Genomic DNA, 81,601 nt, shown 5'->3' on the forward strand with positions numbered 1-81,601 from the left:
CTCTCCCTCTTTCTCCCCCCCCCCCCCCCTCCCGGCGCCGAACCGTCGCCGAACTGACCGTGCTGGTACTGGCGGTGGGCGCGGTGCTCGCGCTGCGGGGCCGCAGTACGGCGACGGGCGGGGTGGACGCGCTGGTCAGCACCGCGCCGGTGCTGATCGGGGTGATCGCCGCGCTGGTCCTGATGCGCCTCAGTCCGATAGTGCCGCGGCTGGCGGCCCGCCCCGCCGCCCGCACCGCCGGGCTGACCGGCTTTCTGTCGCTGGCCCGCGCGGGCCGCGCCCCGTCCACCGCCGGACTGCCACTGCTGGCCCTGGTGGTGGCGCTGACCACGGCGTCATTCGGTGGCTCGGTGCTGGCCGGGGTCGCCGCGGCACGGGACCACGCGGCGCTGACCGCGGTCGGCGCCGAGGCCCGGATCTCGGCCGACAAGCCGCTCCCCGAAGCGCTGCGGCGGGCGGCCGGCAAGGTACCGGGAGTCGAGAACGCGGTTCCGCTGCGTATCGACGTCCAGGCCGCCGACGACAACGGGCCGCCTCTCTACCTGGTCATCGCCGACGCCGAGGCGTACGCCCGGCTCGCACGGGCCACCGGCCTGGGCGCGTTCCCCGCCCAGGACCTGGCCGACCCCGGCGGCGACCGCCCGCTGCCCGCGCTCGTCTCCCCCCATTTCCTGACCCGCTTCGGGCGCGCCCCCATGGCCCTCCAGCCGGAGTTCGGCCAGCTCGTCATCCGCCCGGAGACCGTACGCGCCGACACCCCCGCGCAGCCCGGCGGCGACTTCGTCGTCGTCGACGCCGGGAGCGTCGCCCGCCGCTACCCCGACACCTACCGCGACCCCGCCACCGGCCCCTCCGTCCTCCTGCTGTCCGGCCGCTCCCTGGACACCGGCGCGCTGCGCACCGCCGTACGGGCCCACACCCCGGGATCGCTGTCGGTGCGTCTGGCGCTGCGCTCCGCCGTACGCGACGGGTTCGCCGACTCGCCCCTCCAGCAGGGCGCGATACGCCTCTACACCGCCGCGGTCGCGGCCGGCGCCGGCTTCGCCCTGCTCGCCCTGCTGCTGTCCCTCCTCCAGGCGGCCCCCCAGCGCGGCCAACTCCTGGCCAGGCTGCGCACGATGGGGATGGCCCCGGCCCAGGGACGATGGCTGCTGGTCCTGGAGGCGCTGCCGCCGGCGCTGCTCGCGGCCGTCGGGGGCGCACTGGCCGGCGTCGCCACGATCCGGCTGCTGGGCCCCGGTACGGACCTCACCGCGCTCGCTCTCCCCGGCACCTCGGGCGGCGGCGCGGCGGACACCGTACGACTGCACACCGATCCCGCGTCCCTGCTGCTGCCGTCGGCGGGCGTGGTCGCCCTGGCCCTGGCGGTGGCCCTGGCCCAGGTCTGGCTGAGCGGACGGCGGCTCGAGAGCACCGAGTTGAGAGCGGGGGACACCCGATGACCACACGGCCCGACGACACCCCACCGGACGCGCCCGCCCCCGCGGCGGACCCGGCGTCCGGGCCCCGGCCCGCCGCGCCCACCAGCCTGGCCGAGCTGGAGCGGCGCGCGGCCTCCCGGCGCGGGCGGCCCGCCTACGGGCATGACGCGCTGATCGCCTGCGACCGGCTGGTGCGGGTCTTCACCACCGACGGGGTGGAGGTGCAGGCACTACAGGGGCTCGATCTGCTGGTCGCGGAGAGCGAGTTGATGGCGCTGGTCGGCGCGTCCGGCAGCGGCAAGTCCACCCTGATGAACATCCTGGCCGGCCTGGACGTGCCCACCGCGGGCGCCGCCACCGTCGCCGGCCGCGATCTGCTGACGATGGACGCCAGGGCCCGGCTCGGCTACCGCCGCGAGGTGGTCGGTTTCGTCTGGCAGCAGACCTCCCGCAATCTGCTGCCGTATCTGACGGCCCTTCAGAACGTCATGCTGCCGATGCAGTTGCGGGGCGGCCGGCGGCGGGTGGCCCGGACGAAGGGGGCCGAGGAGCTGCTGTCGATGCTCTCGCTCCACCACTGCCGGGACCGCCGTCCACACCAGCTCTCCGGCGGCGAACAGCAACGCACCGCCATCGCGGTGGCCCTGGCCAACACCCCGTCCGTCCTGCTGGCCGACGAGCCGACCGGCGAACTGGACTCACACACCGCCGAACAGGTCTTCACGGCCTTCCGCACCGCCAACGAGGAACTGGGCACCACCATCGTGATCGTCACCCATGACCAGGCGGTGGCGAGCGAGGTCCGGCGCACGGTCGCGATCCGCGACGGCCGCACCTCCTCGGAGGTACTGCGCCGCACCGAACGGGACGCCACCACCGGCCAGGAGTCCCTGGTGTCCCGCGAGTACGCCATGCTCGACCGGGCGGGCCGGCTCCAGCTGCCCACCGAGTACACCACCAGCCTGGGCATGGCCCACCGCGTCCTGCTGGAACTGGAGAGCGACCACATCGGGGTGTGGCCGGACCACACGGCGGATGGGGCGGCCCGGGGCCGGGGCGAGAACGGGGACGGGGACGGGGACGGGAGTGGGGGTTAGGCGTCGACGAAACGGCCGGAGGGTCAGAGGGGCGTGAGGGTCAGACGGGCGTGACCGTGAGACCCGACAGCCCGGTCAGCCCCGTCGGGCCGCCGGTGCGTACGGCGATCGACCCGTACGGAGTGCTCAGCCGCAGCCAGCCGCCCGTGGACAGCAGGCTCAGCGGCCGGTGCCCGGGCTGCGCGGAGCCGGCGCCGGGAGCGCTGCCGCTGCCCGCCAGCGCCCCGGCCCGCACCGGCCGCAGAAAGCCCAGCGACTGCGCGGCATGCGCGGCGCGCAGCGGGAGATGGGTGTCGCCCAGGGTGCGCGACCAGATCTCCCGGCCGATGCGGTCCCGTTCGGTGCGGGTGCGGTGCTGCGGCGGCAACGCCTCGTCACGGGCGCGGAATTCGGCGACCGCGGCGGCCACCGCACGCATCAGCGCCTCGGGCGCGGGCAGCCCCGGCACCCGCTGCCAGCCGCCGCGCGGCGGCAGCACCCCGGTCCACGGCGGACCGGTGACGGCGGCGGGCACGGTCAGCACACCCGCCGACTCGTCCACGCCGTCGAGGAGTTCACCGGCCGAGACCGTACGGTCCAGGCTGGTGTCGTCGGCGAGCCGGGCCGTACGGATGGCCAGCACCTCGAAGGACGGCGGGCGGCCGAAGACGGCGAGCACCCCGCCGCCGGCCTGGAGCCGTACCGCGGCGGCGCGGTCGTAGTGGATCAGGCGGGCGAGGAAGGCGGCGAGATCCGCCGCCTCCCCCGCATCGGCCAGGTGCAGCGCCGTCATACCGCGGCGGATCCCCCCTGATGCGCGGCGTCGTCCAGATACTCCTTCAGGATCGCCTTCTCCTCCGCGCTGAGGCGGCGGGGACGCTCCTCGGTGAAGTCGTACGGCACAACGACGGTCGAGGCCCGCAGGTAGAGGGTGTCCTCGTCCTTGACCTCATAGCCGACCGTCATCGACGCGGCGCTGATCTTCTTCACCCACAACTCGACGGTCACCGGGGCGTGCCGGTGGACCAGCGGCCGCACATAGTCGATCTCGTGCCGGGCGACGACCGAGCCGCCCGTGAACGACGGGCTGCCGTCCCCCGGCGCCAGCCGGCGCGTGAAGTCGATCCGCGCCTCTTCGAGGTAGCGGACGAACACCGCGTTGTTGACATGGCCGAACGCGTCCATGTCCGACCAGCGCAGGGGGCAGGAGTAGAGGTGTCGCACGCCGGTCAGCCCCGGGTGAGCTTCTTGTACGTGGCGCGGTGCGGGCGGGCCGCGTCCGCACCGAGGCGCTCGATCTTGTTCTTCTCGTAGGACTCGAAGTTGCCCTCGAACCAGAACCACCGGGAGTCGCCCTCGTACGCCAGGATGTGCGTGGCGACGCGGTCGAGGAACCAGCGGTCGTGGGAGACGACCACGGCGCAGCCCGGGAACTCCAGGAGCGCGTTCTCCAGCGACGACAGGGTCTCGACGTCGAGGTCGTTGGTCGGCTCGTCGAGGAGCAGCAGGTTGCCGCCCTGCTTGAGGGTGAGCGCCAGGTTGAGGCGGTTGCGCTCACCGCCGGAGAGCACCCCGGCCGGCTTCTGCTGGTCCGGGCCCTTGAAGCCGAACGCGGAGACGTACGCCCGCGAGGGCATCTCGACCTGGCCGACGTTGATGTAGTCCAGCTCGTCGGAGACCACGGCCCACAGGGTCTTCTTGGGGTCGATGTTCTCGCGGCTCTGGTCGACGTAGGAGATCTTGACGGTCTCGCCGACCTTGATGTCGCCGGAGTCCGGGGTCTCCAGACCCTGGAGCATCTTGAACAGCGTGGTCTTGCCGGCGCCGTTCGGACCGATGATGCCGACGATGCCGTTGCGCGGCAGGGTGAAGCTCAGGTCCTCGATCAGGACCTTCTCGCCAAAGGCCTTGTTGAGCTTGTCGACCTCGACGACGACACTGCCCAGCCGCGGGCCCGGCGGGATCTGGATCTCCTCGAAGTCCAGCTTCCGCATCTTGTCGGCCTCGGCGGCCATTTCCTCGTAACGGGCCAGCCGCGACTTGGACTTGGCCTGCCGCCCCTTGGCGTTGGAGCGGACCCACTCCAGCTCTTCCTTGAGGCGCTTGGCGCGCTTGGCGTCCTTCTGGCCCTCGACCTTGAGACGGGTCTGCTTGGTCTCCAGGTACTTGGAGTAGTTGCCCTCGTAGCCGTGCAGGCGGCCGCGGTCGACCTCGCAGATCCACTGGGCCACGTGGTCGAGGAAGTACCGGTCGTGGGTGACGGCGACGACGGTGCCGGGGTACTTCGCCAGGTGCTGCTCCAGCCACTGCACGGACTCGGCGTCCAGGTGGTTGGTGGGCTCGTCGAGGAGCAGCAGGTCGGGGGCCTCCAGCAGCAGCTTGCACAGCGCGACGCGGCGCTTCTCGCCACCGGAGAGGTTGGTGACCGGCCAGTCGCCGGGCGGGCAGCCGAGCGCGTCCATGGCCTGCTCCAGCTGGGTGTCCAGGTCCCACGCGTTGGCGTGGTCGAGGTCCTCCTGGAGCTTGCCCATCTCCTCCATCAGCGCGTCGGAGTAGTCGGTCGCCATCAGCTCGGCGACCTCGTTGAAGCGGTGGAGCTTGCCCATGATCTCGGCCGCGCCGTCCTGCACGTTCTGCAGCACGGTCTTGGACTCGTCCAGCGGCGGCTCCTGAAGGAGCATGCCGACGGTGTAGCCCGGGGAGAGGAACGCGTCACCGTTCGACGGGTGCTCAAGACCAGCCATGATCTTCAGCACCGTGGACTTACCGGCGCCGTTGGGACCCACGACACCGATCTTTGCGCCCGGCAGGAAGCTCAGCGTCACGTCATCGAGGATGACCTTGTCGCCGTGCGCCTTGCGCGCCTTGCGCATCGTGTAGATGTACTCAGCCAAGAGAAACCGTCCGGCAGATTGGATCGATCAGGGTCTGTGCGGCACCGCCCCGGGGCCATCGTGCGCGGCAACCGAGGGAGGGCAGATACACCCCATCTTGCCGTACGCCTGCGCTCAGGCGGAAACGAGTAGGTCAGAGCGCCCCTGCTCAACCCCGGCCTGCCACGCCCCTGTGTCCGCTTGATTGCCGTCTGTCAGCGTTGATCACCTGGGAGCGGGCTCCGGCGGTGCGCGTGGCGTGCCGGACGCGCTGCCGCTGTACGTGAGCCGGCTCTGTGTACGTGAGCCCGGCCCTGTCCGGCTGTCCGCGATGCGGACGGCGCCGAGCGAACGCCGACGGCCCCGGAGGGCTGCTGCGCTCCGGGGCCGTCGGGGGCTCACCCTCGGGTCACCGAGTGGTCACCGAGCCGAGTGGTCACCGAGTACGGCCGGACGCCGGGAGGGACACCGGCCGCCGGGTGTTACTGGGCGGGGGTGCCGGCCTTCTTCTTACGGAGGAAGAACACCGCCGCGCCGCCGACCACGACGAGGACGACCGCGATGCCCGCGATCATCGGGGTGGCGTTGCTGGAACCGGTCTCGGCGAGGTCGCCGCCCTTGTCCCCGCCGGTGCTGCCGCCGACCGAGGCCGGGCTGGGCTGGCTGGAGGGCTTGCCGCCGCCGCTGCCGGCGGTCTTGCAGTCCAGGACCCCGGAGAACGACTTCTTGAAGCCGCCCTCACCCTTGATCGTGATGTTGTACGGCTGGTCCTCGGCCACCGGCACGGTCACGGTCTGCGACTTGCCGGGCGCGATCTCGTAGTCCTTGCCGGAGAGCTGGAAGCGGAACGCCTCATCGCCCTTGTTGCTCGCCGTGACGTCCACGCCGCCCTTGGCGCAGTTCTTCTCCGCGGTGATCGCCGGGATGGCGCCCTGCTTCTTCCACGAGAACGTGGCGGCCGCGGAGACCGTGGACTCGCTGGAGCCGGCCAGGATCTGGGTCTGGCTCTTGGCGTGCTCACCGATGCCGGTGAAGGCGCGGCCGACCGGGACCTTGGTGGCGGCCTGCGCGGTCAGCGAGCTGCTGCCGTCCGCGGCGCCCGCGGGCACGTCGAAGAACAGCTGGGTGCCGTCGGTCGCGCTGGTGACCGGCTTGCCGTCCTTGCCGACGACCTTGGCACCGGCAGGCACACCGGCGGCCGGGGAGATCGTGACGCTGTCGGCGTTGGTGTGCACGGTGACCGGGCCGAGCTTGCTGCCGGACTTGCCGGAGACGGCCGGCGGGTCGAGCGTCAGCGAGGCCTTGGGCTCGGCGACGTTCTGCGCGCTCTTCTCGAGGTAGTCGGCGAGCTTCTCGGCCGCCGGGTCGACCGCGTCCACCTTGGCGTGGTCGGAGAAGCGCCAGATCGCGACCTGGGTGCCGGCCGCGGCGGTCTTCTCGGTGAGGTTCCCGGCGCCGGCCTTGGTGGCGAGCGCGGCCAGGTCGTTCACCTGCGGGTAGGAGTTCTGAAGAATCCAGCGGATCTTGCCCGCGTCCCCGTTGTTGTGCAGCGACGAGGCGCTCCAGGGCACTTCCTGGTACTTGGCCTGCTGCTGCGTCGGGTTGTGGATGTCGATGCAGTACGTCTGGAGCGTGCCGCCGTTGTCGACCGCCATCTCGAAGAGGCCGGCGCCGACGCGCTGGTCCCCTCCGTCGTTGTGCACGACCGCCTGGTCAAAGGTCTTCAGACCGCCGAGCGTGGCGGTGGCACCCCCGTGGGCGGGGGTCGTCTCGTCCGCCGCGGCAGGCCCCGCGGTGGCTATCGCACCCGCCGCGACGAGGCCGGAGGCCACGACCGCGGCGGCAAGGCGGGCTGCGCCCCGCCTCTTTATCGAAAGCATGAAATTCCCCTCTGGGCGAGGCGGTCGAGTGGGAGAGGTTGCCTCGCCGGAAAGATCCCAAAGAACTCAACAGCCGAACTCGTCAGCCCCCGTGAGTACTTGTCGGATCTTATGGAGCAGGTGCATCAGGGTCCCCAGTAATGGCATCTCATAAGCGATCCGAATCGCAATCGTTACCGACCACGAGCACCCTGACCTGGCATTATCGACAAATCACCGGGACTTTTCAGGGCAAACTCACCTTGCCCGGCGAATGGGGCACGCAGGAAGACGATGCGGCGGAGTCCCCCGGGCTCCCCCCTCCGGCTGCAATCCCGCTGGTCGCAGGCGTTTTCGCGGTCGTGGCGACCCTGGCGGCCGTCTGATCCTTGCGAACTGTCCGAGCTCTGGCGCCTGTCCGGGTTTTGGAGGCTGGACGGGGTCTGGAGGCCGCCCGGGTTCTGGAGGGTGGCCGCGCTTCACCGGCTGTCCGCGCCTTGGCGTCCGTTGGCGGGTCGGTGTCCGTTGGGGAGTTGATTGGAGAGTTGGTTGTCGTTGGAGAGTTGTTTGCGGTGGGAGAGTTGGCTGCTGTCGGTGCCTTGGGGGTCGTCCGGGCGCCGGCTTCCGGCAATGGGCTTTCCCATAAGTCTTGTTGCGCCGGCGGAGCGGGTGCCGAGGACAACTGTCCTGATGGGGAGGGCTCCGATGCTGTGGGGGCTTCCGGCGCCGGGGAAGGTTGCTGAGCGGGGGCGGAAGTGCCGTCCGCTCCCGTGCGTACCGCCCGGAGGACCCTTCGGAATGCGGCGGTGCCCCGCGTGAGATCGTGGCCGATCGCCACGGCGTCGACCTCCGCCGAGAACCAGCGCTGCCCACCCTTCTCGGGTGGCTGCTCCCCCTCCCGCAGCCGCAACCGTCCCTGGACGATGAGGGGTTCACCCACCGCCACCGACGCCGCCACATTGTCGGCGAGCCCACGCCACGACCGGACCGTATAGAAACTCGTCTCGCCGTCGGTCCAGCGCTCCTGTGCCTTGTCCCACCGGCGGGAGGTCGCCGCCAGCCGGAATCTCGACACCGTCACACCCGCCGCCGTCTGCCGGTGCTCCACCGCCGTCGCGGCATTCCCCACCAGCGTCACCATCGTGTCGTTCACCTGCTGCGCCTCCCCCGTGTCCGGCGGCCGCTCTCGTCGCGTACCGCTCGCGCTGCGTTGACCTCATGCTGCACGGATTCGGCAAGCGCCGCGGCGGGGTGTGGACGGGTGGCCGACTGTGGACAACTCGGCCACCCGGGAGGGAGAGAGAAGGGGAGCGACGCTGGGGTGTTCACAGCCCGGGGGCACTGTCTCCCGGCTGGCCCCGCCTGCCGGCAGCCATCGGGCCTTCTCCGCGCTCACCAGCCGCCCTCGGCCCCGGGTCGTCATCCACTCCAGCCGTCATCCGCCCCGGCCGCCCTCGCCCACGCCTCCCTCGTCCCCGGCCGCGACCGCGACCGCCACAGCCGCTACCGCCCGGTCGCCTCAGCCGTCCCCTCCACCCCGCCGGTCACCAACTCCCGCCCCCACCCGGCCGTTGCGCCACTCCCCGTTTGCTCCGCTGCCCTCCCGCCGTCACACGCCCGAGGCCACCGCGTACTGCTCCCGCACCTCGCGATAGCGCAGCAGCTCGGCGGCGACCGGCTCCAGCACCCGCGCCCGCCCGCACGCCGCCGCCGTGCTCCGCAGCCGCCGCTCGGCGTCCTGCCCGTAACGGCGGGCCGGTCCGCGCGCCACCACCCGGCACATCCACCCCAGCGCCGGCCCGCCCACCGACCCGAGAACCGCGGGCAGCAGCCCGGAGATCCAGGCCGTCGCATCGCCCACGCCTGTGACCGCGCCCAGCAGCCACAGCACACCGACGACTTGGAGGACGGACAGCATGCCCTGCAACGAGGCGGCAACCGTCCACCACCGCGGCTTCACGGCCGGCCCGCCCCGTAGGGCCTCCTCGGCATCCGCCGCCACCTTGTCCAGTGCCTCCGGCAGCCCGTAGGCACCGCGGTCCGCCGCCTCCCGCACTGCGTGGGCCCAGGGCGCCGGCAGCCCGTGCGCCGCCTCGGCGGCCACCGTGCGGACGGCGTGTTCGACCACCGGCCGGGCCGCCGCCCGGCCGTCCACCGCCGACGCGCCCATCTCACCGGCCCCGGCCCCGCCGGCTCCCGGATGCCCGGCCGCCCACTGCCGCTCCACCAGGCCCTGCCGCCTGCCGCTCCGCCCGGAAGCGGTCAGACCCTCGGGCCCCTCACCGTTCGGCCCGGAATGCGCCCGTCCCGTTCCCGTCCGTCCCGCTTCCCCGTGCCCCGCGCAGACCTGCCCCATGGCGGCCCGCCCGTCCTGGCTCCACCTCGCTCCCGCCCGCCCCCTACGGCCCCGCCCCGCACCGATCCGCCCCTCATCGGTCCGCCCGGCGCCCGTCTGCCCGGCGCCTGCACGTCCTCCTCCCTGGCCGTCCCCCGCTCCCGTAGCCCGCACTCCCGTCGTCCCCGCTCCGGTCGCCCCCGCGCCCGTCATCCACCCCTCGTTCGCCCCCGCCCCGAAGCCACCGGCCCCCCACCGGCTGCCCCGCCACCGCCACCGCCGCATCCGCGACCACGGAGACCCGCAGGCACGCTCCGCGTACCGCAGCCAATCGCGCTCCGCCGCCCGCCCGGTGGCCACCGCCCCCACCGCCTCCGCCAAACGGTCGTCGAACTCCGCACGGGCCCGTTCGGTCAGCCCGATCCCGTTCTGCGCCACATATGCCGACCGCAACCGCTCGGTCGCCGCGTCCACATCCGCCGCCAGCCGCCGGTCCGCCGCGCCCCGTTCCGCGACGAACTGGCCGAGTGCCTCCCGTAGTTCCCCCACGCCCCGGCCGGTCGCCGCGGACAGCGCGAGCACCGCCGCGCCGGGCTCCCCGTGTTCGCCGAGCGCCAGCCCGTCCTCGTCCAGCAGCCGGCGCAGATCGTCCACCACCTGGTCGGCGGCGTCCCCGGGCAGCCGGTCCACCTGGTTGAGGACGACGAACATGACCTCGGCGTAGCCCGCCAGCGGCCGCAGATAGCGCTCGTGCAGCACCGCGTCCGCGTACTTCTCCGGGTCCACCACCCAGATCACCGCGTCCACCAGCTCCAGCATCCGGTCCACCTGGGCGCGGTGCTCGGTGGCCGAGGAGTCGTGGTCGGGCAGATCGATCAGGATGAGTCCGCGCAGCTCGGTGCTGCCGTCGGCCGGAACATGCCGGCGGTGGGTGGGCACGCCGAGCCGGTGCAGCAGCCCGTCCGCGCCCGGCCGGCTGCCCGGCCAGACACAGGCCACCGGCTCCGCGGTCGTCGGCCGCCGCGGCCCGACCTGTGAACGGTTCGCCCCGGCCAGCGCGTTGAACAGCGACGACTTACCGCTGCCGGTCGCCCCCGCGATGGCGACGACGGTGTGCTCACCGGACAGCCGGTACCGCTCGTCCGCCGTCTCCAGCACCCGGCCCGCCCCCTCCAGCGTCCGCCTGTCCAGCCGGGTCCGGGACAGCGCGATCAACTCCCGCAACGCATCCAGCCGCCCGCGCAGCCCGCCCCCCACGGCCCACCGCCCCCCGTCCGCGCCCCACCGGTACGCGCCCCAGGCGCCGCTCTCCATCTCGGCCGGCGAACGCGGCTGGACCATGGCCTCCATACGCGGGTCGGCACGGAACGCGCCACGTGCTCCCTCGCCACGCGCCCTCTCCATACGGGATCCCGCGCCATGAACTGCCGCCGTACGGGCCTCCCCGATACGGGCCTCTCCGATACGGGCTTCCGCAGTACGGGCAGCGCCGGCACCGGCTTCCTCGGCAGGGGCCGCACCGCCCGCCCGCGCACCCGACTCGGCACCCGCCCCCACCGGCACACCGGCCGGCGTGCCGACCGAGGCACCGGACGACACACCCACACCCGCCGCCACACCTGCCTCCACAGACGGCTCCCCCCGCGTCCCCGGCCTGGGCACGCCCGCACCCCGCGCCCGCCGCGCAATCAACCCGTCATCCCACGCCCCGCCCACCATTGCCTCGTGCACAGCCGCCCCCGAAGCCACTTCGGACTCCTGCTCCGCCTCCGACACCACAGCCCCATGAGCCACTTGAGCCCGCTGATGCTCCGCTGCCCCCGCCAACTCCCCAGAAGCCCCAGAGACCACAGGAACCACAGCCTCTGCACCCACCACAGGCTCTCCCTCCACGGGAGGCGCCCCCGTCGCCACACCGGCCCCCGTCGCCACCGACTCCCCCGGCCTCCGCTCTCCCCCAGCCATCCCACCAGCCACCAGCGACTCACCCACCACCGGCGCACTACCGGCTACCGACCCCACGCCGCTCCTCAACGCCACGTCCTCACCCGGCATCACGCCCTCCCCCACCGCACCGCCGGGCTTCCCCTCCCCCATCCCCCGCCCGTTGTTCCCCGCGCCCTCCCCGTAACCAACCGCCTCGGAATCGCTCACCCCGACACCTCCTCCTTCTCCATCGCCCTCGCCCGCTCGTCCGCCTGCCGCTGCTGCTGCCGCGGCTCCTTCTCCGTCTCCCGCTGCTTCTCCCTCTGCAATACGGACAGCGCGGCAATCAGCTCCGCCTGTTGGTCCAGGGGCACGGTCAGCTGGTCCAGGGGCGCCAGCCGCCGCTCGCGCTCACCGTCCAGCGCGCGCTCCAGATAGGTGGCCAGGAGCCGGCCGCCCCGTTCGCAGAGCCGGAGCGCGCTCTGCGCCCCCAGGAGGTCGGCGAGGTTCTCGCCCGCCGTACGGGCGCGACGGCCGCCGAGCAGCGCCGTGGCCAACAGCGCGGCCGATTCCTCCGGCTCCACCGACCCCGCACGCTCCCCGGCCTGGCCGGCGCGCGCCTCACGGGTCTCCTCCTCGGCCAGCTCCTCCAGGCAGCGCCGCCAGCGCCGGACGATCACCCCGAGCCGGCCGCCCGCACCCGAGGCGCCCGCGGCGGCCGTCAGCGCGACCTCGGCCGCCGCGGGATCCCGCCGCCAGGACTCCGCGGCCCGCTCGTCGGCCTCGTCCACGGCGCAGGTCAGCAGCGAGGTGAGCCCGTCGGTCAGGGCGTCGAGCAGCTCGTCCGACCGGCCGTCGAGCCCATGGTCGCGCCAGTGGGCGCGCGCGTCCCCGGAGAGCACCTCACCGGCCGCGACCTCCTGCCGTACCCGCTCCGCGGCCCGCTCGTACGCCTCCTCGACCCGGCCGGCCAGCCGCAGCGCCGCAGCATGCTGGGCGGCGGCGGCCCCGGCCAGTGCGGGCAGCCGGCTGCGCAGCGAGGCGATCACCCCGGCGGCCGTGCGTTCCGCCGCGGCGGCGCGGGCGACGGGGTCCTGGGCGTGCCGTTCCAGCCACTCCCGCAGCGCCGCGACGGCCGTGGCGGGCAGCAGCCCGCTGCCTCCGCCGGCCGATTCGGGCAGCTCGGGAATGGTGAACCGCGGGACATGGCCGAGCCCGGCGCGCTGGAGAAGTTCGGCGTACCGCCCGGAGATGTCGGTGGCAATCTGATGCGGCACCCGGTCCAGGACGGTCACCAGCGTCACGTCGTACTCCTTGGCCGTACGCAGCAGATGCCAGGGCACCGCATCCGCGTACCGGGCCGCCGTGGTGACCAGCACCCACACATCCGCCGCGCAGATCAGCTCGGCGGCCAGCTCCCGGTTCCGCGCGACCAGCGAATCGATGTCCGGTGCGTCCAGCAGCGCCAGCCCGCTGGGCAACGCCGGATCGGTCTCGATCCGCACCGTCAGCATCCCCGTCTCGGCCCCGCCCCCGTCCCTCCCGAGCCCTACGCCACTCCCCCCACCCCCGCCGCCGTACGCCCCAAAGTCCCCACCAGCCGCACCCTCACCCACCGCAGCCCCATATCCATGGCTCTCCGCGGCCCCCGCCGCCTCCTCCTCCACATACAGCTCGGACGCCTTACGCTCCGCTCCCGCCCCACCCACCACCCTGTGCGCGCCACCACGACCCTCCGGGCCGGCCCCCGGCCCATTCCCCCCATGGGGCTCACGATGTCCCCCGTGAGTCGCATGACCCGCACAGGACCCATGCGCCATACGGGCGCCCGGCCCACTGCCCGTCCCACGCCCACCACCCGCCGCATATGCGCCCTCGCCGCCGTCATCCTGTTCGGGAACCCACACCCGGGCGAGCTGGGGCAGGACGCGTGGTCCGGCGAACCAGTGGAGATCGTCGGGATGGCAGACCAGCACCGGCGTACGCGTCGTCGGGCGCAGCACCCCGGCCTCCGAGACCCGCCGCCCGACCAGCGAATTGACCAGCGTGGACTTGCCCGCACCGGTCGATCCGCCGATCACCGCGAGCAGCGGGGCCTGAGGAGAGCGCAGACGGGGAATCACATAGTCATCGAGCTGGGCGAGCAGCTCGGCCCGATTGCGCCGGGCGCGGGCAGCGCCCCGGAGTGGCAGTGGAAAGCGTGCGGCGTCGACGCGGTCGCGCAGAACGGACAGTGCGTCGATCAGCCGGGGTCGTACGTCCAAGGTCGCCACATGTGCAGAATGCCCAATTTCGTTGGGTTTTTGAAGCGTATAACCCCTCGTGCGCGCCGCAAGAACCCCTACAGAACGGGATAAGTGGCGCGCGAGACGTCCGCGACACACGAGGCGGAGGCATAACGAGTGCACAACACCCGCCGCACGAGGCGCCAAAAGCGGTGCAGGATTCGTACCTGCCTGCGATTATCGGGACCGCTTCACGGAACCTCCACAACGTGCCACGGAGGTGAAGCAACCGGGACGAGGCACCCGGACCTCTATCCTTGTCCGCGGTCCGTGATCCACGTTCACACCCGGCCCCCGTAGCTCAGTGGATAGAGCAGGTGCCTTCTAAGCACTTGGCCGCAGGTTCGAGTCCTGCCGGGGGCGCTTCGCGAGACCCTCCTCTTGGGAGGGTCTTTTTGCTGGTCAGGGGGTGTTTGGTGGCTTCGTCGGGCCGTCGGATGCCGGGGGCGGAGAAGGCGGATCTGTCCGGCTGGAGGCGGTCCGGGGCGGGTTTCGGCGGCTGTTCTTCCCGAAAACTTCCCGAAGTTTCGGCGTGCCCGGTGATACGAGGGTCCGGCCCTCCGGGGGCGAGGCGGCCCTTCGCGCCACGAGATCTTGGAAGGGGAGCACCCCTCGGCTGCGCCTCTTGCCTCCTCGCTCACTCGACATACGGGTATAGGCATAGGGCCCGACCGAAGCCGGGCCCTACCGTATGCACCTTGTCACCGTCGCGATCAGCGGGCGCGGCCCGCCGCCGTGGAAAGCGGCCGTGAGAGCAAGTCCCTGGGGCCTGGAGCCAGTGGCACGCCCGGGAGCTTCTGGGGCCCCTCGATGCGCTGCTGTAGTTCAACGGTCTGTCCGATGATGCAGCGCGCGTAGGTGGAAAGCAGCACCGGCACGCTGTTGCCTGCCCATTCGGCGACCTGCGCGGGCGGGATGCCGTGGTTGAGCCAGGTCGTCAGGCAGGTGTGGCGGAGGTCGTACACCCGCTTGCCAACGGGCGAGCTGTACTCCCGCTCGGTCAGGACTGCCGTGCGGGCCTTGTCCCAGGCTCGCCGGTAGACGGAGCCGGCGAGCAGGCCGCCTTTCTCGCCGGGGAAGAAGAGATCTCCCGCTGTCAACTGGTCCTGGGCGACGAGGGTGTGGAGGATCGATGCGAGGGCGGGATGCACGGGCACGGTGCGGGTGTCCCCTGACGCCCGCCCCTTCAGATCCCGGGTCTCGTGGACCTCGCCGTCGTCCGTCCACTGCTTGCCGACCTCGGGCGCTGCGGTGTGCACCCGGAGTTCACCCCAACCGGTGGAAGGGAGGACGGCGCCCTCGACGCGGAGTGCGACCGCTTCCTCGGGGCGGAGGCCGGCGTAGTAGAGCGTCGCGAAGAACGCCGTGAGCCGGTGGCCGGTGCGCGGGCGGGAGGCGATCCAGACGAGCAGTGCAGCCACCTGCCCGGGGTTGAGGAGAGAGCGCTTGTCGACTGCGCCGGAGGTCTTCGGGGCGGCGTTCTCGTCCCTCCCCTTGGGCAACGGGTTGTCCGCCAGGACGTTCTGGCGGATGGCATAGCGCAGGACGACGTTCAAGACGCGGCGATAGCGTTTGGCGGAGCTTGCGGCAGCGGGCGTGCCGTCGAGTCGGGTGTCGAGGGCGTGTAGCACAGCGTCAGGTGCGTACGAACATCAGCGCATGTTCCTCACCCACGCGTGATTCCGCCTCACCGTCGAAAGGATCCCACTGCCCACTCACTGGCATCGAATCTCCCACTTCGCATGAGCCCCCCGAGAGGGCTTTTTTGACGGCGTTGTTGGACGGCACAGGTGGGCGGATGGTTGTACCTCGCCCCGTTCGCGAGCAGCGTTCATCAACCGCACCCTCACCGAGGCCCTGCGGCGCGCCTGTACCCACCCGGCTGGATTTTGACTCACACCGCCACCGCCACCGAACTTGCAAGCGCCCCCCAAAAAAAGGAAGAAACGGCATGTAGCGGACTCGTCGATGATCGATTGCGCCTGCGATGCCACCCTCAACTCCCGCCACGGGCGCGCGGACACCACGCCCAAGCGCTCCCCAATTCCACCACCATGGCGCCGGGCCATGCTCGTGCCCCATCCGTGCCCTTCAGCGCGGTCAATAGCGGTCAACACAAGCATTGAGGGGCCCACGGGTCGGCAGCAGGTACTGAGCTTTGCGCAGGCCAGAGCACCTTCCGGCACTCACGCGCCGTTGATTCCCAAGCTCAGGGTGCGGGTTCGATTCCCGTCACCCGCTCGATAGCTGAGGCCCAGGTCGGAGACCTGGGCCTTGTTGGTTGGCTAGACCTCTCACGACCCGCCGTGCCCTCCACGTGCCCTATCTCGCGAAAGCGCCCAGCCCAGAAGGCACGCGGCGCACCACCTTGCGCCACCTCAGTCGACACCCGGGTACGACGGCGGGGCGCATGACCTGTGACCTGGGCCACTTGCCAGCTCCCCGGCGCGCCCATTGATGCGGGAAAGGCCAAGGCTCTCGCCATTGCGCAAAGGAGCGCCGCTGAAATCAGGAAACGCCCCTTAGAAAGCGGGACCAGTGGCTAGCGTTTGACCTCATGACTGATGCCGCACCCGCAGGGGTGGAGCTTCTGACGTGCCTGAACCGCCTGGAGTTACGTTTCGACTCCGCCGCATCTCTTGTCGCATCGGACGCCCACGACGATCCGGCAACGCTGGAATGGGGCTGCCGTGCCGTCCTGCCCCTGTGGGAGCCGGACGACGAGGAGGCAGTGGCCGACAATGCCCGCCTCCTCGGCCCGCGTATATCGCTAGCCCAGACGTCGCAGGACCAGCGTCAGGAGTTGACGATCCTCTCCATGTCTGGGCTCACGCTGGACCTGTGGCGCATCGGCCATATCTACGCGTCGCTGGACTCGCGCGACGCCGACTACGAGCACTTCGCCCCGCTCTTCGACAAGTCCGCCGATCTCGGCCTCCATGGCGACCTGGAGGACTGCCTGGTGAGCGGCACTCACGTCGTCATCATCGACCGGGCACGGATCGCGCCAGCCTGGCGTGGCCTGGGCGGCGTCGGCCGGCTGTTGATCGGCCGCATGCTCCGCTGGGTGGCCAGCCAGGCGGCGCTCGTGGCGACGCATCCATACCCGATCGACATCCCTGTCGACGAACGGGAGGACAGGACACGGGAGGCACGGGAGAAGTCGGTCACCCAACGCACCTGGCGGTCCTTGGGGTTCGAGCCCTTCCGCCAGGACCTGTGGGTTATGCAGCCGCATTTGAGTGCCCACGACGATGCCGTCGAGCGCTTGGAGACAGCCTTCGGCCGGTACCTCTGAGCCTTCACCCACCCGGCCGCCAAACGAGAGGACCACCGGTACCACGATGCGCGAGTTCACCAACCACAGGGTGCAGCACACGCTCGGCATTCTGCGCGCTTTCCACCTGGAGACCTTGAACTTCTCCGGAACGCATCCTGAGGCGACGCTGACTGACTTCGAGCACCACTTGCGTCAGCGGGTCGACGCCTTGGAGGCGGAACTTGAGGCAGGTGAGAAGGAAGCCCAGGCCTCCGTCGTCACCAAACCCCTGTCCGGCCCCCTCGCCGATCCCGAGCGCCAGCGAGCGTTCCGTCAGCTACAGAACTCGGAGCCACCGGCAACAGGGCCCGAGAGGGAAGCCTGGTGGAAGCAGCGCAGGGCGGTGCTCGACGAGATCAAGGCACAGGGACTGGCGGAGGCCCTTGACTGGGATTGCCGCGACTGTGGCGCCCCGGTTGGGGTCGCTTGCCGTACGGGCGGCGGCAGGCCCAAGAAGCAGCCTCACTTCCTCCGGGCCACCGACGCCGAAGCGCCTTACAACCACGCGTACGGTCTGCGCTGAAAGCCAGGTCTGAGGCCGGGACGACAATCGGCGTCCCGGCCTTCCGACTTTCCAGGGCGTACGAGCGAAAGCCCTGCAGCAGAGTGCCCGCCCACGGGCTGACCCGCGTCCCTCGGCAAATGGAACTGGCAGACCAGCTGGCAGCCGCTGGGGGAGCAACGCACGCCCCTTCCCTCAGCGACTCGTCAGACATGCCCGCCCCCGAAGCCCGCGGACACGGACTCGGCACCCAGGCCACCCGCCAGACCCTCGACTACGCCTTCCGCATCACCAACCTGCGCGTGGTCTGGCTCAAGGTCCTCGTCCCGAACACAGCCGGCATCCGGGCCTACGAGAAGGCGGGCTGCCGCCCAGTCGGCCACCTTCGCGAAGCTGCCACGCCACTGAACTTGATCGGGCGATGTCAGCTGATTGCCTGACAGGTGAGGGATGGGTTCGGTAGATGTGTGCGCGTGACTGACTTCACGCCCGAGGACGGCGAGCCCACCTCCTTCGCCGAGAGGACGAAGGCCCTGTACAGGAAGCACAGGGGAAGATCCTCGCTGTCGGCGGCGCTGTCGGCAGCGTGGCTCTGACCGCCGTTGTCGTGATCGCCAGGAACTCCATGCAACCGAGCGTCCCGGAGGACACCGAGGATCAGGAGCAGACCTCCGTCACTGAAACCACGGGCGAGCCTCGGCAGTCACCCACGCCCCACCTGCGGAAGCTCGCCGAGGTCAGAACGCCAGCGAGGAAAAGAAGGCGCAGTACAAGGCGGAGACAGGGGCCGACCTCGCACCCGGTACTACTTGGGTCCACCCCCCGGAGGACGAGGATCCCGGCGAAGCCGCAGCCTGAGCAGCGGGGCGAAGGGCGCCGCAGTCTCTCATCCTGAGCAGCGCCGGCGGGATGCTGGCAGAACGTCTCTCCCGCCTCGATGCCTGAGATCGCCCGGGGAGACGCCGGTCGGCGGCTGAGACGCCGCTCCTCCAAAGGGCGGAGGTGGCCGGATGCCGCCCCTCCCTTCGGCTCCGGCTGTCACCAGCGAACGTCCTCGTGCCAAAGTCGCTGAACGGACCGGACAAGCAAATAAGCGAACGCAAGGAGCAGCACATGCGCGACGGGGGACCGCAGTGGACACTCACCGTGCCCACAGGCGGCGACACACTCCGGCAGGAGCGCCTCACCCGGGATCTGCACGACAGCCTGGAGAGGGCAGACGGTCTCGTCGTCGGCTTTCATGACGCCGAAGGGCCCGCCGGACCGGGCCATAAGGGTACGGGCGTGGGCGAGGTGGCTCTCTGGGCCGCTACCACTGCCGCTGTCGTTCGCCCAGCGTCCCAGGTCCTGACCACCCTGATCAAGGAGTGGTGCGCCAAGGAACGACACCGCAAGGTCGTGGTCACCATCGCGGGCGACTCCGTCGAGATCACCGGGCGCCCTGACGCCGCACAGGAACGCATGGTCCGCGAATTCCAGGACCGGATCTCCGGCGACGACAGCCCCGGACCGGATGACAGCGCGGCGTGACCCGCCTCCATAAGCGCCGGGCTCTTCTGATCGGCAACGAGCACTACGACGACGGCCGCTTCTCGCCACTCGCCTCCGTCCGAGCGGATGTACGGGGACTCGCCCAGGTCCTGAAGCACCGCAACATCGGCAACTTCGTCTCCGTCCAGACAGAATCCGATCTCACAGCAGACGACATGCGGGCGGTCATCGGCGAGTTCCTTCAGGATCGCGACGAGGACGAGCTCGCGCTCGTGTACGTCTCCGGGCATGGTGTACGCACCGTGCGTGACGGCGGCGAGTTCCACTTCGTCGCCAAGGACACCGACTACGACAGAGTGGCCGCGACCGGTGTCAGCGCTGGGTTCCTCAACGATTCGCTCGAAGAGTGCGTCGCACCGCAGAAGATCGTGATGATCGACTGCTGTCGCAGCGGCGGGTTCGCCATGGGGCTGCGTACGTCGGACCGACGGCCTGACAGCTCCGTGGCGAAATCCGGCGAGCAGCCCCCGCTGACCAGCAGGGGTGTGTACGTCCTGTCGTCCTCACGGGCCGGGGAAGACTCGTTCGCTGACGCGGGCGGCGGCGATGACGTGAAGCCGTCGGCGTTCACCGGTGAGGTCATCGAGGCGCTGCGCACGGGGAAGGTCAGCAAGGACGGCGGCCGTGAAGTACAGGTCAGCGACCTGTTCCACTATGTGAACCGGCGTATGCGTGCCCAGGACGGTGGCCGTCAGGTGCCGGTGCACTCCGCGCTCGGCGTCGACGACCGAATCGTCATCGCGGACAGTCCATTCGGCCGGGCCCCCATCCTCGATCCCCTGAGGCCGCGACCCCGCCCCGGCGCCGAGGAGCCGCCACAGCCGCACGCCGCGAAGTCCGCTCATACGCAGCCCGCCTGGGCCGGCCTGCTGGACTACTACCGCGAGTGCGTTCTGGCCGAAGGCGCCGAGACGCCTCTGATGGAGGTGGGCCACCAGAACACGTCGTACGTATGCCTGGACGGCGCGGAGAGGTTCATCTCCGGCGACGTGGACGACGACGGATGCACCGCGCTCCCCGAAGAAGCTGCCGCGCTGGTGGATTCGGCGGCCGAGGACGACGCGGAGCTCTGGGCGGGTTACCCGGCCGTGGTCCTCACCGGGCCGCGCTCCGGAAGCCCCTGGCGGCACCCGAAGTTCGCGCCGCTTCTGGTACGCCGTGTCGAGATCGTCCAAGGCGAGGGCGAGGTGAGGCTGAAGCCGTACGGTCCGGTCCTGCCGCATCCTCAGCTGGCTCTCGACTGGCTCGGCGAGGAAGAGGCCACCCAGCTCATCAACACGTTCCAGCCGTCTTGGCATCGAGGGCAGCACGACCGGATGGCGTTGGAGGTACGCAACCTCCTTACGCAGGAGTTCGAGCTGCCGTGCGTGCAGGAGCTCCAGCCCGACCAACTCGCCGACCGCATCGACGTCCGCACACCCGGCCATGGCGCCCGCAACACCGCAGTCCTCTTCGCGGCGCGCCCCCAGACAGGCTTCACCAAGCGCCTGCTCAAAGACTTCGCCGACATCGCCAAGCGGACCGACCAGATCGAGAAGACCGCCCTCGGGGCCCTCGCGCCCGAAACCTCGCAGCGTGACCGAGCCCTCGGCCACACGGATCCCGAACCGGCACACCTCGTGACGCCACTGCCCTGCAACGAGGCGCAGACCGCGGTGCTCCGGTCCGCAATGACCCGCCGGCTCACGGTGGCCACCGGCCCGCCCGGCACCGGCAAGAGTCAGTTGGTCACCAATCTCGTCGCCACCGCGGTCTCCGCCGGTCAGACCGTACTGGTCGCGTCCACCAACAACGAGGCAGTGGACGAGGTCTGGCGCCGCTGCGACACTCTGGTGCCCGGCAGCATCGTACGGACCGGTTCGGCGCGGAAGAACGCCAAGAGCAACACGGAGCACGAGGCCGCCGCGCTGCACGCGCTGCGCACCGGCCCGGAGCCGTCGTCCACCATGGCCACGGCGTCCATGGAGGCCACCTTGGCCGCCGACCGTCTGACAAAAGTACGGCGGGACCTGGCGCACATCGCGGAGACGGAGCTGCGGCTCCGCCGGGCAGGCGAGGCCCGCGAGCATCACGCGGAACAGCTCGGGATCGCCGTCGCCGAACTCCAGAACCTCCTCGGTCGTCTGCCCCGGCCGCGGGAGCTGGAAGACAAGGCTCGCCGCCTCTCCCGCGCGCGCTTTCTCGGGTCGTGGCGCCGGGCCCGGTTCCTGCGCGGGGCAGGTCTGGACGGGTACGACGGCGATTCCGCCGCGGGCTGCCTCGCGCTCGCCGGCTTCGCCGCGGCCGAGATGGAATGGCGTGACGGGTGCGAGCACGCGGCCTCCGTGGACGACACTGCGCTCGCGCGCGCACTGCGGGACGCCGAGAACAGCGTTCAGGACGCTTCACGCACTCTCCTCGCCACCACGGTGCAAGCCGCCGCTTGGGCTGGGCGCCGTCGCATCCTCGATCTGCTGACCGCTCAGGAGGACGAGGCTCGCGGCGACTGGCCGCAGATGCGGAGGGTTCTGGGCCGCTCAGACGGTTCGCCCGAGACACCCGCGGTGGCCGGGTGGGCCGTCACCAGCCTCTCTGCCCGGCGTTTCCCTCTGGGCCCGGCCCTGTTCGATCTGGTCGTCATCGACGAGGCCAGCCAGTGCGCGATCCCACATGTCCTACCGCTGCTCTTCCGCGCGCGGCGCGCCCTCGTCATCGGCGACCCGATGCAGCTCACGCACATCACGAAGACCAGCCCGCACCGCGAGGCGCTCATTCGCCGCGGGAACGGGCTGCGGTCCGAATGGCTGGAGAAAAACAGCCTTGCCTACCGGCGCCACTCCGCCTTCCACGCCGCCGAACGCTCCGCAGGCGGCACGTTGCTTCTTGACGAACATTTCCGCTGCCACCCGCACATCGCCGCGATCTCCAACGACCTCTTCTACGATGGCGGACTGACCGTCCTCACCGACACCCGCGGCCGCCCTGCTCTGCCGCGTCCCGCCGTCATCTGGACAGACGTGCCCGGACGGGCCACCCGCCCCCGGTTGGGTGGCTCCTGGGTCAACGAAGACGAGATCCGAAAAGCGCATGACAGCGTCAACTACCTGCTGGAACAGCTGCCGCCCGAAGCCACCGTCGGCGTCGTCACTCCCTTCGCGCCGCAAGCCGAAGCGCTGCGGAGGCGGTTGCGACCGTACGACGAGGAGCGTCTGCGCATCGGTACGGTACACACCTTCCAGGGCGGCGAACGCGACGTCATGGTGTTCACCCTCGTCGCCGGGGAGGGCATGCACCCCGGTGCCGTCGAATGGGTCGGCGGACAGCTGAACCTTTGGAACGTCGCCGTCACCCGCGCGCGAAGTCACCTCATCGTGGTGGGAGACAAGGAGCGCTGGCGGAAACGGGGAGGCGTGGCCGCCGCGCTGCTGGAGAGCGCGGAGCGCGACGGCGTGCCCCCGCGTGACAGCAGCGAAGACGTGCTGCTCAAACGCCTGTACCAGGTCCTCTCCCGCGAGGCGGGAGCCACTGTCACGCTGGGCGAGACCGTTCACGGGCATCCGGCGGAGGCTCTGGTGGCAGGCATCGGCGACACCGCCCCTAGAGCTGTACTGCTCGACGGAGGAGTCGAAGAAGGCGCCGACGCGGCACGCCACCTCCGGCTTATGCTGCACCGGCGGAACCTGCTGGGCAGTGGGGACGGCGAAGTCGAAGCCGCTCGATGGCCGGCCTGGAGGCTGTACGAGACAGACGAACAGCGGGGGTGAGCCAGGCCCCGCGCCCTGATCGGGCGGGGGCTCTCAGTCTCCGTACGTCTGCCTCCAGCGCGTCCGATGCCGAAATCCCCCTGGCCACCATCGTTCACCTCCTGGTGGCAGCCGCCTACGACAAGCGTGCCCCGCACGCTGCCCCGCACCAATGCGCACCGCCGCACCGAGGCAGCGCCGACGAGGGGGAGGACGCGGCGGTGGTGGAAACGGGGTGCGTGTGCTCAACGCCGTGGAGCCCAATAACTGGTTCGAGCCGCGCTCGACGATCCGAACATCGAAGCGGGGAGGCGCGACGGGTATCCGACAGCCCGTTCGGGCCAACACCCGGCCGACGGTAACGTGTGGGACGGCTGTGCACAGATACGGGGAACGCCAGGGAGGGCACATGGGGGGCTATTTCAAGGTCGAGGCAGACAACCTCGGACGCCTGCTGAAGGACCTGCACAACAGCCAGGACAACATGCGCAAGGCGCTGGACGCGCTGAAGGACACCGGCCCGAAGTCGATGGGAGCGGAGGCTCTGGACAACGCCTGCGACGAGTTCCACGACAGCTGGGACAACGCCATCAAGAAGATCGCCGACGGCACCCAGGCTATCGAGGAGAAGTTGAAGCAGGTCAAGCAGAACTACGAGTCGCTTGAGCACGCACTCCGCGACGCCTTTGCGAAGAACGCCAAGTAGGCGCCGTGCAGTGTGCGTTCACCCGAACCGTCCTCTTCTCTCCGACCTACTACAGGTGACTCCATGACCACGCACGACTTCCCCGCCCTCGGCTTCAACCCGGCGCCCGGCAACCTGGGTTCCGTCGACGACCTGACCGGCAAGCTCGACTCGGCCAAGCGCTCCCTGGACTCCGCCCACGCCGTCCTGTCCCGCCTCGGCAAGGGCGGCGGTGAATGGGAGGGCGACGCGGCGAAGGCGTTCGCGGGAAAGGTCGGCGACCTGCCCAAGTACGTGAGTGACAGTCGCGATGCCATGCACGACGCCGTCACCCAGCTCCGCTCCTGGCACACCGCGCTCTCCTCGTACCAGACCAAGGGCCGCCAGCACGAGGCGGATGCCGCCGCGGCCAAGCAGACGGTGGCCACCCGGAAAGCGGAGAACGAGCGCGCGCACAACGCTTACAACGAGGCCGCCGCCAACCCGGACCTGCGCCTGGCCGGCACCTACTACACCGACCAGGCTGCCCTGGACGCCGCGCAGAAGAAAATCGACGCAGCGAACGACCGCCTGAACAAGGCGGACACCGCCCTCGACTCCGCCCGCAACCGTCTGGACTCCGCCACCGACGAGCTTGAGGCGATCGTCAAGAGGGCCGAGGAACTCCTCGGCAACCACCAGGACAAGGCGCGGGACATCGCCGACCGCATCCGGCGGGCCACGGAGAACGCGCCGGACCCGGGGTTCTGGGAAAGCCTCGGTGACCTCTTCACCCGCATGGGCCACAGCATCCAAGAGTGGTGCACCAAACATGCCGACCTGCTCAAGGAGATCGGCGACTGGCTTTCTCTCGCCTCCGGCATCCTGGGTGTCGCCTCGCTGCTGACCCTGTGGTGCCCGCCGCTCTCCGGTGCCCTGGCCCTCGCCAGCGCAGGTGCCTCCCTCGGTGCCCTCGCCACCCACGGTGCGGCGAAGCTCGGTGGGGCGAACGTGAGCGTGATGGACCTGGTGGGCGACGGGATCGGGGTGGTCCCGTTCGGGAAGTTCGGCTCCGTCGCGATGAAGGGGGCCAAGGTGCCCATGAAGCTGGTACAGGTGGAAGGCCGCACCGTCGCATCCATCGACAAGGTCAACAAGATCCGCGCGTTGCGGGACGCCGGGTTCACCGGCAGGGCTCTGGAGGGTAAGTCACTCTTCGGGAGGGGTGCGGAGTACGTGGGCGGCAGCAAGGTCTTCACCACCACCGGCGTCGGCAACCGCGTGAAGCTGGCGTGGACGAGCCACGTCCAGGACGTTGCAGGGGCGAGCATCAAGGAGGCGGGGCTCAGCAAGGGCCTCACCAAGATCATGGACAGCGGCTTCACCCCCGACGCGGTCAAGACGTCCCTGCGCGGGGCCCTCCGGGCCGACGGCTCCATCGACCCGACCTCGTGGTGGTCCAAGGGCCCGCAGGTGGCCCAGCAGGTGCCGGGCCTCGCCATCGACGGCTACAGCCAGGCCACCAATCCCGGTACGCCGGCTGCGGGGCGGCTCTGATGACCACGGTTCCGCAGAACGTGTCACTCGCCCTGGACACCCCGGAGGGTTTCCACGAGCTGCCGCTGCACCTCCCCCCGGACGTCCTCGACGCCGCCCTGTGGGAGCTTGCGGAGAAGATCTGGCCGGGTGGCACGGATTTCCAGCGCGAGACCACCGCCGTCGTCTACTCCGACCTCACGGCCACCCTGGCTGCCGACAACGTCCTTCACGCGTCCGTCGCCTTCTACGAGACGGAGGACGGCGCGGCGAGCACAGCTCACCTCCTGGTACGGGCAGAGGCCGTGGACCCGGAGGCTCCGGAAATCGTCGCCGCCTCGTTCCAGGAGACGCTCTCCTTCGACGAGCATCGCAGCATCGCCCGGGTGGACCTGCCGTGCGGCCCGGCCGTGCTCTCCCTACACGCCACCGAGACGGAGGGCGAGGCCATCCTTCCGGCACTGGAGTTCGCCCACGTCGAGTTGTACGTACCCTCTCCGGTTCGAGGCTGGCTGGTGGTGCTCGCTCTCACGACACCGTGCTTCGCCGACCTGCCGCGGTACACGGGTATCCTGCGGCAGATCGGTGAGTCTCTGGTCGTCCGCCCGGCGGAGCAGGCGGAGGACCTCCCGGAGACGCCGGCGGCCGGCGGCGTGCGCGCGGTGTTCGGTTAGGCGGGAGGCACGGTGATCCCCACGGTCTCGGACCCGCACGACCGAAAACTCGCGCGCCTCGAGTTCCGCGAGCGGCGGGGAGCCGCCTGCCGTCGTGCGAGGCGTTCCTCCCGGACGGCCACACGCTGCGCGCCCGCTCGTCGGCCCCCTCGCACTTCTTCACCGCGTCGGCGTGTTTCCCCTGAGCACACTGTGCGGCGCCCAGAACTGACGAGACGAGACACTCCATGACACTCGCCTTCACCCGCCACCTCGACGGCAAGCGCTACGAACTGCGCCCCCGGGGCTCCGCCCCCGTCCACGTCCGCCGTGGGGCCCCCGACGGCCGCCCCCTTCCCGAGGGATGCAAACCACGCTTCGTCCTCGCCGCTGACCTTGCCGGTGGCTCGCCGCTCGCCGTGGTTGTCCGGAAGGACGGTGGTCGCCTCGCCGTGCTCACCCCGGACCACGAGCACTTGGCCGAACTGCGCCTGCCGCCAAAGAAGAAGCGGTGGCGGCCCGTGTACGAAATCCACCTGCCCGACGGAACGGTGCTGCGTGGACGGGAGGGGACGGTGCCGTCACTGCTCCTGTGCCTGGTGATGCTGCCGTTCGTCCTGCTGTACCTGGTTGCCCTGGCGCTGTCCGACTCCCCTGCCGACGCCACCACCGCCCCACTGCGGACGGCCTGGAAGCGGCCGGGTGAGCTCTTTGGCCGAGCGGCCCTGACCGAGTCCGCGCGCGGCCGGTTCCGGGTCCCGGATGACAAGCTCGACCACCGGGTGGCGTACGCACAGGCGGCGGCGAAGTACTGGGAGCGGTAACCCTCCATCCGCCCCCGCCGTGTCGCGTTTGGCGTCTGACCTCCACCAGTCACTGACACATCGACAACCACGGCGTCGCAACAACCCGCCCTGGGAGTCCGGTCCTATCCGTATCTCTGACGGCCCCCGTGCCAGTGCTGTGCCAGATGCAGCGGTAAACAGCGGTCAACCATGAGCAGAGAAGCGTCCGCGTACAGCCCGCTCAGCACACTGTTTGTGCAGGTCAGGGGCGTTCGTAGCCTGCGAAAGCCCCCTGATTCCCAAGCTCAGAGTGCGGGTTCGATTCCGGGCGCCCGCGGATACCTTCTCAGGCCGGAACGAGTTGCCTGAGCACCCCATGGAGAGCCGCGCCGGACGCCGGTGCCGCCGCGGTCACTTTTCGCAGGTCCTCACCGGTCAAGTACCTGTAGCTCTGCGGGGGATGGAAGGAGCCGGATGCCCGGAGAGCAGCGAGCGGTACGGGTGCCTCAAAGGTAACGGGGTCTTCCAGCGCAAGCCCGCTGGCCTGGGTCGCCCCGCTCATGTATTCGTCGTACTCACGGCGGCTGATACCAACTTCCTTACGGCTGGACGACCAGACCTCGCGAGGGGAAGCCACTTGAATCGCCGCGATTCGCGCCATGCCCACGATGGCCATGGTGGGTGCCGTCGCGTACAGGAAAACAGAAGTGCCAGGTGGAGCGGCGACGCGCTGACGACGTACCTCCACCGTCTTGGTCCCGGCCAGGATCGCCGTGGCGAACCTGGGGTGGACGGACAGCAGCATCGCGCGCTCCGGGTCGCTCACGTTTTTCGGTGCCCCTCTTCGTAGACCGCCTGGAACAGCGCGTTGCTGATCTTCGACAGCGACATCAGCGACAACCGTAGTCCCAGCCCCTTCGCCAACGCGATCAGCCGTCCATGCGTCACCTGCACGGGAAAGATCTCTGTATCTGAGAACCTCAGCGCCATGACCTTGCCCGAAGTGTCGGCCGCCGCGCGCACTTCGGCACGACCATATACACCCAAGTGTTCGAATCGCGAGAAGAGGGTGTCCGGGGCATCGATGAGCACCTCGTCCAGTCGCGAGCAGCCAATCGCCATCTTGCCCTGCTGCCTGGACACGCCATCGCTGACGTACCAGAGGATCCGGGCAGGGACGCTTTCCTTTCGGTGACCGGAAGACCGATAGTAGACGTGCTCTCGGCTGATACCGAGCACGTCGTCACGGGGCACGAGCATGGCCGGGACGTTAAACAGCTCTGTCGACCAGCGGGGCTTGACGGGGGCGATGAAGGACGGCAGCGCTGTGTCAATGAGCTTCGCGGGCCACAACACCCGCTCGGCAACGCTCGCGATCTCCGCTGACGCCCCAGGGCCCAGGCGAGGCGCAGTGCGCCCCATTCGTCCCGCGATCTCTCCCGCCGCTTCGGAGACGACTGCAGCCGGCCCGCACACGTCGACCAGGAGTGCAGTGAAGCCGCCCTCGTCCTCGGTGAAACCGTCGGCCCCGGCCGCTTCCACAGCGGCCGCGGAGACGTAGGGATCGGCGATACGGATGGCCTGAGCCTCTCGCTCTCGTCCTAGCCTCTTCAGCAAGAAGAGCAGCTGCCGGGCGAGTGTCTCCTCCAACGGGTGTGTCGCAGTCCGGAGGATCGGGACGTTGAGAGTGCGACCATCCAGCGCCCAGGCGTACAGGGCTACAGGGCGTCCTCCTCCGTCGCGAAGTAGTTCCCGGCGCCACAGAACCCCGTCACGCGAAAGCTCCTTCAGACGTTCGGCGAAGGCGGGCCCGCTGCCATCCCCTGACTGGTCGAAGAAGGCAACCAGCTCCTCCTCACTACCGGGTGCAACTTCCTCGGCGGAGAACGCTGTGCCCATCAGGTCGGCGGGGCGGTACAGCTGGGCCTGGCGCAGCTCGTCCACGTGCATCGTTACCGCAGCGGGAGACGCCACCTTGACGCGGGCGACGTCCCAGGCGACGTCCGCCAGCCGCCCTAGCTCAGGGTCGCGAGTTACCAGCACCTGAAGCCCAGCACAGGACGTCTCGGCCACGTACCGCAGGCGACCCCGCAGTTGATCCTCGACCGGCACGTCCGGCAGTACCTTCCTCACCGCCGCGACCAACTCCTTGTGGCGGGTCGCCACAACCGTGGTGCGGGGCGAGAGCGACCGCAGACCGGCCAGGCCGGCTCGCTGATGCTGCCTCTCCTCACGGCCCTCGATTTGATGTACGTCGTGAAGGAGCTGTGGTGTGAACGCGAACTCAACCAGGTCGGCAAGCCACCCCGCCTCAAGAGCCTGAGCCTCCTTGATGGCGCGCTCCTCACCCACGCCGCGAAGTCCTGCGAAGACACTGTGGTCGACGGCCGCCACCAACAATGCGTCGCTCTGGGCCTCGGTGAACAGGTCTTCATGACCAAGGTCGAGCCACCAGGTGTCCAGGGTCTCCTTGTCTTGACCCCGCCCCAGGCTTTCGCCCTTCGGAATAAATCCAAGGCCGGTCCACATGGCGCCGAGCCCGTAGTCGCGTCGGCACTTCGCACGAATGCCAAGCCTGTGCGTGTGTCGCTCCCGGATCTCCTCTACCAGCAGGCGGGCGATGCCCTTTCCGCGGTGCTCCTCAGCTACACAAAGGTGAGCGAGTCGCACATGGAGATTCCGCTTAGGCAGCCCGAAGAGCGCGTAGCCGACAACTTCCTCGTCCTCCACGGCGACCAGCAAGCCACCGTCGTCGGCATGCTTGCGGTAGGCAGGTGGCGTGAGCAAGCCCAGGAATTTGGTGTACCGGTCCCCCAAGGCAATGACGGCGCCGAGTAGCTCGGACTGCTCCCCCGTCACTGGCAGCACCTTGATCGCCATCATTCCCCCTCAGTTGCCCTGACTCCGGCCGATCACCGCCCCAACCGCATAGTGCCCAACTGCCACCGACTAAGCCACCGATCGGTCAAAACAGGCCAGGTCGGCGCGAATCGCGCCCCCACGAGCAGGCAAGCCAGCGACGCGTCGTCCCGAAATTCCCTGAAGTCTTGACCATCGACCTGCCCCCGCAGGCATTCATGCAGGTCAAAGGCACCCCATCTCCCTATCCACCAGGTGCCTTCTAAGCACTTGGCCGCAGGTTCGAGTCCTGCCGGGGGCGCTCTTCGAGACCCTCCCACCGGGAGGGTCTTTTTGCTGGTCAGAGGGTGCTTGGTGCCTTCGGCGGCTGTTCTTCCCGAAAACCTCCCGAAGGTTCGGCGTGCCCGGTGATACGAGGCGCCGGCCCTCCGGGGGCGGGGCGGGTCAGCGGGCGCGGCCCGGCGCGCTGGGAAGCGGTGGAGAGAGCGAGCCCCCGGGGCCTGGAAGTGGCGCATTCGGGAGCTTCTGAGGGCCCTGGAGCGCAGTTTTCGCGACGTGCGTCACGTGACTGCTGTGGGTGCGCGCATTCGCGGACATGAAGCGGGCGTGGTCAGGGCCCGGGCCGGGGCGCTAGGGAGTGATGGCCTTGCGGCCCCGGTTCAGCAGTTGTCGGAGGGTGGCGTGGTTGGTGGCCGCCGCCGTGATCAGGACCGCGGGGCCGGCGAGGGGGGTGAGGACGGCCTCGCCCTCTTCGCCGGGTTCGGTCGGCAGGGCCTGGGCCGGGGGCTGCTGATGGGTGAATTCCGGTGAGACCACGAGGAGTTGTCCGGTCATGCGGTAGTCGGCGAGGACTGCCGGACCTGACCAGGACGGGGTGCCGGGGCCGACGGTGAGTTCCTGAACCAACAGGGGGTTGCCGGCCAGGCACACGGTCAGGCGGGTGCGGAGCCGACCGGTGGGTTCGTTGGCGCGGCCCAGGATCTGTTCTTCCCTCAGGACCAGTCGCGCTCCCGGGGCCAGCTCGACACGGGTGGTGGCTTCCAGGTCGCTGTGTGCGGCGGAGATCAGCGGTTCCGGCAGGTAGTGCAGTTCCGCGTCGTCGTCCACGCGCAGGTGCACGTCGCTGGTCGCGGTGGCACCGGACGGGCCGGGCAGGGCGAGGGTGGCACCGACCGTGCCGAGGCTGAGCCGCGCGCCGGTTCGTACCTCGGCTCGGAGTCGCAGTCGGTCACCGCCGTGGGGAGCGCTCATGGAGCTGGTGAGGAGGACTCGGGCGAAGGGTCCTGCGGCGGGGATGTGGCGGGGGATGAGGGCCCGTCGTCCGTGCAGTACGGGCAGGGCGGTGCCGCCGCGCGGGTCGGGGACGGCCACGATGTGGGCGGTGACGTGCAGCCCCGGGGCCGAGGCGGTGGTGACAGGGGCGGTGCCGGTGGTTGTCATGCCGCTCCGGTCGTCCAGGCGGTGAGCTGCCGCTGGAGCCACTCCGCCACCGGTGCGACGCCGTTCTCGCTCTTCAACGCGGTGAAGGCGACGGGGCGGTCGCCGCGCTGGGCCCTGGCGTCGCGGGCCATGGCCGCAAGGTCGGAGCCGACGTAGGGGGCGAGGTCGGTCTTGTTGATGACGAGCAGGTCGGCGGTGGTGACGCCGGGGCCGCCCTTGCGCGGGATGTCGTCGCCGCCGGCGGTGTCGATGACGAAGATCTGGGCGTCGACCAGGCCCTTGGAGAAGGTCGCGGTGAGGTTGTCGCCACCGGATTCGACCAGGACGAGATCGAGCGGGCCGGCACTGTCCTCCAGGTCCTCGACGGCTTCGAGGTTCGCGGAGATGTCGTCGCGGATGGCGGTGTGCGGGCAGGCACCGGTCTCCACCGCCCTGATCCGCTCAGCCGGCAATACCGCCTCGCGCAGCAGGAACTCGGCGTCCTCGCGGGTGTAGATGTCGTTGGTGACGACGGCGATGGAGAGGTCGTCGCGCAGCGCCCGGCACAGCGCGGCGACGGTGGCGGTCTTGCCGGAGCCGACCGGACCGCCCAGGCCGACGCGGAGGGCGCGGCGGGCCCCGCCAGGGCGTACCGGGTCGGCGGCGCTGTAGGTGTGCCGCTCGGGGAAGGTCTGTGCGTGGTCGAGATGCATGCCGGGCTCCTGGTGATGCGGGTGTGAGGGCGCGGGGGTGTGGGGGGTCGGTCAGGAGGCGAAGAGGCGTACGGGCCAGGCGGCGTGCGCTTCCGCGCTGATGTCCAGCAGGGGGGCCGAGGCGGCGGGCAGCGCGTCGGTTCCGTCCAGGGGGACGCGTTGGGCGGCCTCCTCGGCACGGGCCGCGATGTGGTTGAGGTCGGCGGCGAGGCGGGCGAGGACGGCGGTGGCGTCGAAGGGATCGAGGCTGAGCAGGCGGACGGTGGCGGTGGCCGGGCCGCTGATGCTCTCGTACGCGGCGGCATAGGCGGCGTCCAGCCCGGAAAGCCCCGCCGACCGGGCCGCCAGGCCCAGGACGATGGGCTGGTGGGCGCCGCGCGGGCGGGCCGTGGCCAGCTCGTCCAGCTCGGCCGAGGGCCAGGTGGCGCGGGCCGCCCGCATCATCTGCCGCCCCAGCCGCCGCGCCGTATGCCGCAGCGCCGGTACGGGCGTCCGTGCGTCGGCCGCCCCGTCCAGCGCCAGCGGGTCGCAGCCCGCCGCGGCCGCGGCGGCGAGACCCGCGGCGACCAGGCCGGCGGTGTGCAGCCGTCCGCGGCAGAACGCCTCCAGCGACTCGGCGTCCTTGATGCGCCCCGCCCGCACAGCGGGCTCGGCCCCGCCCGAGTGTGCGTGCCCTCCGGCGGGAAACCGGCCGTCCGCCAGCACCAGCAGCGCGGCCCGGCTCGTCGTGCCCGCGCTGCTGTAACTGCTTGGCGGGCGCGCATCGTTCGGCAGAGCGCCACCCATCAGACGAGGAAGTAACGCTGGGCCAGCGGGAGTTCCTTGAGTTCGTCCTCCGGACACATCTGCTCGACGTCCTCCCCGTCGATGGTGACCTTGAACGAGTCGGGGTCGACCTCGATGCCGGGCGTCTCGGCGTTCTCCTTCATGTCCGCCTTCGTGAGCGACCGGGTGCTCTCGATCACGCGGAACGGTTTGGCCACGCCGAGCCGCTCGGCCAGCCCGTCGTCCAGAGCCAGCTGTGTCACGAAGTTGTAGGAGAGCGATGCCGGGGCCCGGCCGACCGCGCCGTAGACGGGGCGTGGCAGGACGGGCTGGGGCGTGGGGATGGAGGCGTTGGCGTCGCCCAGCTGCGCGTACGCGGTCTGCCCGCCCTTGATGACCAGGTGCGGCCTGACCCCGAAGAACTTCGGCTCCCACAGCACCAGGTCCGCGAGCTTCCCCTTCTCCACCGACCCGATCCTGTTGCCGACGCCGTGGGTGATCGCCGGGTTGATGGTGTATTTGGCGAGGTAGCGCCGGACCCGGTGGTTGTCGGCCTTGTTGTCGCCGGGCAGGGCGCCGCGGCGTTCCTTCATCACGTGCGCGAGCTGCCACGTACGCAGGATGGTCTCCCCCGCCCGTCCCATTGCCTGCGCGTCCGAGGACGTCATCGACATCGCGCCCAGGTCGTGCAGGATGTCCTCGGCGAGCATGGTGGTCGGCCGGATCCGCGAGTTCGCGAAGGCCAGGTCCTCGGGGACGTTCGGGTTGAGATGGTGGGCGACCATGAGCATGTCGAGGTGCTCTTCTTGGGTGTTGAACGTGTACGGGATGCTCGGGTTGGTCGAGGAGGGCAGCACATGGCCGTGGGAAGCCACCGTGATGATGTCCGGGGCGTGCCCACCACCGGCGCCCTCGGCGTGGTACACGTGAATGCCCCGGCCGTCGATCGCGTTCAGGGTGCTTTCCACGTAGCCCGCTTCGTTCAACGAGTCGGCGTGCAGGGCCAGTTGAGCTCCGCTCTCGTCGCACACCCGTAGCGCGGCGCCGATGGCGGCGGGGGTGGCCCCCCAGTCCTCGTGGATCTTGAACCCGAAGGCTCCGGCGCGCAGCTGGTCACGCATCGACGCCTCGTTGACCGTACTGCCCTTGCCGGTCAGGCCGATGTTCACGGGGTAGGCGTCCAGGGCCTCGAACATCCGGGCCAGGTACCAGGCCCCGGGGGTGACGGTGGTGGCTTTGCTCCCCTCTCCCGGGCCGGCCCCGCCGCCGATGAGGGTGGTGACGCCGGACCCCAGCGCCTCGGGGATGACCTGCGGGTCGACGAAATGCACATGCGTGTCCACCGCGCCCGCTGTGAGGATCTTGCCGTTGCCCGCGATGATCTCGGTTTCGGGTCCGATGACGAGGTCGGGATGGACACCGTCCATGATGTCGGGGTTGCCCGCCTTGCCCAGGGCGACGATCCTTCCGTCGCGCAGGCCGACGTCGGCCTTGATGATGCCCCAGTGGTCGACGACCACCACGCCGGTGATGACGGCGTCGGGCGCCCCCTCCCTGCGGGTGCGCAACGACTGGCCCATGGACTCGCGGATCACCTTGCCGCCGCCGAAGACCACTTCCTCGCCGGCCAGGCCCGGCCCGCCGGAGCGGTCCTCTTCGATCTCGATCCACAGATTGGTGTCGGCGAGCCGAATGCGGTCGCCGGTCGTCGGGCCGAACAGGGCGGCGTACTCCAGGCGGGAGATCACGCCTGGGTACTCGGAGTGCTCACTCATCGCCCTGCCCCCGATTCCCGTTGCCGTCCACCGGTCCGCTGGTTTCGCCGCGCAGCCCCGGCACCACTCTGTTGCCCGCGAGCGGCACGAGCGGGACGTCGGCGTCGCAGTTGGTCTCAAGGCGCACCGAGGTTCCCGCCTTGATGTGCAGCCGCAGCCCACGCGCCGCGGCGTGCGGTACGGGCACGCCGTCGAGGCGGAATTCCAGGTCAGGATTGACTTCCGCGAAGTGGTAGTGCGAGCCGACCTGAATGGGCCGGTCCCCGATGTTCTTCACGTTCAGCATCGTCACCGGCCTGCCCTCGTTGATGACGATGTCGGGGCCGTTGAACTCGATCTCTCCAGGAATCACGGTCACTCCCCCTCGGCCACCGGGCACGGATCGGAATCGGGGTCGGAATCGGGCTCGGGCTCGGGGCCGGGCAAGTCCACGAGGTTGCGCTCCACCAGCTTGCGGATGGTGCAGAGCTTGCTCCCGTCGGGGAAGGTCGCCTCCACCTGCAAGTCGGTGACCATCTCGAAGACGCCCTCCATCAGTTCCTCGGAGGTGAACAGCTTGGCTCCGGACTCGGCCAGCTCCAACACCGGCGTCCCGCGCCGCGCTCCCTCCATGATGTGCACGCTGATCAGCGCGATCACCTCGGGATAGTTGAGCTTCACGTCGTCCACCCGGCGTTTCGCCGCCACGTCGGCCGCCACGTAGACGAGCATCTTTTCCTGCTCATGGGGGCTCAGATGCACCCGACATCACCTTGTCATTCGTCCCACGTCCGCCGGGGTTCGCCCGTACCGGGCGAACCCCGGCGGGCCCCCAAATCCTGGGACCCGCCACCGACCAGAACAAGGATTACCTTCTGGATAAATGTGCGTAATTGGCTGAATTCGCCATCATCGCGACCACTCCCACCCCGGATGTCCGGCCCCTGAGAGCTCCGCGCCGCACGGAATCGACCGAAACAGCCACCCAGCCTGACGGCGGCTGGCGCTACTCGTCCCCAGAACCCGAACCCGCCCCCGCCGCCCCGCCGACATCCCCGGTTTCGGCCCCCTCGGCCGCCGCCCGGACCAGGTTCTGTTCCAGGCGTTCCAGGGTGTGTAGGGCCGCGGTTCGTTCCTCGTTGGTGAGGCCCGTTGTGGAGAGGGTCTCCAGGTGGCTCCAGACCTGTTCGACCTCGCGGCGCAGGGCGTGGCTGGCGGTGGTCGGTTCGATGAGGGAGGCGCGTTTGTCGGTGGGTGAGGGGCGGCGGCGGACGAAGCCGGCCTGTTCCAGACGGCGGACGGTGCGGGTCATGGTCGCGGCGTCGGAGTCCATCAGGCGTACCAGGTCGGTCTGCCGCTGGGGGCCCAGTTCCCACAGGTGCATCATGACCAGCTCCTGACCGGGGTGCAGGCCGATCCGACGCAGGAGCTGTCCGGCGAACATGCGGTGCAGACGGGCCAGGCGGAAGATCGCGTGACTGACCGGCCCGCCGCCGGCCGCGGCCGGTACCGGGACGGTGGCTTCCTGGCCGATGCCTGCGGGGTCCTTCCCGGCTTCCGGCGTGGACTGCGTCATCTTCTACATCTCACTTTCCTGTTTGGGCAAGTTAACCCTACCCGTCAGTCGCAGGCCCCGTCGCGCCCCTGCCTTCCCCTAGGTGCATACGGGCAGGGAGCAGCGTGTTACGTGCTTCACACGGGAGGGCGGGAAGGGATTCGGGGGCGTTACTTGTTCGGACAGGTATATTTGATTTACTTGTTCAGACAGGGAACCGCGTTCAGCGGGCTCACGAGCGCCCGTGCCGCGACATGTCACGACTCCCGAGGAAGAGACCATGACCACTGCTTTCGATCCGATCGTCCTGGGCGGCACGCACCTGGCGAACCGCCTCGTGATGGCGCCGATGACCCGCAGCCGGGCCTACGGGCCGGGCGCCGAGCCGACCGAGCTGATGGCGACGTACTACGCGCAGCGCGCCGGCGCCGGGCTGATCGTCACCGAGGGCATCCAGCCCTCGCCGGTCGGCCAGGGCTACCCCGACACCCCCGGCCTGCACACGGCTGGGCAGGTGCGGGCGTGGCGGACGGTGACCGACGCCGTGCACCGTGCGGGCGGTGTGATCTACGCGCAGCTGATGCACACCGGCCGGATCGGCCACCCCAGCCTGCTGCCCGACGGACTGGCCCCGGTGGGGCCGTCGGCGGTGACCGCCAGGGGGCAGGTCTTCACCCATGAGGGGCCGAAGGAGTTCGTCACGCCTGAGGAGCTGACCGAGGCGGAGATCCGGCAGACCGTCGCCGACTTCGCCGAGGCGGCCCGGAACGCGGTCGCGGCCGGGTTCGACGGCGTGGAGCTCCACGGTGCCAATGGCTATCTGATCCACCAGTTCCTCGCGCCCAACACCAATCTCCGCACCGATGCCTGGGGTGGCGACACCGAGGGCCGCATCCGTTTCGCCGTCGAGGTCACCACGGCCGTTGCCGAGGCGATCGGCGGCGACCGGGTCGGGCTGCGGATCTCGCCCGGCAACCAGTACAACGACATCTCCGAGGACGACCCGGACGAGGTCTACCTCGCCCTGCTGGACCGGCTCGCCGGCCTGGACCTGGCCTATCTGCACCTGATGGAGGGGCCGAACCGCGATCTGACCCCGCGGCTGCGCAAGGTCTGGCCCGGCACGTTCGTCCTCAACCCGTTCACCTACCCCGACTCCACCGGTCCCGACGCGCTGGGGCTGATCGAGGACGGCAGCGCGGACATGGTGGCCTACGGCTCGCTGTTCCTGGCCAACCCCGACCTGCCCCGGCGTCTCGCCTCCGGCGGTCCGTTCAACACCGCCGACAAGGCCACCTTCTACGGCGGCGACCACCGCGGTTACACCGACTACCCCGCGCTTCCCGCCCTCCCCGCCTGAGCGGCGTCCCCGCCCCAGGCGACCGCACCGTGCGCTACCGCGCCGTGCGTCTCCGCACCGTGCGTCACCGCGCGGGCAGTTCCCTTCTCCATCCGTCCCTACCTGGGAGTCTGCGATGTCCCAAGCGATCACCTTCTCCGAGTACGGCGCACCCGAGGTGCTGCGACTGTCGGAGGTCACCACGCCGGAGCCGGGCCCGGGCCAGGTCCGGATCCGGGTGCGGGCCGCCTCCGTGAACCCTCTCGACATCAAGATCCGGTCCGGTCTGATGGCCAAGGCCGCCCCGGCCCGCTTTCCCGTGATCCCCGGCCTGGATGCGGCCGGTGTCGTCGATGCCGTCGGTGAGGGGGCCGACGCGGCGGTGGGCGACGAGGTTCTCGGTGCCGCGGTCGGCGGCAGTTACGCCGAATACGCCCTGCTCGGCCGGCCGGTGGCCAAACCCGGGGCCCTGTCGTGGGAGGTCGCCGCCTCGCTGGTGACGGTCGGTCAGACCGCGTTCCGGGTCCTGCGGCAGCTGGAGGTGCGGGCGGGGCAGACCCTGCTGATCCACGGCGCCGGCGGCAGTGTGGGGACCGTCGCGGTGCAGCTGGCCGCCGCCCGCGGCGTCACCGTCGTCGGCACGGCCGGTGAGCACGACATCGAGCGCGTCACCGCACTCGGCGCCACCGCGGTCCGCTATGGCGACGGCTGGGTGGAGCGGGTGAAGGCCGCGGCGCCCCAGGGAGTCGATGCCGTCTTCGACGCCTCCGGCGCCGGCGTACTCGCCGATTCCGTCGCCCTGACCGGTGACAGCGCGCGCGTCATCACCATCGCCGATATGTCCGCCGCGCAGCACGACGTCCGCTTCAGCGCCGGCGGCGCCGATCCGGCCGACGACTCGCTGTCGCAGCTGGTGCGACTGGCGGCCGCCGGAGAGCTCGATGTCCCCGTATGGCGCGCCTATCCGCTCGACCAGGCCGCCACCGCGCACGGGGACATCGAGGCCCGCCGCAACCGGGGCAAGGTCGTTCTCCTTCCCTGACCCCCTGCCGCCGCCTCGCTCGCCGGAGCGGACGAGGCGGCCGGGCCGCAGTCGACACCCCCGGCCGGCTGCGGCCCACCCACCCCGTCCCCCCCATCGCACCCGAGAAAGGTCACCACCATGTCCGCACGCCCCCTTCCCGAAGCCACCTTCGCCCGCACCGTCCAGGGCTCCGGCCCCGGCCTCGCGCTCGCCCATGGCGCCGGCAGCAGCGTGGCCGGCACCTACGGTCCGATACTGGACGGCCTGGCCGCCCACCACACCGTGGTCGGTGTCGACTACCCCGGCAGCGGCGGCACTCCGCGCTCCGCCGCGCCGCTGTCGCTGGACGACCTCGCCGATCAGCTCGTCGCCGCCGCCGTCGCCGAGGGCCTGGACACCTTCGCGGTGTCCGGCTACTCCCTCGGCGGCCCGGTGGCCATCCGCGCGGCCGCCCGCCACCCCGAGCGCGTCACCGCCCTCATCCTGACCGCGACCTTCCCGCACCGGGACAACCGGCTGGTGCTCGCCCTGCCGGTCTGGCGCAAGCTGGCCGAGTCGGGGAACCGTGAACTGCTGGCCGAGTTCCTGACGATGATGGCCCTGGGCGCCGATGCGCTGGAGGCGTTGCCGGACGAGCAGCTCCAGCAGGCCCTCGGGTTCACCGCCGCAAGCGTCGCCGACGGCACCCCCGAGCACGCCGAACTGGCCCCCCGGATCGACGTCCGCGGCGACCTGCCGGGCATCCGGGTACCCACCCTGGTCATCTCCACCACCCAGGACTGGTTCACCTCCACCCGCCTGCACCGCCAACTCGCCGACACCATCCCCCACGCCCGGCTCGTGGAGATCGCCACCGGCCACCTGCCCATGGTGGAACGCCCCGAGGAATGGCGGCAGCTCATCACCGACTTCCTGAAGGAGCAGAGCGCCTGAGCAACCGCTTGCGCGGGGCCGCACCGGAAGCAGCGGTGCGGCCCCGTGGTTCAGAGGGAGCTCTGGACCGCGTCGAGGAACTCCGGCCACGTGGGCACGTTTCTGCCGGGGAGGGCGCTTCTCAGGCTGAGTTGGAGGGTGCGGCGCAGGGGGTGCGGGGACTGCATGATGGCGTCGTTGCGGGCGGCCAGGCGGGCGAGTTCGGCTCGGGTCGGCAGGCGGTCGCTCTTGGTGGCGTTGCAGGTCGCGTGTGCCGGGGCGAGGTTCCAGAGGGTGTCCAGATCCGGGCCGTGCCAGGAGCCGACGCTGCCGAAGCGGCGCATGAGGGAGAACGGGAAGACATGATCGACGGCTATGTCCTCGCCCGGGGCCAGGACGCCGTCACAGAGCAGACAGCGGCCGTGCTGGAAGCCGGCCGTGGCCGGCACGACGCCGGCTACCGAGCGGCGGCGGCGTTTGTCGGTGAGCATGAGCGTCTCCCGGTCGAGGGTCACGCCGTCCTCGATCAGGCTGCGGCCGATGCCCGCCGCGAAGGAGCTCTCCACAATGCTCCAGCGGGCCCCCAGCTCGGCGGCCAGGCCGGTGGCCTGTTCGGACCGTGCCAGCCGGAGCAGGTCGGGCGTCAGGCGCACCACGCGTTGCCGACCGGTCCCCGTCAGCTCGTAGAAGGTGTGGGGCACCGTGCTGTCACCCCGCAGGTTGTGGAACTTCTGCATCACCATCGACGGCATCGAGCGCACCGCGGCCGCCACCAGCTGCTCGGTGGCGCGGCCGGCGTCCAGTGTCGCCGCGCTCTCCCGCCCGGCGAGGGTGAGGAAGTCGTTCTCACCCCACTCCGTGGCCTCGGAAGCCTGCGGCCCCTCGGCCAAGTGGCGTACCAGGCCCATGCTGTAGGCCGCGGCGCACTCGGCGAGCGGCACCGCGTCCCGCCCGTGCCGTGCGAACTCCAGCAACGCCTCGCCGAGGGCGAACTTGTAGGTGCGGGAGTTGGCCCCCATCAGCACCGCCAGCCGCCATGACGCACGCGCCGAGGCATCCTGATCGAAGAACTCCCGGCTGCTCACTCTTCCCCCTTGCGCAGGGCGACCGCCTGCCACCAGACCTCGTCGCGCCCCAGATGGTCCGCCCCGCCGTCGATCAGCCGCACCAGCCGCAGACCGGCCCGCTCGCCGTCCCGCACGACCTCCTCGGCAGGTACGTCGAACATCACGCGGTCCGCCGGCGGCTCCCCGCGGCGCAGCGAGACCAGCAGCAGGCCCCCCGGCGCCAGCAGCGCGGCCAGTCTCTCCATCGCCCGCCCGCGGGCGGGCGGCGGCAGGTGCATCCACACCGCTGACACCAGGGTCACGTCGAACGGGCCCTTCAGGCGGGCCAGTTCGGGGAGTGCATCCGCTATCCACCGGGCGTTCGCGCCGGGGTGGAGGTCCTGCGCCACCTCCCGGAGCTCACGGACCGGCTCGACCGCCACCACCTGGTAGCCGCGTCGCGCCAGCGCCGCGGCGTCCCGTCCCGTTCCGGCCCCTACGTCCAGCGCGACCGCCGGGGCCGGCGGCAGCAGGTCCAGCACCCCGCCGTGCACCTCCTCGAAGGTGACGCTCCCGTAGCGCCGTCCGAGGCCGGCCGCATGCCGCGCGTAATACGGCTGTACGCCCGCAGCGGAGGAGGAGTCCGCCGGCGGCGCACCGGGAGGGGCGAAGTCCCCGCCTGTTTCGGCGTTCCCGCCTGTTTCGACCATGCCTCCACGCTACGGGTGGGGTCTGACAACGCCGGGGCGCCGAGGCCGCCGTACAGCGCTCGCAGGGCCTCCGGTGCGACGAGGACCCCGGCCGGAGTCTGGCCGGGGCCCTCGTCGCCCGGTGGCTTCGGTCTCCCTGCCGCCCCTACACCTCCAGCTCCTCCACCGCTCGCCAGGCGAGGTCGGCGAAGCGGGCGGCCTGGGGGTGGGCGCCGTGGGAGGGGTAGGCGAGGTAGGCGCGGACGGTGGGGGCGCCGGTCAGGGGGACCAGGCGGACGGAGGGGTGGGTGTAGCGGCGGGCGGCGGAGACCGGGGCGGTGCCGACGCCGAGGCCGACGGCCACCTGTTCCAGCCATTCGTCCATGTTGCGGCATTCGGCGCCGACCACCGGGCGGCGGCCGTCGGGCCACATGTCGGGGAAGGTGGTGCCGCTGACGGTGTTGATGATCAGCGGCAGGCCGGCGAGCTCCGCCCAGTCGAGTGCGGTGCGTTCGGCCAGCTGCCAGTTCGCGGGGACCGCCGCGATGCGGGGCTCCTCGTAGAGGAGGACGGTGCGCAGGCCCTTCGGCAGGGGTTCGCCGCGCAGCAGGCTCAGATGAGCCTGGCCGGTGTCGAGTCCGGCCTGTGGGGTGTCACAGCGGATGAATTCGACGCCGACACCGGCTTCCGCGCCGAAGCGGGAGGCGAGTCGCGACAAACCCTGGGGCAGTCCCCAGCTGAACCCGATGCGCAGTTTCTCCCCGTTCCGTAATTCCCCCAGTGCCGCATCGAGTTGGCGCAGCAGCGGGGTGACCGCCGCTCGCAGGGTCTGTCCTTTTTCGGTCAGCTCCGTTCTGCGGGTGCTGCGTTCGAAGAGCCGCACTCCCAGGGACTCCTCAAGCGTTCTGATGTTGCGGGTCAGGGTCGGCTGGGCGAGATGCAGCCGGCGGCCTGCGGCCGTGAAGCCGCCTTCCTCGGCCACCGCGAGAAAGCAGCGCAGATGGCGCAGATCGACGTTCATTCGTGGGGCGTATAGGCGGTTCAGCAATTTCATTTCTCCAGCCCCTGCCCAGTGTCTAGTCTTCTTGATGCCACCGAGCGGACCGGGCGCCAGGAAGCCGGCACCGGTCGTCGACACCGCTGGTGAGCAGTCATGTGTGCAACGGGGCGTTCAACGGGGGGCATGTGCAGGGGCATTGGTGCAGCGCCGTCAATGGGCACAGCGCAAAAATTGGCCAAAGTGAATGTAAAAGAATGTCCGGCCGGTCGGGCCGGCCAGCAGGTTGCCGTGCTTGAAGTTGCTTTGTCACCGCCTCTGAGAACGTTTCGTAGCTGAGTTACCGGCCGCGCCGTCCACCGGCGGCGCCGGGTACGGAACGAGCGATTCGACGCCATGTGATGCGTCGTTCCCGCGTCGCCGTTCCATTGATGACCACTGCCCTATCCAACTATTTTTCTTCAACTATTGCTGCCGCCCGCCGGCCCGTTATTTGCCTTTCTGCCGCGTCCTGGCACGCCACCGTGGCGTGCCGCCGGCTTGCGTTTTCCGGAATTCCCCTGCTGCTGCCGCTCTTCACTGAGAAGGATTTGCTGTGCCCGTAATCGATACGCGCAACGGTCCCCTGGAACATGTCCTGATCGACGGTGACCCGGACCTGGCGCCCCTGGTCTTCCTGCACGGCGGACTGGGCTGCCTCGCGGCCTGGGGACGCTTCCCCGCCCGGCTGGCCGCCGCCACCGGACGCCGCGCCCTGGTCTACTCCCGCCACGGCAACGGCGGCAGCGGCCCCGACCCGCTCCCGCGCACCCCCCGCTATATGCATGAGCACGCCCAGGACGTACTGCCCGAACTGCTCGGTGCGCTGGGCCTTACCCGCCCCGTCCTGGTCGGCCACAGCGACGGCGCGTCCATCGCCCTGCTGTACGCCTCGGCGCACCCCGTCGAAGCCGTCGTCGGGATGGGCCCGCACATGTACTTCGAAGAGGAGAACCGCGTCGGCATAGAGAACGCCCGCGCCTCCTACGACGCGGGCCCGCTCGCCAAGAAGATGGCCATGGTGCACGACGACCCCCGGGGCGTCTTCGACCGCTGGAGCGGGGTCTGGCTCTCGCCCGCCTTCCGCAGCTGGTCCCTGGAGAACGACCTCGACATCACCGCACCGGTGTTGATGATCCAGGGGGATGAGGACGAGTACGGCTCGCTGGCTCAGGTCGACGCCGTCGAGCGCGCGGTCAGCGGCCCGTTCCGGCGTCTGGTCCCCGAGGGCTGCGACCACTACCCCCATCTGGTCCGCCCCGACCTGGTCACCGACACCGTGTGTGACTTCCTCGCCGGGCAGGCGCGGTCCGTGGAGGCCGCCCGATGACCGCGCCGGCCTCCGTACGCCTCGACGCCCTGCTGGCCCGCTCCGCGCGGGTCCACCCCGACCGCACCGCGCTGGAGGGGGCCGGCGAGAGCTGGACCTATGCCCAACTCGACCGCGCGGTGGACGCGTTGGCGGCCCGGCTGACCGCCGAGGGCGTCGCACCGGGCGACCGGGTCGGCGTCTACGCGCCCAAGACCCCGGCCACCGTCATCGCCCTGTACGCGGCGCTGCGGGCGGGTGCGGTGACCGCGCCGCTGGACACCGCCGACCCGCCGGAGCGCACCGCCCGGATGATCCGCAACGCGGGGCTGTCCCTGCTGGTGACCGTGGACCGGGCGCTGACCGGGGCCCGGCGCGCCGCCACCCGCGCCCGCGACGGCGCACCGGCCGACGAGGGCGCCCTCGACCACGGCCTGCACCGGCTGCGGATCCTCGCCCCCGAGGAGCGGCCCGCACCGCTGCCCGCGCCCGCCGATGCCGGCGGCTACATCCTCTTCACCTCCGGCAGCACCGGCTGGCCCAAGGGCGTGCTGCTCTCGCACGAGAACGTCGCCCACTACGCGCTGTGGGCGGCCGGTGAGTTCGGCCTCACCCCGGACGACCGGATCGGCTCGCAGGCCGCGCTCACCTTCGACCTGACCACCTTCGACCTGTTCAGCGCCGCCGCCGCGGGGGCGTGCACGGTCCTGATGCCGGATCTGCTGCGGGCCTTCCCGCGCGATGTCGTCGGCTGGCTGACCGAACAGCGCATCACCGCCTTCATGGCCGTGCCGTCGCTCTACCACAACCTGCTCCAGCAGGGCGGTATCGCCGACGCCCCGCCGCCCGCCCTGCGCCTCGCGGCCTTCGGCGGCGAGGCGTTCGCCCCCGAACTGCTGGAGCACTATCTGCGGCTGCTGGAGGGGGTGCCGTTCTACAACCTGTACGGGCCCACCGAGACCAACGCCTGCACCTACTACCGGGTGCCGGCCGACTGGACCGCCGACCGGGAACTGCCCATCGGCCGCGGGATCGGCGGCGTCCACATCGAGGTGCTGGACGAGGACGGTGCGCCCACCGACGGCGAGGGCGAGATCCATATCGCCGGGCCCGTCGTCTTCCAGGGCTATCTGCGCGGCGGCGCCCCCGACGACCCCACCACCACCGTCACCTGCCGCGACGGTGTCGCCCGCCGCGCCTACGCCAGCGGCGACCTCGGCCGGATCACCCCCGACGGCCTGGTCTTCCTGCGCGGCCGGCGCGACAACCAGGTCAAGCGGCGCGGTCACCGTATCGACCTGATGGACGTGGAGAACGCCGTGCTGGAGCTGCCGCGGATCGCCACCGCCGCGGTCGTCGCCAAGGACGGCCCGCACACCGGCGAGATCTGGGCCTACGCACAGACCGACGCCACCGAGCGGGAGGTCCTGGCCGCGCTGCGCGAGGTGCTGCCCCGGCGGATGCTGCCGGACCGGATCGTTCCGCTCGCCACCCTGCCCACCACCACCAGCGGGAAGGTCGACCGCCGCGCGCTGCGCGACACCGACGGCCCCGCCCCGGCCCCCGCCCTCCCGGAGGAGATCACCGTATGAACCGTATGAACAGCGTCGAAGAACTCTGCACCCTCATCGGCAGCCGGATCACCTGGGGGCCCGGCGAGGACGCCGGCTCCCTGGACGCCGACACCCCGCTGCTGGAGCGGGGCCTGGTCGACTCGCTGGCGATCATGGAGATCGTCGCGGCGCTCGACAAGGAGGCCGGTGTCAGCCTGCCCGACACCGAGATCGTCGCCGCCAACTTCCGCAGCCCCAAGGCCCTTTGGGCCGCCATCGAGAAGCTCTCCGCCGAGGGCGGCAAATGAGCGCGGCGGCCACCGCGGCGCTGCGCACCGGCGCACCGGAGACCGAGGGGTTCGTCGACACCTACCAGGCGCTGGCCGCACCGGTGCTGGAGCAGCTCGCCGGCCAGGACTTCCGCGCCCAGTGGCAGGCCATGGCCGACCTGGGTGTGCTCCGGCTCGCCGGGCCGGACGCCACCGCACCCGGACCGGTCACCCGCTCGCTCGCCATGATCGAGGGCATCGGTCTGGCCGGCGCCGACCCGGGGCTGTGCTACGCGCTGGCCTCGCAGATCTTCGGGATGCAGTTCCCGCTGCGGGACGCCCTCGGTGCCGACGCCTGGCGCGCGGTCGACGGCGTCCAGGAGGGCCGGGAGCTGCTGTGCCACGCGCTGACCGAACGCGGCGGCGGCAGCGACCCGTTCTCCATGGAGACCCGCGCCCGGCGGGACGGGGACGGCTTCGTGCTCGACGGCGCCAAGACGTTCATCACCGCCGCCCCGGTGGCCGACCGGGCGATCGTCTTCGCCCGTACCGCCGAGGGACGCTCCCCGTTCGCGCTGTCCGCGTTCCTCTTCCCGCTCGATCTGCCGGGGATCCGCCGCGGCGAGACCTTCACCAAGACGGCGCTGCCCACCGTGCCGATGGGAGAGCTGCTCTTCGAGGGCGCCCGGCTGCCGGCGAGCGCGCTGCTCGGCCAGGAGGGCTCCGGGCTGGCGGTGATGGCCTCCACCACCGCCTGGGAACGGTCCCTCGTCCTCGGTTACGCCCTCGGTCCGATGCGGCGCCTCCTGGCCCGTACCACCGACTGGGCCGCGGAGCGCGACCACTTCGGCCGCCGCATGGGCGCCAGCCACCAGGTCGCGGGCCGGGTCAGCGACATGGCCCTGGCGCTGCACCGCTCCCGCGTCCAGCTCTACGCGATGGCCGCCCGGCTCGACTCCGGTACGCCCGCCCGGCAGCTGGCCGCCGCGGCGGCCCTCACCAAGATCTCCGTCTCCGAGGACTACGTACGGATGACCGAGCACGCCACCGCGCTGTCCGGCGTCCGGGCCTTCCTCCCCGGCTTCGACCTCGCCGCCGACCTTGCCGCCCCCATGGCCGCCCTCACCTACGCCGGTCCGAACGACCTGCTGCGCGTGGGTGTGGCCCGGCAACTCGGCCTGCCCGTCGAGAACTGACCGGTCGATGACCCGACCGGCCGACCACCGACCCGAAGGACTTCGATGACGCTGCCGACCCCCCTCGACGATCTCCTCAAACTCGCCGCGGAGACGGGCGAACGGCTCGCCCCGCTCGCCGCGGACACCGACGCCGGACGCGACAACGGCCACGAGAGCTACCGCATCCTGCGCGAGTCCGGTCTGCTCGCCCTGCTCGCCCCCCGGGAGGCGGGCGGCGCCGGCCTCGGCTTCGGCGACTACTGGCGGGTGCTGGCCGAACTCGGCAGGCACCACGGCGCCGCCGCGCTCGGCCTCAACATGCACCATGTCGTCATCGGCGCGCTCGCCGATGCCGCCGGCACCCGGCTGCCCCCGGCCGCCGAGAGCTTCCGCGCCTGGATGCTGGACGAGGTCGTGAACGGCCGCAAGCTGTTCGCCTCCGCCACCTCCGAGGCCGGCCGCGGCGCCAAGCTCCGCGGAATGCAGACCCGTTACCGCCTCTCCGACGACGGCACCCACTACCTCCTCAGCGGCAAGAAGTCGTTCGTGTCGCTGGCCGGGGCCGCCGACTACTACGTCGTCGCGGCCGCCCCCGAGAGCGGCGCCGAGGACACCGGCGAGGCCTCGCACTTCGTCGTCGCCGCCGACGACCCCGGGGTCGGCTTCGGCACCGTGCCGCAGCTGTCCGCGATGTACGGCACCAGCACCGCCCCGATGACGCTGGACGAGGTCCCGGTGCCCCGCTCCCGGCTCTATCTCGGCGTCGAGGGCATGTCCCTGTTCAAGGTCGTCCGCGAACCGCACTGGATGGTCGCCGGCTACACCGGCGCCTATCTCGGCATCGCCGAGGCCCTCTTCCAGCACACCGTCGACCATGTCACCGCCTCGCCCGCCCGCGCGGACTCGCCCGTGGTGCAGCAGGAGCTGGGCCGGATGTCGGCCCGGCTGCGGGCCGCCCGCGCCCTGGTGCACGAGGCCGGTGATCTGGTCACCGCACAACGCGGCAGTCTGGAGGCCAACGCCATGGTGCACGCCGCCAAGTACGTGGTCGGCGAGGCCGGTCCGCAGCTCGCGCAGGACGCGCTGCGGCTGTGCGGCTCGGCCGCGATCAGCCGCAGCCATCCGCTGGAGCGGCTGATCCGCGAGGCGCAGTTCGCCCATGTGATGCCGGCCAAGCCGCAGGAGTGTCTGGAGTACCTGGGCAAGGCCGCCGTCGGGGTCAATCTCTACGACGCCCGGGCGTTCGCATGGTGACCCCCGTCCAGGACGAACTCGCGGTGACCCGGGACGCGTTCCGGGCGCTGATGAGCGCGCACCCCAGCGGTGTCGCCGTCATCACCACCGCCGACGCCGGGGGCACGCCGTACGGCTTCACCTGCACCGCGCTGTGCTCGGTCTCCCTCGACCCGCCGCAGCTGCTGGTGTGCGCGGGCAACAACGGCAGCACCCTGCCGGTGCTCGCGGCGCGCGGGGCCTTCACCGTCAACCTCCTGCACGGCGCGGGGCGGCGGGCCGCCGAGGCGTTCGCCGGGCCGGCCGCCGAGCGCTTTCGCACCGTCCCCTGGCGGCCCGCGCCCGTCACCGGCCTGCCCGCGCTGATCCAGGACGCCCGTGCCACCGCCGAGTGCCGGGTCGCCCGGCTCACCCCGGCCGGCGATCACACCATCGTGATCGGCGAGGTGCTGGGCATCCGGACGCACACCCCGGCCACCGAAGAGGCGCCGCTGCTGTACGGCATGCGCCGCTACGCCACCTGGCCGGCCTGACCCGGCCGTGCCCACCCCGCGCGGCCCCACCCGCGGCCGCGCCGTCCCTCATCCCCACCCACCCCACCTGAGGAATCCGCATGTACCGCACCCTGATGAAGTCGAAGATCCACCGTGCCACCGTCACCCAGGCCGATCTGCACTACGTCGGTTCGGTCACCGTCGACGCCGACCTGATGAAGGCCGCGAACCTGATGGCCGGCGAGAAGGTCGACATCGTCGACATCGACAACGGCGCCCGGCTGTCCACCTACGTCATCGAGGGCCCGGCCGGCTCCGGCGTCATCGGCATCAACGGCGCCGCGGCCCGGCTCATCAGCCCCGGCGACCTCGTCATCCTCATCGCCTACGCCGCCATGACGGACGACGAGGCGGCCTCCTTCGTCCCGAGCGTCGTCTTCGTCGACGCCCACAACGGCATCAGCGGCGTGGGCGGCGACCCGGCCGAGGTGCCCGAGGGCTCGGGCCTCAAGCGCGGCGACCTCGTCGCCAACTGACCGTCCACCGAGGCGACTTCAGGGAGATCTCATGACGCTCTCCGTGGTCAGCGGCGGCACCCGCGGCATCGGGCGGACACTGAGCCTCAGGCTCGCCGCCCTCGGCCACCGGGTGATCGCCCTCTACCGCGGTGACGACGCCGCCGCAGCGGAGACCGTGCAGGCCGGCGACGGCCGGATCGAGACGCTGCGCTGCGACCTCGCCCGGCCCGCGGAGGTCCGGGCGGTCGGCGCCCGGATCACCGACGGGTACGGCGCACCCGCCGTCCTCGTCAACAACGCCGGTGTCAACCGGGACCGGCCGTTCCTGTCGATGGCCGACGAGGACTGGGACACGGTGCTGGCCACGAACCTCTCCGGCCCCTTCCACCTCACCCGGGCCCTGGCGCCCGCGATGGTGGCGGCCGGCGGCGGCAGCATCGTCAATGTCGCCTCCACCACGGCGATCCGGCCCCGGGCGAACGGCGCCAACTACTGCGCGAGCAAGGCGGGCCTGCTCCAGCTCACCAAGTGCCTGGCCCTCGAACTCGCCCCGCACATCCGGGTGAACGCCCTGCTGCCGGGCTTCACCGACACCGAAGAGGTCACCGAGCGCTACCGCCTCGACGACCCGGAGCGGCTGGCCGCCGTCCTGGACACCATCCCCGGCCGCCGGCTCGGCACGGCCGAGGACATGGCCGATGCCCTCGCATTCCTGGTGACCGCCCGCAGCGGCTATGTCACCGGACAGCAACTCGTCGTCGACGGCGGGCACTTCATGGGGTGACCCCCCACCTCCCGGTCCGCTCACCCCACCGGTCCGCCCCGACGGATTCCCTCACCTCTCAGGAGAAGAACCGCATGCGACTGACCCAGCAACAGGCCGACCAGTACCACGAGCAGGGGTTCCTGCTGCTCGAATCCCTCCTGGACCCGCAGGAGGTGATCGCCCTCCGCGCCGCTTTCGCGCGCGATGCGAAGGTGCCCGGCCCGCAGGTGGTGACCGAGGACGGCGGCACGGAGGTGCGCGCGGTCTACTCCTCGCACCAGCGGCAGCCCGAGTACGCCGGACTGATCCGCGACCCGCGCATCCTGGAACCCGTCCGGCAGCTGCTCACCGACGACGTCTACATCTACCAGTTCAAGATCAACGCGAAGCCGGCGTTCGGCGGCGAGAAGTGGGCCTGGCACCAGGACTTCCTCGCCTGGCGGCTGGCCGACAACCTGCCCGCCCCGCGCCAGGTCAACATCGGCGTCTTCCTCGACGATGTCACCGAGTTCAACGGCCCGGTGATCTTCCTGCCCGGTTCGCACCGGGGCGGGCTCGTCCACGAGGGCCGCTCGGCCGCCGCCCGGTCCGAGCAGCACCTCGACCCCGACGACATCTCGCTGTCGCCGCAGCAGCTCGCCGAGCACGTCGACCGGCACGGGATGACCAGCCCCAAGGGCCCGGCCGGCTCCGTCGTGCTGTTCTCCCCGGAGATCGTGCACGGCTCGTCCCCCAATATGTCGCCGTTCGCCCGCCGGCTGCTGATCGCCACCTACAACGACACCGCCAACCTGCCGCGGCCCCAGGGCGCACCCCGTCCGGAGCATGTGGTGTGCCGCGACACCGAGCCGCTGCGGCCGCTGGCGGCCCCGTTCTCCCAGAGCCTGAGCGGGGTGACGGCATGACCGGACGCACCGGACGCGCCGTCGTCCTGGAGGAGTTCGGCCGGCCGCTGCGGCTGCGGGAGTTCCCGCTGCCCCCGGCCCCGGCCGGCGGGATGGTCGTGGCCTGCGGCTACGGCGGCATCTGCGGCACCGATCTGCATCTTCAGCAGGGCCACCTGGACATCCCCGTGCCGCTGGTCCTCGGGCACGAAGGGCTCGGCGTCATCCGGGAGTTGGGGGACGGCCTCCTCCAGGACGCCACCGGGGCCCCGCTCGCGGCCGGCGACACGGTGATGTGGGCCTCCTCGCTCGCCTGCGGGGTCTGCCCGCCCTGCCGGCTGCACCGCGAACCGACCCTGTGCGAGCGGCGCCGCACCTACGGCGTCAACCGCGCCCTCGCCGACGGGCCGGAGCTCTCCGGGGCCTGGGCCGACCACATCGTGCTCCAGCCCGGCACCACCGTGATCAAGGTCCCGGACGGCACCGACCCGCTCGCCGCCATGTCGCTGGCCTGCGCCGGTCCCACCGTGGCGCACGCGCTGTACGAGCGGCGGCCGGTGCGGCTCGGGGAGACCGTCGTGGTGCAGGGCAGCGGCCCGGTCGGGCTGGCGGCCGCCGCGTTCGCGCAGCTGGCCGGGGCCGCCAAGGTCGTGGTCGTCGGCGGTCCGGCCGGCCGGCTGGAGCGGGCCGCGGCGGCCGGCATCGGGGACGTCCACCTGAACATCGCCGACGCCGCCGATCCCCAGGAGATCCTGCGCGAGGTACGGGACGCCACCGGAGGGCACGGCGCCGACCTGGTGATCGAGTGCGCCGGGGTGCCGGCCGCCGTCGGACAGGGCCTCACCCTGGCCCGCCGGGGCGGCAGCTACTTGATCATCGGCCAGTACACGGACGCCGGGGACACCCTGATCAACCCGCACCAGATCGTCCACCGGCAGCTCGACGTGGTCGGCTCCTGGGCCTTCACCGGCGCCCATCTCGTCGAATACGTCCGGCTGCTGCCGGCCCTCACCGCCCGCTTCGACCTGGCGAGCCTGGTGACGCCGTTCCCGCTGGAACGGCACGCCGAGGCGCTCACCGCGGTCGCCGACGGGTCGGTGATGAAGGCGGTGCTCACGTCCTGACACCGCCCCCCCCTGACGCCCGCCCGCTGCCGCACCGACCCCCGCGGTGCGCAGTCGGCGCGGGCGACGGCCCGGCCGCAGCCCTCCGGCGCGGCCGGGCCGGCACCGTGTGCCCGCGCGCCCCGCCGCACGGAGCGGCGCCGGCTCACCCGGTGAGCGCCGTCAGCGCCTCCTCCGTCGCCCGGTCATCGGGAAGATAGGCCAGCAGATGGTGGCCCGGCTGGTCCACGGCGGCGAGCTTGACGTACCGCAGCCGCAGATCCCCGGCCACCGGGTGCCGGAAATGGCGGACGGCGGGGTGGAACGCCGAGGTCTCCCGGCGTCCGTACCAGCGGACCGCGTCCGGGTCGGCCAGCAGCTCCTCAGTGATCTCCGCATAGCGGCCGTCCTCCGGATGCCGGGCCGCCTTCGCCCGGAACTGGCCCAGCAGGCTCCGCGCCTCCGGCTCCCAACTGGCCAGCAGCGCGCGGGCCGGCGGCCAGCGGAACACCAGCCACAGCAGATTGCGCTGCTTGGGCGCCAGCCGCGCCAGATCGGTGAGCAGCGCCGCATACCCCGCGTTCCAGGCCAGCAGGTCCCAGTGCGGGTCGAGCACCACGGCCGGGTTCGGTGCCAGCTGCTCCACCAGCGACAGCAGATTGCGCGAGACCCATCCCGGCGACCGCTCGGCCGGCGCGGCGTGCTCCACGAACGACAGCACATGCGCGGTCTCGTCCGCGGTCAGCCGCAGCGCCCGCGCCACGGACCGCAGCACCTGCTCCGACGTACGGACCCGCCCCTGCTCCAGCCACGCGTACCAGGAGCTGCTGACCCCGGCCAGTCCGGCGACCTCCTCGCGCCGCAGGCCCGGGGTACGGCGCCGCGGTGAGCCGGGCAGCCCGACGTCGGCGGGCGCCAGCCGCTCACGGCGGGAGCGCAGGAACGCGCCCAGTTCGCGGCGCGGGCCGCCGGATCCACCGTCGTTCACGCCCCACTCCCCCCGCACCGCCGGCCGGCCGCTGGGGCTTTGGCGCCCCAGGGTGTGAGCAAGGGTAATCGGCTACGGGGTCCCGCCGGCCGGCCGCGGTGATGGGCTGGAGCCGCCGGTCCGACCACACCGGCTGTGCACGCCACAAGGAGCCCCATGGACACCGCCGACGCACCCCGCACCACTCCCCCGCCCGCTCCGGACGCCGCCACCGGCCAGGCCGCCCCGCCGCTGCCCGCCGCCTCGCTGCGCCTGCTGCGCGCGGCCGGTTTCGTCAGCAACTTCGACCGCTTCTGCATCACCCCGATGCTGCTGCTCATCGGTACGCAGCTCGGTGTCCCGCTGACCACGGTGATGCTCGCCGCCAGCGGCTACTTCCTCTCCTACGGCCTGATGCAGCCGGTCTGGGGGCTGCTGAGCGACCGGCTGGGCCGGGTGCGGGTGATGCGGATCTCGCTGGCCGGGGCCGCCGTCGCCGCCCTCTGCTCGGTGCTCGCCCCCGGCGCGACGGTGCTGATCGTGGCGCGGGTGGCGGCCGGCGCGTTCTTCGCCGCGTCCATCGCCGCGTCCATCACCTACGTCGGGGACACCGTGCCCGTCGCGGTCCGCCAGCGCCCGCTCAGCGAGCTGATGACCGCGTTCGCGCTGGGCACCGCCGTGGCCACCGTCGTCGCCGGGGCGCTGGCGCACTACGTCAGCTGGCGGCTGGTCTTCGCCCTCCCCGGGGTCATCGCCGCTTACCTGGTCGTCGCCCTGCGCCGGCTGCCGGAACCGCCGCGGGCGGCCCCCGGCGCGCTGCTCGCCCCGTTCAAGGTCGTCCTGCGGTCCCGCTGGCAGTGGTACGTCATGGCCGTCGCGATGCTCGAAGGCGCCGTCCTGCTGGGCTTCCTGACGTACCTGGCCCCGGCGCTGGAGGCCCAGGGTGCCTCGGCGACGCTGGCCGGTGCGGTGTCCGCGCTGTACGGCGTGGGCTCGATGGCCGCGGCGCAGCAGGTCAAGCGGCTGGTGGGGCGCTGGACGCCGGTGCGGCTGATCGTGGCCGGCGGGGTGCAGATGGCGGTGGCGTTCGGCCTCGCCGCGGCCAGCCGGTCGGTGCCCGCGCTGGTGGGGTGCGCGCTGCTGCTCGGCGGCGGCTGGTCGTTCATGCACTCCACGATCCAGTCCTGGGCCACCGCGCTGTCCCCGGCGGCCCGCGCCACCGGCGTCGCGATGTTCGGTGTGGCCCTCTACGTCGGCAGCGCGCTGGCCAGCGCAATCGCCGCAAGCCCCGCGGAACACCACGCCTACCGTGGGATGTTCCTGACCGCGGCGGTCCTCACCGTTCCCCTGACGGTGGCCGCCGCCGTGGGCCGGGCCCGTTACCGGAGCTGACCGGGCGGGTCCGGAACACGCCGACAGGGCGCCCAGGCTGTCTGTGCCTGGGCGCCCTGTCAGGGCTTCGACGGCGTCACGGCCGTCCGTCCGGGGCCTTGGCGGCCGCTCCGGTCAGCCGCGCGGCTGTCCGGCGGACTCCAGCTGCTTGTCCTGGGCCGTCGCCTTCGCCGCGATGTGCGGGTTGCGGGACTTGAGGATCGCCCAGCCGACCGCCAGGCACACGGCCCAGCCGGCACCGACGTACAGCGAGATGCGGCTCTCCGGGTCGATGGCGATCAGTCCGGTCACCAGGAGCAGGAACGCCACCGCGATCCAGCTGCACACCGTGCCGCCCGGTGCCGGGAAGGACGAGGCGGGCAGGCGGCCGGCGACGACCGCGCGGCGGTAGAGGATGTGGCTGATGAGGATCATCAGCCAGGTCCAGATACCGGCCGCGGTGGCCACCGACGTGACGTAGGCGAAGGCCTTCTCCGGAACGACGTAGTTGAGGATCACGCCGATGCCCATGAGGGCGGCGGAGAGGGTGATGCCGAGGGCCGGGGTCTTGGTGGAGCTCAGCTTGCCGAGGACCTTCGGGGCCTCGGAGTTGGCGGCGAGGTCGCGGAGCATGCGCCCGGTCGAGTACATACCCGAGTTGCAGGACGACAGCGCGGCGGTCAGTACGACGAAGTTGATGATCGCCGCACCGGCCGGGATGCCGATCTTCGCGAAGGCCGCCACGAACGGGCTGACGCCCGGCTGGAACTCCGTCCACTTCACGACCATGAGGATCACGCTGAGCGCACCGACGTAGAAGACGATGATGCGCCACGGCAGCGTGTTGATGGCCTTGGGCAGGGTCTTCTCCGGGTTCTCGGACTCACCCGCGGTGACGCCGACCAGCTCGACGGCCAGGTAGGCGAACATGACGCCCTGGAGGGTCATGAGGCTGGAGCCGATGCCGTTGGGGAAGATCCCGTCGTGGGCCCAGATGTTGGAGACCGCTGCGGCGTCTCCCGCCTGGCTGAAGCCGAAGGTGACGACGCCGAGACCGATCACGATCATGCCGATGAGCGCGGTGACCTTGACCATCGAGAACCAGAACTCGATCTCACCGAAGAGCTTCACCGAGATCAGGTTGGCGACGAACAGCAAGACCAGGAAGACCAGTGCGGTCACCCATTGCGGAATGTCCGGGAACCAGAAATGGACGTAGATCGCGGCGGCCGTCAGCTCGGCCATGCCGGTGACGACCCACATGAGCCAGTACGTCCAGCCCGTCACGAACCCGAAGAACGGGCCGAGGAACTCACGGGCGTACTCCGAGAAGGAACCCGAGACGGGGCGATACAGGAGCAGCTCACCGAGCGCCCGCATGATGAAGAAGACGATCACGCCGGCGAGGGCGTACATCAGGATGAGACTGGGTCCGGCCTTCGCGATGTTCGCGCCCGCGCCCAGGAAAAGGCCGACGCCGATGGCGCCGCCGATGGCGATCATCTGGACCTGACGGCTGCCGAGACCTCGCTCGTAGCCCTCTTCCGGCGCGGTGCCCGAGGCTCCGCTGCCGTCGCCGAGGTTGGTGCCGACCTGCTTTGAGGTCATGTTGTGGTGCGCCTTTCCGCTCCATGCCGACCCGCGCCTAGCTTGGCGACGGATCGGGTCTCGATCCCCCCGGATGCTGATGGAGTTGCATGCCGGCGGTCGGCCGGCTCAAGCGCCCCCTACGCGGACATGGGTGACGTCCGTCAGGTGGTCGTGAAGATGTACCACGGGCGAATTTCAGCCAGCGTGATCCAGATCACGGATCGAATTGACTAAAATCCTCTGAACAGGGCAAATTAACGGCCGCTGTGACCTAATCGATATCCGCCACAGGCAACCCACCGGGGCGATGGCCACTCCCTGCCGTTGCTTCGTCGCCCTCAGTGCACGCACTTTGTCCGATATCGCCGTGCGGCAGGTCAGCCCTCGTGAACATCGAGGGGACCGACAGCCACCGAATGGACACCCACAGCGCCTGCCCGATGGCGAGATCTGACGCATGACCGGCCCGGCAATCGCCCCCAGGGCCCAGGAAACCCGTACAAACCAGGCGTAGGCTGGCAGAACGCCTTATTGCACCGTGAGTGAGCGATGGAGGCGGTGCATGACCGACCCACACGGCTTCCTCAAAGCCCCCCGCCGGCCCGTTCCGGCACGCCCCGTCGAGGAGCGGCTGAACGACTGGAACGAGGTCTACGCGGGGCAGGCGCTGCTGCCGCTGGTGGCCGAGCAGGCGGGGCGCTGCATGGATTGCGGCATCCCGTTCTGCCACAGCGGCTGCCCGCTGGGGAACCTCATCCCCGAGTGGAACGCGTACGCGACGCGCGGCAACTGGCGGGCCGCGGCCGAGCGGCTGCATGCCACGAACAACTTCCCCGAGTTCACCGGGCGGCTGTGCCCGGCGCCGTGCGAGGACGCCTGTGTACTGGCCATCAACGCCGACCCGGTGACGATCAAGAACGTCGAGCAGACCATCGCCGACCGGAGCTGGGAGCAGGGGTTCACGGTCCCGCATCCGCCGCAGCGGCTCAGCGGGAAGAGCGTGGGGGTCATCGGCTCCGGGCCCGCGGGACTGGCGGCGGCGCAGCAGCTGACCCGTATCGGCCACACCGTCGCCGTCTACGAGCGCGCCGACCGCATCGGCGGACTGCTGCGCTACGGCATCCCCGCGTTCAAACTGGAGAAGCGGTATCTGGACCGCCGGATCGCGCAGATGCGGGACGAGGGCACCAAGTTCCGTACGGGGATGGACGTCGGCGGCGCGGTCGACGCGATCGAGCTCGGCAGGCGGCACGACGCGCTCGTGGTGGCCGTCGGGGCCATGGAGCGGCGGGAGCTGCCCGTCCCCGGGCGTGAACTGGGCGGTATCCACCAGGCGATGGAGTATCTGACCCTCGCCAACCGGGTCGGGGAGGGCGACCTCGCCGCGACACCGGTCACCGCCGAGGGCAGGCATGTGGTGATCGTCGGTGGCGGCGACACCGGCTCGGACTGTCTGGGCACCGCGCTGCGCCAGGGCGCGGCCTCCGTGGTGCAGCTGGACATCAACCCGGAGCCGGCCGACGACCGGCCGGACACCCAGCCCTGGCCCGTCTACCCGAAGGTCTACCGGATCTCGCACGCCCATGAAGAGGCCCGCGGCCGGGCGGGCACGGATCCGCGGTTCTTCTCCTCCGCCACCCTCCGGTTCGAGGGCGACGCGGCCGGCCGGGTACGCGCGCTGCATCTGACGGAGGTGGAACCGGTGGCCAGGGCGCCGCGGCCGGACACCGAGCGGGTGATCCCGGCGGAGCTGGTGCTGATCGCCCTCGGTTTCTCCGGTCCGGAACGGGGCACCGGGCTGATGACGCAGCTGGGACTGATGCTGGACGCCCGGGGGAATTTCGCCCGGGACGCCGGCTTCGCGGCCGTGCGGGGCGCGCGCCTGGCCGGGGCCGGGGCGGATGGGGTCTTCGTGGCGGGCGACGCGGGGCGCGGGCAGTCCCTGGTGGTGTGGGCCATCGCGGAGGGCCGGGCCGCCGCGGCGGCCACCGACCGCTATCTCACCGGCGCCACCGCGCTGCCGGCCCCCATCGCCCCGACGGACCGGCCGCTGGTGGCGTGACGCCGCGGGGTGCGGGGCGCCGGTCCGTACGGCTCACCCGGGCGCGTGGGCCGCGCTCGGGGTAGTGGCGGTTGTGCGCGGTGGGGTGCGCCGGGCGCCGGAGAGGACGGCAGGGGCGTGCAGGGCAGGCGCGTACGAGGGGCGGGCTTCTGGAGCCCCCTCATGCACCTTTGCTACTGGGCGCAACGCCCAGGCGGCGACTTGACTTTGGTCATGGCGATTCAGCCCCGCTTGTTGGGTATTGACTGTCCTGTCCCGTTCTCTCTGGATATGCCAACGTGAATCGTTGGCGGCATGTGCTTGGAGGCGCACCATGGCCGCCCGACCACTCGTCGCGCGTCAGACCAACCAGCGGCTGCGGTCGCTCATCCAGGAAGCCGCACTGTCCAACTCCGCCCTGGCCCGGCAGGTGAACGTCCTGGGAGAGGCGCAGGGCCTGGACCTGCGGTACGACAAGACCTCCGTGAGCCGGTGGCTGAGCGGTCAGCGGCCACGCGGCCGGGTACCCGCCATCATTGCCGAGGCGCTGAGCGGCAAACTCGGCCGCACGGTCTCGACCGAAGAAATCGGCATGGCCAACGGCAACAGCGTGACCTGCGGGGTCGGCCTCCACTTCGCGGCCACGGTGGAGGACGCGCTGGAACAGGTCCGTGAACTATGGCATATGGACGCCGAGTCCCGGGGGCTTTTGTCGCGTTCCGCCATGACCGCCTCGGCGCTGGTCGAGCCCAGCAGGGACTGGCTGATCAGCTCCCCGGACCCCCAGGTGGGCCGCGACTGGCGGCTGGGGCCGCGGGTGGGCACGAGCGATGTCGAGCTGGTCCGGTCGACCACCCGGGCGCTGGCCGAACTCGATCACCGGGTCGGCAGCGGATATGTGCGCCCGGTCATCGTCACCTGCCTCAGCAGTGTGCTGTCCGGCCTGATGGACGGGAGCTACGGGGAAGCCACCGGACGGCAACTGTTCGCCGCGGCGGCCCGGTTGACCGAGCTCGCCGGGTACACGGCGCTGGACGTCGGGCAGCCGGGGCTGGCGCAGCGGTACTACATCCAGGCGCTGCGGCTCGCGCAGGCCGCGGACGACCGGTGCTACGGCGGCTATGTGCTGGCGGCCGGGCTGAGCCATCTGGCCGTCGGGTCCGGCTGCTCCCGGGAGGCGGTACAGCTCGCCCGCGCCGCGCAGGAAGGCACCCGGGGGCAGGCCCCGCCGGCCGCGCAGGCCATGTTCTACGCGACCGAGGCCCGCGGCTACGCCATGCTCGGGGACGCGCGGATGTGCAAAATACTGGCGGACAAGGCGACCGAAGCGATGGCGCAGGTCGTTCCGGGGGACGGTCCCGAGTGGATCGGGCACTTCGACCGCGCCTATCTGGCCGACGAGTTGGCGCACTGCTACCGGGATCTGAAGCAGCCGCGGCCGGCCGCCCGGCGGGCCGAGGAGGCCCTCGCCCGGCATCCGCGGACCCGGGTACGGCGCCGTACCATCGATCTGCTGCTGCTGGCCACGGTCTTAGCGCAGGCCGGTGATGTCGAGGAGGCGTGCCGGGCCGCCGTGCAGGCGGTGGCACTGCTCGGCCGGCTGAAGTCGGCGCTGGGGGAACGGTACTTGCTGCACTTCCTGGACGAACTGCGGCCGTTCGGCGATATGACGCCGGTGCGCGAATTCGACGCCCTGGTACAGGAGAGCGGTGTGCGGGTGCCCAAGTGAGGCCCGCCCGGCGCCGGGCCGCCCGTATGGGCTGTCCCGTAAGGGCTGCCCCGCAGGGGGACACCGACGGCCGGCGGGCCCCAACCGTCCCGCGGGGAGGGGGTGCGGAGCCGGAGCCTGCCCGACCGTCGGCGGTAGGGAGCCACCCGCGCGGGGTGCGGCGGCGGAGGGGTGCCGGTCGCCGGTGGCGATCCGGCCGCCGCCAGGGGGAGTTACGGCGCCACGCCGTGCCGTACGCCGAGGGCCAGCGGCACCGCGGCCCACACGGTGCAGCTGTGGTCCGCCTCGGTCCTGCGCCCCCATCGCGCGGAGGCCCTGTCGACCAGTTCCAGACCGCGGCCGTGTTCCTGGGTCGGCCCCGGGCGGCGCATTCGGGGCACCGAGGGTGTTCCCCCGCGGTCGTGGACCTCGATGTGCAGATGGTCCTCCGACGTCCATATCCGGCAGGTGACGCGAGGGCCGGCGGAATACTGGATGGCGTTGGTGAACAGTTCCGACAGCACCAGCAGCACCAGATAGCGGGTGTCCTCGTCGTCAATGTGCTGTCCGTCGAGCCAGGAGCGCACCAGGCTCCGGCAGACCGGTACCGCCCGTTTCAGTGCCGGCATACGCAGCACCACGCGCTGCGCGGAACCCCAGCAGTCGGCGGGGACCAGAGAGTTTCTTTCGGCGGGCCAGCCGGCGATATGCCGGGCGGTCACCATGACTTCGGCCGAATGAATTGTGGTGGGTAACATGACTACCCCTTTCGTACCTGCCTCATGGACTCCGATGCCGCTCTCGCCTCATGAAGCACGCCGGCGCCATCGCTGGGTCCGTCCTGGCGGCCTTGGGAGTTCGCCGCGCCTCCGGTGTGTGCACCGGGCCGCTTAACGACCTCTTTCCCGTATCTATTCAAGCAGCGCGAGCGGCCGCCCGGGAAGGCGTACGGTGCGGCATTGGTAGCGGCCGGGGATATCGCCGACGCGAAATACTATCACCATAAGAAAACGGTTGCGCATTATTCGGCAATGCCATTGATGAAAAGGCTTTCAGTGGGCACCGGAAATCAATGCGGCGGGAATGCGGAAGAAATGCTACCGCTTCCGCGGCGGCGTGAACAGACGGACGCCCGGCGGGCTTCGGCTGCCCGCCGGGCGTACTGCCCCCGATGACCGGGGAATTACGGTGCCGTCAGTTCCAGGCCCAGTTGCTCGGCGATACCGGCGGCGAGGGCGGCCAGCGTCGGATGCTCCCACACGAAGTTCCGCGGGAGGTTCAGGTCGAAGGAGCGGTCGATGCGGGCCCGTAGCTCCATGGCCAGCAGCGAGTCGAATCCCAGGGATTTCAGCGGGGTCTGCGGGTCCAGCGAGCTCTTGCCCAGCCTCAGGACGTCGCGGACATGGCCCGCCAGATGCTCCTCCAGCGCCGCCCTGCGGGCCAGACCGGGCGGCAGCGCGGTGAGCCGGGCCCGGATGTCCTCGGTGCCGTCGGGCGCCGGGGCCTGCTCCGCCGGGGCGTCGTCGGACAGCCCGCTGAAGAAGGGGAGATGACGGCCGGCGGGCGGCAGCCAGGTGTCCGGCGGGCCGGGGAGCACCCCGGTCTGCACCCGCCGGTGCGCCAGCAGTGTCTGGAGCGCCGCCAGGCCCTGCTCGGTGGGGATGGTGCGGTAGCCGCGGCTGCTGAAGTCGGTGGCGACGCCGATCTCGCCCCACGGGCCCCAGTTGACGGCCAGCGTCGGCAGGCCCTGCGCGGAGCGCCAGGCCGCGAACCCGTCGAGCCAGGAGTTCGCCGCGGCGTAGGAGCCCTGGCCGGGGTTGCCCAGCAGCGAGGCCATCGAGGAGAACACCGCGAACCAGTCCAGCGGATGCCCGTCCGCGGCCTGGTGGAGCTGCCAGGCGCCGGCGACCTTCGGCGACCAGACCCGCTCCAGCTGGTCCTCGGCGACGTTGGCGATCACCGCGTCGTCCAGCACCATGGCGCAGTGCACCACGCCGTGCAGCCGGAAGCCGTCGGCCGCCGCCGTGGACACCAGCCGGGCGGCGACATCCGGCTCGGCGATGTCACCGAGGACCACCGACACCTTGGTGGTCTTGCCGATCACCGCGGCGAGGGTCTGCGCGACCTCGGGGGACGGGGCGGAGCGGCCGTTGAGCACGAGATGGCCGGCGCCGTGGCCCGCGAGCCACTTCGCCGTGGCCAGCCCCAGGCCGCGCAGCCCGCCGGTGACGATGTAGGCGCCGCCCTCCTGTACGGGCATGTCCATATCGGGCAGCACCGCGGGGGCCTCCCCGCTGTCGGGCACGGTCAGCACCAGCTTGCCGACATGGTCGGCGGCCGCCATCGTGCGGAACGCCGTGGTGGCCTCCGACAGCGGATACTCCGTGCAGTGCAGGGGCTTGAGCCGGCCCTCCTCGAACGCGGCGAGGACCTCCTGCCACACCGTGGCGAAGGTGTCCGGGCGGTTACGCCGCAGCTCGATCAGGTCGACGGTGCTCAGGCTGATGTTGTGCCGCAGCGGCAGCATGCCCAGCGGCGCGTCCGCCAGGATGTCGCGGACCCCCAGTTCCACGAAGCGGCCGAACGGGCGCAGGGTCTCCAGGCCCGTCCGGATGGCCGCTCCGGACAGCGAGTTGAGGACCACGTCCACCCCCTCGCCATGGGTCGCCTCGCGGGTGCGTTCGCCGAATTCCAGCGTGCGGGAGTCCATGACGTGGCGGATGCCCATGCCCCGCAGATAGCGCCGCTTGTCCTCGCTGCCGGCCGTGGCCAGCACCTCGGCACCCAGCATCCGGGCCACCGCGATGGCCGCCATACCGGTGCCGCCGGTGGCGGAGTGGATCAGCACCCGCTCCCCCGCGGCGAGCCGGGCGACCGAGCGCAGCGCGTACCAGGCGGTCAGGAAGGCGATCGGCAGCCCGGCCGCGACGGCCGGTTCGATACCGAACGGGACGGGGGCGACCGCGTCGGCGGGCACGGTCAGGAACGACCCGAACGCGCCGCCGCCGAGATCGACCGCGATCACCTCGTCGCCGACCTGCCGGTCCACCCCGTCGCCGACCGCGGTCACCACCCCGGCGCATTCGAAGCCGATGCGGTAGCGGACGTCCGTCTCGCCGGGGAGCAGGCCCATGGCCGTGAGCACATCGCGGAAGTTCAGGCCGGCGGCGGTGACCCGCACCTCGACCTCGCCGGGCCGGGGCGCGCGCCGTTCGGTGACGGCGTACTCCAGGCTCGACAGATCGCCCAGCCGGCCGGCCCGCAGCCGGAATCCGTCCACCCCGTAGCGCACGGTGCACGCGGTGGCCGCCTCCTCCTGCCCGCCGCCGGTCGCGGCGTGCTCCAGGCGGGCCACGTACCGGCCGTCGGGGCGCAGCGCGACCTCGTCGTCGTCCGCGTCCGCCAGCAGCTCCAGGGACACCTCCTCGGGGTCGGCGTCGTGCGGATCGGCGTCCACCAGCACCGGCCGGAGCTCGGGGTGTTCCAGGGCGCCGACCCGCAGCAGGCCGCGCAGGGCGCTCTGGCCGAGGTCGACCTCGTCGCCCGGCACCACGCCGCGGGCCCCGCGCGTGACGACGTACAGCCGTGGCGTGTCCGTGGTGGCGGTGAGGGCCTGGAGGGCGCCGAGGAGCCGGCGGGTGCGCCGCAGGGACTGGTCGGTGGGCTCCCCGCCGTCCGCCGGGCCGCACACCAGCACCACGCCGCGCGGGGTTTCGAGGGTGGCGGCCAGCCGCCCGGTGAGGGCGTCGCGGAAGGTGTCGAGGGAGGTGTCGTCGAGCGGCCGGTCCCAGACGACCGTACGGGCGCAGCGGGTGCGCAGTGCGGCGGCCAGCGCCTGGGCGGAGCCGTCCGCCTCGCCCACCACGACCCAACTGCCCGGCGCGTGACCGCCGTCGGGGGCCGCACGGGGGGTGGCGCGCCAGCCGATCTCCAGCAGCCAGTCGTCGACCGCCGGGGTGGCGCGGGAGGCCGCGCGCCGTGCGAAGCGCAGTCCGTTGACGACGAGCACCACGGCGCCGCTGTCGTCCAGGAGGCGCACATTCGCCACGAGGGCCTCCGGCGTGATCTCGCTGACGTGCGCGTGGCAGTACACCGCGGTCGCCGGATCACCGATCAGCCGCAGCGCCTGCATGCCCACCGGCAGCACCAGCGCCTGGTCCTCCTCGTTGATCAGCGGCGCCACGGCGAGCTGGGCGCAGACATCGAGGAGGACGGGGTGCACCGGCAGCCCGGGGGGCGGGCTGCTGGCCTTGCGCGGTACCGCGACCTCGGCCCAGAAACTGTCGTTGTGGCGACCGGCGTTCAGCCGGCGCACGCCGGTGAAGGCCGGGCCGTGTTCCAGGCCGCGCCGGCGCAGCCCGGCGTAGAGGTCGGCCGGCTCGACGGACAGCGGGTGGCGCCGGCTCATGTCCTCGACGGACCGGGGCCGCAGCTCGGGCCGGACGCTGAGCCGGTGCAGCACCGCGTCGGCCTGCGCCTCCCAGTCGCCGTTCTCGTTCCGGGCGAGGATCTGGCACTCGGCCCGGTCCGGTGCGGTCATCGTGACGACGGTGGAGACCTCGGTGTCCGCCGCCAGCCGCAGCAGCTGCTTGAAGTGGATCTCGGTGACCTCCACTTCGTGCGGTGCCGCGCCGAAGGCCTCGCAGGCCACCGAGAGGGCCAGCCCGCAGTGCGCCGCCCCGGGGAAGACGGCGTTGCCGTGCACCCGGTGGTCGGCGAGCCAGGGCAGCGCGCCGGTACCGGCGTCGGCCCGCCAGCAGTGCCGCACGGGCTCGCCGGGGAATTCGGTGTGGTGGCCGGGCAACTGGGCCCGGGGGGCCTCGGCGAGGGCCGGGGGCTGCGGGGGGTCGGCCCAGTGGTGGCGGCGGTCGAAGGTGACGGTGGGCACGTCCACCAGCTCGCCCCCGGCGTAGAGGTGCCGCCAGTTCACCGGCACCCCGGCGCAGTGCAGCGCGGCGAGCTGGGTCCGCAGCGTGGACTGGTCGTCCTCGTCGCGGCGCAGCGTGGGCAGCACGACGGGGTCCGCGACGAGACCGGCCAGGCTGCTGGCGGCGGAGTGGGTGACCACGGGGTGCGGGGAGACCTCGACATAGACCACATGCCGGTCGGCGGCCGCGGCGGCGACCGCCTCGGCGAACCGCACCGGGCGGCGCAGGTTGTCGCACCAGTAGTCGGCGTCGAAGGACGGGGTCTCCCCGGGGTCGACGACCGTCGAGTAGAACGGCACCTTGGGCTGCCGCGGCGCGAGTCCGGCCAGCGCCGAGCGCAGCGCCGGCAGCACCGGGTCCACCAGCGGACAGTGCGAGGCGACGTCCACCGCGATCGGGAACACCGGGATCTTCCGGGCCTCCCAGGCGGCGGCCAGCCGGCTCACCTCGGTGGTCCGCCCGGCCACGACGGTGGAGTCGGGCGCCGAGAGGACGGCGACCGACACCGTGTCGGCCGCACTGTCGGCGAGTTCGGCGCGCACCGTGTCGGCGTCCAGCGCGACGCTGAGCATGCTGCCGCTGCCGGCGATATCGCTGAGCAGTCCGGAGCGCCGGCAGATCACCCGCACCCCGTCGGCCAGGGTCAGCGCCCCGGCCACCACCGCCGCGGCGACCTCGCCCATGGAGTGGCCGATCACCGCGGCGGGTTCGACGCCGTACGCGCGCCAGGTGGCGGCGAGGGCGACCTGGAGGGCGAACAGCACCGGCTGCACCGTGCCGCAGCCCTGGACGGGTCTGCCCTGCCGCACCACATCGAGCACCGACACCTCGCTCTGCGCCCTGATGAGCTCGTCGAGCTCGGTCAGCGCGTCGAGGAAGGCCGGTTCGGTCCTCAGCAGTCCGCGTGCCATGCCGGGCCACTGGGAGCCCTGGCCGGAGAACACCCACACCGGCTGCCGCTCGACCGCGGCGGCCACCGAGCCGGTCACCACCGCCGGGTGCCGCTCCCCGGACGCGAAGGCCCGCAGCGAGCCGATGAGTTCCCGGCGCGCGGAGGTCACCACGCCCATCCGGCCGCGGCCCGCGCAGCGCCGCAGGGCCAGGGTGTGCGCGATATCGCGGAGCGGCACGTTGGCGCCGTCGCCCTCCATCCAGTCCGCGAGGCGGGTGGCGGCGGTCGGCAGCACGTCCGGGGAGCCGGCCGACACCAGGAAGACCTCGGAGGTCGTCGGGGTGGGCCGGCCGAGGTCCTCGCCGGGGGCGGGCCGCCGTTCCGGGGCCTGTTCGAGCACGACATGGGCGTTGGTCCCCGAGAAGCCGAAGGAGGACACGGCGGCCAGCCGGGTGGCGGTGCGCAGCGGCCAGGAGGTCAGTTCGGTGGGGACGAAGAAGCGGGTGCCCCCGGGGGTGATCGCCGGGTTCCAGCGCCGGAAGTGCAGATTCGCCGGGATGGTGCCGCGCTGGAGGCACAGCACGCTCTTGATCAGCCCGGTGACCCCGGCGGCCGGTTCCAGGTGGCCGACGTTGGTCTTCACCGACGTCAGGGCACACCGGCCCGGCCCGTAGCCGTAGACCTCGGCGAGGCTGGCGAACTCGATCGGGTCGCCCACGGGGGTGCCGGTGCCGTGGGTCTCCACCATCCCCACGTCCCGCGGGTCGACCCCGGCCTGGGCGAGGGCGTCCAGATACAGGGCCCGCTGGGCGGTCACCGACGGTGCCGCCAGGCCCTCGGACGAGCCGTCCTGGTTCGTCGCCGAGCCGCGCAGCACCGCCAGCACCCGGTCGCCGTCCCGTACCGCGTCGGCCATGCGCTTGAGCACCACGACGCCGCAGCCCTCGCCGCGGACGAACCCGTCGGCGTCGGCGTCGAAGGTCCGGCAGCGTCCGCCGGCCGACAGCATGCCCATACGGGCGAAGGACCGGGTGATGCGCGGCTGGAAGCTCAGCGTGACGCCGCCGGCGAGCGCGACCTCGCACTCACCGGCGGCCAGGGCCCGGCGGGCCAGGTGCACGGCCACCAGGGAGGAGGAGCAGGCGGTGTCCAGCGCCACACACGGCCCGTGCAGACCGAGCAGGTAGGAGATCCGGCCGGCCGCCACACAGTGCCCGTTGGTCAGAATCGAGCCCTCCAACTCCTGTGGCTGACCGGCCAGTTGGTCCATGTAGTCGCTGTAGCTGATCCCGGCGAAGACGCCCGTGCGGGTGCCGTTCATCCGGTCCGGCGGGAGACCGGCGTGTTCCAGGGCCTCCCAGGTGACCTCCAGCAGCAGACGGTGCTGGGGGTCCAGGACGTCGGCCTCGCCGCCCGCGACGCCGAAGAAGGCGGCGTCGAAGCCGGTCACCTCGCGTAGATAGCCGCCCTGACGGGGCGTCGGTGCCCGGCTCCCCGGACCCGGGGAGCCCTCGGGAACCAGGCGCCGGCGCTCCGCGGGCAGCTCGCCGACGGCGTCGCGCCCGTCGGCCAGCAGCCGCCACAGGGCCGCGGGCGAATCGGTGTCGCCGGGGAGCCGGCAGCCCATGCCGATCACGGCGACGGGCTCTGTCTCGTGGGGGGGTTGTGACTCGGCGTCCGAGCCGTGCATGTCGTTGCTCATCGGGGTCTCCGTACGTGGGAGGTGATCTGCCCGTGGTCACACGGCTTCCGGACTGCCGAGGAGGATGGCGTTCTTCACGCCGCCGACCTGGTAGTTGAAGCTCAGCGCGTAGTCGAAGTCGAGCGGGCGGGGCCGCACGCCGGGGACGGGGTCGAAGGGCAGCCCGTCGGCCGGCTGCTCGCAGTTTGCGGTGGGGCAGACCTGCCCGCGCTCCATCATCATCAGCGTCATGGCGACGCCCAGGCAGCCGGCCGGCGCCCCGTTGTGGCCGAAGCAGCCCTCCTGGGAGGTGACCAGCACATCGCTCTCGGGCCCGTACAGCTCCCGGATGGCGGCCGCCTCGAAGGCGGTGACGACGATGTTGCCGTCGCTGCCGCCGTGGACGTACGGCACGTCGTCGATCCGCCACCGGTCGCCGAGGCAGCGGCGGACGGCGGCGACCAGCTCCGCACCGGTCTCGTCGGATGCGAGGGGGTTGGCCAGGCCGTCCCGGGTCATGGCGGTGGCCAGCACCTGGCCGTACATGTGCGCACCGCGCCGGGCGGCGTGCTCACGGCTCTCCAGGATCACCGTGGCGGCGCCCTCGCCGTGGTTGATGCAGTCCGCCCGCCGGTCGTAGGGCCGCATGAGGGAGGTGAAGGACGGCAGCAGCTCCGGCATGTCGGTGGTGCGCAGGGCGTCATAGGTCTGCTGCGCCCCGCTCAGCAGCCGCTGGATGTTCTGGATGAGGTGGACGTTGAAGACGTCGACGCCGGTCACGACCGCCACCTCGACCTCGCCCTGGGCGATCATCCGCCGGGCGTTGCCGACCTGTACGGCGGACGAGGCGCAGCCGCACGAGACGGTGTAGCAGGGGCCGTTGGACTGGGTCAGCGCCGCCTGGACCAGCGCGACGTCGGAGGGGGTCACGGCCTGTTGGGCCGCGACGAACAGCTCCATGGCGTCCGGTGCGCTGGTCTCGCCGGGGTCGGCACTGAGCACCGAGAGATAGCTCTCGATGTTCGCGTCGACGCCGCCGCGGCCGACCAGGATCGCCGCCTCGCTCAGGGCGCCGCCGTAGGTGGTCAGCCCGGCGTCGGTGGTGGCCTCCGCCATCGACACCAGGCCGAAGCGGTGCGCCGAGGTGTAGTGGTGGGAGAAGAACGGCGGCACATCCGGGAGGCGTTCGTCGAACATCTCCTGGGTGAGCTCGACCGAGCCGTAGTAGACCTCGTCCCGCTTGAGGCAGGACCGGCCGTTGGAGATCACCGCCCACATGTCATCGGCGGTGAAGACCGGCTCCGTCTGGCCGGGCAGACAGAATCCGACGCCGGTCACCACCACATCGCGGTTCCTGTTTCGTTCTCCGGAGTTCCCGGACCGTTGGTTCATGACAGAACTCCGTCCCTCACGAGATTCAGCATGTTCGTGCTCCTCTGCACATCACTTTCTTCTGCGGGCCGCATCGCGCCTACTCGGCGATTCGTGTGCGGTAACACCAGCGGTAGACCGGGACCTGCTGTCCGCCCAAGTCCGCGTATTCGCCGTAGAATTCGAAACGCTCGTACCCGTTGCCCCGCAGGAGCCTTATCGGGTCGCCGGCATCGTCGCGCATGTGCTGCGGCAGGGCATTTCCCTCCGGCCCGTCGACGAGGATCACCATTCTTCTTTTCGCCATACTGTTCTCCGGTGTTCTGTCGCAGTGGGTTGTGTGGGGCAGGCTTCAGTGGTCGAGGTGGGGGGACCTGGTGGCAGATCACTGCGGGACCGGTTGCGGCGGGATGACAACTGCCGGACCGGACAAGGCGGATGGAGCGGCGATGCGACGCCGGGGGTCGTCGGCGACGGTGCGGGCGCGGCGGAAAGAATGACCGTGTACGGTCCCGGCGGCGCCCGGGGCAGGCTGCGGGATTTCGCCCCGTTCAGACCTTGTTACTGAATTCCGCCGCGTAAAAAGCGGCGGTGCGGGTGCCGGTGACACGGGCGGCGGTCATCGTCACGCTTCCGTTGCCGGGGGAGCGGCTCGCGCCGCGCAACGGGCAATTCCCGTACGGCGAGGCCGAGATGGGGAATTCCCTGCGCCCGCGTGTGGCGATATCGCCACCGGTGCACAGGAATTCGGGCCGGCTGCCGGGTACGCCGGGGCCGGCCGGCAGGGGGCGTCCGTCGGCGCCGGGGACCGGGACGGCCCCGGCCGGTACGAGGGTGCAAAGACACCGGGCGGATTCCCCGCGGACGGGGAGGGGGAGCCGTCCCGCCGGGGAATCCGCAGTGGTGGTGCGCCGGCGCATGGCCTGCGCGCTTCCGGTGCCGTACGGAGCGTGGATACGGTGCGGCACCGAGGGGGCGGTACCGGTCGCGGGGGCCGGGCCGGACGCGGAAACGCGCGCGGATTCCCCGCCGGGCATCGGGATCGGGAGACTCAGGTCACCGCCGGACCGGTCGGGTTCCGGTGCGGTCGCGGTGCGGGCCGGGATCAAGGCACCTGCGCCGTTGACCCAGCGAATGGTGGAAATGGTTCGCATGACGCCCCCTGATCCGAATGTGGGGGCCGATCAGCCGGTGCCGAGGTGCCGGCACCGGCTGACGGATCCAAAACCCTCTACCGGGGACGCCCATACGGCATCTCGGTCTGACCGCAACCAGGCGCTGGGCCGGGCCAACGGGTAGGCCAGGTGCCGCTCCCCGGAGAGGATGGGCGGCCCACCGGTTGGATGCGACTAGTTATCCATGCGGCTCGGCGGGCTACAACAGTCAACCGATAAGGCCACCCGTTCGGAGCAGCGCGAAAAGCGGAAACTCGTACCAACTTGCGCAATGGCCTTAGAAGATGCCTTTATTCCACTCATGACTGATGCAGCGTTTGATTGCGCACTGCGCCGGCTTGATCAAGAGGAAGAACCGTGTGCAGCAGCAAGCTCCACGCTTGTCATTCTTGTGTGTGGTGGAACACAGCGGGAACCGACGCGCCGTCAATAGCCCGACCGCCGCCGGCCGCCGCTGTGGTGACAATGGAAGTCACTTCGACAACGGCAAAGCCTACCCCGTCCCACATCTTCCGTTGCCCTTGAGCGAGTTGGAGGTGCGACACAATACTCCCGCACCCATGAGTGATCCACGGGAGGGCCGGCGGCACGGACCGCCTGTACGGTGCAGCCCGGCCTTTTGCACCGTCCACAGGCACGATGTGGTCACGATTTCCCGGCTTCGGTTTCAGGCTCAAGAGCGCATCGCGCCAAGAGCCCCGCCGACCGAATAACTTCCCAGCAGACAAGGGTGATCCGATAATGAACGATAACGCCGGGAGCCGGATTCCGCCCGGTACCGACACCCGCACGATGTCACTCGCCGCCTACGGGGAACGAAGGTGGGAGGCAGCGATGCACGGCCTGGAAACCCTGACCATGTCCCCCTACCAGGCCGGGTGGCGGCTGCGTGTCGTCCCCAGCATCGGCCACGTCCTCGTGCGCAAGGTCACCCGCCGTGTCGTCAACCGCGCCCTGCACTGCTGGATCGCCGACGAATGCGGCCTGTCCACGGTGAAGAACAGCCTCGCCGTGCTCGTCCGCGTCCTCGAACAGGCCGTCCGGGACGGGGTGCTGGACGCCAATCCGGCGCGGGTGGCCGGCTGGCAGCAGGAGTACCAGCGTGCGCAGACCGAGCGCACCGCACCACGGTCGCTGGCACTGCCCGACGCGGACGCCCTGGAGCGGCTGGCGACCGCCCTCGTCCGGCGGACCTCGGACGGCTACGAGGGGTGGGGCGACATCGTCCGGTTCGCCGCCTGGACCGGTACCCGCTTCAGCGAGGTGTCCGCCCTCCAGGCCCAGGACATCGATATGAGCACCTGGACCTGGCAGGTCCAGCACTTCACCGTGTCCGAGCCGGAGGGCCTGCACGACCGCCCGTGCCGGGGCAGACACCACCGGGTGGTGCCGCTGCGCCCCGCCGCCCGCGAACTGGCCGCCGGACGGCTGGAGACGGCGCGGCACCGGCCGCAGTCCCGGCTGTTCACCGGCCCGCACCGGAGCCGGTTCACCGCCGCGGCTTTGCGCGATGCGACCCACTGGGACGACGTGGTGGACGAGCTCGGCCATGAGTACCTCCGGCGCCAGGACCTGCGCCACACGGGCCTGACATGGATGGCGGACGCCGGGGTCCCGCTGCCGCTGCTGTGCGGCGCCGCCGGGCGGCCCCCGCAGGACACCCGGCGGTATCTGCCCCCTGACGGGCCCCGCCTCCCCGCGCAGAGCCCCGGGGAGCCACCGGCGAGTTCGGCCCCCGCCCGGCGTACGGGCGGGGGCCGAACCGTTTTCCTGCGCCCCCCTACGGAGTGACCGTGCCGGGCTGCCCGGCCGGGCCCGGCCGCGTACTGCGCGAGCGGTGGCCCTCAGGCGCCGGGACCCGGACCGTCCTCCCCAGGGGCGGGCCGTCACAGGTAGGTGAACGACCCGGCGTTGACGCTGCCGGCCGCGGTCTGCACGGTCACCTGCACCGTCGTCCCGCTGGTGCCCGGCGGGACGGTGCCGGTCACGGTCGTACCGGTCGCATTCACCGTCACCCCCGTGGCGGGTGCGGCCCCGAAGAGCACGCTCGCCCCGAAGAGGTTGGTTCCGACGATGGTGAAGGTGCCTCCCGCGGACCCGCTGGACGGCGTCACCGTGCCGGTGACCGTCGGGGGCAGCGACAGGTAGGTGTAGCCGCCCGGGACGGACACGGTGCCGCCCGTGGTGGTCACCACGACCGGGACATTGCCCCCGCCGGACGGCCCGGCCGGCGTGACACCGAACAGGACGGAGCCGGTGGGGTCCGTGCCCAGCACGGTCGCCGCGTTGCCGCCGATGGTGACGGTGGCACCCTGAAGGTTCGAACCGGCGAGGGCGAACGGTGTGCCGCCCGCGGTCGGCCCCGCGTTGGGGCTGATGGCCGCGGCCACCGGAACGCCCGCCACGAGGTAGGAGTACGACGCCGGGTTGCTGGTACCGGCGGCGTTGGTGACGGTGACCTGCACCGTCCCCGCGGCGTGCGCCGGGGCCAGCACCGTGACGGTCAGCCCCAGCGGGTCCTGCCCGACGATGGTCGCCGACGTTCCCCCGAAGAGGACGCTGGTGGCGCCGCCGAGGCCGAGACCGACCAGCTGCACCGTGTTGCCGCCCGCGACCGGCCCCGAGGCCGGCACCACGCCGAGCAGCATCGGGCCGATCGCGAGCGGCAGGCCCGGGAGCCCCGGCGGAAGTGTGGGTGTGGTCATGAAGGTCCTCCTGCTGTGTGAGCTCGTTGCTCGGCCGCTCGTGGCAGACAGGGCACACGAGCCGGAACCCGAGCACTGGCAGCAGCCGGCCGCTCAGGAGGACGACGCAGAGGGCGGACCTGACCGGCGCACACCTGGACGGTGCGGGGGGCCATCGCGCTCCCGGCCGCCCTTCACAGCCCCGCAGCGAAGAGGACTGGCGGGCGGGCCGACTACCGAAACCCGAGGCGGATGGACGGCCCACCGACAGGCCACACCAGTAACCCAGAAGAGTTACCACCGGGCAATCGAGTTGACTTCGAAGTACCCGATCGGCGGAGCGCGGAAATGGGGGGATTCGCTACGGGCGGGGGTGGGGTGGGTGGGGTGGGGGCGGGTGCCGCGGGGGCCTTGGGACTCCCCCGGCACCACCCCGTCCCCCCACCCCAAGTAGCGCTCACACAGCACCAGTTGCCACTGTCCCCACCCCTAAGACACCCCCCGCCCACCCCCCTCCCCCAAAGACCGCAGCCAGTCCACCAGCAGACGGTTGACGTGCTCGGGGCGTTCCTGCTGGAGCCAGTGGCCGCAGCCGGGGAGGATGTGGGAGGCGGAGAGGGCGGGGAGGGTGCGGGGGAAGGCCCTGATGGCGTCGGCCAGCCACTGGGTGGTGGCGTCGTGTTCGCCGCCGATGAAGAGGGCGGGTTGGTTGAGCGGGGCCCCGGTCCAGGCGGCGAGGTCCTCCCAGTCGCGGTCGACGTTGCGGTAGCGGTTGAGTCCGCCGGTCAGGCCGGTGCGCTCGAACTCGGCGGCGTAGAAGTCGAGATCGGCGTCGGTGAGCCAGGGAAGGGGCCGGGGCGAGAAGCGGTCGGACAGCTTGCCGCCCGGGGGGACGGAGAAGAGGCCAGGGGAGGTGGGCCCGGCGTCGCCCGAGAGGCCGGCGTAGAAGCCGGCGAGCCAGGTGCGGACATCGGGTTCGATCTCCGCCTCCGCCCGGCCGGGCTCCTGGAAGTAGGTGATGTAGAACTCCTCGGCGCCGCCGAGTTGTGCGAAGGCTTCGGTGGGGCGGGTCGCGCCGCGCGGTGTGTAGGGCACGCTCAGCAGCGCCGCGGCGGTGAAGACGTCGGGCCGCAGCAGCGCCGAGTGGGCGGCGATGGGTGAGCCCCAGTCGTGGCCCGCGATGACGGCGGTCTCCTCGCCGAGGGCGCGCACCACGGCGGCGTTGTCGGAGACATGGGCGAGCATCCGGTAGGCCGCCACATCACGGGGCTTCGACGAGCGTCCGTAGCCGCGTACGTCGAGGGCGGCCGCGCGGTAGCCCGCCGCGGCGAGGGCGGGGAGCTGGTGGCGCCACGAGTACCACGACTCGGGAAATCCGTGGACCAGCAGGACGAGCGGTCCGGTGCCCTGCTCCACCAGGTGGATGCGGCCGCCGGGGACCTCGACGGTGCGGTGGGTGGCCGGCGGGACGGCGGCGGGCCGGTCCGGTGCCGCTCCCGGGGGCGTGGCCGGCGGGGGCGTCGTCTCGGCGGACTGCGGCATGGTTCCTCCTGGGGCGAGTACGGCCGCGCTCATGAGGGCGGTGGGCGGTGGACCGGCGCGGGGCCGGCGGGTCGTCCTGCCCCGCCGTGGCCCGGCCCGCTCCGCCACGATCATGGCGCGGCCGGCCCGGCGGGCGCGAGGGTTCTTGCCGGAACGGCAAAGACCCGCCGCGGACGCCGGGTTGCGCTCCCTACAACCGCACCGTCTTCCTCGGCTGCTGCTTCGCGCCCGTCAACAGGCCGTGCAGGGAGGCGAATTCGTCGACGCACTTGGCGGTGCCGTTGACCACACAGTCCAGGGGCTCGTCGGCGACCCGGACCGGGACGCCCATCTCCTGGCGCAGCCGCCGGTCCAGGCCGCGGAGCAGGGCGCCGCCGCCGGTGAGGGCGATGCCGTGCTCGACGATGTCGCCGGAGAGCTCGGGCGGGCAGTCGTCGAGGGTGCGGTGGACGGCGCGGACGATCGCGTCGACGGGCTCGGCCAGTGCCTCGCGGATCTCCTCCTCGGTGATCTCCTGGACCCGGGGCAGGCCGTTGACGTGGTCGCGGCCGCGGACCGTGTAGGAGGACGGGCGGTCCGGTTCGCCGTCCTCGTCGACGTCGACCGGGGTCCAGACCGCCGAGCCGATGGCGATCTTGATGTCCTCGGCGGTGCGCTCACCGATGTCCAGGGCGTGCTTCTTCTTGATGTAGGCGCTGACGGCGGCGTCCAGGGCGTCCCCGGCGACCCGTACGGACTGGGCGGTGACCAGGCCGCCCATGGAGACGACGGCGACCTCGGTGGTGCCGCCGCCGATGTCGACCACCATGCAGCCGACCGGCTCGTCCACCGGGAGGCCGGCGCCGATCGCGGCGGCCATCGGCTCCTCGATGAGGTGCACTTCGCGGGCGCCGGCGCCGCGGGCGGAGTCGACGACCGCGCGCCGTTCGACGCCGGTGATGCCGGAGGGCACGCAGATGACGACCCGTGGCCGGGAGAAGCGGCGGCTGGGCAGGGCCTTCTTCATCAGGGCGCGGAGCATCTGCTCGGCGGCGTCGAAGTCGGCAATGACGCCTTCGCGCAGCGGGCGCATCGCGGTGATGCCGGACGGGGTGCGGCCGATGGTCCGCTTGGCCTCCAGGCCCACGGCGATCACCGCACCGGCGGCGTTGACCGCGACGACGGACGGCTCGTTCAGCACCACGCCCTTGCCGCGGGCGTACACCAGGGTGTTGGCGGTGCCGAGGTCGATGCCTATGTCGTACGTACCGGACGAAGTGCTGGAGGCCATGGGGAGTTCGTGTGCTCTCTCGCGACGGGGTGGGTTCCCGGGGCATTGCGCTTCAGACAACCCCATGGGCTACCAATAGCGTTCATTGCGGGCAACTGTTAAGACTACCGGGGACGCCGATTGGTTCCCCGCCCTGCCGCCCCCTCTCCGCTCACCGGCTGCTGTTCTCCTCGGCGCCGCGGGTCTGTCCGCGGTCGGTGGCCGGCTCCCTGGACAGCGCCTCGGCCAGGTCGTCGAGGGCGTCGAGAAGCAGGTCCGCGACGCGCAGGGCGACACCACGGTTCTCGTCCTCCGCGTCCCATCTCTCCCATACGGCCCGCAGCTCGCTCCAGTTCAGTTGTCCCCGTTCCCGGACCGCCGATGTGGCCTCCTCCAGGGAGGCGCGCAGCTCGAAGGCGAACGCGGTGGCACCCGGTGAGGACGCGGCGTCCCGTTCGGGGAGGTGGACCTCCAGGATCATCGTGACCCGGCCCATGGTGGCGAGCGCGGTGCCGGCCGCCTTCGCCGAGGCGGGAGACAGCCCGCGGTGGCGTACGGGTTCCTTCTCGGCGCGGGCCTCGCTCTCCTCCCAGGCGGCGCGGGCGGCCCGGGAGTCCAGCAGGGCGTCGCGGACCTGCCGGGGTCGGCGTTCGGCGGGTGTGGCGTACAGGTCGTACACGGCCAGGGCGTACTCCCCGTTGGCCGCCAGCCAGTCGGCGAGGCCGTCGCGGAGCCTGGGTGTCTCCCAGGCGGGGAACAGCGCGTACGACAGCATCGCGAGCAGCCCGCCGAGGAGGGTGAGCACGACGCGTTCCTGGACGGTCTGCTCCCAGCCGGCGCCGGCGATGCCGAGCAGGAAGACGACATAGGCGGCCACACACGCCGAGGTCACCGAGAAGCCGGTGCGCATCAGCAGATACATCAGGGCGACGCAGACCACGGCCAGTGCGGCGCTGACGTACATGCCCGGATGTGCCACGGCCATCAGGGCGCCCGCGATGCCGACGCCGACGAGGGTGCCGATGAAGCGGGCGATGCCGCGGGAGTATGTCTGCGCGAAGTCGGGGCGCATCACCATGACGGAGGCGAGCGGCGCCCAGTAGCCGTGGCCGAACGGGAGCGCGGTGCCCAGCAGATAGCCGGCCGCGGCGACCGCGGCGACCCGGAGGGCGTGCCGGAAGATGTGCGAGGTCCAGCGGGCCTCGCGGTGCAGGGCGCGCAGGGCGCCCGGTACCAGCCTGGGGACGCTGGGGCGCAGCAGATGGCCGCGTTCGGCCTCGGTGGTGGGGCGGGTGGCCTCGACCGGCTCATCGGTGAGTTCGACGGCGTCGGCGAGCAGGGAGATCAGGCGGTAGGCGGAGCGGCGGGCGGCCCCGTGGAGCATCGGGCCGGTCGCGGGGACTTCGAGGGTGGCCATCGCCTCGGGCGGCAGCCGGACCGGCTTCGCGTGCCGTACGGCATGGGCGACGGCATCCAGGACGGTGGCCGCGGCGCCCAGCAGATCGCGGACCCGGTCGCGTTCGGGGCCTTGTGTCGGGGCGCCGACGACCGGGTCGGCGAGGGCGGCGAGGACCGGCCGGACGCGTTCGGCGAGGCCGCGGGGGCCGTGCAGCTGTACGGGGCGGCGGCGGGCCTGACGCGGGGTCACGGCGGAGGCGAGCCGGGCGTCCATCAGGGGCGCCGGGTCGAACGGGGCGACCGGGTCGTGCCGCAGCCGCCGGGCGTAGTCGGCCTCGGCGGCCAGCGCGTCGGCGAGCGCATCGCGCTGGACGCCCCAGGGGCGGACCGGGAAGACCACGATGAGACTTGCCTGGACGAGGCCGCCGAAGAAGATCAGCGCGGCGTGTTCGGCCGCGCCGGGGACGGAGGCCGGCAGGGTCACGGTGACCAGCATGATCGCCACGGTCTGGGTTCCGGCCAGCCCGGAGACCGGGCCGATCGCCCAGGCCATGCCCGCCAGGAAGGTCCAGCCGGCCAGCAGCAGGACGAACGCGACGACATGGGCGGCGGCCAGATAGCCGAGGAAGGTGGAGACCGCCAGCGCGCCGGCCACCGCGAGCGCGAGCACCGGGCGCGGCCGCATGCTGCGCTGGAAGGTGACGATGCCGGAGGAGAACGCGCCGAAGGCGGAGGAGACCGCCAGTGCCGGGTCACCGAGCCACAGGCACAGCCCGATGACGATGGCGACGCCGGCCGAGCCGCGGATGGCGATCAGTGGGGTGAGCTTGGTCCGCTCGATGGTCAGCCCCGAGCGGGCGGCTTCCTTGAGCGCACGCGACCAGGTCATAGCAGGAGGATACGGGCCCGGAAGCGGAGGTTCCGGAATGTCCCGGGCGGGCTCCGCGCCCCCGCGTGCCGCCCGTACACCGGGAAAATCCCGGTAAAACCACCTGCCCGCCCCGTGGACAACAGTGCAGGTCACCAAGGGGATGCCGGCATTCCGGACGGGCGGTGCGAGGAAGCCGACACCCCGGCGGGGAAACCGGGGGCCGGGCCGCCGCCCTCTTGTTCCGCAGCCGGGACAAGTCCCGGGTGTCCGGCAAGGAGAAAGACCCGTGCACAGAGCCCTGTTCCGTCCGGTGATCGCGCTGATCACCCTGACCGTCCTCGCCACCACGGCCGGCTGCGGCACCCGCGCCTCCCGCACCTCCCCCGTCCGGTTCGGCGGGACCCAGGCCGACGCCGCGCTCCAGGCCGGCCACCCCGGGAAGCCGTCGCTGGTGCAGTGGCCCACGCGGCCGATCAGCTTCGAGGAGGAGAGCCGGGTCGGCGGGGCGGGCGGGAACACCCCGATCGGTGTGACCACCCTGCACGGCCCGAAGTCGGGCTTCACCGGGAAGGTCTGGGTCTGGGCCCCGCCGGAGTACTACGAGAAGCGGAACGCGCACAAGGGCTTCCCGGTGATGGAGGCGCTGCCCGGCTCCTACGGCTACCCCGCCAACTACTGGAAAGGCGCCGACCTCAAGCTTCAGGAGAACCTCGCCCGCTGGTCGAAGAACGGCAGCAGCCTGCCGTTCATCGTCGTCATGCCGGTGCTCAACCCCGATGCCACGCACTACTACGACGGCAGTGACATACCGGGCCGGCCGAAGATCGGCACCTGGCTCAGCCAGGACGTGCCCGACCTCGTACGGCAGAACTTCCGCACCCTCAGGACCCGCGACGCCTGGGCGATCATGGGCTCCTCGTCGGGCGGCTTCGCGGCGCTCAAGAACGTGCTCCAGCACCCGGACACGTTCAAGGTGGCGATACCCAACGGGCCGGACATCGTGCCCGACTCACCGCTGTGGAAGGGCCACGGCCGACAGGAGCGGGAGAACAACCCGGAGGTGCTGGCCCGCCGGCTGATGGCGCGCGGCGGACCGGACGTCTACCTCGCCTTCCAGGACGGCTCCCGGGAGCACACGGTGCTGCCGAAGGTGCGGAAGTTCCTTACCCGGTACGGGCACGGCCCGGTGCACACCCGACTCCAGATAGTGCCGGGCGGCACGCACAGCGCGGCGACCTATGTGCGGGGCCTGGGCGAGGGCACGATGCGCTGGGTCAGCGCGCACATGCAGGGGCCGACCGCCTGACGGGGCCGGCCCCGGGGCCCGCGCGCCGCGGTGCGCGGCCCGCTGTCACACCGTCAGCTCCCCGCCCTCACACCGTCAGGTCCCCGCCCTCACCCCGCCCCGTCCCGGGCGTCACGACACCACGTCCTTGCGCGCGAACCCCCGGAACGCCAGCGCGCACAGCACCAGGGCGTACGCCACCGAGACCGCCGAGCCCTGGATCATCCCGGTCCACTCCATCCGGGGCTGGAGGGCGTCCGCCCAGGAGTACTGCCAGTGCGCGGGCAGCACATTGCGCCAGCTGCCCAGGGCGGTGACCTGGTCGAGGACATTGCCGACGATGGTCAGCCCGACGGCGCCGCCGACCGCGCCCAGCGGCGCGTCGGTCACCGTCGACAGCCAGAACGCCAGCGCCGCGGTGACCAGCTGGCTGACGAAGATATAGCCGACCACGACGGCCAGCCGCGGCACCGCCTCGCCCGCGGACAGCGCGCCGCCGGTGGGCAGTTGCAGCGGGCCCCAGCCGTACGCGGCGCTGCCCACACCCAGCGCCACCAGCGGCAGCAGCAGCATCGCAGCGGCGCTGAACAGCAGGCCCACGGTGAGCTTGCTCAGCAGCAGCCGGGCCCGGGGGACCGGCGCGGCGAGCAGATAGCGCAGCGAGGCCCAGCTCGCCTCCGACGCGACCGTGTCACCGCAGAACAGGGCCACCGGCACCACCAGCAGAAAGCCCGCGGAGACGAACAGCGCGGTGGCGGCGAAGTTGCCGCCGGACGCGGTGGCGGTATCCATCAGGGTGATCCGGCCGTTGCCGCGGCCGGCCGGGTCGCCGCCGATCGCGAACGCCGCCACCAGCACGAACGGCAGCGCCGCCAGGATCGCGGCGATCACCAGCGTGCGGCGGCGGCGCAGCTGGCGGCGGGCCTCGACGCGCAGCGGGAGGGTGCGGCGCGGACGGTAGCCCGCCGCCCGCGCCCTGGGGGTCGCGGTCATCGGTCCCCTCCGATCAGGGTGAGGAAGGCGTCCTCCAGGCGACGGTGCGGGCCGACACGGTCCACCGGCACCTCCAGCCGCAGGAGTCCGGCGAGCAGTTGGGGCGTGTCCGCGCCGTCCAGCCGTACCAGCAGGCCGCCCTCGGCGCGTACGGCGGAGGCGACGCCCGGCATCGCGGCCACCTTCTCCACCACGGCGTCGTCGAGGTCTCCCGCGACCCCGACCAGCAGGGTGTCGCCGGAGCCGACGATCTCGGCGACCGGACCGGCCTGCACCAGCCGGCCGCGGTCCATGACGACCAGATGGGTACAGCTCTGCTCGACCTCGGACAGCAGATGGCTGGAGACGATGACGGTGCGTCCGGCGGCGGCGTAGCGGATCATCACGTCCCGCATCTCCCGGATCTGCGGCGGGTCCAGCCCGTTCGTCGGCTCGTCCAGGATCAGCAGATCCGGCAGGCCGAGCATGGCCTGGGCCAGGGCGAGCCGCTGCCGCATGCCCTGGGAGTAGGTGCGCACGGCACGCTGGAGGGCATCGCCGAGACCGGCGATCTCCAGCGCCTCGTCGAAGTGGGCGTCGGCGGCCGGCCGGCCGGTGGCCTGCCAGTACAGGTCGAGGTTGGCGCGGCCGGACAGATGCGGCAGGAAACCAGGGCCCTCCACGAACGCGCCGACCCGCGACAGCACCGGGGCGCCCGGCCGGACGGCGTGCCCGAAGATCCTGATCTCGCCCTCGTCGGGCGTGATCAGCCCCATCAGCATCCGCAGGGTGGTGGTCTTGCCCGCGCCATTGGGCCCGAGCAGCCCCAGCACCTGCCCCTTCTCGACGCGGAAGGACACCTCCCGTACGGCATACCGGTCGGCGGACCCGGCGTACCGCTTGCTCAGCTGGCCGATCTCCAGCGGGACCCCGGCGAGCGCCGGGTCGGGCGCGGGCGCCGTGGTCCGGCGGCGGGCGGTGAGCAGCAGCAGCGCGGCCACCACCGCGGCCGCGGCCGGCAGCGCCCAGGTCCAGGCGGGCAGCGGGGCGGCGGCGCTGCGCACCTCGGGCGCGGTGGGCACGTCGAGGGCGCCGTCCGTCAGGGAGACGGTGTAGGCGGCCGGTTCGGCCGGGGAGGCGTAGCCGAGGTCGGTGGCGGAGAGCACCAGCCGCAGCCGGTGGCCGGCCGCGAAGTCATGGTCGACGGCGGGCATCCGCAGCCGCACGGTCCGGCCCTCGTGGGCGTCCTTGATCCGGTACGGCGTGACGAGCTGGGACGGCAGCACCTGGCGGCGGCCGTCCGGGCCGACGTCGTAGACCTTGGCGAAGAACACCGCGTCCGGGGAGTCGGAGCGGATGTGGACGGTGGCGGTGGGGCTGCCGGTGAGATGGACGGGGGTGCGCAGCGGCGCCGAGTCGAAGCGGGCGTACTGGCCGGCGAAGTCCAGCGACAGGCCGCCGGCGCCGAGCGAGGAGAGGTTGCCGAGCGCGCCGACGCCGGGCACCGCGGAGATCGCCGGCGGTCCGGCGCCAGGCGGGTTGCTGAAGGTCTGGGTGCGGCCGGCCAGCCGGATTCGCCGGGGGTCGTGGTCCAGTCCGGCGTAGCGGTCCGCGTGCGCGCCGCGCAGCCGCACCGCGCCGTTGGTGGAGTCCACTCCCCCGCTGCGGCTGACGCGGAACGCGGGCCCGGTATCGGCGTGTTTGTCGCCCTTGAGGTAGCGGTCGAACCACGCCTTCGTCCGCCCCTCCAGGCGGGCGGCCTCCCGGTCCCCGCCGTCGTGGCCGCCGGAGATCCAGTCGACGCCGACCGGCGCCCCGTTCTTGCGGAGCTGCCGGTAGAGGGCGTCGGACTGGTCGAGCGGGAACAGCGAGTCGGTCTGGCCCTGCATGATCAGGGTCGGCACCTTGATGCGGTCGCCGACGGCGGACGGGCTGCGGCCCGCCAGGAGGTCCCGGGCGGCGTCGTCCGGCCGGCCGTGGACGGCGACCCGCTGGTACATCCGGCACAGCGCGGGCTCGAATCGCCCGCAGCCCCCGGACGTGGTGGGCGCGGCCCCCGCCGGACCGGTGGCGGCGCCGGCCGAACCGGTGGTGAAGAAGATCCCGGCCCACAGCTTCTTGAACACCCCGTTGGGGAAGAGGGCGTCGGCGAGGTTCCAGTAGGTGATCTGCGGGGCGATGGCGTCGACCCGCCGGTCGTGGCCGGCCGCCAGCAGCGAGATCGCCCCGCCGTAGGAGCCGCCGGCCACCCCCACCCGGGGATCGCCGTCCTTGTCGAGCCGCACCTCGGGGCGCCCGGCCAGCCAGTCGATCAGCCGGCGGACGTCGGCGACCTCACCGTCCGCGGCGTTCAGCCCGATCTTGCCGGTGGACTTCCCGAAGCCGCGCGCCGACCAGGTCAGGACGGCGTAGCCGTCCCGGGCCAGCTGCTCGGCCTGGGGGCGGAGGTTGGCCTTGCTGGCGCCGAAGCCGTGGGCGAGCAGCACCGCGGGCCGCCGCCCGGAGTCGCCCCCCGCGGTGAAGAAGGAGGTGTCGATCCGCACCTTCTTCGCGCTGCCGGGCTTGTCCGGCAGCGTCATCAGCCGGTCCGTACGGTGCACGGCGGGCGCGGCGTCCGAGGAGGCGGCCGCCCAGGTGCCGCCTCCTATGAGGACGGCCAGCGCGCCCGCGGCGGCGTACCAGCGCCGGCCGCGCGGTCGGATACCTCGGAGATCCATACCGTGAATCCTAGGGAGGGCCCGGCGCGGGCGGCCGGTACCCCGGGCGGAACCCGGCGGCCTCCCTGGGGAGTAGGGTGCGCCGTCCCGTACCACGGATGCGGTACCGGGCCGGCCAGCCGGGCCTGCCGTCCGGGCCGGTCGGGCCGGTCGGGGCGGCGGTGCGCGCCCGTGCGGAACGGGCCCCGCGCCTACCGGGGCAGGACGACCCGCATGATCAGCCCGCCGCCCTCA

62 protein-coding genes, 1 tRNA gene and 1 pseudogene are annotated in these 81,601 nt (G+C 71.6%); 31 read left to right on the plus strand and 33 right to left on the minus strand.

Annotated features, from left to right (window positions below; translation table 11 throughout):
* Positions 1 to 1,442, plus strand: a 1,442-nt coding sequence (locus tag AC3EUV_RS30875) for an FtsX-like permease family protein (RefSeq protein ID WP_435604363.1), incomplete at its 5' end; no start/stop codon positions are given.
* On the plus strand, positions 1,439 to 2,518 hold the full coding sequence (locus tag AC3EUV_RS30880; RefSeq protein WP_435604364.1) for an ABC transporter ATP-binding protein: 1,080 nt from the start codon (positions 1,439 to 1,441) through the stop codon (positions 2,516 to 2,518). The genes AC3EUV_RS30875 and AC3EUV_RS30880, both read left to right, overlap by 4 nt.
* Before the next feature lie 40 nt (positions 2,519 to 2,558).
* Here the strand turns inward: AC3EUV_RS30880 and AC3EUV_RS30885 are convergent, their stop codons facing one another.
* From AC3EUV_RS30885 to AC3EUV_RS30915, 7 genes are all read right to left on the minus strand, one after another.
* Positions 2,559 to 3,290 (minus strand): DUF8010 domain-containing protein, encoded by a 732-nt coding sequence (locus tag AC3EUV_RS30885; RefSeq protein ID WP_432145330.1) that lies wholly within the window; start codon positions 3,288 to 3,290, stop codon positions 2,559 to 2,561.
* The gene (locus AC3EUV_RS30890) at positions 3,287 to 3,721 is read right to left on the minus strand and encodes an acyl-CoA thioesterase (RefSeq protein ID WP_432145329.1); all 435 of its coding nucleotides are present in this window, start codon (positions 3,719 to 3,721) and stop codon (positions 3,287 to 3,289) included. The genes AC3EUV_RS30885 and AC3EUV_RS30890 overlap by 4 nt, the downstream gene beginning before the upstream one ends.
* A 5-nt stretch (positions 3,722 to 3,726) precedes the next feature.
* The gene (ettA, locus tag AC3EUV_RS30895) at positions 3,727 to 5,391 is read right to left on the minus strand and encodes an energy-dependent translational throttle protein EttA (protein ID WP_432145328.1); all 1,665 of its coding nucleotides are present in this window, start codon (positions 5,389 to 5,391) and stop codon (positions 3,727 to 3,729) included.
* 461 nt (positions 5,392 to 5,852) lie between these two features.
* Positions 5,853 to 7,250 (minus strand): Cys-Gln thioester bond-forming surface protein, encoded by a 1,398-nt coding sequence (locus AC3EUV_RS30900; RefSeq protein ID WP_432145327.1) that lies wholly within the window; start codon positions 7,248 to 7,250, stop codon positions 5,853 to 5,855.
* Between the two features lie 226 nt (positions 7,251 to 7,476).
* Entirely contained in the window at positions 7,477 to 8,370 is an 894-nt protein-coding gene (locus tag AC3EUV_RS30905) for a single-stranded DNA-binding protein (RefSeq protein ID WP_435604385.1), read from the minus strand.
* Between the two features lie 468 nt (positions 8,371 to 8,838).
* Positions 8,839 to 10,914, minus strand: a complete 2,076-nt coding sequence (locus tag AC3EUV_RS30910; RefSeq protein WP_435604386.1) for a GTPase — start codon at positions 10,912 to 10,914, stop codon at positions 8,839 to 8,841.
* Between the two features lie 800 nt (positions 10,915 to 11,714).
* The gene (locus tag AC3EUV_RS30915) at positions 11,715 to 13,763 is read right to left on the minus strand and encodes an ATP-binding protein (protein WP_432145326.1); all 2,049 of its coding nucleotides are present in this window, start codon (positions 13,761 to 13,763) and stop codon (positions 11,715 to 11,717) included.
* A gap of 302 nt (positions 13,764 to 14,065) precedes the next feature.
* On the opposite strand from AC3EUV_RS30915, the gene AC3EUV_RS30920 reads away from it, so the two are divergent.
* Positions 14,066 to 14,138 (plus strand) — tRNA-Arg (locus AC3EUV_RS30920).
* A 350-nt stretch (positions 14,139 to 14,488) separates the two neighbouring features.
* Here the strand turns inward: AC3EUV_RS30920 and AC3EUV_RS30925 are convergent.
* Positions 14,489 to 15,331: a tyrosine-type recombinase/integrase gene (locus AC3EUV_RS30925; RefSeq protein WP_432145325.1), complete on the minus strand. Its 843-nt coding sequence runs from the start codon at positions 15,329 to 15,331 to the stop codon at positions 14,489 to 14,491.
* Between the two features lie 1,001 nt (positions 15,332 to 16,332).
* On the opposite strand from AC3EUV_RS30925, the gene AC3EUV_RS30930 reads away from it, so the two are divergent.
* From AC3EUV_RS30930 to AC3EUV_RS30975, 10 genes are all read left to right on the plus strand, one after another.
* Complete coding sequence (locus AC3EUV_RS30930) at positions 16,333 to 17,073, plus strand: hypothetical protein (protein WP_432145324.1); 741 nt, start codon at positions 16,333 to 16,335, stop codon at positions 17,071 to 17,073.
* Between the two features lie 46 nt (positions 17,074 to 17,119).
* The gene (locus AC3EUV_RS30935) at positions 17,120 to 17,617 is read left to right on the plus strand and encodes a zinc finger domain-containing protein (RefSeq protein ID WP_432145323.1); all 498 of its coding nucleotides are present in this window, start codon (positions 17,120 to 17,122) and stop codon (positions 17,615 to 17,617) included.
* A 119-nt stretch (positions 17,618 to 17,736) separates the two neighbouring features.
* On the plus strand, positions 17,737 to 18,036 hold the full coding sequence (locus tag AC3EUV_RS30940) for a GNAT family N-acetyltransferase (protein WP_432145322.1): 300 nt from the start codon (positions 17,737 to 17,739) through the stop codon (positions 18,034 to 18,036).
* 33 nt (positions 18,037 to 18,069) lie between these two features.
* Positions 18,070 to 18,192, plus strand: a complete 123-nt coding sequence (locus AC3EUV_RS30945; protein ID WP_432145321.1) for a hypothetical protein — start codon at positions 18,070 to 18,072, stop codon at positions 18,190 to 18,192.
* 517 nt (positions 18,193 to 18,709) lie between these two features.
* Positions 18,710 to 19,126, plus strand: coding sequence for a hypothetical protein (locus AC3EUV_RS30950; protein ID WP_435604365.1), 417 nt, complete (start codon positions 18,710 to 18,712; stop codon positions 19,124 to 19,126).
* Positions 19,123 to 22,890 (plus strand): caspase, EACC1-associated type, encoded by a 3,768-nt coding sequence (locus AC3EUV_RS30955; protein WP_435604366.1) that lies wholly within the window; start codon positions 19,123 to 19,125, stop codon positions 22,888 to 22,890. Before AC3EUV_RS30950 ends, AC3EUV_RS30955 begins: the two co-directional genes overlap by 4 nt.
* A 388-nt stretch (positions 22,891 to 23,278) precedes the next feature.
* A complete protein-coding gene (locus AC3EUV_RS30960; protein ID WP_018088842.1) occupies positions 23,279 to 23,575 on the plus strand; it encodes a DUF6317 family protein in 297 nt (98 codons plus the stop codon).
* A gap of 63 nt (positions 23,576 to 23,638) precedes the next feature.
* Positions 23,639 to 25,090, plus strand: coding sequence for a putative T7SS-secreted protein (locus AC3EUV_RS30965; protein WP_432145318.1), 1,452 nt, complete (start codon positions 23,639 to 23,641; stop codon positions 25,088 to 25,090).
* Positions 25,090 to 25,743 (plus strand): hypothetical protein, encoded by a 654-nt coding sequence (locus AC3EUV_RS30970; protein WP_311626414.1) that lies wholly within the window; start codon positions 25,090 to 25,092, stop codon positions 25,741 to 25,743. Before AC3EUV_RS30965 ends, AC3EUV_RS30970 begins: the two co-directional genes overlap by 1 nt.
* Positions 25,744 to 25,970: 227 nt before the next feature.
* A complete protein-coding gene (locus tag AC3EUV_RS30975; protein WP_432145317.1) occupies positions 25,971 to 26,546 on the plus strand; it encodes a hypothetical protein in 576 nt (191 codons plus the stop codon).
* Positions 26,547 to 26,853: 307 nt separating this feature from the next.
* Here the strand turns inward: AC3EUV_RS30975 and AC3EUV_RS30980 are convergent, their stop codons facing one another.
* From AC3EUV_RS30980 to AC3EUV_RS31020, 9 genes and pseudogenes are all read right to left on the minus strand, one after another.
* The gene (locus AC3EUV_RS30980; RefSeq protein ID WP_432145316.1) at positions 26,854 to 27,333 is read right to left on the minus strand and encodes an ASCH domain-containing protein; all 480 of its coding nucleotides are present in this window, start codon (positions 27,331 to 27,333) and stop codon (positions 26,854 to 26,856) included.
* On the minus strand, positions 27,330 to 29,387 hold the full coding sequence (locus AC3EUV_RS30985; RefSeq protein WP_435604367.1) for a GNAT family N-acetyltransferase: 2,058 nt from the start codon (positions 29,385 to 29,387) through the stop codon (positions 27,330 to 27,332). The genes AC3EUV_RS30980 and AC3EUV_RS30985 overlap by 4 nt, the downstream gene beginning before the upstream one ends.
* Positions 29,388 to 29,996: 609 nt before the next feature.
* On the minus strand, positions 29,997 to 30,806 hold the full coding sequence (locus tag AC3EUV_RS30990; protein ID WP_432145314.1) for an urease accessory protein UreD: 810 nt from the start codon (positions 30,804 to 30,806) through the stop codon (positions 29,997 to 29,999).
* Complete coding sequence (ureG, locus tag AC3EUV_RS30995) at positions 30,803 to 31,498, minus strand: urease accessory protein UreG (protein WP_432145313.1); 696 nt, start codon at positions 31,496 to 31,498, stop codon at positions 30,803 to 30,805. The genes AC3EUV_RS30990 and ureG overlap by 4 nt, the downstream gene beginning before the upstream one ends.
* Positions 31,499 to 31,549: 51 nt before the next feature.
* On the minus strand, positions 31,550 to 32,284 hold the full coding sequence (locus tag AC3EUV_RS31000; protein ID WP_432145312.1) for an urease accessory protein UreF: 735 nt from the start codon (positions 32,282 to 32,284) through the stop codon (positions 31,550 to 31,552).
* Positions 32,284 to 34,038 carry an urease subunit alpha gene (locus AC3EUV_RS31005; RefSeq protein WP_435604368.1) on the minus strand — a complete coding sequence of 585 codons (1,755 nt, stop codon included), beginning with the start codon at positions 34,036 to 34,038 and terminating at the stop codon, positions 32,284 to 32,286. Before AC3EUV_RS31005 ends, AC3EUV_RS31000 begins: the two co-directional genes overlap by 1 nt.
* Positions 34,031 to 34,390 (minus strand): urease subunit beta, encoded by a 360-nt coding sequence (ureB, locus tag AC3EUV_RS31010; RefSeq protein WP_432145310.1) that lies wholly within the window; start codon positions 34,388 to 34,390, stop codon positions 34,031 to 34,033. Before ureB ends, AC3EUV_RS31005 begins: the two co-directional genes overlap by 8 nt.
* 98 nt (positions 34,391 to 34,488) lie before the next feature.
* Positions 34,489 to 34,779: pseudogene (ureA, locus tag AC3EUV_RS31015) on the minus strand (urease subunit gamma); the annotation flags it as partial.
* 244 nt (positions 34,780 to 35,023) lie between these two features.
* Positions 35,024 to 35,593 (minus strand): MarR family winged helix-turn-helix transcriptional regulator, encoded by a 570-nt coding sequence (locus AC3EUV_RS31020; RefSeq protein ID WP_435604369.1) that lies wholly within the window; start codon positions 35,591 to 35,593, stop codon positions 35,024 to 35,026.
* A 259-nt stretch (positions 35,594 to 35,852) separates the two neighbouring features.
* Between AC3EUV_RS31020 and AC3EUV_RS31025 the strand changes: the two genes are divergently transcribed.
* The 3 genes from AC3EUV_RS31025 (at position 35,853) to AC3EUV_RS31035 (ending at position 38,868) form a co-directional block, all read left to right on the plus strand.
* Positions 35,853 to 36,932, plus strand: a complete 1,080-nt coding sequence (locus AC3EUV_RS31025; protein WP_435604370.1) for an alkene reductase — start codon at positions 35,853 to 35,855, stop codon at positions 36,930 to 36,932.
* A 115-nt stretch (positions 36,933 to 37,047) separates the two neighbouring features.
* Positions 37,048 to 37,953 carry an NADP-dependent oxidoreductase gene (locus tag AC3EUV_RS31030; protein ID WP_435604371.1) on the plus strand — a complete coding sequence of 302 codons (906 nt, stop codon included), beginning with the start codon at positions 37,048 to 37,050 and terminating at the stop codon, positions 37,951 to 37,953.
* A 120-nt stretch (positions 37,954 to 38,073) separates the two neighbouring features.
* A complete protein-coding gene (locus tag AC3EUV_RS31035) occupies positions 38,074 to 38,868 on the plus strand; it encodes an alpha/beta fold hydrolase (RefSeq protein ID WP_432145306.1) in 795 nt (264 codons plus the stop codon).
* Between the two features lie 50 nt (positions 38,869 to 38,918).
* Here AC3EUV_RS31035 and AC3EUV_RS31040 read toward each other — a convergent pair whose 3' ends face one another.
* The 3 genes from AC3EUV_RS31040 to AC3EUV_RS31050 all read right to left on the minus strand — a co-directional run bounded on the left by AC3EUV_RS31040 (position 38,919) and on the right by AC3EUV_RS31050 (position 41,603).
* Positions 38,919 to 39,932, minus strand: coding sequence for an HNH endonuclease (locus AC3EUV_RS31040; RefSeq protein WP_435604372.1), 1,014 nt, complete (start codon positions 39,930 to 39,932; stop codon positions 38,919 to 38,921).
* Positions 39,929 to 40,603: a class I SAM-dependent methyltransferase gene (locus AC3EUV_RS31045; RefSeq protein WP_435604373.1), complete on the minus strand. Its 675-nt coding sequence runs from the start codon at positions 40,601 to 40,603 to the stop codon at positions 39,929 to 39,931. Before AC3EUV_RS31045 ends, AC3EUV_RS31040 begins: the two co-directional genes overlap by 4 nt.
* Before the next feature lie 145 nt (positions 40,604 to 40,748).
* Positions 40,749 to 41,603, minus strand: coding sequence for a LysR family transcriptional regulator (locus tag AC3EUV_RS31050; protein ID WP_432145299.1), 855 nt, complete (start codon positions 41,601 to 41,603; stop codon positions 40,749 to 40,751).
* Between the two features lie 571 nt (positions 41,604 to 42,174).
* Between AC3EUV_RS31050 and AC3EUV_RS31055 the strand changes: the two genes are divergently transcribed.
* From AC3EUV_RS31055 to AC3EUV_RS31100, 10 genes are all read left to right on the plus strand, one after another.
* Positions 42,175 to 42,948, plus strand: a complete 774-nt coding sequence (locus AC3EUV_RS31055; protein ID WP_432145298.1) for an alpha/beta fold hydrolase — start codon at positions 42,175 to 42,177, stop codon at positions 42,946 to 42,948.
* Positions 42,945 to 44,519 carry an amino acid adenylation domain-containing protein gene (locus AC3EUV_RS31060; RefSeq protein WP_435604374.1) on the plus strand — a complete coding sequence of 525 codons (1,575 nt, stop codon included), beginning with the start codon at positions 42,945 to 42,947 and terminating at the stop codon, positions 44,517 to 44,519. Before AC3EUV_RS31055 ends, AC3EUV_RS31060 begins: the two co-directional genes overlap by 4 nt.
* Complete coding sequence (locus tag AC3EUV_RS31065) at positions 44,516 to 44,788, plus strand: acyl carrier protein (protein WP_435604375.1); 273 nt, start codon at positions 44,516 to 44,518, stop codon at positions 44,786 to 44,788. Before AC3EUV_RS31060 ends, AC3EUV_RS31065 begins: the two co-directional genes overlap by 4 nt.
* The gene (locus AC3EUV_RS31070) at positions 44,785 to 45,945 is read left to right on the plus strand and encodes an acyl-CoA dehydrogenase family protein (RefSeq protein WP_435604376.1); all 1,161 of its coding nucleotides are present in this window, start codon (positions 44,785 to 44,787) and stop codon (positions 45,943 to 45,945) included. Before AC3EUV_RS31065 ends, AC3EUV_RS31070 begins: the two co-directional genes overlap by 4 nt.
* A 45-nt stretch (positions 45,946 to 45,990) precedes the next feature.
* Positions 45,991 to 47,181: an acyl-CoA dehydrogenase family protein gene (locus AC3EUV_RS31075; RefSeq protein WP_435604377.1), complete on the plus strand. Its 1,191-nt coding sequence runs from the start codon at positions 45,991 to 45,993 to the stop codon at positions 47,179 to 47,181.
* On the plus strand, positions 47,175 to 47,693 hold the full coding sequence (locus tag AC3EUV_RS31080) for a flavin reductase family protein (protein WP_435604378.1): 519 nt from the start codon (positions 47,175 to 47,177) through the stop codon (positions 47,691 to 47,693). The genes AC3EUV_RS31075 and AC3EUV_RS31080 overlap by 7 nt, the downstream gene beginning before the upstream one ends.
* Before the next feature lie 80 nt (positions 47,694 to 47,773).
* On the plus strand, positions 47,774 to 48,190 hold the full coding sequence (gene panD, locus AC3EUV_RS31085; RefSeq protein WP_435604379.1) for an aspartate 1-decarboxylase: 417 nt from the start codon (positions 47,774 to 47,776) through the stop codon (positions 48,188 to 48,190).
* Between the two features lie 31 nt (positions 48,191 to 48,221).
* A complete protein-coding gene (locus AC3EUV_RS31090) occupies positions 48,222 to 48,956 on the plus strand; it encodes an SDR family NAD(P)-dependent oxidoreductase (protein ID WP_432145291.1) in 735 nt (244 codons plus the stop codon).
* A 74-nt stretch (positions 48,957 to 49,030) separates the two neighbouring features.
* The gene (locus AC3EUV_RS31095) at positions 49,031 to 49,843 is read left to right on the plus strand and encodes a phytanoyl-CoA dioxygenase family protein (RefSeq protein WP_435604380.1); all 813 of its coding nucleotides are present in this window, start codon (positions 49,031 to 49,033) and stop codon (positions 49,841 to 49,843) included.
* Complete coding sequence (locus AC3EUV_RS31100; RefSeq protein WP_435604381.1) at positions 49,840 to 50,946, plus strand: zinc-binding dehydrogenase; 1,107 nt, start codon at positions 49,840 to 49,842, stop codon at positions 50,944 to 50,946. The genes AC3EUV_RS31095 and AC3EUV_RS31100 overlap by 4 nt, the downstream gene beginning before the upstream one ends.
* A 145-nt stretch (positions 50,947 to 51,091) precedes the next feature.
* On the opposite strand, the gene AC3EUV_RS31105 is transcribed toward AC3EUV_RS31100, so the two are convergent.
* The gene (locus AC3EUV_RS31105) at positions 51,092 to 51,913 is read right to left on the minus strand and encodes a helix-turn-helix domain-containing protein (RefSeq protein WP_435604382.1); all 822 of its coding nucleotides are present in this window, start codon (positions 51,911 to 51,913) and stop codon (positions 51,092 to 51,094) included.
* Positions 51,914 to 52,069: 156 nt separating this feature from the next.
* Here AC3EUV_RS31105 and AC3EUV_RS31110 point away from each other — a divergent pair, with 156 nt between their 5' ends.
* Positions 52,070 to 53,284, plus strand: coding sequence for an MFS transporter (locus AC3EUV_RS31110; RefSeq protein ID WP_432145287.1), 1,215 nt, complete (start codon positions 52,070 to 52,072; stop codon positions 53,282 to 53,284).
* 114 nt (positions 53,285 to 53,398) lie between these two features.
* On the opposite strand, the gene AC3EUV_RS31115 is transcribed toward AC3EUV_RS31110, so the two are convergent.
* Positions 53,399 to 54,871 carry an amino acid permease gene (locus AC3EUV_RS31115; protein ID WP_432145286.1) on the minus strand — a complete coding sequence of 491 codons (1,473 nt, stop codon included), beginning with the start codon at positions 54,869 to 54,871 and terminating at the stop codon, positions 53,399 to 53,401.
* A gap of 544 nt (positions 54,872 to 55,415) precedes the next feature.
* On the opposite strand from AC3EUV_RS31115, the gene AC3EUV_RS31120 reads away from it, so the two are divergent.
* Positions 55,416 to 56,915: a glutamate synthase subunit beta gene (locus tag AC3EUV_RS31120; RefSeq protein ID WP_432145285.1), complete on the plus strand. Its 1,500-nt coding sequence runs from the start codon at positions 55,416 to 55,418 to the stop codon at positions 56,913 to 56,915.
* Positions 56,916 to 57,228: 313 nt separating this feature from the next.
* The gene (locus tag AC3EUV_RS31125) at positions 57,229 to 58,623 is read left to right on the plus strand and encodes an NsdA family TPR-like regulatory protein (RefSeq protein WP_432145284.1); all 1,395 of its coding nucleotides are present in this window, start codon (positions 57,229 to 57,231) and stop codon (positions 58,621 to 58,623) included.
* 212 nt (positions 58,624 to 58,835) lie between these two features.
* Here AC3EUV_RS31125 and AC3EUV_RS31130 read toward each other — a convergent pair whose 3' ends face one another.
* From AC3EUV_RS31130 to AC3EUV_RS31150, 5 genes are all read right to left on the minus strand, one after another.
* Entirely contained in the window at positions 58,836 to 59,360 is a 525-nt protein-coding gene (locus AC3EUV_RS31130) for an ATP-binding protein (protein ID WP_432145283.1), read from the minus strand.
* 425 nt (positions 59,361 to 59,785) lie between these two features.
* Complete coding sequence (locus AC3EUV_RS31135) at positions 59,786 to 66,124, minus strand: SDR family NAD(P)-dependent oxidoreductase (RefSeq protein WP_435604383.1); 6,339 nt, start codon at positions 66,122 to 66,124, stop codon at positions 59,786 to 59,788.
* Between the two features lie 36 nt (positions 66,125 to 66,160).
* Positions 66,161 to 67,495 carry a beta-ketoacyl synthase N-terminal-like domain-containing protein gene (locus AC3EUV_RS31140; protein WP_432145281.1) on the minus strand — a complete coding sequence of 445 codons (1,335 nt, stop codon included), beginning with the start codon at positions 67,493 to 67,495 and terminating at the stop codon, positions 66,161 to 66,163.
* Between the two features lie 79 nt (positions 67,496 to 67,574).
* The gene (locus tag AC3EUV_RS31145; RefSeq protein ID WP_042154910.1) at positions 67,575 to 67,781 is read right to left on the minus strand and encodes a DUF5988 family protein; all 207 of its coding nucleotides are present in this window, start codon (positions 67,779 to 67,781) and stop codon (positions 67,575 to 67,577) included.
* A 244-nt stretch (positions 67,782 to 68,025) separates the two neighbouring features.
* Positions 68,026 to 68,628 carry a hypothetical protein gene (locus AC3EUV_RS31150; RefSeq protein WP_432145280.1) on the minus strand — a complete coding sequence of 201 codons (603 nt, stop codon included), beginning with the start codon at positions 68,626 to 68,628 and terminating at the stop codon, positions 68,026 to 68,028.
* Between the two features lie 762 nt (positions 68,629 to 69,390).
* Between AC3EUV_RS31150 and AC3EUV_RS31155 the strand changes: the two genes are divergently transcribed.
* The gene (locus AC3EUV_RS31155) at positions 69,391 to 70,440 is read left to right on the plus strand and encodes a tyrosine-type recombinase/integrase (RefSeq protein ID WP_432145279.1); all 1,050 of its coding nucleotides are present in this window, start codon (positions 69,391 to 69,393) and stop codon (positions 70,438 to 70,440) included.
* A gap of 95 nt (positions 70,441 to 70,535) precedes the next feature.
* On the opposite strand, the gene AC3EUV_RS31160 is transcribed toward AC3EUV_RS31155, so the two are convergent.
* The 4 genes from AC3EUV_RS31160 to AC3EUV_RS31175 all read right to left on the minus strand — a co-directional run bounded on the left by AC3EUV_RS31160 (position 70,536) and on the right by AC3EUV_RS31175 (position 76,411).
* The gene (locus tag AC3EUV_RS31160) at positions 70,536 to 71,354 is read right to left on the minus strand and encodes an IPT/TIG domain-containing protein (RefSeq protein ID WP_432145278.1); all 819 of its coding nucleotides are present in this window, start codon (positions 71,352 to 71,354) and stop codon (positions 70,536 to 70,538) included.
* Positions 71,355 to 71,822: 468 nt separating this feature from the next.
* Positions 71,823 to 72,875 (minus strand): alpha/beta fold hydrolase, encoded by a 1,053-nt coding sequence (locus AC3EUV_RS31165; protein ID WP_432145277.1) that lies wholly within the window; start codon positions 72,873 to 72,875, stop codon positions 71,823 to 71,825.
* A 190-nt stretch (positions 72,876 to 73,065) separates the two neighbouring features.
* Entirely contained in the window at positions 73,066 to 74,145 is a 1,080-nt protein-coding gene (gene mreB, locus AC3EUV_RS31170) for a rod shape-determining protein (RefSeq protein WP_432145276.1), read from the minus strand.
* Positions 74,146 to 74,296: 151 nt separating this feature from the next.
* Complete coding sequence (locus AC3EUV_RS31175; protein WP_432145275.1) at positions 74,297 to 76,411, minus strand: FUSC family protein; 2,115 nt, start codon at positions 76,409 to 76,411, stop codon at positions 74,297 to 74,299.
* A 268-nt stretch (positions 76,412 to 76,679) separates the two neighbouring features.
* On the opposite strand from AC3EUV_RS31175, the gene AC3EUV_RS31180 reads away from it, so the two are divergent.
* Positions 76,680 to 77,699 (plus strand): alpha/beta hydrolase, encoded by a 1,020-nt coding sequence (locus AC3EUV_RS31180; RefSeq protein ID WP_432145274.1) that lies wholly within the window; start codon positions 76,680 to 76,682, stop codon positions 77,697 to 77,699.
* 111 nt (positions 77,700 to 77,810) lie between these two features.
* Here the strand turns inward: AC3EUV_RS31180 and AC3EUV_RS31185 are convergent, their stop codons facing one another.
* Positions 77,811 to 78,671 (minus strand): ABC transporter permease, encoded by an 861-nt coding sequence (locus tag AC3EUV_RS31185; RefSeq protein ID WP_432145273.1) that lies wholly within the window; start codon positions 78,669 to 78,671, stop codon positions 77,811 to 77,813.
* Complete coding sequence (locus AC3EUV_RS31190) at positions 78,668 to 81,367, minus strand: alpha/beta fold hydrolase (RefSeq protein ID WP_435604384.1); 2,700 nt, start codon at positions 81,365 to 81,367, stop codon at positions 78,668 to 78,670. Before AC3EUV_RS31190 ends, AC3EUV_RS31185 begins: the two co-directional genes overlap by 4 nt.
* Positions 81,368 to 81,601: the final 234 nt, after the last annotated feature.

The sequence above is a fragment of the Streptomyces sp. bgisy130 genome (assembly GCF_057708345.1).

Bases quoted from the DNA above. Each gene is read 5' to 3' on its own strand.
- AC3EUV_RS30985 (WP_435604367.1), bottom strand. From the start codon at position 29,387: ATGGCGATCAAGGTGCTGCCAGTGACGGGGGAGCAGTCCGAGCTACTC.
- AC3EUV_RS31090 (WP_432145291.1), top strand. From the start codon at position 48,222: ATGACGCTCTCCGTGGTCAGCGGCGGCACCCGCGGCATCGGGCGGACA.
- AC3EUV_RS30880 (WP_435604364.1), top strand. From the start codon at position 1,439: ATGACCACACGGCCCGACGACACCCCACCGGACGCGCCCGCCCCCGCG.
- AC3EUV_RS31160 (WP_432145278.1), bottom strand. From the start codon at position 71,354: ATGACCACACCCACACTTCCGCCGGGGCTCCCGGGCCTGCCGCTCGCG.
- AC3EUV_RS30935 (WP_432145323.1), top strand. From the start codon at position 17,120: ATGCGCGAGTTCACCAACCACAGGGTGCAGCACACGCTCGGCATTCTG.
- AC3EUV_RS31140 (WP_432145281.1), bottom strand. From the start codon at position 67,495: ATGAACCAACGGTCCGGGAACTCCGGAGAACGAAACAGGAACCGCGAT.
- AC3EUV_RS31070 (WP_435604376.1), top strand. From the start codon at position 44,785: ATGAGCGCGGCGGCCACCGCGGCGCTGCGCACCGGCGCACCGGAGACC.
- AC3EUV_RS31025 (WP_435604370.1), top strand. From the start codon at position 35,853: ATGACCACTGCTTTCGATCCGATCGTCCTGGGCGGCACGCACCTGGCG.
- AC3EUV_RS31000 (WP_432145312.1), bottom strand. From the start codon at position 32,284: ATGGGTGGCGCTCTGCCGAACGATGCGCGCCCGCCAAGCAGTTACAGC.
- AC3EUV_RS30900 (WP_432145327.1), bottom strand. From the start codon at position 7,250: ATGCTTTCGATAAAGAGGCGGGGCGCAGCCCGCCTTGCCGCCGCGGTC.
- AC3EUV_RS31185 (WP_432145273.1), bottom strand. From the start codon at position 78,671: ATGACCGCGACCCCCAGGGCGCGGGCGGCGGGCTACCGTCCGCGCCGC.
- AC3EUV_RS31065 (WP_435604375.1), top strand. From the start codon at position 44,516: ATGAACCGTATGAACAGCGTCGAAGAACTCTGCACCCTCATCGGCAGC.
- AC3EUV_RS30990 (WP_432145314.1), bottom strand. From the start codon at position 30,806: ATGACAACCACCGGCACCGCCCCTGTCACCACCGCCTCGGCCCCGGGG.
- AC3EUV_RS31005 (WP_435604368.1), bottom strand. From the start codon at position 34,038: ATGAGTGAGCACTCCGAGTACCCAGGCGTGATCTCCCGCCTGGAGTAC.
- AC3EUV_RS30910 (WP_435604386.1), bottom strand. From the start codon at position 10,914: ATGGAGGCCATGGTCCAGCCGCGTTCGCCGGCCGAGATGGAGAGCGGC.
- AC3EUV_RS30905 (WP_435604385.1), bottom strand. From the start codon at position 8,370: ATGGTGACGCTGGTGGGGAATGCCGCGACGGCGGTGGAGCACCGGCAG.
- AC3EUV_RS31030 (WP_435604371.1), top strand. From the start codon at position 37,048: ATGTCCCAAGCGATCACCTTCTCCGAGTACGGCGCACCCGAGGTGCTG.
- AC3EUV_RS31145 (WP_042154910.1), bottom strand. From the start codon at position 67,781: ATGGCGAAAAGAAGAATGGTGATCCTCGTCGACGGGCCGGAGGGAAAT.
- AC3EUV_RS30970 (WP_311626414.1), top strand. From the start codon at position 25,090: ATGACCACGGTTCCGCAGAACGTGTCACTCGCCCTGGACACCCCGGAG.
- AC3EUV_RS31080 (WP_435604378.1), top strand. From the start codon at position 47,175: ATGGTGACCCCCGTCCAGGACGAACTCGCGGTGACCCGGGACGCGTTC.
- AC3EUV_RS31115 (WP_432145286.1), bottom strand. From the start codon at position 54,871: ATGACCTCAAAGCAGGTCGGCACCAACCTCGGCGACGGCAGCGGAGCC.
- AC3EUV_RS31175 (WP_432145275.1), bottom strand. From the start codon at position 76,411: ATGACCTGGTCGCGTGCGCTCAAGGAAGCCGCCCGCTCGGGGCTGACC.
- AC3EUV_RS31100 (WP_435604381.1), top strand. From the start codon at position 49,840: ATGACCGGACGCACCGGACGCGCCGTCGTCCTGGAGGAGTTCGGCCGG.
- AC3EUV_RS30975 (WP_432145317.1), top strand. From the start codon at position 25,971: ATGACACTCGCCTTCACCCGCCACCTCGACGGCAAGCGCTACGAACTG.
- AC3EUV_RS31165 (WP_432145277.1), bottom strand. From the start codon at position 72,875: ATGCCGCAGTCCGCCGAGACGACGCCCCCGCCGGCCACGCCCCCGGGA.
- AC3EUV_RS30950 (WP_435604365.1), top strand. From the start codon at position 18,710: ATGCGCGACGGGGGACCGCAGTGGACACTCACCGTGCCCACAGGCGGC.
- AC3EUV_RS31095 (WP_435604380.1), top strand. From the start codon at position 49,031: ATGCGACTGACCCAGCAACAGGCCGACCAGTACCACGAGCAGGGGTTC.
- ureG (WP_432145313.1), bottom strand. From the start codon at position 31,498: ATGCATCTCGACCACGCACAGACCTTCCCCGAGCGGCACACCTACAGC.
- AC3EUV_RS30885 (WP_432145330.1), bottom strand. From the start codon at position 3,290: ATGACGGCGCTGCACCTGGCCGATGCGGGGGAGGCGGCGGATCTCGCC.
- AC3EUV_RS31020 (WP_435604369.1), bottom strand. From the start codon at position 35,593: ATGACGCAGTCCACGCCGGAAGCCGGGAAGGACCCCGCAGGCATCGGC.
- AC3EUV_RS31130 (WP_432145283.1), bottom strand. From the start codon at position 59,360: ATGTTACCCACCACAATTCATTCGGCCGAAGTCATGGTGACCGCCCGG.
- AC3EUV_RS30960 (WP_018088842.1), top strand. From the start codon at position 23,279: ATGGGGGGCTATTTCAAGGTCGAGGCAGACAACCTCGGACGCCTGCTG.
- AC3EUV_RS30930 (WP_432145324.1), top strand. From the start codon at position 16,333: ATGACTGATGCCGCACCCGCAGGGGTGGAGCTTCTGACGTGCCTGAAC.
- AC3EUV_RS31150 (WP_432145280.1), bottom strand. From the start codon at position 68,628: ATGCGAACCATTTCCACCATTCGCTGGGTCAACGGCGCAGGTGCCTTG.
- AC3EUV_RS31155 (WP_432145279.1), top strand. From the start codon at position 69,391: ATGAACGATAACGCCGGGAGCCGGATTCCGCCCGGTACCGACACCCGC.
- AC3EUV_RS30965 (WP_432145318.1), top strand. From the start codon at position 23,639: ATGACCACGCACGACTTCCCCGCCCTCGGCTTCAACCCGGCGCCCGGC.
- AC3EUV_RS30940 (WP_432145322.1), top strand. From the start codon at position 17,737: ATGGAACTGGCAGACCAGCTGGCAGCCGCTGGGGGAGCAACGCACGCC.
- AC3EUV_RS31120 (WP_432145285.1), top strand. From the start codon at position 55,416: ATGACCGACCCACACGGCTTCCTCAAAGCCCCCCGCCGGCCCGTTCCG.
- AC3EUV_RS31050 (WP_432145299.1), bottom strand. From the start codon at position 41,603: ATGAACGTCGATCTGCGCCATCTGCGCTGCTTTCTCGCGGTGGCCGAG.
- AC3EUV_RS31060 (WP_435604374.1), top strand. From the start codon at position 42,945: ATGACCGCGCCGGCCTCCGTACGCCTCGACGCCCTGCTGGCCCGCTCC.
- panD (WP_435604379.1), top strand. From the start codon at position 47,774: ATGTACCGCACCCTGATGAAGTCGAAGATCCACCGTGCCACCGTCACC.
- AC3EUV_RS31135 (WP_435604383.1), bottom strand. From the start codon at position 66,124: ATGAGCAACGACATGCACGGCTCGGACGCCGAGTCACAACCCCCCCAC.
- AC3EUV_RS31125 (WP_432145284.1), top strand. From the start codon at position 57,229: ATGGCCGCCCGACCACTCGTCGCGCGTCAGACCAACCAGCGGCTGCGG.
- AC3EUV_RS31035 (WP_432145306.1), top strand. From the start codon at position 38,074: ATGTCCGCACGCCCCCTTCCCGAAGCCACCTTCGCCCGCACCGTCCAG.
- mreB (WP_432145276.1), bottom strand. From the start codon at position 74,145: ATGGCCTCCAGCACTTCGTCCGGTACGTACGACATAGGCATCGACCTC.
- AC3EUV_RS31045 (WP_435604373.1), bottom strand. From the start codon at position 40,603: ATGGTCGAAACAGGCGGGAACGCCGAAACAGGCGGGGACTTCGCCCCT.
- AC3EUV_RS31190 (WP_435604384.1), bottom strand. From the start codon at position 81,367: ATGGATCTCCGAGGTATCCGACCGCGCGGCCGGCGCTGGTACGCCGCC.
- AC3EUV_RS31110 (WP_432145287.1), top strand. From the start codon at position 52,070: ATGGACACCGCCGACGCACCCCGCACCACTCCCCCGCCCGCTCCGGAC.
- AC3EUV_RS31075 (WP_435604377.1), top strand. From the start codon at position 45,991: ATGACGCTGCCGACCCCCCTCGACGATCTCCTCAAACTCGCCGCGGAG.